The following is a 106,853-nucleotide window of genomic DNA, read 5'->3' as shown; positions in this document are numbered from 1 at the left end:
CGCAGGCTGGAGCCCCAGGCCTTCGTCGAGACCCTGGCGCGGTCGCTGGAGCTGGAGCTGGACATGCGGCTGGAGGCCGCCGCCGCGTCGGAGCTCGCCGACATCATGGCCGACGGGGGGCACATGAAGGCCCCCGCGGTGATCTGGGACGGCGTCGGCAAGCGGGTCCTGACCCTCGAATGGGCCGACGGCATGCCCATGACCGATCCCCTGGCCGACGAGCAGCCGGGTCTCGACAAGAACGCCCTGGCCGACAATGTGGTGCGGGCGTTCCTGACCCAGGCCCTGGACCACGGCGCGTTCCACGCGGACCTGCACGAGGGCAACCTGTTCTGCCGGGCGCCGGCCGAGCTGACGGCCGTCGACTTCGGCATCGTCGGGCGTCTGGGCAAGGGCGAGCGGCGTTACCTCGCCGAGATCCTCTGGGGCTTCCTGACGCGGGACTACGACCGTATCGCCCGGGTGCATTTCGAAGCGGGCTATGTGCCGCCCCACCATTCGGTGGACGCCTTCGCCCAAGCCCTCCGCGCCGTCGGCGAACCCGTGATCGGCAAGCAGGCCAGCCAGGTGTCGATGGGGCGGCTGCTGGGCCAGCTGTTCGAGATCACCGACCTGTTCGACATGCACCTGAGGCCGGAGCTGATCCTGCTGCAGAAGACCATGGTCTCGGTCGAGGGCGTGGCGCGCCGGCTGAACCCGGATCACGATCTGTGGGCCGCCTCCAAGCCGGTGGTGGAGCGCTGGATCCGGCGCGAGCTCGGTCCCCAGGCCCAGGCGCGTGACGCGCTGGAGGAGACGGTCGCGACGCTCAAGGCCCTGTCGCGCCTGATCCAGGACCCGCCGGTCTCCGAGCCGGTGGTGGCCGAGATGCGTTTTCCCCGCTGGTTGCAGGCCTGGATCGCGCTCGTCACCCTGGCCGCCGCCGCCGCCCTTGTTCTGTCGCTTTGGCAGGCGATCCTCTGATCGTAGTCCCGCTGGAGACACTCGTGCGCCTCATCCTTATCGCCTCCGCCGCCACCCTCGCCCTGTCCGGACAGGCGCTCGCCCAGCAGGCGGGCTCCGCGCCCGTGGCGGCGGCGCAGCTGCCCGACGCCTTCTCCGAGGAGACGCCGGCCGCCGTTCTGGAGGCGGAGCGGTCGCGCATCGCGCGCGCCGAAGAGGCGCTGCGCCTGCAGATCGCGGCCCTGCAGGACGGGGCCCCCGCCTATGGCGAGATGACCCAGGGGCTGGCCGACGCCGTCCGCCCTCAGGCCGATCAGGTCACCGGGATCATCGACAGCCTGGGCGAGCTGCAAAGCGTGCAGCACGCGGGCGTCGAGAACGGGGCCGAGCTGTTTCTGGTGGTCTTCGACGCGGCCCCGACCCAGTGGATCATCGGGCTGGACGACGACGGGAAGGTCGGCGCCCTGCTGTTCCGCCCGGCCCCTGCGCCGCCCGCGCAATAGTTTCCGTCGCACGGTTCGATCCGGCGGAGAAATGGTCTAGAGGGCGCGTCGCTTCCTCCCGCACGACCGCAGAGACCGCCCATGCCCGCCGCCCCCGATTTTCCGCCCGCCCCCGACCGGGTGACGCCCCGCCGCGCCCTGATCTCGCTGTCCGACAAGACCGGTCTGGAAGCGACCGCGCGCGCCCTGCACGGGGCAGGCGTCGAGCTGGTCTCGACCGGCGGCACGCGGGCGGCCATCGCCGCGTTCGGCCTTCCGGTGAAGGACGTGGCGGACCTGACCGGCTTCCCGGAGATGATGGACGGCCGGGTCAAGACGCTTCATCCAGTCGTCCACGGCGGCCTCTTGGGCGTACGCGACGCCGCCGAGCACAAGGCGGCCATGGACGCCCACGGGATCGGCCCCATCGATATCGTCTGGATCGACCTCTACCCGTTCGAGAAGACGGTGGAGTCCGGCGGCGGCTTCGAGGCGGCGATCGAGAACATCGACATCGGCGGCCCGGCGATGATCCGCTCGGGCGCGAAGAACCACGGCTATGTCGCCGTGGCGGTCGACGCGGATGCGATCGGACTGGTCCTTGAGGCGCTTCAGGCCGACGGCGCAACCTCGCTGGAGCTCAGGAAGCGGCTCGCGGCGCGCGCCTTCGCCCGCACGGCCGCCTATGACGCCGCGGTGTCCGGCTGGTTCGCGGGACAGGTCGACGACGCCGCGCCGGTTCGCAAGTCCATCGGCGGCACGTTGGCCCAGACGCTGCGCTATGGCGAGAACCCGCACCAGACGGGCGCCTTCTACCGCACCGGAGAGCGGCGTCCGGGCGTCGCCCACGCCGAGCAGGTCCAGGGCAAGGAGCTGGGCTACAACAACATCGCCGACGCGGACGCCGCCTATGAGCTGGTCGCCGAGTTCGAGCGGCCGGCCTGCGTCATCGTCAAGCACGCCAACCCCTGTGGCGTCGCGGTCGGCGGCGACCTGTCCGAGGCCTATGCGCGGGCGCTGGAGTGCGATCCCGTGTCGGCTTTCGGCGGCGTCATCGCGGTCAACCGGCCCCTGGGCGAAGCCGACGCGCGGGCCATCACCGAGATCTTCACCGAGGTGGTCATCGCACCCGGCGCCGACGAGGCCGCGCGCGCCGTGTTCGCGGCCAAGAAGAACCTGCGTCTGCTGATCACCGACGGCCTGCCGGACCCCCATGCGCCCGGAGAGGTGTTCCGCTCAGTGGCGGGCGGTTTCCTGGTGCAGTCGCGCGACGTGGCCCGCATCACGCCCGCCGACCTGAAGATCGTGACCAAGCGCCGGCCGACGCCCGCCGAGATCGAGGACATGCTGTTCGCCTTCACCGTCGCCAAGCACGTGAAGTCCAACGCCATCGTCTACGCCCGGGACGGTCAGACCGCCGGGATCGGCGCGGGCCAGATGAACCGGCGCGACTCCGCCCGCATTGCGGCGATCCGGGCCCGCGAGGCCGGGGAGGCCAAGGGCTTGGGCCGATCGCTCGCCGAAGGCTCGGCCTGCGCCTCCGAAGCCTTCTTCCCCTTCGCCGACGGCCTGCTCGAGGCGGTCGCGGCCGGAGCGACCTCGGTGATCCAGCCCGGCGGCTCCATCCGCGACGAGGAGGTCATCGCCGCCGCCGACGAGAAGGGCGTGGCCATGGCCTTCACGGGTGTCAGGGTGTTCCGTCACTGACGACGGTCCGCCGCGATGAACGCCGCTTCATCGAGGCGCCGGAATAAGGTCAAGGCGTCGCCCGACCCTTGCCGCGGCTCGTGCGTTATGTGCAGTCCGACAAACCCGCGAAGAGGTTCGATGATGAACGCCCCGATGCTCAGCCGCCGCGCCCTCACCCTGTCCGGTCTGGCCATGGCTTTCGCCGGTCCGGCCCTGGCCCAATCCGGGCTGTCCGCCGAGGATCGCGCCGTGCTGGCGCAGGCCCAGGCCTATTTCCAGAACCTCAGCGCCGCCCAGGGCGCGTTCACCGAGACGGGGCCCGGCGGTCAGCGGCGCTCGGGCGAGTTCTACATCCAGCGTCCAGGCCGCATGCGGTTCGAGTACACCAGCCCGGCCGGCCTTCTGGTCGTGTCCGACGGCTACAATGTGAAGCGCTACGACCCGCGCCTTGAGACCTTTCAGCAGGTGCCCCTGGGACAGACGCCGCTGTCGACCTTCCTCGCCCGCAACGTCCGGCTGGATGAGGGCGTGCGCATCGACCGGGTGACCCGCATGCCCTCGGGCGCCTTCGCCATCACGGCGCGCGACGCCCGGCGCCCGAACGAGGGCGCGGTCATCCTCGCCTTCGCCGGTTCGCCCCTGCGCCTGCAGGAATGGACGATCGTCGATGCGCAGGGACAGAGGACCCGGACCCAGCTGACGACGCTTCGCCCCGCGTCAGGGCTCGCGGCCAGCCTGTTTCAGCTTCGCGACCCGACCCGCCGTCCGGGCCGGAACTGATCTGTGACAAGGTTGACACAATCCGTCGGCCTTCCGCTCTTGTTTGACTTTTCAGCTTCGGCGTGACATTCAAGGCACAGGGCGACGGCGGTCGTCCTGCCCCGCATCGGTAATCCCCTCCCGATCGCGGCGTGTGAGAGAGACGGACTGGAAGGCGCCCGGGGCGACCCGGGCGCCTTCTTTTTTGAGTCAAGGACCGCGCCGGGCGGTTCGCCATGCGGGGGCGATGTTTGCTAAGCCCCGGCCATGTTCCGCGTCGTCACCTGGAATATCAACTCCGTCCGCCTGAGGATCGATCAGGTGGCCCGCTTCGTCGCGGAACGACGGCCGGACGTGCTGTGCCTGCAGGAGATCAAATGCCGGGAGGGGGAGTTTCCGGCCGATGCCTTCCGCGAGATGGGCCTGCCCTATTTGCGGGTCGCGGGGCAGAAGGGCTGGCACGGGGTCGCCATCGCCAGCCGCCTGCCGATCCTGGATGCGCCGAAGCTCGACGTCTGCCGGGAGGGTCACGCCCGCTGCGTCTCCGCCGTCGTGTCCGGCGTGGAGATCCAGAACTTCTATGTGCCGGCGGGCGGCGACGTGCCCGATCGCGCGCTCAATCCCAAGTTCGACCACAAGCTGGACTTCTATGAGCGCCTGACGGCCGAGGTGGCGCGGCGGGACCGGTCCGCGCCGCTGCTGATCGCCGGCGACCTGAACATCGCGCCGGGCGAGTTCGACGTCTGGAACCATCGCTACATGTCCAAGGTCGTCAGCCACACCCCCATCGAGGTCGAGACGCTGAACCGGCTGCAGGCCACAGGCGGGTTCGCCGACGTGGTGCGCGACGCCTTTCCCGACCCGCGGAAGCTGGCCAGCTGGTGGAGCTATCGCGCCGCGGACTTCAGGAAGAGCGCGCGGGGCCTGAGGCTGGATCACATCTGGACGTCGCCGGGCCTGACGCCCGCCGTCGCGCCCGGCTCGGCCATGATCCACGAGGACGTGCGGGCCTGGGAGCGCCCCAGCGACCACGCGCCGGTGGCGGTCGATCTGGCTCTCTGAGCCGTTTGGCGCTATCGCGCGCGGCCATGCCGTTCACCGCGACCGTCCTGACCATGTTCCCCGAGGCCTTTCCCGGACCGCTCGGCGTCAGCCTGATCGGCACGGCCTGGCGCGAGCGCGGCCTGTGGTCGCTGGAGACTGTGGACATTCGGGACTTTTCCGACGATAAGCGCGGCTTCCTGGACGACACCCCTGCGGGCGGCGGGCCGGGACAGGTGCTGAAAGCGGACGTGGTGGCCCGGGCTCTGGACAGCCTGACAGGGCCGCGGCGGCCGCTTTTGTACATGAGCGCACGGGGTCGGCCCCTGACCCAGGCGCGAGTCAAGGATTGGGCGAAACAGGACGGCGTCGTCGTCCTGTGCGGTCGGTTCGAGGGGGTGGACCAGCGGGTGCTCGACGCCCGGGGGTTCGAGGAGGTCTCCGTCGGAGACGCGGTTCTCGCCGGGGGCGAGGCGGCGGCGATGGTGGCGATCGAGGCGTGCGTAAGACTGATCCCCGGAGTGCTCGGACAGGCCGAAAGCCTGTCGTCCGAAAGCTTCGAGGACGGGCTTCTGGAGCATCCGCAGTACACGCGACCGCGGACGTTCGAGGGGCTCGACATCCCCGAGGTCCTGCTGTCGGGCGACCACCAGAAGGTCGCCAGGTGGCGTCAGGCGCAACGGGAGGCGACCACGCGGGAGCGGCGTCCGGACCTCTGGGCGACGTATTCCGCCAACTTACAGGCAAAGGGCGGCGAAGCCCGAGGAGAAGACAGATGAATATCGTTCAGCAGCTCGCTGCCGAAGAAAAGGCCCGCGTCCTGGGGGATCGCACGATCCCGGAGTTCCAGCCGGGCGACACGCTCCGCGTCAACGTCAAGATCAAGGAAGGCGAGCGCGAGCGCGTCCAGGCCTTCGAGGGCGTCTGCATCGCCCGTGACGGCGGCGGCGTGAACGAGACCTTCACGGTCCGCAAGATCTCGTTCGGCGAGGGCGTGGAGCGGAAGTTCCCGATCCTGTCGCCGAACATCGAGTCGATCGAGGTGAAGCGCCGCGGCGTCGTTCGTCGCGCCAAGCTGTATTACCTGCGCGATCGTCGCGGGAAGTCGGCCCGCATCGCCGAACGCCAGACCCAGCGCAAGGAAGCCCTGGTCCCGGAAACCGGCGCCGCCGAGACTCCGTCCGCCGAGGACTGAGTCAGGCTGGTCCCGCCCTCGGCAGGGGCGGGACCGCGTCCGTGCCGGCCGCCTTCATGCGATGCTTCAGCGCGCGCATCTCGTCGTGCGTGCGCCGCACGGGCGCATAGTTCCGCTCGATCACCTCGCGCGCGGCGGGCGACAGTCTGGTGTCCGCCAGCGCCCGCTCGAACCGGTCCTTGACCGCGTCCTCAGCCGCCTCGACCTCGTGGACCGTGACGCGGTCCTGCCTCAGCAGGGCGTGGCGCACGTCCATCCAGGCGCGCCGCGCCTTCCCCAGCAGGGATCCGTCCGGCTGGGGGCGGCCGCCCAGGCGACGCACCGCGAGCCGGAGGCCCGCCGCAACCTGGCGTCTTTCGAAGCCGCGCTGTTCGAACAGGCCGCGCAGCTGCGGATTCTCCGTCTCGCGCGCCGCCTCGCCATAGGCGTCGGCGCTGTCCATCGTCGCGGCGATGAGGGCGTTCAACACCTGAAGCTCGTGCGCGTCTCGGTCCAGTCGGGCCATGGGGGCCTCCTCTCGCCTGCACAACGTCGCGGGGGCTCCATGCGCTCCCGCCTCTGGCCAAGCGCGCGAGCGGCTTCTAGACGCAGGCCATGTCCGCCCAGCCCCTCGTCGCCGTGATCGGCGCCGGTCCCGCCGGTCTGATGGCCGCCGAGCGGCTGGCGGGCTCAGGTCTTCGCGTGCGCGTGTTCGAGGCCATGCCCTCGCCGGCGCGCAAGTTCCTGATGGCGGGTCGGGGCGGACTGAACCTGACGCATTCCGAGCCGCTCGAGCGGTTTGGAGGACGCTATGGAGCGGCGCGACCGAGGGTCGAGCGGTGGCTGGCGCGGTTTGGTCCCGGGGACCTGATCGCCTGGGCCCAGGGTCTGGGCCAGCCGACCTTCGTGGGCGCCTCGGGCCGGGTGTTTCCCGAAGCGATGAAGGCCTCGCCCCTCCTGCGCGCCTGGCTGGCGCGCCTCGAATCGATGGGCGTCCGGGTGGAGACGCGGCGTCGCTGGACCGGCTGGAGCGGCGACGCCCTCATGATCGAAGGGCCGGACGGTCCGGAGTCCGTCGCGCCCGACGCCGTCGTGCTGGCGCTGGGCGGCGCCAGCTGGCCCCGTCTCGGTTCGGACGGCGGGTGGGCGCCCGGGCTGACCGCGCGGGGGATCCGGGTCGAACCTTTCGCTCCGTCGAACATGGGCGTGAACATCGACTGGTCCGAGCCGCTGATCGAGCGTTGGGCGGGCGCCCCGCTGAAGAACATTCAACTGTCCGTAAACGGACGAACTGCGCGCGGTGAGGCGGTCGTGACCCGCTACGGCCTCGAAGGCGGCGTGGTCTATGCGCTTTCGACAGAGCTCAGGGGCGCGCGCCGGTTGACCCTGGACCTCAAGCCGGACGTCACCGCCGACCGGCTCGCCGAGAGGCTGGCGAGGACGGCGACGCGCGACAGCCTGTCGAACCGCCTGCGCAAGGCGGCCGGCCTGTCCGGCGCCGCCGTGGCCCTGCTGCGCGAAGCGGGCGCGCCGCCTTCGGAACCTCAATCGCTCAGCCAACGGATTAAATCGCTTGAACTCGTTGTCGCCGGCGTTCAGGGACTGGACCGCGCCATCTCCTCCGCCGGCGGCGTGGCGCTGGACCAGGTCGACGACGGGCTGATGCTCACCCCGCTGCCCGGCGTGTTCGTGGCCGGCGAGATGCTGGACTGGGAGGCGCCGACGGGCGGCTATCTGCTCCAGGCCTGTTTCGCGTCCGGCGTGGTGGCCGCCGACGGCGTCATGGCCTATCTGGCGTCGAGGACCTCCCCGGAATGACCGCATGACCGAGATCCACGGAACCTGTCCCGAGCGGTTCGCCGCGGTGAAGGACGCCTTCGCCGCCAATTTCACCGACGCCCCTGAGGGCCTGAACGAACAGGCCGCGCGCTTCGCCGTCTGTATCGACGGGGAGGTGACGATCGACCTTCGGGGCGGGTTCGCCGACGCGGCGCGGACCGTCGCCTACGGCCCCGACACGCTGACGCCGGTGTTCTCGACCGGAAAGGCGGTGATGGCGCTGCTGGTCGCGCATGCTGTCGAGCGCGGCAAGCTGGCCTATGAGGAGAGGGTCGCCGACCTGTGGCCCGCCTTCGGCCAGGCCGGCAAGGATCGGATCACCGTCGGTCAGCTGCTGTCGCACCAGTCGGGCCTGCCGGGCTTCTCGGAGACGGTCGATCCCTCGATCTGGTTCGATCCGCAGGCCGTTCTGGACCGGCTGGCGGCCCAGGCGCCGATGTGGGAGCCGGGCGCGGGCTCGGGCTATCATCCGATCACGGTCGGGTTCCTGGCCAACGAAGTGTTCCGCCGCGCCGACGGTCGCACAATGGGTCAGGCGCTGCGCCAGGACTTCGCCGAGCCGTTCGGTCTGGACCTTTGGATCGGCCTGCCTGAGAGTGAACACGGCCGGGTGGCGCAGCTGAAGAAGCCCTCCGCGCCGCCCGATCTCGGGGAGATCGACGAGGTCAAGCGCGCCGCCTTTCTGGACAAGGCCTCGGCCCCCGGCGGGCGCGGCTCGGCCGAATGGCGCATGGCGGAAATCCCGTCGGCGAACCTGCACGGCACGGCCCCGGCGCTGGCGCGGATCATGTCTATCCTGGCGACCGGCGGAACGCTTGATGGGCGCGCGATCCTGTCGCCCTCGGTCGTCGCCCAGGCGACCCGGGAGCGGGTGTGGGGCCGCGACAAGGTGCTGCCCTTCGACATCAGCTGGGGCGCGGGGTTCATGCGCAACAAGCGGCTGAACGTGCTGGGGCCGAACCCCGACGCCGTCGGCCACTACGGCTGGGGCGGCTCCTGCGCCTTCGCCGACGCTTCCAGGCGGGTCTCCGCCGCCTATGTGATGACGCGCCAGAGCCCGTATCTGATCGGCGACCCGCGCGCGATGCGGCTGATCGAGGCGCTTTACTCGGCGCTCTGAGGTTTCAGCGCCCACCATCCCGCCGCCCCCGCCAGGGCGGAGGCGGCGGCGCAGACGATCAGGACGGCGCGCACGCCGTCGTGGAAGGCGGCGACCGCGACCGGGTCGGTCACGGCGCCGCTCATGACGTCGGAGACCGGGGCGTAGGATGCGCCCAGCATATAGCCCAGGTTCAATACGCCCCCCAACGACGCGACCGCGACCAGCCCGGCCACTCGCGCCACCGCGTTGTTCACGCCCGAGGCCACCCCCGCCTGACCGTCCGGGGCCGCGCCCATGACCGCGGCGGTCAGGGGCCCGACCACCAGGGTCATGCCGATCGCCAGCACCGTGACCCCCGGCAGCGGCCCCTCGACGAATCCCGCGCCCGGCGACGGCGCGGCGAGGAGCAGCAGCCCGAAGGTCGCCAGGAGCGGGCCCAAGCTCAGCGACAGCCGGGCGCCGAAGCGGTCGGCGATCCGCCCCGCCAGCCCCGAGAACAGCCCCATGATCGCCGCGAAGGGCAACAGCGCCGCCCCCGCCGCAGAGGCGCTGAAGCCATGGCTGCGGATCAGGTCGAAGGGCAGGAAGAACATGACGCCGCCCAGCGCGAAGTAGAGCAGGAAGGTCAGGACGTTCATCCCGCTGAAGACCCTGGAGGCGAACAGGCTCGGCGGGGTCATGGGGTGCGCCGCCCGACGCTCGTGCACGATGAATGCGGCGGCCAGACCGCTCCCGCCGGCCAGCGCGGCCAGCGTCGGCGCCGTCGCGCCCCGCTCGGGCAGCACGGTCAAACCCCAGGTCAACGCCGCGAGCCCCGCGACCGCCAGCGCCGCGCCGACGAGGTCCAGTCCCTTCGCGTCCGGGTCTCGGCTTTCAGGCGTGAAGACGAAGGCCAGGATGAGGGCGGTCGCCGCCAGCGGCAGGTTGATCCAGAAGATCACTCGCCAGCTGGCGAAATCCGCCAAAGCCCCGCCGATCAGCGGCCCCGCCATGCCGGCCAGCGCCCCGAACCCCGCCCACAGGCCGAACGCGCGGCCCCGCTGTTCCTTCGGGAAGTTGGCGCCGATCAGGGCGAGGGACGCGGGGGTCAGCAGCGCCGCGCCCACCCCCTGCACGCCCCGGGCCCAGATCAGCGCGTCGGCGTCGGTCGCCAGCGCACAGGCGACGGAGGCCAGGGCGAACAGCACCACCCCGGTCGCGAACACCCGGCGTCTTCCGAACCGGTCCCCGCCCGCGCCGCCGACCAGGACAAAGGCGCCGAGCGTCAGCAGATAGGCGTTGGCGATCCACTGGGCCTGGGCGGCGTCGGCACCGAGGTCGCCCTGGATGGCCGGAAGCGCGACGCCGAGCGCCGAGCCGTCGATGAAGGCCAGGCTGGAGCCCATGACGGCGGCGGCCAGCACGCCGCCGGGTCGAACCCGTTTCGGCGACCGTTCGGCGGCGATGACGCCGGCTTCGCAGGGCGGCCGCAGGGGTCCGTGCATGCCTCAGCCTTTCAAGAAGGCGACGGCCGGACCCCCTTCGTCGTCGGGGCCGGTCAGCCGCGCGCCAGGTTCCTCAGCACGAACGGCATGACGCCGCCCGCCTTGAAGTACTCCATCTCGGTCTCGGTATCGATGCGGCAGCGGACCGGGAAGCGGGCCATCTTGCCGTCCGCCGGGCGGAACAGCTCGACGAACAACTCCTGGCGGGGCTTCAGCTTGCCGATGTTGGCGTCCGACAGGCCCCGGATGGTGACGATCTCGTCGCCGGTGAGGCCGAGCTTCGTCCAGCCTTCCGCCTTGAACTGGAGCGGCACCACGCCCATCCCGACCAGGTTGGAGCGGTGGATGCGCTCATAGCTCTCGGCGATCACCGCGCGCACGCCGAGCAGGCGCGTGCCCTTGGCCGCCCAGTCGCGCGAGGAGCCGGTGCCGTACTCCTTGCCCGCGAACACGACCAGCGGCCGGCCCTCGGACTGGTAGCGCATGGCCGCGTCGTAGATCGACATGGTCTCGCCGGACGGGAAGTGCTTGGTGACCCCGCCCTCGATCTCGGGCGTGATCTTGTTCCGGATGCGGATGTTGGCGAAGGTGCCGCGCATCATCACTTCGTGGTTCCCGCGACGCGCGCCGTAGGAGTTGAAGTCCAGCGGCTCCACCCCGTGGCCGGTCAGGTACTTGCCAGCCGGCGAGGCGGTCTTGATCGAGCCCGCCGGGCTGATGTGGTCGGTGGTGATGGAGTCGCCGAAGATACCCAGGATGCGGGCCTCGACGATATCGACGATCGGCGCCGGCTCCATCGACATGCCCTCGAAGTAGGGCGGGTTGCGCACATAGGTCGAGGCGTCGTCCCAGCCGTAGGTCTGGCCGCCGGTCACCTCGATCGCCTGCCAGTGCCGATCGCCCTTGAACACGTCGGCGTAGCGCTTGGCGAACATCTTGGGCGTGACGGACTTCTTCTGGATCGCGGCGATCTCGGCCGAGGTCGGCCAGATGTCCTTCAGGAAGACGTCCTTGCCCGTCTTGTCCTGACCGATCGGCTGGGTCGTCAGGTCGATGCGCATCGAGCCGGCCAGGGCGTAGGCCACGACCAGCGGCGGGCTGGCCAGGTAGTTGGCGCGGACGTCGGGGTTCACCCGGCCTTCGAAGTTGCGGTTGCCCGACAGCACGCTGACGGCGACCAGGTCGTTCTCGTTGACCGCCTTGGAGATGTTCTCCGGCAGGGGACCGGAGTTGCCGATGCAGGTGGTGCAGCCGTAGCCGACAAGGTTGAAGCCCAGCGCGTCCAGGTCCGCCTGAAGACCGGCGTCGGTCAGATAGTCGGTGACCACCTGCGAGCCCGGGGCCAGCGAGGTCTTGACCCACGGCTTGACCTTCAGGCCCAGCGCATTGGCCTTCCTGGCCACCAGGCCGGCGGCGATCAGCACCGACGGGTTGGAGGTGTTGGTGCAGCTGGTGATGGCGGCGATCACCACGTCGCCGTCGCCCACGTCGAAGCTTTCGCCCTCGACGGCGGCGCGGGCCGCGTCGGCCGGGCGCTGGAAAGTGTCGGTCAGCGCCGTTTCGAACTCGGCGGCGGCCGAGGTCAGGAGCACTCGGTCCTGCGGACGCTTCGGACCGGCCAGCGACGGCACCACGGTGGAGACGTCCAGTTCCAGCACGTCCGTGAAGATCGGATCCTCGCTGGTCTCGTCGATCCAGAGGCCTTGCGCCTTGGCGTAGGCCTCGACCAGCTGGACGCGGGCCTTCTCCCGGCCGGTGGCGGTCAGGTAGTCGATCGTGGCCTGCGAGACCGGGAAGAAGCCGCAGGTGGCCCCGTACTCCGGGGCCATGTTGGCGATCGTGGCCTGGTCCTCGATGGTCAGGGCCGAGACGCCGGGACCGAAGAACTCCACGAACTTGCCGACCACGCCCTTCTTGCGCAGCATCTGGGTGACGGTCAGAACCAGGTCGGTGGCGGTCGCGCCTTCCGGCAGCTTGCCGGTCAGGCGGAAGCCGATCACCTCGGGGATCAGCATGGGGATCGGCTGGCCCAGCATGGCGGCCTCGGCCTCGATCCCGCCGACGCCCCAGCCCAGCACGGCCAGGCCGTTGATCATGGTGGTGTGGCTGTCGGTGCCGACCACCGTGTCCGGGTAGGCGACGGTCGCCTTGCCTTCGGCGGCGGTCCAGACGGTCTGCGCCAGGTGCTCAAGGTTGACCTGGTGGCAGATGCCGGTGCCCGGCGGCACGACCCGGAAGTTGTTGAAGGCCGAGGAGCCCCAGCGCAGGAAGCGGTAGCGCTCGATGTTGCGCTCGTACTCGCGCTCGACGTTCGCCTCGAAGGCGCCCGGCGTGCCGAAGTGGTCCACCATCACCGAGTGGTCGATGACCAGGTCGACCGGGTTCAGCGGATTGATCTTCGCCGGATCGCCGCCCAGCGCCGTCATGGCGTCGCGCATGGCGGCCAGGTCCACGACCGCCGGCACGCCGGTGAAGTCCTGCATCAGGACGCGGGCGGGGCGGAAGGCGATCTCGTGCTCGACCGCGCCCTTGTTGTCGATCCAGGCCGCGACGGCTTTCAGGTCCGCCTCGGTGACGGACACCCCGTCCTCGTTGCGAAGCAGGTTCTCCAGCAGCACCTTCATCGAGCGCGGCAGGCGGGCGATGCCGGTCAGACCGGCTTCCTCGGCGGCGGGAAGGCTGTAGAAGGCGTACTTCTTGCGCCCGACGGTCAGGTCCCGGCGGGTGGAAAGGCTGTCGACTGACGGCATGGGAGGGTTCCTCTGGTCATCGCCGCCCGACGATTCGGTTGCGCCCCCGCGCGCTCGGCGACGGGGCGCACAGGACCCCGGCGCGCGCGGCGAAGGCCCGCTGCGGCGAAGGGTCTCTTAGTCCCGACGAACGTCGGCGTCCATGCACGCGCGAAGATGAGAAACGCTCGCAGTTTCGGGCGGTTCGCGTGCTGACTTCGCTCTCCATCCGCGACCTGACCGTCTCGCGCGGCGAGCGCCCTCTGTTCGGGGGCCTCGACCTGCGGCTGGGTGCGGGCGAGGCCGTGACGCTGACCGGGGCCAATGGGGCGGGCAAGACCTCGCTGCTGCGCGCCGTGGCGGGATTCCTGAAGCCGGACGACGGCGAGATCGTGTTCGAGGGGCCGGGCGGGCCGGTCGACGCCGAGACGGCGCGCGCTCGGCATGTGCACATGGTCGGCCACCTCGACGGGTTGAAGGGCGGCCGCACCGCGGCCGAGGAGCTGGCGTTCCAAACCCGCTGGCTCGGAGGGGGCGAAGTCGGGCCTGCGGTCGAGTCGCTGGGGCTCAAGCCCCTGATGGATCTGGAGGTGCGGCGGCTGTCGGCGGGGCAGAGGCGGCGGCTGGCGCTCGCCCGCCTGATCGCGGCGCCGCGCCCCCTGTGGCTGCTGGACGAACCGCTGACGCCGCTGGACGCCCGCTGGCGCGAGGCGTTCGGGGCGCGGATGCGCGCGCATCTGGACGGCGGCGGGATGATCCTGGCGGCCGTTCACGATCCGCTGCCGATCGCCGCGCGCGAGGTTCGGGTGGGAGGCGAGGGATGAGAGCGGCGGCGCTCCTCCTCAGGCGCGAGCTGGCGCTGGCCTGGTCGGGCGGCGGCGGGCCGCTCTTGGCGCTGGCGTTCCTGGCGTGTCTGACGACCCTGATACCGCTGGCGGTGGGGTCGGACGCAGGCGTGCTGGCCTGGCTGGCGGGCGGCGTCGCCTGGATCGCCCTGGTGCTGGCCATGCTGCTGTCGCTGGAGCGGCTGTTCGAGCGCGACCTGGAGGACGGGGCGCTGGACCTCCTGACGCTCGGGCCCCTGCCGCTCGAGGCGGTGTTCGCGGTCAAGGCGCTGGCCCAGTGGATCGCGCTCGGCCTACCGCTGGCGGCGGCGGCGCCCGTCGCGGCCCTGGCGCTGGGTCTTGCGCCCTCAGCCCTGCCGGTCGCGGCCCTGGCGGGCGCGATCGCCGGCCTGGGCCTGGCCTTCACCGGGGCGCTGGGGGCGGCGGTGGCGCTCGGCGCCCGTCGGGGCGGGGTGCTGATCGCGGTGGTGGCGCTGCCGCTGTTCATCCCGCCGGTGATCTTCGGCGCGGGCGCGGTGTTGAGGGCGGCGGAAGGCGTCTCGGCGCTGGCCCCGCTCGCCTTCCTGGCCGCCTATTCGCTCTTCGCCACGGCGCTGACGCCCCTGTTCGGCGCCGCCGCCATCCGCAACGCGCAAGGCTGAGAGCGTCCCCAGCCTTAATCCTGCGCCGATCCGTGCTATATGCGCGGTCCTTCCCGCCGCCCTCGAAGGATTGTCCGTGAGCGTCACGCTCGACCTCAGCCGCGCCGCATCCCCGGCCCCGAAGGCGCCCGTGAACCTGACCGGTCTCACGCGCGAGGGCCTGCGCCTGGCGCTGATCGAGGCCGACGTCTGCCCGCCCGAGAAGGCGAAGATGCGCGCGTCGCAGGTCTGGCGCTGGATCCACCACTACGGCGTCACCGACTTCGCGGCCATGAGCGACGTGGCCAAGGACACGCGGGCCAAGCTCGCCGAGGCCTTCACCCTGGACCGGCCGGAGATCGTCGAGCGCCAGGTGTCCAGGGACGGCACGCGCAAATGGCTGATCCGCACCGCCCCGGGCATCGAGATCGAGACGGTCTACATTCCCGACGTCGGTCGCGCGGGCGCCCTGTGCGTGTCGTCGCAGGTCGGCTGCACCCTGAACTGCACCTTCTGCCACACCGGCACCCAGAAGCTGGTGAGGAACCTGACCGCCGCCGAGATCGTGGCCCAGGTCCAGGTGGCGCGCGACGACCTCGGCGAATGGCCTTCGCCGAAGGAGGATCGCCGCCTGTCGAACATCGTGTTCATGGGCATGGGCGAGCCGCTCTACAATCTCGACAACGTCGCCGACGCCGTCGACATCATCGCCGACGGGGAGGGCATCGCCATTTCGCGCCGCCGCATCACGGTGTCGACCTCGGGCGTCGTGCCGATGATCCCGGAGCTCGGGGAGCGCACCGGGACCATGCTGGCGATCAGCCTGCACGCCACCAACGATGCGCTGCGCGACGTGCTGGTGCCGCTGAACAAGAAGTATCCGCTCGATCAGCTGATGGCCGCGATCCGCGCCTATCCGGGGCTGGGCAACGCCAAGCGGGTGACGTTCGAGTACGTGATGCTGAAGGGCGTCAACGACAGCCCGGACGAGGCGCGCGCCCTGGTCAAGCTGATCCAGGGCATCCCCGCCAAGGTGAACCTGATCCCGTTTAACCGCTGGCCGGGCACGGACTATCAGTGCTCGGACTGGAAGACGATCGAGGCCTTCGCCGCGATCCTGAACCGCGCCGGCTACGCCTCGCCCATCCGCACCCCGCGCGGCCGCGACATCCTCGCCGCCTGCGGCCAGCTGAAGAGCGAAAGCGAGAAGGTCCGCGCCAGCGCCCTCAGGAAGGCCGAGCGGGACGCGGCGTAACGTTTCGTCACAGACTGTGGCCGGGCGGCGCTTGCGGATTCGGGCGGGATTGGGGCAAGCGTCGTCGTCCGCCCTTCTGTTCGCCCGGCCCTGATGGATCCCCAGTCGCTGCCCACCCTGTCGTCACCCGAGGTTCAGGCCTTCGCGGCCGGTTTCCCGACCACGATGCTGCACGCCGGCGTGACCGTGGCGCTGCTGTTCGTGGGCGCGATGGTCTATGCGCTGCTGACGCCCTGGAAGGAGATCGAGCTGATCCGCCAGGGGAATTCGGCGGCCGCGGTGGCCTTCGGCGGGGTGCTGATGGGGCTGGCGCTGCCGCTGGCGGTGTCCATGTCGGCTTCCACCTCCCTGACCGAGATCGCGCTCTGGGGACTGGCGGCCCTGGTGATCCAGCTGCTGGCCTTCCGCATCGTCGACGCGATTCTGACGGGCCTGCCGCAGCGCATCCAGGAAGGCGAGGTCTCCGCCGCCGTGCTGCTGGTCGCGGCTAAGCTGTCCAGCGCCGTGATCCTGGCCGCCGCCTTCAGCGGCTGAGGCGGCGATGCGGCTGCCGGACTGGGTCGTCTATGCGCTGGTCGCCCTGGCCCTGCTGATCGGGTCGCTGAACCGCGAGCGTGACGCCGCGCCGCCCGCGCCGCCGCCGCCGGACGAGGTGGAGGGCGCGCTGCTCGGCCCCGTGACGCCCTTCGACCCCACCGTCATCGTCGATGCGCCGAACACCCCGTTCCGGCCCTCGTCGGGCACCGCCTTCTCCATCGCCGCGAACGGCCGGTGGCTGACGGCGCGGCACGTGGTCGAGGGCTGCCGCCAGCCCGCGCTGGTGGTCGGCGGCGGGCGCGCCATCGCGGCGGACGTGCGGCTGGCGCCGCGCGCGGACATCGCGCTCTTGCTGACCCAGGGCGGGCCGCCCGCCCTGCCGGTGGCGGTGGTCGAGCCCCTGAGGGAGGGTCAGCGCGCCTTTCACCCCGGCTTCCCGCAGGGCCGCCCGGGGGAGGTGACGAGCCGGCTTCTGGGGCGGGAGACGCTGAGGGTGCGCGGTCGTGGCGCGCGGGACGAGCCGGTGCTGGCCTGGGCGGAGGTCGGCCGCACCGAGGGCCTGAGGGGCACGCTGGCGGGTCTGTCCGGCGCGCCGGCGCTCGACCGGCAAGGCCGGATGGTCGCTGTCACCATCGCCGAGGCTCCGCGTCGGGGCCGCATCTACACCACCGCGCCGGACACCCTGGGCCCCGCCATCCGGGGCGAGCAGCGGCCGGACGAACCGGTCACCGGTCGGCCGATCACCGTCGACAACTACGGCCTCGTCGCCGACGACCTGCGCCGTGAGCTCAGGGTCGCGCAGGTGGTGTGCCTGTCGGCCTAGGGTTGGGCAGTAGGCAGTGGGCAGTGGGCAGTGGGCAGTGGGACCTGCGGACGACACCACTACTGCCTCCTGCCTACTGCCTACTGCCTAGCCTCGCGTCCCGAACACCTCGACCCCCACCTCGCCGTCGACGCCCAGCCAGGCGCGCTTCATGCCCTGGCTGTTGAAGGGGTCCGCGAGGTTTCCGTCTCGATCCAGCGCGATAAGCCCGCCGTCGCCGCCCATGGCGCCGATGCGGGCGATGACGCCGGCGGCGGCCTCCGCCAGGGCCCGCCCCGCCTCGACCTCGAACCCGACCCGCGCCGCCGCCGCCGTGCGTATGAAATACTCGCCCTGGCCGGTGCAGGAGACCGCGACGCGGCCGTCGGCCCAGGTCCCGGCCGCGATCAGCGGCGTGTCCCCGACCCGGCCCGGCAGCTTGCCGAACACCCCGCCGGTGGAGGTCGCCGCCGCCAGCCGTCCGTCCCGGTCCAGCACGCAGCAGCCGACCGTCCCATGCTGCAAGGCGCCCGCCGTCACGCCCGGCGGATGGTTGTCCTCGCCCTGTCCGGCGCGGGTGAACCAGGCCTCGGGGTCGTCGATGCGCTCCAGCCCCGCCTCCGCGGCGAAGCGCGCCGCGCCGTCCCCCACCAGCAGCACATGCGGGGTGCGGTCCATGACGGCGCGCGCGGCCCGGACCGGGCTCTGGAAGCCGACCAGCGCCGCCACCGCGCCGGCCCTGCCCGAGGCGCCGTCCATCAGGCCGGCGTCCAGTTCATAGACCCCGTCAGTGTTGGGCGAGGCGCCGCGCCCGGCGACATAGAGGCCCGACGCCTCAAGCCGCTCGACCGTCTGGACCGCCACGTCCAGCGCCGGGGCCCCTTGCGCCAGCCGGGGCCGCATGGCCTCGACGACCTCGCGCATGTGAACCACCTCGGCCGAGTAGTCGCGGCTGCGGCGCGCGCCGGCGCCGCCGTGCAGGATGAGGGCGTAGCGGGACATCTTGGCTTCCTTGCGCGTTTCTCGCGGGCCTCTTTTCACGGGCCCTGTCGCTGATTAGCGTCGCGGGCTCACGGGCGCCATCGCCCGCTCCCCGAAACAGCCTTGAAGCGAGGCCTCATGCGCGCCGTCCTGTCCAAAGCCCCCGGCGGTCCCGAGACCCTGGTCGTCGAGGAGGTGTTGGACCCGACGCCCGGCCCCGGCCAGGTGGTGATCGAGGTCAGGGCGGTGGGCATCAACTTCCCCGACACCCTGATCATCGAGGACAAGTACCAGTTCCGGCCCGAACGCCCGTTCTCGCCGGGCGGCGAGGCGGCGGGCGTGATCGAGGCGGTCGGCGAGGGGGTCAAGGGCCTGTTCAAGGGCGATCGCGTCATCGCCGTGCCCGGCTGGGGCGCCCTGGCCGAGCGCATCGCGGTCCCGGCCGCCGGCGTCATGAAGATCCCGGACGGCATGCCGTTCGATCAGGCCGCCGCCTTCGTCATGACCTACGGCACCAGCTACTACGCCCTGAAGCGGCGGGCGCAGCTTCAGGCGGGCGAGCGGTTGCTGGTGCTGGGCGCGGCGGGCGGCGTCGGGGCCGCGGCGGTGGAGCTGGGCAAGGCCATGGGGGCCCATGTGGTCGCCGCCGCCTCGACCAACGAGAAGGTTGAGTTCGCGCTGGAGCTCGGCGCCGACAACGGCCTGATCTATCCGACCGGCGCGATGGACAAGGCGGCGCAGAAGGCCCTGTCCAGCGAGCTGAAGCTGGCCTGCGGCAAGGACGGGGCGGACGTGGTCTATGACGCCGTCGGCGGCGACTACGCCGACCCGGCGCTCCGGGCCATGGACTGGAACGGGCGCTATCTGGTGGTGGGCTTCCCGGCGGGCATTCCGTCGCTGCCGCTGAACCTGACCCTTCTGAAGTCGGTCAGCGTGATCGGCGTCTTCTGGGGCGCCCATGTGATGCGTGATCCGAAGGCGCACGCGGAGGACATGGCCGAGCTGTTCGCCCTCTACGCAGAGGGCAAGATCAAGCCGCGCGTCAGCCGCACCTTTCCGCTGGAGAAGTCGGGCGAGGCGATCGCCGCCCTGTCGGCGCGCGGCGTGATGGGCAAGGTCGTGGTGACGGTGGACTCGTGACCCCGCCTCCGGCCTGCGTCGAACGGCTGGCCCGGACCGGCCGCACCCGGGTGGACGGGCTTCTGCCCGACGATCAGGCGCGGGCGCTGCACGCGCTTCTGGCCGGCGGACCTGTCGACTGGCAGCGGGCGATCGAGACGCCGGGCGACGTCGAGGTGCCGGTCCCGGTCTTCGAAGGCCTGCCCATCGAGGAGCAGGTGCGGATCCTGTCCAAGGTGCACGGGGAGGCCCGCGACGGTTTCCAGTTCATCTTCGACCGCTGGCGCGTGGACGTCGGCGGCGTGCCCAGCCCGCTCGCGCCGGAGCCTCTGGCCGAGCTGCATCGGCGGTTCAACAGCGATGCCTTCCTGGCCTACGCCCGCGCCCTGACCGGCGACGACCGCATCGCCTATGTCGACGCCCAGGCGACGCGCTACCTGCCGGGCCATTTCCTGAACCGCCATACGGATCAGCTGGATCGCGCCGGTCGGCTCTACGCCTATGTGCTGAACCTGTGTCCGACCTGGCGCATCGAGTGGGGCGGGCTGCTGCAGTTCCTGGACGACGCCGGCGACGTGACAGAGACCCTGACGCCGGGGTTCAACACGCTGAACCTGTTCAAGGTGCCCCAGGGCCACGCGGTCAGCATGGTGGCGCCCTTCGCCGGGGCCCCGCGCTTGTCGATCACCGGCTGGTGGCGCGCCTTTCCGCCGGAGCCCTTGGGCTAGGCTTGCGAAGCCGCGCCCGGAGGCGCATCTGCGGCCCATGTTCATCCAGACCGAACCCACGCCCAATCCGAACGTGCTGAAGTTCCTGCCCGGCCGCGCCGTGGCGACGGAAGGGGCGCTGGAATACCGCGACGTCGACGCCGCGACCGCCTCGCCGCTGGCCGAGGCGCTGTTCCAGGTCGATGGGGTGGAGGCGGTGTTCTTCGGCGCGGACTACGTGGCCGTGACCCGGGCGAGCCACGGCCCGGACTGGAGCGAGATCAAGGCTCCGCTGCTCGCCGCGATCATGGATCATTTCGTCTCGGGCCAGCCGCTGACGCGCGGCGGTGAGGCGGACGGCCACGCCGAGGACGACAGCGAGATCGTCGCCGAGATCAAGGCGCTGCTGGACAGCCGCATACGTCCGGCGGTGGCCCAAGACGGCGGCGACATCCTGTTCGACCGCTTCGACGAGGCGGACGGCACGCTCTATCTGCGCATGCGCGGGGCCTGCGCCGGCTGCCCCTCGTCGTCCGCGACGCTGAAGGCCGGGGTCGAGCAGATGATGCGCCACTACGTTCCCGAGGTGGTGCGGGTGGAGCAGACGCTCTAGTTTCACTGAAACGATTTCGCTGGCCGCGTCGGCCGGCTTGATCCACCCTGATCCCGATGGCGCGGTTCGATCCCAAGGCGGCGGAGGAGCTGGCGCGGCTGGCCGCCGCGCTCGCCGACCTGCGTCGTCGCCAAGGGCTCAGCCAGGCCGAGGCCGGCGCGGCGGTCGGCATGACCAGCCAGGCCTGGGGGCTGTACGAGGCGGGGCGCCGACCCGGGCTGTTCCGGCCGGACGTCCAGGCGCGGCTGACCGGCGCGCTGGATCTGACGCCCGAGGATCTGCGGCTCGCGCTCGCGCGCGTCGGCGGCGAGCCTGACCGGGCCCCGGCGACGGGGGGCGTGGAGGCCCAGGGACGAACCTTCACGGCGGCGGCTCCGCCGACCCTGCGACGGCTTCAGCTGGACGACGACCGTCTCGCGCCCTGGGCCGTCTCCGGCGTGGTCATCGAGTACGCGCCGGGGCGCTGGCCGCGGCGGGATCAGGGCTGCGTGGTGGAGACCGCGGACGGCCGCCTGATGGTGCGTCTGTACGACGGCGCGGACGCGGACGTGGTGCGGCTGCGGGGCGGGGCGGGGCTGACGGAGGTGGAGACGCTGCGTCGCGCGGATTTGCGGGGCGTGCACGCCGTCGTGGCTCGGATCGACCCCTGATGAAACAATATAGTTGTATAATGAAATCATCCGGCCTAGGGTGCGCTCCGATTTCGGAGGCGAGGCCCGGTGAGCGCAGACGTACGACGCAGTCCCCGCCGGCCCGATCCGGCGATCGACGCCCTGGTCGGCCTCAGGATCGCCGCGCGCCGACAGGCGCTGGGCTGGTCGCAAGCGGTCCTGGCCGAGCGCCTGGGCATCAGCTTCCAGCAGGTGCAGAAGTACGAGACGGGCGTGAACCGGGTGTCGGCGTCTCGGCTGCATCAGATCGCCCTGGTGCTCGGCGCCTCGGTGGGCGACTTCTTTCCCGACGGGGCCGAGCCCTCCCCGCCGCTTCAACCTCGCCTGATGGAGACGCCCGAGGGTCGACGCCTCGCGGCGGTCTTCCCGAGCATCCCCTCCGTCGCCGTTCGCCGGGCGCTGGCGCAGATCGCGGAGGCGCTGGTCCCGCACTGATCCCTGGGCGAGGCCGTCGCTGATGCGCGGCCTTGTCATCGACACCGCGCTGGGGGCCCTCAGCGTGGCCGCCTTCGAGGGGCGGGCGATCCTCGCCGGCCGTCGCGAGCTGATGTCGAAGGGGCATCAGGAGCGGCTCGGCGGCCTCGTTCGCGACGTCGTCGCCGAGGCCGGGGGCTTCGACGACCTGGATCGGATCGCCGTGACGGTCGGACCGGGATCGTTCACCGGCCTACGGGTCGGGCTGGCGTTCGCCCTGGGGCTGGGCGCGGCCCTGGGGCGGCCGGTGGTCGGGGTCACGACCCTGGAGGCGCTCGCGGCTTCGGCGGCGGACGAGGGGCTGACCCTCGCGGCCATCGACGCGCGCCGGGGGGAGGTCTACGCCCAGTCGTTTCAGGACGGCCGCGCCGTCGCCGATCCCGCCGCCCATCGCCTGGACGCCCTGCCGCCGGAACTCTCGGACCCGCCGCCCCGCCGGATCGTGGGCTCCGGCGCGTCGCTGCTGGCGTCCGTCCTGCCGGCGGCGGAGCCCTTCGACCTCCCCGCGCCCAGCCTGGAGGGGCTCGTCGCCGCAGCGCTCCGGAGCGAGCGTCCGGCCCGACCGCTCTATCTGCGCGCGCCGGATGCGGCGACGCCCACCCGACGTCCGGGCCAGACGCGTCCGGGGCGCGAACCGAAGTCATGACGGAGCTCGCCGTCGCCCTGGCCCGCCTGCACGCCCGCGCCTTCGCCGATCCCTGGCCGGAGGACGCCTTCGCCCAGCTGCTGGCTCAGCCGACCACGCGTGTCCACGCCGCGCCGCACGGGTTCATCCTGACGCGGTTGACCGTCGACGAGGCCGAGATCCTGACCCTGGCGGTCGATCCGGAACGCCGCCGCGCCGGCATCGGCCGGGGCCTCATCGACGAAGCCGCCGCGGCCCTGGCCGCCGAGGGGGCGACCCGCCTGTTCCTGGAGGTGGCCGTCGACAACGTCGCGGCGCGCGCGCTCTACGCCGCGACCGGCTTCGCCGAGGCGGGCGTGCGGCGCGGCTACTACGCCCGTCCGGGCGGGGCGATCGACGCCCTGGTCCTGTCGCGCGAACTGAAGCTTCCCTGACAGGCGAACAGCGCCTATTTTCCGCGCCATGGATCGGATCGAGAAACTCTGCGTCGAGCGCGGCATGCGCATGACCGAACAGCGGCGCGTCATCGCCCGCGTGCTGTCCCAGGCCGAGGATCACCCGGACGTGGAGGAGCTGTACCGACGCGCCTCGGCCATCGACCCGCACATCTCGATCGCCACCGTCTATCGCACCGTGCGCCTGTTCGAAGAGGCGGGCGTGGTCGAGAAGCACGACTTCGGCGATGGCCGCAGCCGCTACGAAGAGGCCGGCGACGACCACCACGATCACCTGATCGACACCCGCACCGGGGACGTCATCGAATTCTTCGACGCCGAGATCGAGCGGCTGAAGAGCGAGATCGCCCAGCGGTTGGGGTTCGAGCTCGTGGGCCACAAGCTGGAGCTCTACGGCAAGCCGATCCCCGGCGCCTCGCCCGAGGATCGCGAGGGCCTGGTGTTCAAGCGGCATCGCCCCGGCGCCCAGGCCGCGTCCTGACGCCTCCCCGCCGCCGAAATCTTCGGCTAACGGGCGCATGTGATGGCGCGCGCGCGCCCGAGCGCCTAAGAGACCCCGCATGACCGACACCGCCCCGGCGGCCCGGGCGAACGGCGCGCCCAAGCGCCTGTTCATCAAGACCTACGGCTGCCAGATGAACGTCTACGACTCCGAGCGCATGGCCGACGTCCTGCGCCCGCTCGGCTATGCGCCGACGGATCAGGTCGAGGCGGCCGACTTCGTCATCCTGAACACCTGCCACATCCGCGAGAAGGCGGCGGAGAAGGTCTATTCCGAGCTCGGCAAGCTCAGGATGCTGAAGGAGGAGAAGGCGGGGGCCCTGACCATCGCCGTGGCCGGCTGCGTCGCCCAGGCGGAGGGCGAGGAGATCATGCGCCGCCAGCCGGCGGTCGATCTGGTGGTCGGCCCGCAGGCCTATCATCAGCTGCCGGAGCTTCTGACCCGCACCGCCCGGGCGCGGGGCGAGCGGATCGGCGCCGACTTCGCGCCGGATGAGAAGTTCGACGCCCTGCCCGTGGCGCGCGGGGTCGACGGCGTCACCGCCTTCCTCACCGTGCAGGAGGGCTGCGACAAGTTCTGCACCTTCTGCGTGGTGCCCTACACGCGCGGCGCGGAGTGGTCGCGACCGGTGGCGGCGGTGCTCGCCGAGGCGCGCGATCTGGCGGCGCGCGGCGTGCGTGAGGTCACGCTGCTGGGTCAGAACGTCAACGCCTATGACGGCGAGGGTCAGGACGGATCGCCGTCCTCGCTGGCGCGGCTGGCGCACGCCCTTGCGGAGATCCCGGGGCTGGAGCGCATCCGCTACACCACCAGCCACCCGAACGACTTCACCGACGACCTGATCGCCGCGCACCGCGACCTGCCGCAGCTGATGCCCTATCTGCACCTGCCGGTTCAGTCGGGCTCGGACCGCATCCTGCGGCTGATGAACAGGAAGCACGGGCGCCAGAAGTACTTCGACCTGATCGACCGTATCCGCGAGGCGCGGCCGGACATGGCGCTGTCGGGGGACTTCATCGTCGGCTTCCCCGGCGAGACGGATCGCGATTTCGAGGATACGCTCGATCTGGTGCGGCGGGTGAACTACGCCTCCGCCTTCTCCTTCATGTATTCGCCGCGCCCGGGCACGCCCGCCGCGAGCATGGCCGCGCCCGTGCCCGACGAGGTCTCCCGCGGCCGGCTGCATGCGCTCCAGGCGCTGTTGGTCCAGCAGCAGGTCGGCTTCAATGCGTCGCTCGCCGGGCGCGTCCTGCCCGTGCTGTTCGAGAAGAAGGGCCGCCACGGCCGCCAGGCCATCGGCCGCTCGCCCTATCTCCAGTCCGTGCACGTCGAGGCGGCGGATCATCTGATCGGTCGCATCGTCGAGGTCGAGATCGTCTCCGGCCAGCAGAACAGCCTGACGGGACGTCTGATCCAGACGCCGGCCGCGGATGAGGTTTCGCCCTTCCAGCGGCGAGCGGCAGGGGCGCTCTAGGGGAATGGCCCGCAGCTCCGAGTTCCTGTCCCTGGACGACGCCGCGCTTCGGGCCGTGATCGGACCGAACAGCCGGCACGTCGCCCTCATCGAGGACGCCTTCAAGGTGCTGATCGAGGCGCCGGGCGGGGGCGTGTCGATCAACGGGTCCGCCAAGGACCGGGCCCAGGCCAGGCGGGTGGTCGAGGACCTCGCCGAGCGCGCTGACGGGGGCGTCGAGATCACCGAGGCCGATGTCCGCGCCGCCCTGGCCGCATCGATGGACGGGGACAAGGGGCCCAAGGCCGGGGTGGCCCTGCCGGTCGGTCGGCGCGGCCCGATCGCGCCGAAGACGGCCGCCCAGGCGCGTTATCTCGAGACCCTGGCGAACTGCGAGTTGAGCTTCGGCGTCGGCCCGGCGGGGACGGGCAAGACCTTTCTGGCGGCCGCGTACGGCGCCTCCCTGCTGCGGCGCGGCCAGGTGGACCGCCTGGTCATCACCCGCCCGGCGGTGGAGGCCGGCGAGAAGCTGGGTTTCCTGCCCGGCGACCTGAACGAGAAGGTCGATCCCTACCTCGCGCCGATCTGGGAGGCGCTGAACGACATCCTGGGCCCGGACGACGTGCGGCGTCGGCGCGACAAGGGGGAGATCGAGGCCGCGCCGATCGCCTTCATGCGCGGCCGGACCCTGAGCCACGCCTTCATCATCGCCGACGAGGCGCAGAACCTGACCCGGCTGCAGATGAAGATGGTCCTGACCCGGCTGGGCGAGGGCGCGCGCATGGTCGTGACCGGCGATCCCAGCCAGGTCGATCTGGTCAACACCCGCGATTCCGGCCTGGCCCACGCCCTGTCGCTGCTGAGGGACGTCAAGGGCGTCGGGGTCATGACCTTCGAGGCGAGGGACGTGGTGCGCCACGCGATGGTGGAGCGGATCGTGCGCGCCTACGACGCCGACGCGGCGCGTCAGCGGGGCGAGGTGACGCCGTGATCTCCATCGAGGTCGAGGAAGCCGCCTGGACCGACGCCTTGCCGGACGTCGAGGTTCGTGCGGAAGCCGCCGCCCGCGCCGCCGTCGTCGCCGCCCGGGTCGAGGGCGAGCTCACGATCCTGCTGACCGACGACGCGACCCAGGCCGAGCTGAACCAGCGGTTTCGCGCCAAGTCCGGCTCCACCAACGTGCTGTCCTTTCCCGCCGCGCCGCAGCCGGGCGCGAAGGTGCTCGGCGACCTGTCGCTGGCCTATGGGGTCTGCGCGGCTGAAGCCGAGGCGCAGGGCAAGAGCCTGGGCGATCACCTGTCGCATCTGGTGGTCCACGGCGTGCTGCACCTCGCCGGTCGCGACCATATGAGCGAGGCCGAGGCCGAGGCGATGGAGGCGGAGGAGCGGACGATTCTCCAGGCGCTCGGCGTCGCCGACCCCTATGTGGCGGAGCGGGCGGCGTGAGGGTCAGGCTGAACCTCCAGGCGCTCGCCCGCGTCGCGGCGGCGCTGGGCTGCGGCGCGCTCGCGGCGCTCGCCCATCCGCCCTTCGGCCTGTTGCCGGGGCTGCTCGGCTACCCGGCTCTCATGCTGCTGGCGGACCGGTCCAGCGGCGTGAAGGGCGCCGCCTGGATGGGCTGGCTGGCGGGCTTCGCCTATTTCCTGATCAGCACCTGGTGGGTGGCCGAGGCCTTCCTGGTCAATCCCGCCCAGGCCTGGATGGCGCCCTTCGCCGTGGCGCTGCTGCCCGCCGGGGTCGGGCTGTTCTGGGCCGGGGCGCTGGCGCTCCATCGCCGCATCTCGCCGCCGGGGCTGACGCGGATCCTGACCTTCTCGGCGATCTTCGTCGTCTTCGAGTGGCTGCGCGGCCATGTGCTGACAGGCTTTCCCTGGAACCCGCTGGGGGCGACCTGGGGCGCCGGCTCGCCGATGTCCCAGGCGGCTTCGGTCGTCGGCGTGTACGGCCTGTCCCTGATCACGCTGGTCGGCGTGTCGGCGCTGCCGGCGCCGGTGCTCGCGGGCACGCGCAAGGCGCGGGCCGGGGCGCTGCTGGCGGGCGTGGCTCTCATCGCCGGGGTCTGGCTCGCGGGGGCCTGGCGCCTGTCGAGCGCCCAGCTCCAGCCGACCGACACCCTGCTGCGCATCGTCCAGGCCGATGTGAGGCAGGAGACCAAATGGAGCCCCGAGGCCTACGAGGGCATCGTCCGGCGCTACATCAACCTGACCGCGCGGCCGGGGGCGGCGACGCCGGACATCGTGATCTGGCCCGAAGGCGCGCTGCCGGCGCTGGCCAACGACGTGTTCGCGCCGGGCGCGCCGGAAGCCCAGGCGATGGCGCGCGCGCTCCTTCCGGGGCAGACCCTGCTGGTCGGACTGGGACGGGCCGAGGCCGGCGAGGACGGCGTGGTGCGCTATCATAACGCCCTGTTCGCCCTGCATGACGAGGGCGCGGACGGCCTCAGGATCGCGGCGGTCTACGACAAGCACCGTCTGGTGCCTTTCGGCGAGTACCTGCCGCTCGGCGAGCTGATGAGCGGCATCGGCCTGCGCAGCCTGGTGCACGTGCCGGCGGACTTCACCCCGGGCCCGCGGCCCGCGCCCATCGCCCTGCCCGGGGCGCCGAACGTTCAGCCGCTGATCTGCTACGAGAGCCTGTACCCCGGCTTCACGCCGGGAGGCGCCGACCGCCCGGCCTGGATCGTCAATGTGTCGAACGACGCCTGGTTCGGCGCGTCGTCGGGCCCGTTGCAGCACCTGAACCTGGCGAGTTTCCGGGCCATCGAGACCGGCCTGCCGATCGTGCGCTCGACCCCGACCGGAGTGTCCGCCGTCATCGACCCGTGGGGCCGGGTGGTCGAGGGCGAGCGGCTGGACTCCGGCGAGAGCGGCGTGATCGACGCCCGGCTGCCGGCGCCGACCCGGGCCACGCTCTACGGGCGCTTCGGCGATCTGATCCTGCTGGCCCTGCTCCTCGCCCTGCTCAGTCCCGCCGCCGCGGACGTGCTCCGTCGTCGGAGGAAGCGGCCCCTCGAGTCTGCATCGCCCGCCGTCTCGCCATGAGCGGGAATTCACGTGACTTCAGGGGTCGCGACGGGCATTCACATACACTTCGAGAACGGACGTAACGCGAGATGGCGAGAAGCGGAGAGGACGGCCCCCACCCCGTCGACCGGCATGTGGGGCGGCGTGTGGCAGAACGGAGGATCGCGCTCGGCTACAACCAGTCCGACCTCGGCCGCGCCCTGGGCGTGACCTTCCAGCAGGTGCAGAAATACGAGAAGGGCTCCAACCGCATCTCGGCGTCGAAGCTCTGGCAGGTGGCCCAGTTCTTCAAGGTCGATCCCGCCTACTTCTTCGAGGGCCTTTACGCCCAGCCCGGCATGGCCGAGGGCGAGGGTCAGGCGTTCGAGCACGACTTCCCGTCGACCCGGCACACGATCGAGATCGCGCGCCTGGCGCCGCGCCTGACGCCGGACCGGCAACGGCTCGTGGCCGATCTGGTGCGGCAGTTGGCGGGCGAGTCGGACGCCGAACGCTGATCCGGCGTCCGGTCGCGATCAGTTCGAGGCGCGTCGCTGCCCGAAGGTCGGCGCCCGCGCCTTCTGCTCCTCCCAGTAGGCCGCCCCCTCGTCCGGCTTGAACATGGTGCGCGCCACGCCGTCGGCGTCCACGACGGCGAAGGTGTTGGTCGAGGCCTGGTATAGTAGGACGTCCCCGTTCGGCCGCGTCGCGCGTTCCACGTCGGACGGCGTGCGCTTGGTGAAAGCCTCGACCTGCGCCAGATAGGCCTCTGGCGTACGCGCCCCGAAATCCGCTCCGTTGCGTTCGAACAGACGACGGACCTTCTCGTCGACGCTCTCGCTCCGGTTGGCCGTCAGGGCCGCCGGGGCGATTTCCGCCGGCGCGGCCGCGGCCGCGGCCGTCGCCGAGGCGAACTGCGCGGCGGTCTCGACACCCGCCTGAGCCGCGCGATCGCGCGTCGCGACCGCCGACGTCGGGCTGTCGCAACCCGCCAGCAGCAGGGCGGCCGCCGCGCCGCCCAGGATGAGTCTGTTCATGTCACGGCCCTCCACAAGCTCCCGCCACCGAACCTAATCACAGCCTGAGTGTTCGTGCAATGTTCCATATCGCCGTTCGTTGTCCTCGGCTCGACGTGGTGAGCCGACGCGGCTAAGGCTGCGGCCATGGACCTGGCCGGCAAGCGCATCCTGCTCGTCGTGGGCGGCGGCATCGCCGCCTACAAGGCGCTGGAGCTGATCCGCCTGCTCGCCAAGGCGGGCGCCGAGACGCGCGTGATCCTCACGGAGGCCGGGGCCAGGTTCGTGACGCACCTGTCGCTGGCGGCCCTGACCGGTCACCCGGCCCGCATGGCGCTGTTCGAGCCCGACGAGGAGACGGCGATGGGCCATATCGAGCTGTCGCGCTGGGCCGATCTGGTGGTCGTGGCGCCCGCGACGGCGGGGCTGATCGCCAAGGCGGCGAACGGTCTGGCCGACGACCTCGCCTCCACCACCCTGATCGCCACCGACAAGCGGGTGCTGATGGCTCCGGCGATGAACGTGCGCATGTGGCAGCATCCGGCGGTTCAGGCGAATACGGCTCGTCTCAAGGGCTTCGCGGACCCCGGCGTCGCCTTCGTCGGCCCGGACGACGGCGAGATGGCGTGCGGCGAGTTCGGGCCCGGGCGCATGGCCGAGCCGGCGGAGATCCTCGAGGCGATCCGCGCCGAGCTGTCCGGCCCGGCGGCGCGCCCGCTGGTCGGCCTGAGGGCGCTGGTCACCGCCGGGCCGACGTTCGAGCCCATAGATCCCGTGCGGGGCCTGACCAACCGGTCGTCGGGCAAGCAGGGCTACGCCATCGCCGCCGCCCTGGCCCGGCGCGGGGCCGAGGTGACGCTGGTGTCGGGACCGGTCGCGCTGGACGCCCCGCCGGGCGTGCGCCGCGTCTTCGTCGAGACCGCGCTTCAGATGAAGACGGCCAGCGACGCCGCCCTGCCCGTGGATGTCGCGGTCATGACCGCCGCCGTCGCCGACTGGCGCCCGGACCAGGTCGCCACCGGCAAGATCAAGAAGGCGCCGGGCGGTCCGCCGTCGCTGGCCCTGACCGAAAACCCGGACATTCTCGCGGGCCTGGCCGCCACGGGGCCGAGGCGGCCGCGTCTGGTCGTCGGCTTCGCCGCCGAGACCGAGAACCTGATCGCCAACGCCCGGGCCAAGCTGAGTCGCAAGGGCTGCGACTGGATCGTCGCCAACGACGTCAGCGCCGACGTTTTCGGAGCCGACGGCAACGCCGCGACCCTGATCACCGCCGAGGGCGAGGAGAGCTGGCCGCGTCGGTCCAAGGCCGAGCTGGCCGAGGCCCTGGCCGACCGCATCGCCGCCCATCTTACGACACCGGGAGCCCCATGACGCGCGTCCTGTTCCACCGCCTGCCGCACGCCGAGGGTCTTTCCCTGCCCGCCTACGAGACCGCCGGGTCCGCCGGCATGGACCTTCGGGCGGCTGTGCCGGAGGATCAGCCGGTGACGCTGCCCCCCGGCGCGCGGGCCCTGGTGCCCACCGGACTTAAGATGGCGCTCGAGCCCGGCTTCGAGGCCCAGGTGCGGCCACGCTCGGGCCTGGCGTTGAAACACGGGATCACCTGCCTGAACAGTCCGGGCACCATCGACGCCGACTATCGCGGCGAGGTGGGGGTGATCCTGGCCAACCTGGGCCAGGAGCCCTTCGTCATCCGTCGCGGGGAGCGCATCGCACAGATGGTGATCGCGGCCTGCGTGCAGGCGGCCGTCAGCGAGGTCGAGAGCCTGGACCAGACCGCGCGCGGCGAGGGCGGTTTCGGCTCCACCGGCCGCTGACGGAGCTTAAGGCGCAGCTTCGCGTTAACCCTCCCGGCCGCCGTGGCCGCAGACGAGGGAGACGAGACCGTGGAGCAGCTGTTCGACTCGATCGCCGCCTTTCTGGGCGGCCTGTTCGCCCTGGCCCAGGGGGGCTTCGACGGGGTCAATCAGGTGATGGGGCTGATCATCGCCCTGATCGCCGCGATCCTGATGCCGGCCTGGCGCTCGCTGTGGGGCACGGCGCTCGGCGCCGCCCTGGTGCATGTGATCGTTCAGACGATCCGTCCCGCGCTCGACGGCGGCGCGATCAGCTTGCCGCCGCTCATGACGGTCGCCTTCTGGATGACTATGCTCGCCCTGTTCCTGGGCTACGCCATCGTCATCGCGGTGTTCTTCTTCCTGAAGACCCTGGTGAGCGGAGGCGCGCGCCGAACCGCCCGGGCGCACTAACCCATCAGTCGCCCAGCGTCTCCACGGTGAGGTTGCCGTTGGTGTAGACGCAGATGTCGGCGGCGATCGCCATGGCCTTACGGGCGATCGCCTCGGCGTCCAGGTCCGTGTGGTCGATCAGCGCCCTCGCGGCGGACAGGGCGTAGTTGCCGCCGGAGCCCACCGCCGCGACCCCGTGCTCGGGCTCCAGCACGTCGCCGACCCCGGTGACGGTGAAGATGCTCGACGCGTCCGCCACCAGCAGCATCGCCTCCAGTCGCCGCAGATAGCGATCCGTGCGCCAGTCCTTGGCCAGGTCCACGCAGGCGCGCGCCAGCTGGTCCGGATACTGCTCCAGCTTGGTCTCCAGCCGCTCGATCAGGGTGAAGGCGTCGGCCGTGGCGCCCGCGAACCCGGCGATGACCTTGCCGCCCGCCAGCCGGCGCACCTTGCGGGCGGCGCCCTTCACCACGGTCTGCCCCATGGAGACCTGGCCGTCGCCGGCGATCACGGTGCGACCGTCCTTTCGCACCGCCAGGATCGTGGTGCCGTGCCAGTCGGGAAAGTTGCTCGCGCTCATGGCTGACAGATGGCGCGACGCGACTCTGGCCGCAAGTGAATGAGAATCTATCTCGCATATCGGCGGAATCCCGCCCAATTCTTGCCACTGGAAACGGTTACGTTTGCAAAATAGGTCGTCATAACCCAGTCCGGGCGGCCATTCGACCTCGCAAGGAATTCCGCCCGTGTTGATGCGCGCCCTCTATGTCAGCGCCGCCGTCGGCGACGCCGGCCGATCGCTGGCGACGCTCGCCGAAATCCTCGGCCAGTCCGATCGCAACAACCGGCGCGACCACGTGTCGGGCGTGCTGGCGCGGCACGAGGGCCTGTTCCTCCAGGCGATCGAGGGTGCGCGGATCGATCTCGACCGACTGCTCGAGCGGCTGCGTCGCGATCCCCGGCACGACGATGTGCGCCTGCTGGCTTACGGGCCGGCGAGCGAGCGCGCCTTCGCGGCCTGGGGCTTGGCCCTGGCGGACGTCTCCAGCGATCCCGGCCTGGCGAAGGGCCGGCGGCTCGACGAGCTGACGCCTGACGACGCGCTCGCCATCCTGAAGCGCGCCGCGACCCGCATTCCCGTCGCCGCGTGACGCGCCGGACGCAGCGCGCCTGACGAAGCGCGCCTGACGAAGCGTGCCTGACGCTGTAGACCGCCGTCATGAGCTTCTCCGACGACGAGGTCGAACGCTACGCCCGCCACCTGGTGCTGGCCGAGATCGGCGGCCCCGGGCAGCAGGCGCTGCGGCGCTCGACGGTGGCCGTGGTCGGCCTGGGCGGCGTCGGCGGGCCGGCGGCGCAGTATCTGGCTGCGGCCGGGGTCGGGACGTTGCGCCTGATCGACCCGGACAGGGTCGGCCTGTCGAATCTTCAGCGCCAGGTTCTGTTCGCGACGGACGACATCGACCGCGCCAAGGTCGAGGTCGGCCGGGACCGGCTGCGCGACCTCAATCCGCACGCCCGGATCCAGGCGGTCGGCGAGGCCCTGGAAACCTCGAACGCCGCCGCCCTGCTGTCGGGCGCCGACGTCGTGATCGACGGCACGGACGACTTCGCCACGCGGTTCGCGGTCAATGCGGCCTGTCTGAAGCTGGGCGTCCCGCTGGTCTCCGGCGCGCTGGGCCGCTGGAGCGGACAGGTGGGGGTCTTCACCGGCCGTCCCTGCTATCGCTGCCTGACGCTGGAGGCCCCGCCGGACGCGGAGACCTGCGCCCGCGTCGGCGTGGTGGGCGCGCTGGCGGGCGTCGTCGGCGCCATGACCGCGCTGGAGGCGATCAAGCTGATCGCCGGGGCGGGCGCGCCGCTGACGGGGCGTCTGCTGGTCTACGACGGCCTGAACGGGACCAGCCGGGTGGCGAGCATCGCCGCCGACCCGGCCTGCCCCGACTGCGGGCTCAGCGCATCGTCGGAATGACGAACGAGCTGTCGGCGTGCTCCAGCGCGCTGTCGGGCCAGCGGGCGGTGACGGTCTTGGTCTTGGTCCAGAAGCGGACGCCCTCCATGCCGTGCTGGTTGATGTCGCCGAACGCCGAGCGCTTCCAGCCGCCGAAGGTGTGATAGGCGACCGGCACCGGGATCGGCACATTGATGCCGACCATGCCGACGTTGACCCGGGCGGCGAAGTCGCGCGCCGCCCGGCCGTTCTGGGTGAAGATGGCGACGCCGTTGCCGTACTGGTGCCGCGACGGCAGGCTGAGCGCCTCCTCGAAGCTGTCGGCGCGGACGATCTGCAGCACCGGGCCGAAGATCTCCTCGCGATAGCTCTCCATCGTCGGCTTGACGTGGTCGAACAGGGACGGGCCGACGAAGTAGCCGTTCTCATGGCCTTGCAGGGAGAAGCCGCGCCCGTCGACGACCAGTTCGGCGCCTTCCTCGACCCCCTTGGCGATCCAGCCCTCCACGCGGGCCTTGTGCTGGGCGGTGACGACGGGGCCGTAGTGGGCGCCGGCATCGGTCGAGACCCCGACCCGCAGCGCAGCGATCTCGGCCACCATGCGCTCGCGCAGCTCATCGGCCGTCTTCTTGCCGACGGGAACGACGACCGGCAGGGCCATGCAGCGTTCGCCCGCCGAGCCGAAGGCGGCGCCGGACAGATCCTTGATCACCTGGTCCATGTCGGCGTCGGGCAGGACGACGCCGTGGTTCTTGGCCCCGCCCATCGCCTGGACGCGCTTTCCGTGCTCGGCGCCCATCCGATAGACGTAGTGGGCGATGTCGGACGAGCCGACGAAGCTGACCGCATGGATCAGCGGGTGGGTCAGGATGGCGTCGACCGCCGCCTTGTCGCCATGGACGACGTTCAGCACGCCCTCAGGCGCACCCGCCTCCATCATCAGCTCGGCCAGACGCACCGGCACGGACGGATCGCGCTCCGACGGCTTCAGCACGAAGGTGTTGCCGACCGCGATGGCGACCCCGAACATCCACATCGGGATCATGGCGGGGAAGTTGAACGGGGTGATGCCCGCCACGACGCCCAGCGGCTGGCGCATGGAATAGACGTCGATGCCGGGCCCGGCGCCCTGGGTGTATTCGCCCTTGAGCGCGTGGGGGATGCCGCAGGCGAACTCTATGACCTCCAGGCCCCGCTGGATGTCGCCCTTGGCGTCGGCGATGACCTTGCCGTGCTCCGACGAGAGCAGGTGGGCCAGCTCGTCCATATTGGCCTCGACCAGGCGCTTGAACTCGAACATCACCCGCGCGCGGCGCTGGGGGTTGGTCGAGGACCAGGCCTCGAACGCGTTTTGCGCCGCCTGGACGGCGCGATCGACCTCACCCTCGGTGGCCAGCTGGACCCGGGCCTGAACCTGGCCGGTGTTGGGGTCCATCACGTCGCCGAAACGGCCGGAGCCGCCGACGAAGGCCTTTCCGGAGATGAAGTGGGCGATCTCGCGCATGGTCCTGAGGTTCCCGTGTTCTGGTTGTTGGCGGGCGGTTTAGCGGGGGGCCGCGATCAACGCCAGCGGAGCGGCGCCCACACGATGCCTTTACGGGTTTTCATGCAGGGTGCGGCTTCCTCTCCGTGGAGCCCCCCTTGAGCCTGCTCGCCCCGACACAGGAAGCCGAAAGGCCGATCACCGTCCTTGTGGTGGACGACTCCGCCGTCGTGCGCGGCCTGATCATCGCCGAGCTGGAGAAGGGCGGCGACATTCGCGTCGTCGGCCGCGCCTCCAACGGTCAGATCGCCATCGCCGAGGCGGAGCGCCTCAAGCCCGACGTGGTTGTCCTGGACCTCGAGATGCCGGTGATGGACGGGATGACGGCCCTGCCCGGTCTGATCAAGGCGCATCCGGACGTGCGCATCGTGGTCGCCTCGACCCTCAGCCAGCGCAACGCTCGGATCAGCCTGGAGGCGCTTCAGGCCGGCGCCCACGACTATGTGCCCAAGCCGGGCGCCGGGTCGCTGGTGGCGGCCGAGGCCTTCCATGCGGAACTGGGCTTGAAGGTCCGGGCTCTGGGGCGCGCGCGCAGACCCTCGACGCCGCGCCCCGTGGGCCTGCCCCCGCGCACGCCTCCGGCCGGTCGGGCGCGTCCTGCGGCGGCAGACCGAGACGGCGACGCATGTCGATGGCGGTGACGATCCGCCCGCGAAGGTTCAGGACGCCCGCGACCTCGCACGGCGCCAGCGGGACGTGGTTCAGGGGCGCCTCGGCGACCACGTCCTGCAATGCTGCGGTCGAAGCCCTACGGACTAGTTCTGTCGGACTGGAACACGCAGCCCATGACTGGACTGGAGCTGCTCAAGGAGGTGCGCGCCGACAAGCGCACCAGAGCAACCCCGTTCGTCATGGTCACCGCCGAGGCCAAGGCCAAGGCCGAGAACGTGGTGGCCGCGCGCCAGGCCGGGGCCAACAACTACGTCATCAAGCCGTTCACGCTCGCGGTGCTCAAACAAAAGCTGACCTCCGTGCTCGGGGAGATCTGACCGTGCCGATCGCCGCCGCCCTGGAGGAGATCGCCGGGATCCGGGATGAGCTCGACCGCGCCGCCGACCGGTTGCTGGGCCTCGCCGAGCGCGGGCTTCTGGAGGCGGGACCCGCGGCCGCGCCGATCCTCACCGAGATCCTCGAGGCCTGCGCCTTCGGCGACCTCATAGGGCAGCGGCTGACGCGTCTGGCGAATACGATGTCCGGGGCGCCCGACGGCCGCTCGGACGCGCATCTGCTGAGCGGCCCTTCGTCCAGCGGGCTGGACCAGTCGGCGGCCGAAGCCGCGTTCTCGGAGGGCGCCTCCAGGTCATGAGCCTGCCCTCGACCCGACTGGGACTGAGGTCGGTCGCCGCGCTTGTGGTCGACGACAATCCCCAGGCGCTCGACGTCCTGTCGGCGATTCTCATGGGCTTCGGCGTGAACAAGATCACGCGCTGCCAGAGCGCCGCCGAGGCCAAGACCGCGCTCGCCCGGCAGGTGTTCGATCTCATCATCGTCGATTGGGAGATGCCCGAGCAGGTGGCACACCGAAGCGCTTCAGGTGCACGTGGCGGCGCTGAAGGTTCTGGCCTCGCGCCGGGACGTGCCCGAGGCCGAGCTGTCGGCCATGCGCGAGCACCTGGCGGAGATGCGGGCCAGGATCCTCGAAGCGCCCCGCTGAGCCTCAGTCGATCCAGTCGCGCTTGAGGGTCCGCGAGGCGCCGATCAGCAGCAGGGCCGCCAACAGGTAGAAACCCATGCCGGTGTAGATGGCCCAGCGCAGGCTCTCCTCGCCGAAACGGGGCGCCAGCAGATCGCTCATCCAGCCGAAGTAGTAGAAGCCGACGGCGATCCCCAAGAGGTTGTTGATCAACAGGAACAGCGCGGAGGCCGTCGAGCGCATGGGCGCGGGCACGAGGTGCTGGATGGAGGCGGTGATCGGCCCCAGCCAGGCCAGGTTCAGACCGGTGGGGATCAGGAAGATCAGGAAGGCCAGCACCAGCTGCTGGGTCTGGCTGCCGCCGCCCGGCAGCACCAGCCCGATCAGGGTCGGGGCGTTCATCGCCGCGATGAACAGGGGCGCCGAAATCAGGAAGGCGACGGCCGGCACCAGGGGATAGGCCCCCTTGCCGCGCCTGGCGGTCTTGTCGGCGATCATGCCGCCCAGCCAGATGCCTAGCATGCCGCCGATCAGGGCGATGCCGGCGTAGTACCAGCTGACCTGGGTCAGGGTCAGATCGAAACTGCGCATGAAGAAGAGCGGCAGCCAGCCGGCCACGCCGTAGCCGCACACGGACGAGGAGGCGGCGCCGAGCGCCAGCAGCCAGAAGCTGCGTTTCCTCGCCACGACCGAGGCGGCCGCCTTGGCGATGCGAACCGAGACGCCGATGACCAGGGCCAGAAGGCCGGCGAAGGCGAGAACGAGCGGTTGGCCGACGGCCACGCCCGCGACCTGGCCGAGCGCCGCCAGGGCGAACAGCCCGAGCGACAGGCCGATCAGGCCGAGCGCGATCTTGCGGCCCAGGCCGTCGTCGGCCGTCGTCGGCTCCGCCCCCGCCCCGGCCGGCTTCACGACGTCGGTCCCCCCGCGCTGGGGGTCGCGCACCGTGAGGCGCAGAAGCGGCGCGACGAGCAGTCCGATCAGGCCGACCACGATGAAGGCCGTTCTCCAGCCGTAGCTGGCCGCCAGAAGCCCGCCCACCAGCGTCCCCGCGGCGGTGCCGAGCGGGATGCCGAAGGCGAAGGCCGCGAGCGCGCGCGCCCGCTGGCTCGGCGGGAAGTAGTCCGCGATCAGCGAATAGGCCGGGGCCACGCCGCCCGCCTCGCCGATCCCGACGCCCATGCGGAAGAGAAACAGCTGGGTGAACGATCCCGCGACGCCGCACAGGGCGGTGAAGCCCGACCAGACCGCGAGCGCGCCGGTCATGATCCACACCCGGCTCATCCTGTCCGCGAGCCACGCCAGGGGAATGGCCAGGGTCGAATAGACGGAGGCGAAGGCGATGCCCCCCAGAAGCCCGAACTGGCTGTCCGACATGCCGAACTCGGCCTTCAGCGGCGCCGCCAGGATGCCGATGATCTGTCGGTCCAGGAAGTTCAGCATGTAGACGAGGATCAGGACCGCCAGCACGTAGTAGCGGTATCCGGGGCGCTCGATGCGGGCGGCCTCGCCTTGGCTCATGGCGTTTCCTCGTCTTTATGGTTGGCGTGACCGTAGCCGCGCCGGGCGCGGTCGCAAAGAGAAAGGGCGGCGACCGTCGAGCCGCCGCCCTCCATCAGGCCTGGTCCCGCGATCAGTAGCGGGCGGTGAACTTGACCATCCAGGTGCGCGGCGCGCCGTAGTAGGCCGTGCGGATGCCGCCGACCGAGGAGAATTCCTGGGCGTCGGTGCGGTAGACCTCGTCGGTCAGGTTCTGGCCGTACAGACCAACCGTGTAGCGATCCGTCGGGTCGTCCCAGACGACCCGGGCGTCATAGAGGTAGTAGTCGTCCTGGAACATGCCGGGCAGCTGCACCGTGCTGTTCACCGCCGTGTTGTCCACCGCCAGCGCCATGCGCGAGCGGAAGCGCATCGAACCGCCGAAGGTCAGGTCCGAACCGTTCGCCAGCTCGACCACGTACTGGGCGCCGTAGCGGGCGGTCCAGCTCGGCGAGAAGGCCGGCTCCTGGAAGGCGCGGCTGCCGCCCGTGGCGGTGAAACGGGCGTCGTTGAACTCGCCGTACTCCGCGTCCAGGTGGCCGAGCTGAAGGTCGAAGGTGAAGGAGTCCGTCACCGCCCAGACGGCGTCGAACTCAGCCCCCCAGATCTCGAGCTCGCCGGCGTTGATGACCGACAGCACCGCGACCGGCAGGTTGGTGACGGGGTCGTTCTCGACGCCCGACACCCGCGCCTGGAAATCCTGGTAGTCGGTCGTGAACAAGGCGAGGTTGAAGCGCAGGCGACGGTCCTGGGTCGAGCCCTTGAGGCCGAACTCCCAGCTGTCGGCCGTCTCCGGCTCATAGGCCGTGGCCTCCGACGCGCTGTTGGCGCGACCGTTGAAACCGCCCGATTTGAAGCCCTGGGCGTAGCGCGCGTAGACCATCAGGTCGGGCGTCAGCTGATAGTCCGCCGAGGCCATGATCGAGGTGTCGTCATACTCGCCCGTCGGCGGCGCGAAGGGGAAGGTCGCGTTGAAGGCGGGCAGGGCGCTGAAGAAGGTCGAGGTGGTGCGGACGTAATCCTTCTCCTCCTCGGTGTAGCGCACGCCGGCCGAGAGCCGCAGGGCCTCGGTCGCCTGGAAGGTGACGTTGCCGTAGGCGGCGCGCGACGTCGTCTCGAGCGCGTCGTCGATGGTGCGCAGGAAGCCGGAGTTCAGGAACAGCGGCCCCAGCAGGTCGTCCGCATAGGCCTCCTGGTGCGAACTCACGTCTTCCTTGAGATAGTAGAGGCCGCCGACCGCCGTGATCGGCCCGGAGACGTAGGTCGCCTGCAGCTCCTGGCTGAACTGCTCCTGGTCCACCGCCACCAGCGCCGAGGTCACCTCGCTGGGCGTGGCGTCGAAGTCGATGTAGTCGTCGGTGTTCAGCTTGCGGAAGGCGGTGATGGAGCGGAGCGTCAGGCTGTCGCTCACGTCCCAGGCCGCGTTCAGCGCCAGGCCCCGGGATTCCAGCCGGGTTTCGTTCGGCAGGTCCGGGTCCACCGAGGTCTCGAAGTTGTACTCCGGCAAGGGGGACGGAATGGCGACGATCACCTGCCCGCTGGAGCCCACCAGGCTGTTCGTCGCCTGACCGACCACGAGGCCGGCGTCGTCGCGGGAATAGTCCGCCGTCAGGTCGATCCGCAGGTTCGTCGCCGGATCCCAGGCCAGGGCGGCGCGCACCGCGACGGTGTCCTTGTCGTTGTACTCCCGGCCGGTGATCGGGTCGGTGACGTAGCCGTCGCGGGTCGAACGCAGCGCCGAAAGGCCGAAGGCGAGCCCGTCGGTGATCGGGCCGGAGACCGCGCCCTGGACGTCGATCAGATTGTAGTCGCCATAGGCGATGGAGCCGCGCGCTCGGAACTCGTCGCCGGGCCGCCGCGACACGAGCTTGAGCGCGCCGCCGATGGTGTTCTTGCCGTAGAGCGTGCCCTGCGGCCCGCGCAGCACCTCGACGCGCTCGAGGTCCAGGAGGTCGAACTGAGTGCCCCGGATGCGGCTGTAGTAGACGTCGTCGACATAGACGCCGACGGCCGGGTCGAAGGTCTGCAGCGCGTCCGGCTGGCCGACGCCGCGGATGTAGATGTTGGTGGCGTTCGAGGAGCCGCGGCCCTGGACGATGTTCAGGTTCGGCACCTGGCCCTGCAGGTCGGTGACCTGTTGCGTCCCCGCGCGCTCCAGCGTCTCGCCCCGGAAGGCGCTGATGGACAGCGGCGTGCGCTGCAGCGACTCCTCGGTCCGGCGGGCGGTGACCACGATCTCCTCGACGGTGGTCGCCTGATCCTGCGGAACGGCCTGAGCCAGGGCGGGCGCGCCGAGCACGCCCCATGCGGCGCCGGCGAGCAGCGCGGATTTCACGGCGATCTTGAGCATCTGTTGCCCCTTCCTGAAGACGTTTACCCCGATGGACGCGAATTTATTCAGCGTTCAATGATTTTGCGCGGAAGCTACGCGCTTTCTCTGGTCTGTCAAATGAAGGACGCGTCACGGTCGCATCCGCGGCGCGGCTGTGGCGCCTTTGCAAAGGCGTCGATCCGGGGCTTAGCTGTCGGGAATGAGTGAAGCCGCGCCGAAGACCGTCCGCAGGGGACGCCCGCCCAAGGTTCGCGACGGCGCCGGTCCGGCCCCCGTCGAGACCCGCGAAAGCATCCTGGACGCCGCGGAGGACCTGTTCTCCAAGCACGGCTTCTATGGCGTGACCATCCGCGAGGTGGCGCGCGAGGCGGGCGTCGATACGGCGCTGGTGCACTACTATTTCGGCGCCAAGCGCGGCCTGTTCGACGCCGTCTTCCTCCGGCGGGCCGAAATCTGGAACAACGAGCGGGTGGCGGCCATCGATCGCTATGCGCGCGAGGCCGGGACGGCGATGACGGTGGAGGGACTGCTCGAAGCCTTTCTGCGCCCGCCGTTCGAATGGTCGCTGAAGGGCGGCCCGGGATGGAAGCACTACGCCGCCCTGGTCGCCCAGACCAACGCCCAGCCGGTCTTCGGCGGCGAGATCATGGCCCGCTACTTCGACCCCGCCATCCGGCGGCTGATCGAGCTTCTCAGGCGCGTCCTGCCGGAGGCGCGCGACGAGGACCTTTACTGGGCCTGGCACAATCTGTCCGGCGCGCTGACCCTGACGCTCGGCGAGACGGGACGCCTGGACCGGCTGTCCGGCGGCCTTTGCCGGTCGGGCGACCTGGACACGGCCGGAGATTACATGGTGCGGTTCGCCGCCGCCGGTTTCCGCGCGGTCTGCGGCGGACGCGGGGCGGCCTAGTGCAGGCGGATCGCCTGTCGCGCGCCGTCGGCGCCCAGGGTGAAGGCGGCCTGTTCGAAGCGCGGCGGTCCGAAGCGTCCCCGCGCGTTGTTCGAGAAACCGTACGCCTCACGCGGCAATCCGACGGGCCAGAGGGTCAGTCGCCCGTTCTCGTCCGCGTCGTGAAACACCGCCACCGAGTACCGGCCGGGCGGCAGATCGCTGAAGACGACGCGGGTCACCGGGCCGGCCGGCCGCACGCGTCGCGTGGCCTTGGCCTCTTCGGCGTCGGGAAAGCCGGCGCCCTCCTCGAACACGGCGACCGCGATGCGGCCCTCGGCGCCCTCGGCGCAGGCGATCTCGAGCGTCAGCGGACCGGCGGTCCTGGGCTCGGTCGTGAAGCCGGCGCACAGGGCGGCGCTCGCCGCGACAAGGCAGGCCGCGAAGCGACGCGAAACCGTCATGGGTTCCCCCGAACCTGTAAGCTGCACATCGTTTCAGGAGTGACACATTGACGCGCCCCGGTCCAGCCGCGCCGAGCCGTTCCCGGTCCCGCTTCCTGTCAGAGGACATGCGGGGCGTGCTGGTCTCCGGGATCGCCGGTCTGTTCCTGGCCTACACCGGCGCGTTCGGGACGATCGAGGCGCCCCTGGGGCTGCGGCTGGTCTACTGGGTCGCGGTGCTGGTGGGGGGCGCGGTCTGGGCCACCGCCTGCACGCGGGTGACGGAGCGGTTCGTCGACCTGGACGACCGGCCGTGGCTCGAGATCGCGGTCCTGACCGCCGTCATTTCGGGGCCCTTGACGGTGGCGGTCTGGTTCGTCACCGGCCTGGCGTTCACGGGCCGCGTCTATGACCTGGCGGTCCTGCCCTACATGCTTGGGCCGGTGGCGGCGGTGACGGTGGTGGTGACCGCCGTCAACGTCTTCCTGTCGCGGGTGGTCCAGACCCACGCCACGCCCGGGATCGCCGCGCCGGCGGCCTTTCTCGATCGCCTGCCGCCGAAGCTGCGTGGAGCCCGGCTTCTGGCCGTGCAGTCGGAGGACCACTACCTGCGGCTTCACACCGACCGGGGTTCGGACCTGATCCTGATGCGGCTCTCCGACGCCCTGAAGGAGCTGGAGGGCCTGGAGGGCGCGCAGACCCATCGCAGCTGGTGGGTGGCGCGGGACGCCGTGCGGGATGTGGCGCGGGGCGACGGTCGCGCCACCCTGACGCTGGACGGCGGCGTGCGCGCCCCGGTCAGCCGACGGCACGGCCGCGCCCTGCGCGCCGCCGGCTGGTACTGAGGCGTCAGGCCGTCCAGGCCCCATGAAATCCGGCCGGCACGGCGACGTCCGCCCGCCAGGTGGCGACAGGTCCGTCGGCGACGCGCGCGGCGTCAAACACGTGCAGCTCGGTGACGCCATCCTTCAGATTGATCGACGGTCCGATCAGCCAGGCGTCCCGCTCGCCGCCGCCGGGCTTGGGCGCGAACACCATCTCCTCGACCAGATGGTCGTCGCCGAAGTCGAAGGCGTCGGAAAGGCCGGTCGACCAGTCGCGCACCGCCAGGCCCGACGGCAGGGGCCGCCCGCCGTCCTCGCCCGCGACGTGAGCCGTCAGGTCGCGGCGCAAACCGGAGCGCCGCGGATCGGCCTTCGGAAACTCCGCGGCCAGGCCGGTGTCGAAAAGCTCGCCGCGTCCGTCCGGCCGCAGCGTGACCAGCGCCAGTCGCGCCGGCGCGATGTCGGGCCGGGCGACGCCGCGCAGCAGGTCGGCGGCGCCCTCGACGCCGAAGCGGGGATCGTCCGAGGCGGCGGTGTCGAATCGGATCGTCCCGTCCGCGTCCTCCCAGGCGTCGCCCAGGTGGAAGTGCGAGAACGCCGGCAGCTCGAAGGTACGGCGACGGCCGAGGTCGTCCTTGTCCACGACCAGGATCGCGGTCCCCATCTCCGGCAGCCACTCCAGACCGGCGGCGTAGGGGATGCGCTGCGAGGTGAAGACCCACGGCTGGAGCACGAAGATCAGGTGGCGGGTCGTGGCGGTGAAGTCGTGCAGATAGCTGGCGCGCGGCAGGCGGATGACCTCCGCGGACTTCAAGGCGCCGTCGACGCCGAGCCGCCAGACGATCGCGCGGTCGCCCGCCAGTCCGATGTTCCAGACGTCTCCGTTCGGATCGGTCCGGGGGTGGGCCTGGAAGGGCATGCCTTTCAGATCAGGGCGCAGGGTGACGAAGTCGCGCGTGGCCAGCGTCTCGGCGTCCATAGCCAGGGGGGAGCCGGCCTCCCACAGGGCCCAGACCGCGTCCCCGACGCGCATCACCGCCGTATTGGCCGCATTCGCGTCGTCGGGCGAACCGAGCCGGGCGCGCGGGTCCGGGGGCGTGGCGAAGCCGGGGGTGACGACGGCGTCCAGCTCTGTCTCGTGACGGCGCTTCGGCGTGTCGGCGAAGCGAGCGGCCAGGGTGGCGTGGCCGTCCTCGATGCGAAACCGCCGCATCAGCCCGTCGCCGTCGAACCAATGGCCGCTGGAGCCGCCCGGACGGTGGAACTTGGCCGGACCGTTGCGATACAGGCTCCCGGCCAGACCTCGCGGCGCTCGGCCGTGGACCAGCCGCATCGCCTGCTCCGGCACGTCGCCTTCGAGATCGGCGACCGCCAGGGTCCAGTCGTGGGCGCGGGCTCCGGCCACGGTCTGGGCGATAGCGGCGCGGGCGACCTCGGGCGTGACGACCGAGGCCGACAGGGCGGCGCAGCCGGTCAGGAAGGCGCGACGGGAGGCGTTCATGGCGAAGATCCTCAGCGCAGACGGATGGTCTGTTCGACGGCGCCGTTCACCTCCACGCCGGCGCGGTCCCAGCCGGCCGGCCCCATGTTGCCGACGGCGTTGTTGGTGAAGGCGTAGGGCTCCACCGGCTGGCCGAACGGATTCATGTTCATCTGGCCGTCGCCGTTGACGTCGTGGAACATCTTGGCGGCGTAGCGCCCGGCCGGCAGGCCCTCGAACACCGCGACCGGATCGCCGGAGGCGTCCACCATGACCTGGCGGACGGGCGCGCCCTGGCCGTTGTAGGCGGCCGGGGAGTCGAACAGGGCGATCATCACTTGGCCGCTACGGGCGCCGAGATCGAGGTTCAGGCGCAGGCTGCCGTCGGACGGCTCGGCGATCACGGGCGCGGCGGCTGCCGCCGCCGCGATCATCAGGGGCAGGAGAATTGAGCGACGCATGGTTCAGGCTCCGTGGAGAGAAGCCCGACCGCCGGGCTCCGATGACCGGACCCTGAAGGCGTCCTCCCCGGCTCGCCAGCGCCTCTTCGCGAGCCGCCGCTCCGGTTTCGCCGACGACCGGTCGCGACCGTTGGCGATGCGCGAACGAACGCCCTCTCGCGCCGGCGACCGTCAGTCCGCGGCGTCCTCGATCCGGTCGATGTCGTCGTCGGACAGGCCCAGATGGTGGCCGATCTCGTGGATGAGGACATGGGCGATCAGGTCCGACAGTCCGACATCGCCGCGCTCGGCCCATTCGTCGAGGATCGGACGCCGGTAGAGGAACACCCGCGACGGCTCCGGCGCCGACCCAAGACCTTCGCGCCGGGCCAGGTCGACTCCGCTGTAGAGCCCCGTCAGCTCGAACGGATCCTCCATGCCGAACTCCGCCAGGGTCTGTTCGTCGGGGAAGTCGTCGACGCGGATCACCACCTCCCCGGCCGCCGCCCGGAACGGCGCCGGCAGGGCGTCGAACGCGGCGCGCGCGAGGCGGGCGAAGTCGTCGAGGGAGGGGGCCGGGGCGTGGTCGAAAGGCTGTTCGGACATGGCCTCGATATCGCGTGCGGCGGGTCTGGCCGCAATCGGCCGCGCATGGGTTATGGTGAACGCGCGCGATTCGGCGGAACGGCGGATGATGGCGGAAGCGGAGCTGGCCTATGTGGCGGCGGCGGGGGCGAGCGGCCTGGCCGTGGCCGTGGCCGCCTGGGCTTGGCGGCTGAGCCGGCGCGCGGCGGCGGTGGAGGCCGAGCTGGCCCGCCGCACCCTGTCGCAGGACACGCGACTCGCCGAGGCGGAAGCCGCGCTCGTCGCCTTTCCCGACCTCCGGCTGCGGCTGGATGCGCTCGATCGCGACGAGACCGGCCAGGTCCCGCCGGCGGCGCTGGCGGAGATCGGCCGGCGCATGGGGGTCGCGCCTGGGGCCGGCGTCGGCGAGGTCCTGGCGCGACTGGGCGCCGTGCGGCCCCGTCTCGAACGGCTGGCGGCGGAGGGCGAGCCCTTCGAGGCGCGGCTGACAGGGCCCGGCGGCGCGGTGGCGTTGGAGGGTCGCGTCGAGGGCGGCGTCGCCTGGCTTCGTCTCGCGCCGGCGGGCCCGCCGTCGACCGCGAACGGCGCCGAGGGCGAGGCCGAGTCCAGCCTCGCCGGGCGGGCGGCGGTCCTGGCCCCGGCCCCGACCTGGACCGTGGATCCCGGCGGCCTTCTGACCTGGGCGAACGACGCCTGGCTGGAGGAGACCCGGCTGACCCTGGCGGAGGCGAGGGGGCGGCCCGGCGGCTTCGACCGGGGCGTCGACGCCATGGTCGCCGAGGCGGCGCGCAGCGGGGTGCGTCAGGAGGGCTTTCGCTGGACCGCCGGCGGCGGGCGCCGGCGGGCCTGGCGCATCGTCGCCGAGCCCCTGCCGCTAGAGGCGGGCGGCGGCGCCCTCGCCTGGGCGCTGGACGCCACCGAGGCGGAGGAGACGCGCGACACCCTGCGCCGCCACGTCGAGGCGCACGACGAGACCCTGAACCACCTGGGCGACGCGGTCGCCATCTTCGGCCCGTCCAAGCGGCTGGCCTTTCACAACACGGCCTTCCAGCAGGTGTTCGGCCTGGACCCGGCCTGGCTGGACGAGCGGCCCACCCACGCCGAGCTGCTGGATCGGCTGCGCCAGCGCCGTCAGCTGCCCGAGACCTCGGACTACGCCGCCTTCAAGGCCAAGGAGCTCGACTTCTACGGCGCGGCCGAGGCGTCGCCGGACGACAGCTGGTCCCTGCCCGACGGCCGCACCCTCCGCATCGTGCGCCAACCGCACCCGTTGGGCGGCCTGCTGGTGATCTTCAGCGACATGACCGACGAACTGAAGCTCAAGAGCCGCTACAACGCCCAGATCCAGGTCCAGCGCGCCACGCTCGACAAGCTGAACGACGCCGTGGCGGTGTTCGGCTCGGACGGGCGGCTTCGTCTGCACAACGAGGCGTTCGAGCGATTCTGGGGCGTGAGCGGCGACGCCCTGGCCGACGCCGGAGACTTCGACGCGGTGGCCGCGCTCTGCGTCGACGTCCTGCCCGATCCGACCCTGTGGCTGGGGCTGAAGGCGCGGGTCGCCGATCCCGATCCGGAGAGCCGCGTGCCCATCGCCGGCGAGAACCGCACCGCCGACGGCCGGCTGGCGGCCTGGCTGACGCGTCCCCTGCCCGACGGCGCCACGCTGGTCGCCTTCTCGGACGTCACCGCGCGCCACGAGCTGGAGCGCGCCCTGATGCAGCGCGAGGCGGCGCTGGCCGAAAGCCAGGCGCTGAAGCGCGAGTTCGTCGGCAGCGTCTCCTATGAGCTGCGCACGCCGCTCACCACCATCGTCGGCTATTCCGAGCTTCTGGAGCACACTCCCGATCTGCCCGAGCGCAGCCGCCAGCACGCGGGGGCGATCCGGGTGGCGGCGGCCCAGCTGGCCCGCTCGATCGACGACGTGCTGGACATGGCCCAGATCGACGCCGGGGAGATGGAGCTGGCCCGCGCCCCCGCTTCCCTCGCCGGTCTGATCGCCGCCGCCGCCGACAAGGCCCGGCCGAGGATCGAGGGGCGCGGCGCGACCTTGAAGGTTCAGGCCGACCGGGGGCTCGGCGACCTCGACATCGACGGACGCCGCATCGGCCAGGCGCTGGACCACCTGCTCGACAACGCCGCCTCGGCGGTGTCGGAGGGCGGCGAGGTGAGCCTGTCCGCGCGACGCGACGCGACGGGCGTCGCCATCACGGTCGAGGATACGGGGCGCGGCATCCCGTATCACCTGCAGCCCAACGTCTTCGATCGTTTCGTGCGGCGCGAGCGCGGCGGTCCCGGTGTCGGCCTGGCGTTGGTCAAGGCCATCGCCGAGCTGCACGGCGGTCGCGCCGAGGTGCGCTCGGAGCCCGGTCGCGGCGCCGCCTTCACCCTTCATCTGCCGGCGCGGGCGGCGGTCGAGGACGCGGCATGAAGGGTTAGGGCGTAGGTCTGGCGGAGGAACCGCGCTATGGCCTTCCCCGACGCCCCCAGCTCCGCGCCCCAAGCCAATGCTCAAGACCGCCCTGATCTACGACTTCGACGGCACCCTCGCCCGCGGCAACATGCAGGAGGTGACCTTCATCCCCTCGGTTGGGATGGGCGTCGGCGACTTCTGGGCCGAGGCGGACCGGCTGACCCGCGACGCCGACGGCGACAACATCCTGATGTACATGCAGCTGATGCTGCAAAGGGCGCGCGAGAACGGCGAGCCCGTCACGAAGAAGGCGCTGCGCGAGCACGGCGAGGACGTGAAGCTGTTCGACGGACTCAAGTCGGACCTGACCGGCCCGGGCTGGTTCGAGCGGATCGACGCCTTCGGCGCCCGCTACGGGTTGGAGATCGAGCACTACATCATCTCCGCCGGGCTGGAGGAGATGATCGACGGCTGCCCGATCCGGCCGGCGTTCCGGCACGTCTTCGCCAGCCACTACGCCTACGACCGCGACGGGGTGGCGGTATGGCCCGCGGTGGGGGTCAACTACACCACCAAGACCCAGTATCTGTTCCGCATCAACAAGGGCGTGCTGAACCACTGGGAGCATGACAAGATCAACCGCTTCATCCCCGACGACGTGCGGCCGGTGCCGTTCGAGCGGATGATCTTCCTGGGCGACGGCGACACCGACGTGCCGACCATGAAGATGATGCACACCAAGGGCGGCTTCTCGATCGCGGTCTACGACCCCAGGAACTCCGCCCGCGACCAGGCGAAGCTCTATTCGCTGATCTCGGAGGACCGGGTGAACTTCGTGGCCGCCGCCGACTACCGTGAGGGGTCGCCGCTGGACCTGATCGTCAAGGGGCTGATCGGCCGGATCGCGGTCAACGCCGGGCTGATGCCGGCCGGGGACTGACGCCTCAGATCGCGTTCAGCGGGGTCTTCAGGAAACGCTTGCCGCTCGCTTCGGGCTCCGGCAGGGCGCCCGCCCGGATGTTCACCTGCAGCGACGGCAGGATCAGCTGCGGCATGCCCAGGCTGGCGTCGCGCGCCTGGCGCATGGCCACGAAGTCGTCCTCGCCCCGTCCGCCGCCCACATGGATGTTTCCAGCCTTCTGGGCCGCCACCGTCGTCTCCCACCGGTAATCCGTCCGTCCAGCCGGCAGATAGTCGTGACCGACGAAGACGCGGGTCTCGTCCGGCAAGGCCAGGATGCGCTGGATCGAACGATAGAGCGTGCGCGCGTCCCCGCCGGGGAAGTCGCAGCGCGCGGTGCCGTAGTCCGGCATGAACAGGGTGTCGCCCACGAAGACCGCATCTCCGATCCGATAGCTGACGCACGCGGGGGTGTGGCCGGGCGTGTGCATCACCTCGACCTCCAGCTGGCCCAGGGGAAAGCGGTCTCCGTCGGCGTAGAGGCTGTCGAACACCGCCCCGCCCGGATCCGCGACGTCGAACAGTTGGGCGAAGGTGGTCTGCACGCGGTCGATGCGCGCGCCGATGCCGATCTGGACGCCCCGCGTCCGGCGGATCTCGTCGGCCGCGGTGAGGTGGTCGGCGTGGGCGTGGGTCTCGAGCACGCGCTCGAGCCTGAGACCCTTCCGGTCGATCAGCTCGAGGATCCGGTCCATGGACCGTGACGATGTCCGGCCGCTGGCGGGATCGAAGTCCAGCACGGGATCGATGATCAGGGCGGCGCCGGACTCCGCGTCGGCGACGACGTAGGTGACGGTGTGGGTCGCGGGGTCGAAGAGGCCCTCGACGGAGGGTGAGCGGGTCATGGAAGGCTCCTTTCCCCGCCGATTTAATTAGTAGTTGCTAATTTAGCAAGAGCGAATATATTCGGCTCATGATCGACCTCGCCGTCATGCCGCTAGAGCGTTTTCAGGCCAGCGCCGCCGAGGCCGCGCGCCTGCTCAAGGCGCTGTCCAACGACAAGCGGCTGATGATCCTGTGCCAGCTCGGCGGCGGCGAACGCGCCGTCGGCGAGCTGATCCCGCTCGTCGGCCTGTCCCAGTCGGCCCTGTCGCAGCACCTCGCGGTGCTGCGCGAGGAGGGGCTGGTGGCGACCCGCCGCGAGGGGGTGTCGATCCGCTACCGCATCGCCGATCCGGCCGTGGTGAAGATCATCGCCGCCCTCGCCGAGATTTACTGCCCGCCCGAAGCCTGAGGTTCCCCAATGACCACCCTCGCCCCCCTGCCGCCCGCCGCCGCCCTCGACCTCGTCCGTGAGGGCCGCGCGGTGATCGTCGATGTGCGCGAACCCGACGAGATCGCGCGCGAGGCCATTCCAGGCGCCCTCGCCGCGCCCCTGTCCGCGCTGGAGACCGCCGACCTCGCCGCCACAGCGGGCCGCACGGTGATCTTCACCTGCCGCTCCGGCGCCCGGACGCAGGCCCATTGCGCGCGGCTGGCGGCGCGGGTCTCCGGGCCGGCCCATGTGCTCGAGGGCGGCCTCATGGCCTGGAAGGCGGCGGGCCTGCCGACCCGCGTGAACGCCAAGGCCCCGATCGAGCTGATGCGCCAGGTTCAGATCGCGGCGGGCGGGCTGGTCCTGATCGGGGCTGCGCTCGGACTTCTGGTTCACCCGGCCGGCTGGGCCCTGTCGGTTTTCGTTGGCGCCGGACTGCTGACAGCGGGCATCACCGGGTTCTGCGGCATGGCCCGGTTGCTCGCGGTCATGCCCTGGAACCGCCAGGCGGCCTGAGGATGTCCCTGACGCTGCTCCAGCTCGCCCTCGCCGCTCTCAGCGGCGCAGCCGTGGCGCTTCTGCTCAGCGTCTTCGGCGGCGGGGGATCCGTGCTCGCCGTGCCGCTGCTGCTCTATGTGGTGGGGGTCCGGGATCCGCACGCGGCGGTCGGGGCCTCCGCCGCCGGCGTCGCGCTGAACGCGCTGACGGCGCTGGCCGGGCACGCCAGGGCGGGGCGGGTCCGGTGGGGCCCCGCCACCGCCTTCGCGCTGTTCGGCGTGGTGGGAGCCTGGGGCGGCGCGACCCTCGCCCAGCGGATCGACGGTCGATCCTTGCTCCTGGCCTTCGCGGCGGCGATGGCGGCGGTGGGGCTGGCGATGCTGAGACCGCAGACGGCGGCGGACGCGGGCGACATCCGGTTGAACCGTCGCTCGGCGCCTCGTCTCGTCGCGGCGGGCCTCGGCGTAGGCGCCGCGTCGGGCTTCTTCGGCATCGGCGGCGGCTTTCTGATCGTGCCCGGCCTGATGACGGCGACCGGCATGGGGCTGGCCCTGGCGCAGGCGTCGTCGTTGGTCAGCGTCTTCGCCTTCGGGACGACCACCGCCGTGACCTACGCCGCCTCCGGCTGGCTGCAGCCGGACCTGATCCTGGCCATGGCGGCGGGCGGGGTCGTCGGCGCGGCGGCGGGCCTGCCGCTGGCCGCGCGGTTGGGCCGCAACGCGACGCTCGGCCGGCGGCTGTTCGCCGGTCTGATCGTGCTGACGGCGATCTATGTCGCGTTACGGGCGCTCGCCGGCGGCTGATCAGCGCCCGCCGGCGCGCAGCCAGGCCTCGCGCGCGAGGGTCAGCCGGGCCGGCGTCAGGCCCCTGAGCGACGCCTTGGAGATGATGGTGAACCCCGCCTCCATGCCCTCGCGCCAGCGCACCTGGACATCATAGACGGCGGCCTCGACGACATCGACGACCATGGCCCGCTCCGGCGGGGCCGCCGCCCGGTCCAGCCGCACCCTAAGGCCCTTGTCCGACAGGTCGGTGATGACGCAGGCGACCTCATAGCCCGGCGCGCTGACCACGCCCCTGAGATTCACCGGCCGCCGCGGCTCGCCGCGACGGTCGTCGGTCCGTTTGAAGATCATGAGGACGTCGCTTCGACCATGGGGCCGGGAGCCTTACCCGTCCGCCGGGCGGTCGTCCACGCCGCGGCCGGTCGTGCGGGAGCCGCCTCGGCCGCGGCGCGAAAGGGCGCCGGACGCGACCCGACCTCCGAGACGAGCCGCGGCCTCAGGACAGGATCACGATCAGCGCGATCACCGGCGTGCCGACGATCAGTCCGACCGAGACCCCGATCCAGAACCGGTCGGGCTCCTTCGAGAACGTCATGGCGCAGACCCCTATGGTTTCGTCCGGAATCCTAGCGCCAGGCTCGGACGAAAAGAAGGGCGGGCCCGTCGCCGGACCCGCCCTCCGCGTTCAGTCTAAGCGGAGCGTCGGACTTAGAAGTCCATGTCGCCGCTGGATCGGCTTCGTGCCGATCCAGCCACGTCATGATGATGGGCGCTTATGGACTTCTTCTTAGAAGTCCATGTCGCCGCTGGATCGGCTTCGTGCCGATCCAGCCACGTCATGATGATGGGCGCTTATGGACTTCTGCTTAGAAGTCCATGTCGCCCATGCCGCCCATGCCCGGGCCGCCGGCCGGAGCGGCCGAGGGCTTCTTCGGGGCGTCGGCGACGGCGGCTTCCGTGGTGATCAGGATGCCGGCCACGGAGGCCGCGTCCTGCAGGGCGGTGCGCACGACCTTGGCCGGGTCGATGACGCCCATCTTCACCAGGTCGCCATACTCTTCCGTCTGGGCGTTGAAGCCGAAGTTGGCGTCGGCGTTCTCAAGCACCTTGCTCACGACGATCGAGCCCTCGACCCCGGCGTTCTCCGAGATCTGACGGATCGGCGCCTGCAGGGCGCGGCGGATGATGGCGATGCCGGCGTTCTGGTCGGCGTTGACGCCGGTCAGGCCGTCCAGCGCCTTCGACGCCTTCAGCAGCGCGATGCCGCCGCCCGGGACGATGCCTTCCTCGACCGCCGCACGGGTGGCGTTGAGGGCGTCGTCGACGCGGTCCTTCTTCTCCTTGACCTCGACCTCGGTCGAGCCGCCGACGCGGATCACCGCGACGCCGCCGGCCAGCTTGGCCAGACGCTCCTGCAGCTTCTCCTTGTCGTAGTCCGAGGTGGTGTCCTCGATCTGCTTCTTGATCTGCGAGATGCGGCCCTCGATGGCCTCCTTCTCACCGACGCCGTCCACGATGGTGGTGTCGTCCTTGGTGATGGTGACCTTCTTGGCCCGGCCCAGCATGTCGAGGGTGACGTTCTCGAGCTTGATGCCCAGGTCTTCGGAGATGACCTGGCCGCCGGTCAGGACGGCGATGTCCTCCAGCATGGCCTTGCGGCGGTCGCCGAAGCCCGGCGCCTTGACCGCCGCGACGCGCAGGCCGCCGCGCAGCTTGTTGACCACGAGGGTGGCCAGGGCCTCGCCCTCGATGTCCTCGGCGATGATCAGCAGCGGACGACCCGACTGCACCACCGCTTCCAGGATCGGCAGCATGGTCTGCAGCGACGACAGCTTCTTCTCGTGCAGCAGGATCAGCGGCTCGTCGAGCTCGGCCTGCATCTTGTCGGCGTTGGTGATGAAGTAGGGCGACAGGTAGCCGCGGTCGAACTGCATGCCTTCGACGACGTCCAGCTCGGTCTCGGCGGTCTTGGCCTCCTCGACGGTGATGACGCCCTCGTTGCCGACCTTCTCCATGGCCTTGGCGATCATCTCGCCGACCTCGGTGTCGCCGTTGGCCGAGATGGTGCCGACCTGGGCGATCTCGGAGTTGGCCGAGACCTTCTTGGAGTTGGCCTTGATCTCCTCGATGACCACGGTCACGGCCTTGTCGACGCCGCGCTTCAGGTCCATCGGGTTCATGCCGGCGGCCACGGCCTTCAGGCCTTCCTGGACGATCGACTGCGCCAGGACGGTGGCGGTGGTGGTGCCGTCGCCGGCCTTGTCATTGGTCTTGGACGCCACCTCGCGGATCATCTGGGCGCCCATGTTCTCGAAGGCGTCCTCCAGTTCGATCTCCTTGGCGACCGAGACGCCGTCCTTGGTCGACCGCGGGGCGCCGAAGGACTTCTGGATGACGACGTTGCGGCCCTTGGGGCCCAGGGTGACCTTCACCGCGTTGGCGAGGACGTTGACGCCGCGCAGCATCTTGTCGCGCGCGTCGGTGTTGAAGTTGACGACTTTAGCGGCCATCGGGCTGCTCCTTTGAATGAGTGCTATTGAAGAGTGAGCGAGGAGTGAGCAACGAGTGAGCAGGAAGTGAGCAATAGAAGCTCACTGGCACTGTTCACTTTTCACCAAGCCTCAGCTCAGGACGCCCAGGACGTCCGATTCCTTCATGATGATCAGGTCTTCACCGTCGATCTTGACCTCGGTGCCCGACCACTTGCCGAACAGGATGCGGTCGCCGGCCTTCAGCTCCAGCGGATTGACCTTGCCGGAGTCGTCACGCGCGCCGGGGCCGACGGAGACGACTTCGCCTTCCTGCGGCTTCTCCTTGGCGGTGTCGGGGATGATGATCCCGCCCTTGGTCTTGGATTCCTCTTCCACGCGCTTCACCAGCACGCGGTCTCCGAGAGGACGAAACGCCATCTGTGGTTCTCCCATTGGGGTCAGTCATTGAGGCCCTCCCGAGCAGGCTTAGCAGCCGCCCCCCGAGAGTGCTAACGGCGGGCAGATAGGGGCCTGTCCACGGGCCGTCAAGCGCCGCTGCGCCACGAAGATGAACCCGAGATGAACCGCCGCCGCCGGCCGTGTTCAGGACGCGGTCGCTACACTGCGGGAAAGACTTGAGAGGAGACCGCCATGACGAAGACGAACCTGCCGACCCGGCTGGCGCTCGCCGGCGTCGCCGCCGTCGCGATGTTCGCCGCCACGCCTGCGGCGGCCCAGTACTACGACCGTTATGATCGTTACGACCGCCATGATCGCGATGACGACGACGGCGAGGATGTGCTCGTGGGCGCCGCCGTGGGCGCGCTCGCGGGCGCCATCATCGGTCAGGGCGACGGCCGCTACGTCGCCGGCGGCGCCCTGGCCGGCGCGGCCATCGGCGCCGCGTCGAACGACGACGACCGCCGCTACCACAGCCGCTACGGCTACAGCTACGGCTACGACAACTATCGCCGGGGCGACTGCGGCTACTGGCGCGACGGCCGCTGCTGGCGCAACCAGGGCCATTGGGAGCGTGAGCACGGCATTAACAGCCGCGACGGCTACGACCGGTGGGAGCGCCGCCAGTACCGTCGCAGCGACCGCTGGGAGCGCCGCGACTACCGCCACGATCGCCGCTGGTGACACCCCGACATTCCTCCCCCACACGCTCCGCTATGGGGGAGGAATGTCGATCTAGTTCTGGATCAACCGGATCAGGCTGCCGTCGAGGTCGACCATGTAGCCGATGCGAAGGCCGGAGGGCTCGACCTTCGGCGGGTGCAGGCGCGGCCAGCCCTGGGTCGTTTCGGGAAGCCCGGCGGCGCGACAGGCTGCGTACAGCGTCTCCAGATCGTCGACCCTGAGGCAGCAGGAGAAGCTGCTCTGCGCCGGGTCGAGGTCCGGGTAGGGGAAGAACTCCAGCTTGAGGCCGCCGCGCTCCAGGATCATCCAGCCCGGGCCGCGATAGGTCGGCTCGAAGCCGATGGCGCCGTAGAAGCGCGCCGTCGCGTCCGGATCGCGCATCGGCAGGTTCGGCGTGGCGTGGTCGGCCATGGCGGGTCCCCTACAGCAGCCGGGTCAGCAGGTCGGCGGTGGACGGATCGAGGGCGTCCGACGGGGCGCCCGACGCCACGTCCTTCAGGATCGCCTTGGCCAGCACCTTGCCCAGCTCCACGCCCCACTGGTCGAAGCTGTTGATGTCCCAGATCACGCCCTCGACGAAGGTCTTGTGCTCATAGAGCGCGATCAGGGCGCCCAGCGCCTCCGGCGTCACCGCCTCCATCAGGATCGTGGTCGAGGGCCGGTCGCCGGGGAAGGTCTTGTGCGGCGCCAGCCGGTCGGCCTCCGCCTCCGTGGCGCCGGAGGCGATCAGTTCGGCGCGGGCGTCGGCCTGGCTCTTTCCGATCATCAGGGCCTGCGCTTGAGCCAGCGCATTGGCCCACAGCGGCGCCTCGGACCCATGCTCATGGCTACGCCGCGCCACCACGAACTCGGCGGGAACCACCATCGGGCCCTGGTGGATTTGCTGGAAGAAGGCGTGCTGGCCGTTGGTGCCGGGCTCGCCGAACACCACCGGACAGGTCTGGCGCGTCACGACGTCGCCGTCGCGGGTCACGCGCTTGCCGTTCGACTCCATCTCCAGCTGCTGCAGGAACGACGGCAGGCGGCGCAGCCCGTGGGCGTAGGGGGCGACCGTGCGCGCGGGGCGGCCCAGCGCGTCGACGTTGACGATCTGGGCCAACGCCATCAGCACCGGCGCGTTGGCCTGAAGGGGCGCCTCGACGAAGTGCCGGTCCATGGCCTCGGCGCCCTTCAGGAAGCGGTCGAACACCTCCGGCCCCAGGCCGATGACGCAGCTGAGCGACACCGCCGACCACAGCGAATAGCGCCCGCCGACCCAGTCCCGGAAGGCGAAGGTGCGCCCGCAGCCGAAAGCTTGCGCCCGCTCCGGCGCCGCCGTGACGCCGATGAAGTGCTTGTCGCGTCCGGCCTCGGGCAGGGCCGCCGCCAACCAGGCCTTGGCGATCTCGGCGTTGGCCAGGGTCTCCTGGGTGGTGAAGGTCTTGGACACGACGATCACCAGCGTCGTCTCGGGATCCAGCCCCGTCAGGGCCTCGGCCATCTCCCGCGGGTCGATGTTGGCGACGAAGCGGACGTCGATGGCCGGCTCCAGCGGCCGCAGCGCGTCCCACACCAGCCGAGGTCCCAGGTCCGACCCGCCGATGCCGACGTGGACCACGGCCGTGAACGCCTTGCCCGTGGCGCCGGTCTCGGCTCCGGAACGCACCGCCTCGGCATAGGCGGCCATGTCGGCGCGGGTCGCCTCGACCTCGGCCGACACCGGCTCTCCCAGCGCCCGGAAGTCCGCACCGGTCGAAGCCCGCAGCGCCGGATGCAGCACCGCCCGGCCTTCGGTCAGGTTCACCGCCTCCCCGCTGAACAGGCGTGCGCGGGCGCCCTCCACGTCCATGACGCCCGCCAGGTCGAAGGCGGTCTCCAGCGTGGCGCGGTCCCAGCTCTGCTTGGACAGGTCCAGATGCAGGCCGGCGGCCTCGAGAGTCAGGCGGGACAGGCGGTCGGGCTCCGCCTCGAACAGGCGGGCGATGGGGGTCTGGACCGCGCGCGCGGCCGCTTCGGTCAGCCGGGTCCAGGCGGCGTCGGCGTCGGATCGCATCGAAGGCTCCGGGCGAAAGGGTCAACGGCTCGTTTACGGGCTGGGCGTAAGCCGGTTCAACGGCGATTCGTCACCCTCGCCATCAAACATGGAGTCCGCCATGTCCTGCGGCGCCGTTCTCGCCCTCGCGCTCCTGACCTCCGACCCCGCCGTGGCCGCCTCGCTGGGAGTCGTCCCCGCCGCGCCGGACGCGCCGGTCGCGGTGGCCGAAGAGCCGCTGTTCCGCGACATCGTCGCGCGGGCCGGCGGGCTGAAGGCCCGGGTTGAGGCCTGGGCCGCCGACGGCGCGGCGCTGGCGGCCGACTTCCCGGCCGGTTCCGAGTTCCAGGCCTTCAAGGCCGATACCGCCGAGCTGGCCCGGCTCGACATGCAGGCGCATCTGGTTCTCGCCGAGCGGGACGTGGACGGCGACCTGAAGTGCATCCTGCGCGGCATCTCCGAGGACCTGCCGGTGCGGATCGCCGCGGTGGAGGCCTCGCAGGGACCGGAGCGGGCGGTCGCCCTTTCCGAGCTGGTCCACCTGCTGGACGACAACGTGGCCGTCATCACCGCCCCGCCCCCACCGGCGGCCTGACGCCGGAAAAAAGGGCCTCCCGCGAACGGAAGGCCCTGACATCGTCAAACGTGCGCGCGCCTTACATCGGCCGACGCGGCACCCGACCCGACAGGTTCTGGATCACCTCGCGCGCGTCGAAGGCGTTGGGGTCGCCCGCCGGCTTCGGGCCGCGCCCCATGATGATCTCGGCCGACGCCTCGTAGCGATCGATCTGGCGGTAGTCGATGTCCGGGCCCCAGGGATCGAACGGGCGCCAGTAGCCGCGATGGTAGTAGCGCCAGAAGGGCGACCAGTAGGGGCTGTAGCGGTCATAGGCGAACGGGTCGGGCCGGCCGACCAGACGGGTGTCGCGGTCGGTGGCGCGGTTCACGGTGGCGAACCAGTCGTAGCCGTCGCCGACGGTCAGCTCTGCGGCGCGAAGCAACAGCCCCATCTCCACCTGCTCGCGCGAGGTGACGGAGTTGCCGGCGAAGGTGACGCGATAGCGGTCGCTCTCCAGCCGGGTCTCGGAATAGCCGCCGACGCCGCGGCCTTGGGCCGGACCGTAGGCGGTGGGGGTGGCGCAGGCGCCGACGGCCAGAGCGGCGGCGGCGACGGCGGCCAGGGCGGTGGCACGCATGCGGAAGACTCCTCGAAAGACCCCTGTCGTCATGAGCTTAACATGGGCAACGCCGGCTCGTCGCGCATCGTTCCTCGACGTGGCGCCGGGTCACAGCCGCGTGAGGATCAGGAGCGAGGCCAGCAGCAGCAAGGCGCCCGTGACGACGTCGAACCCGCGCTGAAAGCCCGGCCGGCTCATCCACACGGCCAGCGCCGCGCCGCCCAGCCCGTAGGCGCTCATGCTCATGAGGTCCATGCCGATGGTCCCGGCGGCGAACAGTCCCAGCTGCGGCGCCGCCGCGCGCTCGAGGTCCAGGAACGGCGGCAGCACGGCGGTGAAGAAAAGCACCGCCTTCGGGTTCAGGATCTGCACCATGAACCCGTCCAGCAGCGCGCCGCGGTTCCGGCGCGGCGTCTCGGCGGCGATCTCGGCGCGCACGTCCCGGCCGGCCGGGCGCCTCGCCCGCCAGATCGCGCCGAGACCCAACCAGGCCACATAGGCCGCTCCCAGGACCGAGATGATCCGGAAGGCCGCCGGAAAGGCCGCGATCAGGGCCCCGAGCCCGAGGGCGGCGGCGGCGAACCAGACCAGGGTCGCCGCGTTCATCCCGACCACGGCGGCCAGCGCGGCGCGCGGTCCGCGCGACATGCCGGTGGCGACGGCGAAGATGTTGGCGGGGCCCGGCGTGATCGCCAGCACCGCCATGACGCCCAGAAACGTCAGATAGAGGCCGGGATCGACGGGCAGGGCGGACATGGCCGCGCTGTGGCGCTCGGCCGTCGCTCCGTCAAGCGAGGCGACCTATTCGGCGGCGCGCGCCTCCGCCCCGGCGGCGGCGAGCTCGGCCTGCATCTCGGGCTGAGCGACTTGCGTCTCGGCCTGAGCGGTCGCGATCTCGGCGGCGGCGGCCTGGAGCTCGGCTCGCATCTCGGCCATCGCGGCCTCCACCTCGGCGGCGATCTCCGGGTTGTCGAAGGCGACGCCCGCGAGCGCGTTCTCGACCATCGCCTCGATGTTCATGGTGGCCAGCATGTTCGCGGCGACGTTCACGCCCAACTCGCCGGCCCCGGCCGCATAGGCCTGGAGCTGGGGCTGGAACTCGGCCCAGGCCGCCTGCCAGCGCGCCTGGCGCTCCGCCTGCGGCAGGGAGTCGTCGACCAGGGACTGGGCCGCCTCGGCGAACGCCTCCGCCCGGCGCTCGAACGCCCCGTCCTCGGCGCTGTCGATGGCGCGCTCCATCGCGCTGGGCTGATAGCCCGGCAGGGTGTGGCGGGTCTCCACCGGCGCCTCCTGCGCCAGAACGGGCGTGGCGGCGAGGGCGGCGGCGATCAGGGCGGCGAGGGTGCGGCGCATGTCGGGGTCTCCGAGGGGGCCGGTCAGGAGGCCGGGGCGGCGGGGGCGTCGGGCGCGTCGGCGGCCTGTTCGACCTGGGCGCGCACCAGGGCGGGCACGCCCTGGATCTGGGTGACGGCGGCGCCGATGCCGGCCATGACCGCGTCCCGCTGCTCGGCGGGGATGGCGGCCGCCTGGCGGTCGACGAAGGCGCGCAGATCGGCGGCGAAGGCGTCGGCCTCGGGCTGGTAGCGGGCGACGATGGCGTCCAGTTCGGTGGCGCGGCGCGCGCGGTCTGGCCCGGCGGCCTCGACGGCGGCGTTCATCTCCTCGACCATCCGCTCGATCTGGCCCTCGAACGCTTCGGCCCGCGCCTCGAAGGCGGCCTCGGCGGCGGAGTCCGGCGCGGTGGGGGCGGCGGCTTCGGGAGCGGGCTGCGCGGCGGGCTCCTGGGCCAGCACGGGCGAGGCGGTCAGGGCCGCGGCGGCGGCGATCAGGATCAGGCGCATGGTCGAACTCCGTTCGTTGTCGAAGGCCAACCTGCGCCCGACGCCCCGCCAGGCCAAGTGAATACGCGGTAAGGTCAGCCGCGCCGGTCGCGGCGCGCCAACACCCGCAGACGCAGCGCGTTCAGCTTGATGAAGCCCTCGGCGTCGCGGTGGTCATAGGCCACGGCGCCTTCCTCGAAGGTCACCAGCTCCTGGTCGTACAGGCTCTGGGGGCTCTCGCGGCCGATCACGGCGACGTTGCCCTTGTAGAGCTTGACCCGGACCACGCCCTCGACCCGCTCCTGGCTCTTGTCGATGGCCGCCTGCAGCATCTCCCGCTCCGGCGCGAACCAGAAGCCGTTGTAGATCAGCTGGGCGTACTTGACCGCCAGCTCGTCCTTCAGGTGCATCGCCCCGCGATCCAGCGTGATCGACTCGATCCCCCGATGCGCGGCGAGCAGGATGGCGCCGCCCGGGGTCTCGTAGACGCCGCGCGACTTCATGCCGACGAAGCGGTTCTCGACCAGGTCCAGACGGCCGACGCCGTTGTCGTGGCCCAGCTGGTTGAGCCTGGTCAGCAGCGCCGCCGGCGACAGGCGCTCGCCGTCGATGGACACCGCGTCGCCCCGCTCGAAGCCGATCTCGATGACCGTCGCGGCGTCGGGCGCGTCCTCAGGGCTGATGGTGCGCTGGTGCACGAACTCCGGCGCCTCGACCGCCGGATCCTCCAGCACCTTACCCTCTGACGACGAGTGCAGAAGGTTGGCGTCCACGCTGAACGGGGCGTCGCCGCGCTTGTCCTTGGCGATCGGGATCTGGTGCTTCTCGGCGAAGTCGAGCAGGGCCTCGCGGCTCTTGAAATCCCACTCGCGCCACGGGGCGATCACCCGGATGTCGGGCTCCAGCGCATAGTAGCCGAGCTCGAAGCGGACCTGGTCGTTGCCCTTGCCGGTCGCGCCGTGACAGACGGCGTCGGCGCCGACCTGACGGGCGATCTCGATCTGGCGCTTGGCGATCAGCGGCCGGGCGATCGAGGTGCCGAGCAGGTACTGGCCCTCATAGACGGTGTTGGCCCGGAACATCGGGAAGACGAAGTCCCGCACGAACTCCTCGCGCAGGTCGTCGATGAAGATGTTCTCGGGCCTGATGCCCAGCTTCAGCGCCTTCTCGCGCGCCGGCCCCAGCTCCTCGCCCTGGCCCAGGTCGGCGGTGAAGGTCACGACCTCCGCGCCGTACTCGGTCTGCAGCCACTTCAGGATGATCGAGGTGTCCAGGCCGCCGGAATAGGCGAGCACGACTTTCTTGGGCGGCGACGGGGTCACGGGCGGTATCCTTCAGAGAACGCGGGCCATCGGGAGGGGCGGCGTCGCGCGCGCTTAAAGGACCAACGCCCGCCCGATGCAAGGGCGGGATTGGGGCGGGTCAGTCCTCGTCCGCGGGCTCGTCCGGGATTTCAGGCAGTTCGACGACCGGGGCGGTGATCCGCACCTCGCCGATCTGGGCGCCGGGGAAGGTCTGCAGGACCGCCTGGACGAACGGGTCGGCCTCGATCGCGGCGCGCTCGGCGGCCTTGGCCTTCTTCTCCTGCTCGATCAGGGTCTCGCCGCCGCCCGAGCCGTTGGCGGCGATCAGCCAGGTGCGGCCGGTCCACTCCTTCAGCCGCGACGACAGCCGCCGGGCCAGGTCCGCCGGGGCGCCGGGGGCGGGTTCGAACACGATCGCGCCGGGCTTGAACGACACCGGACGCACGAAGCGCTGCACGTCCAGCTGCAGCGAGATGTCCCGCCGCTCGCCGATCAGGGCGACCACGGCCTCGAAGCTCTGGGGGTCGGGCTGGGCCGGAGCGGCCGCGGGCCGGGGCTGAACGGCCTGGGCGGTCGCGCCGCCGCCGGAAGCGCTGGATCCGCCGCCGCCGCCGCGCGCGGGGCCGGAGCCGGAACCGCCCGGCAGGGGGCGGCCGTCCCTCAGCGCCTTCAGCGCCTCCTCCGGGCCGGGCAGGTCGGCGGCGTAGGCGAGCCGGATCAGCAGCATCTCCACCGCATCCGCCGGGTTGGGCGCGCGGCGCGTCTCGTCCAGCCCCTTCAGCAGCATCTGCCAGGCGCGCGACAGGGTGGCGGCCGACAGCGACGCGCCCAGCGCCGCCAGCGTCCGGGCCTGGTCGTTCGGCAGCCGGGTCGCCTGGGGCCCCAGCATCTTGGCGACCGAGGCGGCGTGGCAGTGCTCCAGCAGGTCGCCCACAACCTGAACCGGGTCGGCGCCGAAGCCGTACAGCTGGCGGAACCCGTCCAGCGCCTCGTTGGTGCGGCCGGCCATGACCGCCTCGAACAGGGCGATGGTCTGGGCCCGGTCGGCGAGGCCCAGCATGTCGCGCACGACGTCGGCCTTGACCGTCTCGCCGCGCTCGGCCTGGACCAGAGCCTGATCGAGCAGGGAAAGGCCGTCCCGCACCGATCCCTCGGCGGCGCGGGCGATCAGGGCCAGGGCCTCGGCCTCGATCCGCATGCCTTCCTTCTCGGCCACCCGGTTCAGGTGCTCGCTCAGCACCTCCGGCTCGACCCGACGCAGGTCAAAGCGCTGGCAGCGGCTGAGGATCGTCACCGGGACCTTGCGGATCTCGGTGGTGGCGAAGATGAACTTGGCGTGGGGCGGCGGCTCCTCCAGCGTCTTCAGCAGGGCGTTGAACGCCTGCGTCGACAGCATGTGGACCTCGTCCAGCACATAGACCTTGTAGCGGGCCTCGACCGGCGCGTAGCGCACGCTGTCCAGGATTTCGCGGATGTCGTTGACGCCGGTGTGGCTGGCGGCGTCCATCTCCATGACGTCCATGTGCTGGCCCGCCATGATGGCCGCGTCGTGCCGCCCGTCGGGCGTCAGGGCCAGGGACGGCCGGTCGATCACGTCCGTCTCGTTGTTCAGGGCGCGGGCCAGGAGCCGCGCCGTGGTCGTCTTGCCGACCCCCCGCACGCCCGTGAGCATGAAGGCGTGGGCGATGCGGCCGGTGGCGAAGGCGTTGGTCAGGGTGCGCACCATCGCCTCCTGCCCGATCAGGTCCTCGAAGGTGCGCGGCCGGTACTTGCGGGCCAGGACCTGATAGGCCGCGCCGTCGTCGGCGGGCGAGGCCGTGCTGGGGGCGCTCACGGGAAGGGGCGCTTCGGCGGTCGCCGCTTCGACCAAAGGGGGCGCCCCGAACATGTCGTCGGTGTTGGGATCGCGCTCCGCCTCGGACGACGCATCGTCCTCCGCCCAGGGCGGATCGCCGGAATCAAGATCGACGTGGCTCATGGGCGGACGTTAGCGCGGAGGGGGGCGCACGCGCGACTCCAAACAGGGCGGTCCGTCTCCTCCCCCGCACTGCGGGGGAGGGGGACCCTGCGCAGCAGGGTGGAGGGGGCGAGTTCAAGCGCCGGCGCTCGCGGTCGCCCCCTCCACCGCTTCGCGGTCCCCCCCCCCATACGCTGCGCTATGGGGGAGGAAACACGCCCTCAAGCAGCGAGGCGCCGCGCGCCGAGCGATAGGGCAAGCAAAATGTCAGGAAGGTGGAGACCGCGACCCGAAGGGGAATTCGTTGTGGCTGCTGCCTTCCGGCCCTGACCAGGTTGGCGAAGCCTTCGCCCGCGATCTCCGCTCGGGGATATGCGCCGCCGGCCCGGTGAAATCAAGCCGCTCCCCCTCGGCCCGCGGGCGCGGTATCAGGCGGCATGCTCGGCCAGGCCCACACCTTCTTTTCCGGCAACCCGCTCGATCGGGCGGGGGATCGCAGGAACGACCCGGAGTGGCTGGCGACGCAGGAAGACAACGCCGAGGCCCTGTCGCTGGTCCTGTGGCAGGGTCGGCCGCTGGTGGAGGCGACGGCGGACGGGCCCCGGCTGGCGTGGCTGGCCTATCCCCACGCGCGCGACGTGGCGCCCGATCGCCGGGCGTTCCTGGGCCTGTGGAAGGAGGCGCCGGTCTTCGCCGTCGAGGTGGAGGGGGCGGACGATCCGGCGTTCGGTCCGCTGGAGGGGCTGGGCGAGTTTCACGAGTTGCGCGCGGCGGCCTCGGTCCTGCCGGAGCGGGACCTGGCCATGGCGGGGATGGCCAGGAGCCTGTTCGACTGGCGTCGCCGACACGGCTTCTGCGCCAACTGCGGGGCGGCGACGGCCGACGCCTCGGGGGGCTGGAAACGGATCTGCCCCATCTGCGCCACGGAGCATTTCCCGCGCGTCGATCCGGTGACCATCATGCTGCCGGTGTTCTCGGGCGGACCGGAGCCGCTGTGTCTGCTCGGGCGGCAGGCCGCCTGGCCGCCCGGCCGGATGTCGGCCCTGGCGGGCTTTCTGGAGCCCGGCGAGTCCGTCGAGGAGGGCTGCGCCCGCGAGATCGCCGAGGAGGCCGGCCTGGCCGTCACCCGCGTGCGCTATCACTCCAGCCAGCCCTGGCCGTTCCCGTCCCAGCTGATGATCGGCCTGATCGCGGAGGTGTCGGACGATCAGGCCCGACCTGATCAGACCGAGCTGGAGGCGGTCGCCTGGTTGACGAGGGCCGAGGCGCGCGCGGCGCTGGAGGGGGCTCATCCGACGATCCTGGCGCCGCCGCCGTTCGCGATCGCGCATACCCTGCTAAGCGCCTGGGTCGAGGGTTTCGACATCTGAGCTTGCGCAGGCGCGCGTTCCGTTTATGTTCTGACGCAAGGGAAGGGAGCCCCGCATGTCCGACGAGATGGTCTTCTACACCCACCCGTGGTCGCGCGGCCGGATCGCGCGCTGGATGCTGGAGGAGGTCGGGGCCGACTATCGCGTCGAGACGCTGGAGTACGGCGGCTCCATGAAGGCGCCTGACTATCTGGCGATCAATCCGATGGGAAAGGTGCCGGCCATTGTCCATCGCGGCGTCGTCGTCACCGAGTGCGCCGCGATCTGCGCCTATCTCGCCGACGCCTTCCCGTCCGCCGGGCTGGCGCCGGCGGTGGGCGATCCAGCGCGTGGGACGTATCTGCGCTGGATGTTCTTCGCCGCCGGCCCCCTGGAGGCGGCGGTGACGGCCAAGAGCCTGGGCCTGCTCGCGCCGCCGGAGAAGGCTGGGCAGGCGGGCTACGGCAGCTATGAGGACACGGTGGCGGCGCTGGAGCAGGCGGTGTCCGGCGACGGCTTCATCTGCGGCGAACGGTTCACGGCGGCCGACGTCTATGTCGGCAGCCAGATCGGCTGGGGCCTGCAGTTCGGCACCGTGCCGGATCGGCCCGCGTTCGCCGCCTACTTCGACCGCATAAAGGACCGCCCGGCGCGGGTGAGGGCGGGGGAGCTGGACGACGCCCTGGCGGCGGCGCTGAAGGGGTGATTTCCCGCGCCCTCACGAGGGGGAGGACATCAACGCCTCAGATCCCGGCGTACCATTGATAGCCGCGGTCGGGCCAGTAGCCCCCGTTGCCGCCCTCGATATGGTCGAAGCTCTCCACCGCCTCGATGCGGCGGATGTATTTGGCGTGCTTGTAGCCGATCTGGCGCTCCACCCTGAGCCTGAGCGGCGCGCCGTGGGGCACGGGCAGGACCTGGTCGTTCATGTCGTAGGCCAGGATGGTCTGGGGATGGAAGGCGTCCACGAGGTCGATGCTCTCGTAGTAGCGCGGCCCGTCCTCCTGCTGGTTCAGGGCGTCGTAGCAGTAGAAGACGATGTACTTCGCCTCGGGCCTCAGGCCCGCCTCCTCGAGGATCGCCGACAGCTTGGCGCCCGTCCATTTGCCGATCGAGGTCCAGCCCTCGACGCAGTCGTGCTTGGTGATCTGGGTGCGGCTGGGGCGCGCCCGCAGCTCGGCGAGCGACAGGCTCAGGGGCCGCTCGACAAGCCCTCCGACCTCCAGCCGATAGTCCGCGAAGCCGCCGTCGCGCAGGGCGACGTAATCAGAGGCCATCGGGTTGGTGGAGCCGTTCGGCTTGAAGTCCGGCGAGATCTCATGCTCGGCGTATTCGGGCGCCAGGGCCTCGCGCGGCAGGATCAGCCGCTGAGCGCGATAGGTCAGGCCGTGCGCCATCCGCAGCGCCTGCTGGACGACCGGATTGTGGGTGACGCTGTCACAGGCGGCGACGAACGCCGACCCGGCCACCGCGAAGGCCCCGCTCAGCCACCGACGCCGGTTCAGCCCGGACTTCTCCACCACGTCTCTCATCGGTGATCCTTCGGTTCCGACGGCTCGATCACGAACCAGCCGGTGATCATCGCCCGCATGTTGTTGACGAAGCCGGTCCAGACCACGAGGCCGACGTGCACCACGATGAAGCCGACGATGAGCGCGCCGGCGATGAAGTGCAGGGTCCGCGCCGACTGCCGCCCGCCCATGAGGTCGAGCAGGACGCCGCCGATCGCGTTGAACCCCGGCGACATCGACAGGCCGGTGATCAGCATCATCGGCAGGACGACCACGATCATGAAGGCGTAGGTCATCTTCTGAAGCACGTTGTAGGTCCGCGCCTCGTCGTCCTTGGGGAAGTGGAAACGGGCGTGCTCCTTCACCGAGGGCCAGAAGTTCCCGAGGTCCTCGCGGGTCGGCCAGATGCGGGTCTGGAAGCGGCGCTTGGCCAGCGTCCAGATCAGATAGACCAGGCCGTTGATGACGAAGACCCAGGCGAAGAAGAAATGCCAGTCGCGGGCGCGGGCGAGGTCGCGTCCCTGGGGGATCATGGTCCAGGCGGGAATGGTTTCGAAGCTCACCCACGGATCGGCGAAGGTGGAGCGCAGGCCCCAGTACAGATGCGGATGGGCGGCCAGGATGTTCAGTCCGCTCATGATCAGGATCACGACGGCCGCGACGTTGATCCAGTGGGTGACCCGAACCAGCGGCGGGTGACGGTAGGTGTCGGTGCGGCCGCCCTCGAGCGGACGGTCGGCGTGGCGATCAGCCTCGCGCGGGGCTGCCGCGAGGTCATCGTCGGGAACGGGGGCTGCGGTCATCAGGCGTCTCCGGCCGGGGTCGCTACGCCACTTGCGCGAAGCGTCTCACGGTCCAGCTCGCCGATCAATCCAGGTGCGGCTCGAAGGCGATCTCGCCCCGGCCGAACCGCGCCGCCGCCGCCGCCTCCAGGCCGGTCCTGACCAGAAGGACGAGCCGCACGGGCTCCGGGACGTCGTCGATCAGGGCCGCGAACCCTTCGCCGCGCATCTCCAGCGGCCCGACCTCGTCGATCACCACGGCCTCCGCCCCGCTCGCCACGGCCTGGCGGACGCGCGCCTCGGCCCAGTCGAAGGCGGCCTTGCGGAAGCGGAAGCGACCGATCTCGACGGCGGGCTCGCCGTCGGCCACCGGCTCCTTGGGCGTCTCGTCGCCGGTCCACAGGTCGTGGAAGCGCCGCCCCTGCCGCGACTTCAGCGCCAGCACGCCGCCGACGCGGCGTCCCGCCTCGGCCTGGACGCGCGCCCATTCCCCGGCGAGGCGCGTCTTGCCGCCGCCGATCTCGCCGTGAAGGATCAGCGTGCCCCCCGCCACGCGGATCAGCCGCCGTTCTCAAGCGCCAGCCGGCCGACGCGGCACCGCTCCGTGTCGCCGCGACGACAGGCCTCCGAGACCTCGCGCCAGAGCGCCATCCGCCGCTGATGCTCAGCCTCGTGCCGCGCCAGCTCCGCCTCATAGGCCTGGCGGTCGGCCTCGGCCTTGGCTTCGGTCTCGGCGACGCTGCGCTGATAGGCCTCCAGTTCGGCCTCATAGGATTGCCGCTGATCGGTGGCGGCGGCCTTCTCGGCCTGGGCGGCCAGATCGTTCTGGGCGACGATCTCGGCGTTCAGGGCCGCCGTGGTGCGGAGCTCGGCCGGATCCTGCTCGGCATCGGCGGCGGGTGCGTCGGGCTCGCCGCGCAGAAGGTCGGCGACCGGGTCCTGGGCCGCGACCGGCGCGGCGATCAGGAGGGAAAGGGCGATCAGGCTGACGGTCTTCATCGTCGATCTCCTTGGTGGGCCATGCCGACCGAACGCGCGGACCGGCGTCGCGGCTGCTCAGTCCAGCTTGCGCGCCTCGTCGACCAGCATGATCGGGACGCCGTCGCGGATCGGATAGGCCAGCCGGGCCCCCTTCGACACCAGCTCCTGGCGCTGACGGTCGTAGGTCAGCGGGCCGCGCGACACCGGGCAGACCAGCACCTCGAGCAGGCGCGGATCGACGGCGGCGGGGGTCTGGAAGGTGTCGGACACGGCGGCTCTCCGAAGGCGTCTCGGAGACTTAGCAAATCCCGGCCGGTCCGCCACCGGCGTCCTTCGACGAATCTACATCTGGTTTCTGTGGACAGCCCAGGCGCCACATGTTGCGCCAATTTACGCCTGGTTTACGATTAGTTGTGGCTGGCGCGGCAGAGATCATCCGCCAGACGCAATATCTTGAATCCCTGTGGCGGAGGGCGGCATGTCTCTAGGTTGGACCGAGGAACGGGTCGGGGCGCTGAAGAAGCTCTGGCTCGAAGGGCAGTCGGCGAGCCAGATCGCCAAGGCGCTAGGCGGGGGCGTCACCCGCAACGCCGTGATCGGCAAGGTGCACCGCCTCGGCCTGTCCGGGCGCGCCGCGCCGTCGCAGCCCGTCCGGGCGACCTTCCGCACCCCGCGTCCCCGCCCGCAGCCGAGCGCCCAGCCGAGCGCGCCCCGCCGCATCGAGGCCGCGCAGCCGCGCCCGGCCGCGCCGGTGCAGCCGAGCCCCGTTCCGATGCCGGACCTGCCCGGCACCGCGACGGTGCTGACGCTGGGGGCCCATATGTGCAAGTGGCCGATCGGCGATCCCAGCTCGGACGGCTTCAGCTTCTGCGGCCGCCGCGCGGCCGAGGGCGTCTACTGCGTCGAGCACGCCCGCGTGGCCTACCAGCCCCAGGCCAAGAAGGGGAAGGACGGCGCCTCTGAGCTGGCCCGCTCGCTGCGCCGCTACATCTGAGCGTCGCGATCCCGTCATGAACGCCCTCTAGAGGGCTGCGCGCCACGCCGCCGCCTGTTCGCGGGCGGCGGCCTCCGGGCGGGGCTGCGGTTCTCCGGGTTGACGCAGCCCCTGCCTCGTTCCGCCGTCAGAAGGTCTTGCGGACACGCACCTGCAGGAAGGTGCGCGGGTCGATCTGGCGATCCTCGGTGAAGGCGATCGCCCGCACGGTCCGGTCGGCGTAGACGTCGCGGAAGGTGTCGAAGTCGTCCCAGATGTTCAGCTGCGCCCGGATCGCCCAGCTGGCGGTCGGCTTGTACTCCGCCCACAGCTCGAAATAGTCCCGCCCTCGGAAGCCCGAGGTCTGGTCCGGGTCGTATGTCGTCTCGCCCAGCTTGGGAATCCACGCCCCGCCCCACTGCAGCCGCCAGCTCTCGATGTCCTGCTGGACCGAGATCACGGCCTGGCTGCGGCGCAGGCCGGAGATGGGACGCGACTCGCCGGTCGTGGGGTCGGTCACCTCCGAGTGGTTCCAGGTGTTGCGGAAGCCGAACTGTCCGCCGGTGAAGCCGGCCCAGTCCATCGGCAGGATCACGTTCACCGCCAGCTGGTCCAGCGTGCCGTCGCCGATGTTGCCGACCGCCGACAGGCCGTTGGGCAGGGGGATGCGGTCGATGACGTCGCTGATCTCGTCGTGGCGATAGGTCAGGGAGACGATGCCGTCGTCCAGGAAGCGGCGCTCGAAGGCGACTTCGCTGATCCAGCGCTGGTCGGGCTCCAGATCGACGTTGCCGCCGAACACGTTCTCGTCCTCCAGTTCGGCCGAGGCGGCGAAGTCGCCGAAGTCCAGCTGGCCCACGTCGCGTTCGAAGCGCAGGCGGAACTGGGTGCGGTCCATCGGCGTCCAGGTCGCCACGATCCGCGGCTTGGCGTAGTAGAAGGTCTCCTCGGTGTCGGCGTCGCCCGACTGGCTGATGGTGGAGGCCTCCAGCCTCAGCCCGCCTTCCAGAGTCAGATTGGAGCGGGGACGCCAGGTCGTCTTGCCGAAGGCCTCGCCCCGCGTCTCCTCCACCTTGATCTGGTCCGACGGCAGCGGGATCGGCGTTCCGCCAACGGAGAAGGCCTGATCGACCTCCAGCATGTTGTAGGCCACTTCGCCGCCGAGCTCGAAGCTGAGGGTGGAGCTGCGCTCGTACTGCACGAGGGAGCGCAGGATCGTCTCGCTGAACTCGCCCTGCGACGCGAAGCGCTGCTCCGGCGACTGCACGCCGCCTTCGAGGTTGTTGTTCGTGGACTCGTTCTCGAAGTCGCCGAACTCGTGGATGAAGCGGGTCTCGCTGCTCAGGCCCTGACGCAGGTCGCGGGTGTAGACCGCGCCGAACTCGCCGGACGATCCGTCCTCGCCGTATTCGCTTTCGCGCAGGACCCCGTTGGAGCTGAGGCGGGTGTAGGAGTTCCAGTCGTTGACGCCGTAGCGCGCGGTCAGGTCGATCTTGCCGCCGAACAGCGGCCCGGCGTAGTTGCCGCGCACGCCCGAGCTGCCGCCGTAGTTCTGGTTGGTGAAGTCCTCCACCCGGGTGATCGCGCCGGTCCCGTCCCGCCGGATCGAGATCCCCGGCCCGTTGGCGTCGCTGATGCCCACGCCGTCCGACAGGGTCACGCCCCAGCTGCGGTCGCCCGAGCGCGCGGTGAACCGGTAGCTGCCGGCCGCCAGGTCCTGACCGTCGCCCTCGAACTGGAAGGTGGTGTACTCCAGCACCTGCTCGCGGCTGGCCTCGGTCTTGAGGATGACGTTCACCACGACGGCGTAGCCCTGCATGTCGATGCCGGGGGCGCCGCCGCGGATCAGCTCGATCCGCTCCACCTGGCGCGCCAAGGTGCGGCTGAGCACCGACGATCCGCTGTCGTTCTTGGAGGCCGGCCGGGCCCCGTTCACCAGCACGTTGCCGACCGCGCCCTCGAAGCCTCGGCTGCCGTCGCCGTCCTGGACCGAGAATCCGGGGATGCGCTGGACCATGTCCAGGGCGGTGTTCGGTCGCTGCGCCGCGAAGAAGTCGGGCGTGAAGGTCAGCACGCCCTGGCCGCCGTCGGCAGCCGCCGGGGCCGGCGCGGCGGCCTGGGCCAGCGCCTGGGGCGCGGCGAGCATCAGGGCGGCGGCGGCCGCGGTGGTGATCAGCGACGTCTTCGTCACGACGGGAACTCCCTCTCCTCTTGTGGAGGCAGAGGTGCCCGCCGCCGCTTGCCGGAACCAGTTACAAGCCGGACAGGTGGATTAAACTTCCGACAGCATTACAAGGCGGTAAGCCCGATCAGACCGCTGTCCCGCCGACCGTCAGCCCTCGGATCTTCAGGCTGGGCTGGCCGATGCCGACGGGCACGCCCTGGCCGGCCTTGCCGCAGACGCCGATCCCGGGGTCGAAGGCGAAGTCGTCGCCGATCATCTCCACGCCCTGAAGCGCGGTGGCGCCGTCGCCGATCAGGGTCGCCCCCTTGACCGGCGCGGTGATGCGCCCGTCCTCGATGAGGTAAGCCTCGGTGCATTGGAAGACGAACTTGCCCGACACGATGTCGACCTGGCCGCCGCCGAAGTTGACCGCGTAGAGCCCGCGCCTGGTGGAGGCGATCATGTCGGCCAGGCTGGCGTCGCCGCCCTCCATGAAGGTGTTGGTCATGCGCGGCATCGGCAGGTGGGCGTAGGACTGGCGCCGCCCGTTGCCGGTGGCGCGCTGGTCCAGCTGCCGCGCGCTCAGCCGGTCGTGCATCAGTCCGACCATGATCCCGTCCTCGATCAGCACGGTGCGCGAGGTGGGCGTGCCCTCGTCGTCGACGTTCAGCGAGCCGCGCCGACCGGCGATGGAGCCGTCATCGACGACCGTGACGCCGGGGGCGGCCACCCGCTTGCCCATCATGCCGGTGAAGGCCGAGGACCCCTTGCGGTGGAAGTCGCCCTCGAAGCCGTGGCCGATCGCCTCGTGAAGGAGCACGCCGGGCCAGCCCGGTCCCAGCACCACGTCCATCTCGCCGGCCGGGCAGTCGACGGCGTCCAGATTGGTGGTCGCCTGGCGCAGCGCCTCGTCCACCTGCGCGCGCCAGCGGTCCGGGGCGATCCAGGTCTCGAAGCCGGCGCGACCGCCGGCCCCGGCGCCCGCGCTCTCGCGGCGGCCGTCGCGCTCGACGGTGACGGAGACGTTCAGGCGCACCAGCGGGCGGGCGTCTCGCACATGGCGGCCGTCGGCCCGCAGGATCTCCACCTGGCGCCGCTCGCCGGCGATGGCGGCTGAGACCTGCACCACGCGCGGGTCTTTGCCCCGGGCGTAGGCGTCGATCTCCTGCAGCAGGGCGATCTTGTCCGAGAAGCTCGGCGCGGCGAGGGGATCGACCTCGTCATACAGTTTCTGATTGGTGGCGCGGGGCGCCTCAGCCTGGACGCCGGAGCGGCCCTGTTTGGCCAGGCCGGCGCCGTCGGCGGCGCGGCGGAGCGCCTGAAGGCTGATCTCGTTGGCGTGGGCGTAGCCGGCGGTCTCGCCCGACACGACCCGGAGGCCGAAGCCCTCGCCGGAATCATAGGCCGCCGACTTCAGCCGGCCGTCGTCGAAGAGGAGGGACTCGCTCTCGGTCCGCTCCAGGAACAGTTCGCCGTCGTCGGCGCCGTGCAGCGCGGTCCGGATGACGTCCAGGGCCTCGTCCCGGGAGACGTCGGCGGCGGCGAGGAGGTCGGGCGGGGCGGCGTGAAGGGTCATGAGCCTCATTTAGGCGCCCCGCCCGCGTTCGTCATCCGTCGATCCAGATGTCGCCCGAGCCGGAGACGCTGGAGTTCAGGCTCGCCGGCTGGCGGCGCAGGCGGATGTCGCCCGAGCCCGAGACGGCGGCGGCGACCTGGCCGGTGGGGGCCGCGTCGATGTCGCCGGAGCCGGAGATGCTGAGGTCGGCGTCGCGCGCCTCCAGACCCTCCAGTTCGGCCTCGCCGGAGCCGGCGATGTCGACCTCCAGCCGCTCGGTCCGACCCGTGGCGCGGACCTCGCCGGAGCCGGCGATGCGGAGGTCGAGCGAGGGCTGATCATAACCCTGGATGTCCAGGTCGGCTGAGCCGTTGATCTCCACGTCGCGGACCGCCGGCGCGGTGACGGTCACCTTGACCCCGTCCAGCGAGCTCCAGCCGGTGATGCCGTTCGGCCCCCAGCGCAGGGTGACGCTCTCGGGCGCGTCGTCGTCGAAGGAGATGCGGGCCCCGTCGATGCGGATTCGATCGACGACCGCCTGCGGACCCTCGATCCGGACCGTGGCCGCATCGCCCTGGACGTAGGTCACGTCGAAGGGAGCGTCGAGGATCAGGCGCTCGCCGCCGGTGAAGGCCTCGGTGCGGGTCACGGCCGGCCCGCGATCGACGGCCTCGCCCCGGCGGATGCGGACGCCGTCGTCCGAGGCGGTTTCGGTGAAGGTCCAGGTTCCGCCGTTGCGGGCCAGGTCGGAGCCCCCGAGGGCGGCGGCCCCCGCCAGGCTGCCGACGGCCAGGACGGTCGCGCCGCCGGCGATGATGAACAGGGTGCGGATCATGGATCAGGCCCTCCCTTGGGCTTGCGGCTCGATGGCCGGCTTCAAGAGGCGATAGTGGAGGCGGGCGAACCAGACGATGCCGTTCACCAGCCAGATGGTCACGATGGTCAGGAGCGCGCCCACGGCGGTCGCGCCGGCCATCAGGCCCAGGCCCGCGAGCAGGGCCGCGAAGGGACCGCCCGGCGGGGCGACGAAGGGACCGACCGCGAAGACGAAGCCGCCGGCGACGAAGGTGGCGATCACCGCGACCAGAACCCCGAACAGGGCCCCCAGCACGCCCATCAGGATGGGCAGCAGGATCAGGATGTCGATCGCGCCGAGCCCCAGCACCGCGAAGACGGCGGCGGCGGCGGCCGACGGATTCTTCTCGGTCTCCCACCGGCGCATGCCCGCCTCGGCGCGCAGTTCGCGGGCCAGCCGGTCGGGATCGCCCAGGGCGGCGGAGACCTCGGCCTCGCTGCGGCCCGCGGCCAGACCGTCCTCGAAGTGCGCCTCATAGTCGGCGGCGAGGTCGTTGATGGTGGCGGCGGGCAGGCCCGACAGGCCCGCGCGCAGCCGGTTCATGAAGTCGGATCGGGTCATTGGGCGTCTCCTGCGGGCACGGGGTCTTCGGACGTCGCGACGGGGGCTCCGCGGCCGGCCAGGATGTCCTCCACGGCGCGAGCGAAGCGGGTCCATTCGCGGGACTGGGCCTCGAGGCTGTCGCGGCCGGCGGCGGTCAGCCGATAGTATTTGCGCGAGGGCCCAGAGGGCGATTCGACCAGATAGGTCTCGACCAGGCCGTCGGCCTGCAGCCGCCGCATCAGCGGGTAGATGGTGCCCTCGCCCATGTCGATGTCGTGGGCGAGGCGGCTGGCGATCTCGTAGGCGTAGCTGTCGCCCCTGGCCAGGAAGGCCAGAACGCACAGGTTCAGCACGCCCTTCTTCAGTTGGATTTCAATGGTGTCAGGCACGGGGCCCTCCTTTCGGATGGCCATCGTCTACCGCAAGGTATCTTGCGTCACAAGGTATCTGGCGAAGCATGAAAGAGATTTAATGAAGCCGCACCGACATGCTGCGTCGCGGTGCGGCATCCCGCGACGCCGCCATCGCTTGGCAAGCGCAAGGCAAGCCGATATGGACCCGCCGAGCGTGGGGTCTTTCGCCCCGCCAGGCGTAGGTCGCGGCCCCCGCAGGGCGAAGCCGCAGAATGGAATGAGGACTTCGATGGGCATGGGCATGCGAGCGAAGGCGATGTTCGCCTCGGCCGCACTGGCGATCGGTTCGGCCTTCGCCGCCGCGCCGGCTTGGGCGCAGGACCTGGCCGGGCAGCCGACTCCGGGCGGGATCGGCCTGCAGTCCAGCTTCTCGCCGCTGAAGCACGACGCGACCTGGTTCCACAATGTCATCCTGATGCCGATCATCACGGTGATCTGCCTCCTGGTGCTCGGCCTGCTGATCTGGGTGGTGGTCCGCTACAACAAGCGCGCCAATCCGACGCCCGCCCGCTGGAGCCACAACACGGCCATCGAGATCGTCTGGACGGTCGTGCCGGTGCTGGTGCTGGTGTTCATCTCCCTGTTCTCGTTCCGGCTGCTGTTCGCCTACGACGACATGCCGGAGCCGGACCTGACCGTTAAGGCCGTCGGCAACCAGTGGAACTGGGGCTACGAGTATCCCGACCAGGGCATCAGCGAATACATCTCCAACATGCTGCCGGAAGACGAGGCGCGGGCGCGCAACGTTCCGTACCGCCTCGCCGCGGACGAGGCGATGGTCGTGCCGGTCGGCCAGACCGTGCGGGTGCTGGTGACGGCGTCCGACGTGATCCACTCGTTCGCCCTGCCGGCGTTCGGCCTGAAGACCGACGCCATCCCCGGCCGCATCAACGAGACCTGGTTCCGCGCCGAACGCGTCGGCACCTATTACGGTCAGTGCTCGGAGCTGTGCGGCGTCGACCACGCCTTCATGCCGATCGAGATCCGCGTGGTGACCCAGGCCGAGTTCGACGCCTGGGTGCTGTCGAAGGGCGGCTCCCTGACCCCGGCCTCCGCCGAGGCGGCCCCCGGCGGCACCGCGGCCCAGGTCGCGGCGGGCACGACCGGGGCGCCCACCGCCGCTGAAGCCGGCGCGCCGGCCGCCGCGACGGTCAGCCCGACCGAGGGCGCGACCCAGCCGCCCGCCGCCACCGCTCCCGCCGCGCCGGCGCCCGCCGCCGCGGCCGCCCAATAACGTTCGCCCAGTAACTTCCGCGAAGAGCCGAAAGACGACCATGGCCACCGCATCCGCGACCGCTGATCACGCCCACGCCGATCACGACCACAAGCCGGGCTTCTTCACCCGCTGGTTCCTGTCCACGAACCACAAGGACATCGGCACGCTCTATCTGATCTTCGCCATCATGGCCGGGATCGTGGGCGGCGCCCTGTCCGGCCTGATCCGCTGGGAGCTGGCCGAGCCGGGCATCCAGATCTTCCGCGAAGGCTCGATCATCCAGCAGCTGGGCATCGTCGAGGCGTCCAAGCACGGCTACAACGTCACCGTCACCGCCCACGCCCTGATCATGATCTTCTTCATGGTCATGCCGGCGATGATCGGCGGCTTCGGCAACTGGTTCGTGCCGATCATGATCGGGGCGCCGGACATGGCCTTCCCGCGCATGAACAACATCTCGTTCTGGCTCTTGGTGTCGGCCTGGGTGCTGCTGGTTCTGTCGATGTTCGTGGACGGCGGACCGGGCCAGGGCTTCGGCGGCGGCTGGACCATCTATCCGCCGCTCTCAACCAACGGACACACCGGGCCGGCGATGGACCTGGCGATCTTCTCGCTGCACGTGGCGGGCGCCTCGTCGATCCTGGGCGCCATCAACTTCATCACCACCATCTTCAACATGCGCGCGCCGGGCATGACGCTGCACCGCATGCCGCTTTTCGCCTGGTCGGTGCTGGTCACCGCCTTCCTGCTGCTGCTGTCGCTGCCGGTCCTGGCGGGCGCCATCACCATGCTGCTGACCGACCGCAACTTCGGCACCAGCTTCTTCGACCCCGCCGGCGGCGGCGACCCGGTGATGTTCCAGCACCTGTTCTGGTTCTTCGGCCACCCCGAGGTGTACATCCTGATCCTGCCGGGCTTCGGCATCATCAGCCACATCGTCTCGACCTTCTCCAAGAAGCCGGTGTTCGGCTACCTGGCGATGGCCTACGCCATGGTCGCGATCGGCTTCATCGGCTTCATCGTGTGGGCCCACCACATGTACACGGTCGGCATGCCCATCAATCTGCGCGCCTATTTCGTGGCCGCGACGATGATCATCGCCGTGCCGACGGGCGTGAAGATCTTCAGCTGGATCGCCACCATGTGGGGCGGCTCCATCGACTTCAAGACGCCCATGCTTTGGGCGATCGGCTTCATCTTCCTGTTCACCGTCGGCGGCGTGACCGGCGTGGTGCTGTCCAACGCGGGCATCGACTACAGCCTGCACGACACCTACTACGTGGTGGCGCACTTCCACTATGTGCTGTCGCTGGGCGCGGTGTTCGCCATCTTCGCGGGCTTCTACTACTGGTTCGAGAAGATGTTCGGCGTGAAGTACAACGAGTTTCTCGGCGCCGCCCACTTCTGGATCATGTTCATCGGCGTGAACGTGATCTTCTTCCCGCAGCACTTCCTGGGTCTGCAGGGGATGCCGCGCCGCTACATCGACTATCCGGAGGCCTACACCCTCTGGAACCAGGTCTCCTCGTGGGGCTACGCCATCACCATCGTGGGCGTGGTCGTCTTCCTGGTGGTGCTGATCGAGGCCGCGATCCGTCGTCGCGCCGGGGTGGCCAACCCCTGGGGCGAGGGCGCCACGACGCTGGAGTGGACGCTCAGCTCGCCGCCGCCGCACCACCAGTTCAACGAACTGCCCGTGGTGAAGGCCGACCGCCACTGACGGCCGGGCCCGCGACGCCGGGCCGCGATCGCCGGGGCCGCTCTTCGATGCGAAGGGCGGCCCCTTTTCCTTTCAGCCGTGGTATTGGCGCTCGCCCATGACCCCAGCCGACACCCCCGCCCTGTCGACGGCCCAGCCGGAAGACTTCTTCCAGCTGCTGAAGCCGCGCGTCATGTCGCTGGTGGTGTTCACGGCCGCGACTGGGCTGATCGCGGCGGGCGGCGATATTCACCCCGTCAACGCGGCGCTGGCGGTGCTGTGCATCGCGGTCGGCGCCGGCGCCGCCGGGGCGCTGAACATGGCCCTTGAGGGGTCGACCGACGCCCTGATGCGGCGCACGCGCGGGCGGCCGGTGGCGGCGGGCCGGGTTCGGTCGGGCGACGCCCTGGCGTTCGGGGTCGTGCTGTCGGTGTTCTCGATCATGCTTCTGGGCATGGCGACCAACTGGCTGGCGGGGGGGCTGCTCGGCCTGACCATCGTCTACTACGCCGGCCTCTACACCCTGATCCTGAAACGCCGTACGCCCCAGAACATCGTCATCGGCGGCGCGGCCGGGGCCTTTCCGCCGGTGATCGGCTGGGCCGCCGCGACTGGCGAGGCCCCGTGGCAGGCGTGGCTGCTGTTCCTGATCATCTTCCTCTGGACGCCGCCGCACAGCTGGGCGCTGGCGCTCTATTCGGCCGGCGACTATGCGCGGGCGGGCATCCCCATGATGCCGGTGGCGCGAGGCGCGGCCCACACCCGCCTTCTCGTGTGGATCTACAGCCTGGTCTTCGTTCCGGTCGCGGTCCTGCCGGGCGTCGTCGGGCCGGGGGGACTGGCCTATCTGATCGTCTCCGCCATCGGCGGCGCGGCCTTCCTCGCGCTGGCCTTCAGGCTGTGGCGTTCGCGCGCGGGCGATCAGCCGGACAAGGCCGAGGCGGTGGGGCGCGAGGCCGCATTGTATGACGTGCGCAAAGAGGCGAAACCGGCCCGTGACCTGTTCGCCTATTCGATCCTTTACCTGATGGTCCTGTTCGCGGTCCTTCTGATCGAATCCCTGCCCGCTTCTCCGATCGTGTGCCCCACATGCGCCTGACCCCCGACCAACTCGCCGCCCGCAAGCGCCGCAACCTGGCCATCGCGCTGGGGCTCGTGGCCTTCATGGTGCTGGTGTTCCTGACCACCGTCCTGCGCCTGCAGGCGAACGTCGCGGGCTGAGGGCCATGGCGAACAAGAATCTCATCGCCCTGATCTGCGCCGGGGTGGTCATGCTGATGACGGGCGCCGCCTTCGCCGCCGTGCCGCTCTATCAGCTGTTCTGTCAGGTCACCGGCTTCGACGGGACCACCATGCGCGCGGACAGGCCGTCGGACGTGGTGCTGGAGGACACGGTGCTGGTCCGGTTCGACACCAATGTGCGCGGCGGCCTGCCGATGGCGTTCCGCGCCGAGCAGACGACCCAGAGAGTGCGCATCGGCGAGACCGGCCTGGCCTATTTCGACGTCACCAACACGTCGGACCAGCCGATCGGGGCCACGGCCGCCTACAACGTCGTGCCCGAGAAGGCCGGGCCCTATTTCCAGAAGCTGCAGTGCTTCTGCTTCGAGGGCCAGGTGATCCAGCCCGGCGAAACGAAGCAGTTCCCGGTCCAGTACTTCGTGGCGCCCGAGCTGGCGACGGATCGAGAGGGGCGCGGCGTCAAGGAAATCACCCTCAGCTACACCTTCTATCCGACCCAGGACTTCGACGCCGCGACGGCGGGCGCCTGAGCCTCGTCCTGACCACTGGCGCGGCCGCAACGGCGGCGCTATAGCCTGCCCGACCACGCTTGTTCGACCTCGAGAGACGCTCCCGATGGCCCACGCCGCTCCGCACCACGACTACCACCTGGTCGATCCGTCGCCCTGGCCGCTGGTCGCCTCGATCGCGACGACGGTGATGATGATCGGCGCGGTGGTGTGGATGAAGGGGCTGTTCGGCCTGTCCGGTCCGGGCGTCTTCGCCGCCGGCTTCGCGGGCGTGCTCTATTCGATGTTCGGCTGGTGGGCCGACGTCATCAAGGAAAGCCGCAAGGGCGACCACACGCCGGTCGTGTCCATCGGCCTGCGCTACGGGATGGTGCTGTTCATCGCCTCGGAGGTGATGTTCTTCGCGGCATTCTTCTGGATGTTCTTCGAGATGTCCCTCTTCAACGAGGTGCGCACCCTGACGCCGGAGATCGGCAACTGGGCCGACACGGCCACGGCCTGGTCCAGCTGGCCGCCCCAAGGGGTGGAGACGCTGGACGCCTGGTCGCTGCCGCTTCTGAACACCTTCATCCTGCTGCTGTCCGGCACCACGGTGACCTGGGCCCACCACGCGCTCCAGGTCGGCGACCGCAAGGGCGCGCGCCTCGGGCTGATCCTCACGGTGGCGCTGGGCGCGCTGTTCACGGCGGTGCAAGCCTATGAATATTATCACATTATCCACGAAAACCTGTTCTTCAACGAAGAGGCGCTGAACTCGGGGCTGTACGGCTCGGTGTTCTTCATGGCGACCGGCTTCCACGGGTTCCACGTGCTGATCGGCACCCTCTTCCTGACGGTCTGCCTGTTCCGCCTGCTGGCGGGCCAGTTCACGCCCGAGAAGCACTTCGGCTTCGAGGCGGCGGCCTGGTACTGGCACTTCGTGGACGTGGTCTGGCTGTTCCTGTTCGCCTTCGTCTACGTCATCTTCGGCTGAGGCGGGGCGGCCCGGTGCGCCGCTTCCCGTGGGTCCTCACGGTCCTGACCGTCGCGGCGCTGGCGCTGCTGATCGCGCTGGGGACGTGGCAGGTGCGCCGCCTGGCCTGGAAGGAAGGGCTGATCGCGGCCGCGGACGCGGCCGCCGCGGCTCCCCCGGCCCCGCTCGCCGAGGTGCTCGCCGGGCCGGCGCCCGAGTTCCGACGCGTCGTCGCCGACTGTCCCGGACTGGCCTCGGCCCCCTATGTCGAACTTCAGTCCATCGATGAAGGCCGCGCCGGATCGCGGCTCGTCTCGCTCTGCGTGTTCGATCCCTCCCGACCGCCGATCCTCGTCGACCGGGGCTTCGTCGCGGACACGGTCTCGGCTCGCCCCCCGGTCGGGCGGGCCGAGGCGCCGACCCGGATCGAAGGCGTGCTCCGCGAGCCCGGGGGCCCGAGCCCCCTGACCCCGGGGCCCGCCGACGGACGCTTCTTCGCCCGGGACGCTGAGGCCATGGCCGAGGCGCTGGGGCGCGACGGTCCCGTCCAGCCCCTGACCCTGTTCGCCACCGTCTCGAGCAACCCGGACTGGGCGGCGCTGGAGCCCTCGGCCCCGCCGGCCGCCTTCTCGAACAATCACCTGGGCTATGCGATGACCTGGTTCGGACTGGCGATCGTGCTTCTGGGTTTCTACATCGCTCTGCTTCGACGCCGCCTGAAAGGCTGACCCTGACCGCCCCCATCCACACCCTGTCCAACGGCCTGCGGGTCGTGGCCGATCCGCTCCCGGGCGTGCGCACCTTCGCCCTGACCCTCGCCGTCGAGGGCGGCGCCCGGTTCGAGGACGAACGCCGCTCGGGCTGGTCGCACTTCCTCGAGCATCTGGTGTTCAAGGGCGCCGGCGACATGAGCGCCCGCGACATCGTCGAGCGGATCGAGGGCGAGGGCGGCACGATCAACGCCGCCACCGGCTATGAGCGCACCAGCTTCGAGGTTCGTGCGCTCGCCCACTCGCTGCCGCTCGCGGTGCGGGTGGTGGCCGAACTCGTCCGCCGCCCGACCCTGGACGAGGCGGAGATCGTCCGGGAGAAGGACGTCGTGGCCCAGGAGATCGCCGAGGCGTTCGACACGCCCGACGACCACGTCTTTGAAATGGCCCAGGCGCGCGCCTTCGAGGGCCAGGCGCTGGGGCGACCGATCCTCGGCTCGGTCGACAGCCTTCAGCCGATCGATCGCGCCGCGCTGGCGGCCTGGGCGGGGCGTCTGTACTCGCCCGACCGGATGGTGCTGGCGGCGTCCGGCGCGGTGGACCCCGATCAGCTCGTCGCCCTGGCCGAGGCGGCGTTCGGGGACGCGGTCAGCCAACCGACCGTGCGACCGGAACCGGCCCGCTTCCAGGGCGGCGCGGCGACCCTGTCGCGACGGATCGAGCAGGCCAACCTGGTGTTCCAGCTGCCCGCCGCCGACGCCCACGACCCGATCCTGCCGGCCCAGCGCCTGTTCGTGGAGATCCTGGGCGGCGGCATGGCCTCGCGCCTGTTCCAGAGCGCGCGTGAGGCGCGCGGCCTGGCCTACGCCATCGACGCCTACGGCGAGACCTATGAGGACGCCGGCGTGCTCGGCGTGTTCGCCGGGGCCTCGGCCGACCGCGCGGCCGAGCTGGCGGAGCTGACCGCCGCCGAGATCGTCGGCCTGGCCGAGCGGGGACCGACGGACGCCGAGCTGGCGCGCGCCAAGGCGGTGCTGTCGGCCGGGCTGTTCATGTCGGACGAGAGCCTGGCCGCCCGCGCCGGCCGGCTGGCGGTCCAGACCCTGATCTACGGCGCGCCCGTGGCCACGGAGACCACGGACGCGCGGCTGCGGGCCCCAGGCGCCTCCGAGGTGGCGGAGGCCGGTCGCCGGATGTTGTCGGCGGGCCGGGCGGCGGCTGCCGTGCTGGGGCCCCGCGCCGCCGGGCCCGCCGCGCGCGCCTTCGAGCGGGCCCTGTTCGCGGCCGCCTGAGACCGATAGGGTCACGCCATGGCCCTTCTGGACTGGATGCAGGAGCCCGCAGGTCCCGTGGTCCGCGCGGAGCGGATCACCCTGCGCCCGCCGCGCCTGTCCGATCACGCGGCGTGGGCTGAGCTGAGGGCGGAGTCACGCGACTATTTGCAGCCGTGGGAGCCCACCTGGCCGGCCGACGACCTGAGCCGCGCCGCCTTCCGCCGTCGGCTGGGCGTCTACGTCCGCGAGATGGAGCTGCAGAACGCCTTTCCCTTCTTCGTCTTCCCCACGGAGCCGGACGGCCGCGAGGGGCCGCTGGCGGGGGCGATCACCCTGTCCAACATCCGGCGCGGCGTCGCGGAGACCGGCCAGCTGGGCTACTGGATCGGCGAGCGCTTCGCCGGCCGGGGACTGGCGACGGCGGCGGTGCGGGCGATCGCGGGCTTCGCCTTCGGCCAGCTGAAGCTCCACCGGCTCGAGGCGGCCTGCGTGCCGGAGAACGACCGGTCGCGCCGGGTGCTGGAGAAGGCGGGCTTCACCCACGAGGGCCGGGCCCGCGCTTATCTCAAAATTAACGGCGGATGGGCAGATCATCTGCTGTTCGGCCTCGTCGAGGACGAATACGCAGCGGGCGGCCGACGTCCGTCCGGGGAAGGCGCGTAGTTCCAGTGACGGCAAGGTCCAGACCCCAGGCTTGGGACGCGGCGAGCGCCATCGAGGCCCTGGCCGCCGCCGACACCGCGCTGTGGGTCTGGGATCCCGCCGCGGACTCCCTGAGGTTCAACGGCGCCACCCGGCCGCTGGGGCTCAGCCCCCTGGCGCCCGAATGCTCCGCCGCCGCCTTCATCGCCGTGACCCTGCCCCAGGACCGATCCCTGGCGGAAACCCTGCTGAAGCCCCAGCCCGAGGGGACGCCGGTGTCCTGCCGCATCCGCATGCGCGGGGCGGAGGCCGGCGTGTGGCGCGGCGTCTGGCTGGAGGACGGGCTGCGCGCCGCCGGGGTGGTGGCGCTGGAGGCCGGCTTCGTCACCGCGGACCGAGATTCCTTGACCGGACTGTTCGATCGCCGCAGCTTCCTGACCAAGGTCGGCGAGGCCATGATCGAGGCGGGCGAGTACGACCTGGTCGTCGCCGACCTGGACCGCATGCGGCGTCTGAACGAGGCGCTGGGCCACGCCCGCGCCGACCTGGTGCTGTCGGCGCTGGGGTCGCGGCTGTCGGCCGCCTTCTCGAACCGCGCCATTCCCGCCCGCGTGGGCGAGGACGAGTTCGCGGTGCTGGTGCCGAACGGCGGCGTTTCGGCCACCCACCGCCTGAGGGAGGCGCTGGAGCAGCCCCTCTCCATCGCCGGCTTCGACATCTATCCGACCGTCTCCATCGGCGCGGTGCGCGCCGACGGCGGTCCGGACGCCGCGGACCCGTCGGAATTGCTGCGCCGCGCGGAACTGGCGGTCGAGCAGGCCAAGCGCGCCGGGCGCGGCGGGGCGGCGGCCTACGGCCGGGCGCTGGAGACCGACAGCCTGTCGCGGCTGGCGATGGAATCGGACCTGCGCAACGCCTTCGTGCGCGGCGAGATCGAGCCCTATTTCCAGCCGATCGTGAACCTGCACACGGGGGCGGTCGCGGGCTTCGAGGCCCTGGCCCGTTGGCGTCACCCGCGCCGAGGGCTGGTGCCCCCGGACGAGTTCCTGTCGCTGACGGCCGAGATGGGCCTGATGAACGACCTGGGGCTGCACATGATGCGGCGCTCGGCCAAGCAGCTGGCCGAATGGCTGGCGCGCCATCCGTCGGCCGGCCGCCTGTTCTGCAGCGTCAACCTGTCGGTCGGCGAGATCGAACGGGACCATCTGGTCGAGGACGTCGCCCGCATCATCACCGAGTCGAGGCTGCCGCGTGGCGCCCTGAAGCTGGAGGTGACCGAGGGCGACATCATGCGTGACACCACCCTGGCCGCCGACGTGCTCGGCCGGCTGAAGGAGGTGGGGGCGTCCCTGGCGCTCGACGACTTCGGCACCGGCTTCTCGTCCCTGTCCTACCTGGCGCGCCTGCCGTTCGACACCCTGAAGATCGACCGCTACTTCGTGCTGACGATGGACAAGGACGAGGGCTCCGAGAAGATCGTCAAGTCGGTGGTCAACCTGGGTCGCGACCTCTCGCTGGAGGTGGTCGCCGAAGGGGTCGAGAACGCCGACCTCGCCAAGCGCCTGCTTCAGGCCAGCTGCCATTACGGCCAGGGATTCGGCTATGCGCCCGCCCTGCCGGCGCAGGAGGCCGAGGTCTATCTGAACGAGTCGCTGGCCGACGGGGCCGCGCCGATCAAGGCGCGCTCGGCCTAGAGCTTCAAGCGCGTCCGGCGTCGCTGGACAGCCAGGCGGCGTCGACCCCGATCCGGGCCAGGGCGCGGGACCATTTGGTGTCGTGGTCCTCGTCGAAGATCAGGTCGAGGTCGGCGTCGGCGGTCAGCCAGACGTTCTCGGCCAGCTCCTCCTCGATCTGGCCGTCGCCCCAGCCCGCGTAGCCGAGCAGCAGCACCGCCCGGCGCGGCCGCTTCAGCGGATCGGTCATCGCGGCCAGGGCCTCGCGCGTCGCGGTGACCGCCAGGCCCTCGCCGAACGGGACCGAGGCGTCCTCGGCCATCCAGTCGTCGGTGTGCAGCACGAAGCCGCGCTCGCGCTCGACCGGCCCGCCCACCAGCACGTGCCGGTTCGCCGCACCGCCGCCGTCGGCGACGTCGAGCTTCTTCAGAACCTGGGCCAGATCGACCCCCGGGGCCGGGCGGTCGATCCGCAGACCCATGCCGTGGTCGGGGCCGTGCGCGCAGATCAGGATGACCGCGTGCTCGAAACGGGGGTCGCCGATCCCGGGCATGGCGACCAGCAGTCGACCGGCGAGGGAGGTGAACGTGCGATCGGACGGCTCGCTCATGCGCGGATGATCGGGATTGCCGCGGCGAAGCGCAAGCGCGACTTGGCCACATCGCGGGAAAAGCCTATCTGCGCTGCGAACCGGACCCGGCCGAACGGGTTCAGCAGATACCCCAGACGGAGCTCCCATGACCCTGAAGATCGGCGATCGCCTGCCCTCGGCCGTGTTCACCACCCCCACCGGGGACGGCCCCAAGCCCGTCAGCGTGGACGACGTCTTCAAGGGCAGGACGGTGGCCCTGTTCGCGGTGCCGGGCGCCTTCACCCCGACCTGCTCGGCGCGCCACCTGCCGGGGTTCAAGGAGCACGCCGCCGAACTGAAGTCGAAGGGCGTCGACGCCATCGCCTGCGTCTCGGTCAACGACGCCTTCGTCATGGGCGCCTGGGCCAAGGACCAGGGCGTGTCGAACGACGAGGTCATCATGCTGGCCGACGGCAACGGCGACTTCACCAGGAAGCTCGGCCTGTCGATGGACGCCTCGGGCTTCGGCATGGGCGAGCGCTCGCAGCGCTACTCGGCCCTGGTTCGCGACGGCGTGATCGAACAGCTGAACGTCGAGCAGGGCGGGGAGTTCAAGGTCTCGTCGGCCGAGCACCTTCTGACCCAGCTTTAACTCCGGCGCCGGGCGCGGAGCGCTCGCGGCCTGAACGCGAAGGGGGGTCGAAGCGGATGACCGACGTCTTCACCCCCGAAGAGCGCAGCGCCGTCATGCGGCGCGTACGCGGCCGCGACACCGGGCCCGAGCTGGCCGTGCGGCGCGCGCTGCGCCGGCTCGGGGTCGGTTATCGGCTGGGCGGCCGGGGCCTTCCGGGCCGGCCCGACGTGGTCATGCCGGGGCGCCGGCTGGCGATCTTCGTGCACGGCTGTTTCTGGCACGGGCACGACTGCCGGCGCGGCGCGCGGGCGCCCAAGGCCAACGCCGTCTACTGGGCCGCGAAGATCGCGCGCAACCGCGCCCGGGACGAGGCGGCCCTGGGCGCGCTCACGGCGCTGGGCTGGCGCGCCGAGGTGATCTGGGAGTGCGAGGTGAAGACGGACCTTCAGGCCCGGCTGGAGCGGCTTCTCAAAGCCTAGGCGGCGGCGCTCTCGGCGGACGCGGCGTCCTCGGCCTCCGTCAGCACGTGCTGCAGCGCCCCGAGCAGGGCCGGCGGCGTCAGGGGCTTGGAGACGAAGTAGTTCATCCCCGCCTTCATGCACGCCTCGATGTCTTCGGGGGCGGTGTCGGCGGTGACGGCGATGACCGGGGTGGCGCGGTTCAGCCCGTCCGAGGCGCGCAGGCGCCGGGTCGTCTCGCGCCCGTCGAGCTCGGGCATGCGGACGTCCATGAAGATGACGTCGAATCCCTGGCGCGCACAGGCGTCGAGCGCGGCCATGCCGTCGGCCGCCATCTCGATCTCGCAGTCGATCGCGCCGAGGATCAGCTGCACGGCGCGGCGGTTGATGTCGTGGTCGTCGACCACCAGGACCTTGAGCGGCGGCGGTTCGTCACCGGCGGGCGCGGCCTCGACGGCGTCCGCCGTCGCCTCGGGGCCGGACGCCTCTTCGGCGGGTGCGGACGTGGGGGCTTCGACGGGCGCCTGAGCGGGCGCGGGCGGCGATCCGGCGAGCGCGCGGGTGATCAGGCCCTGGCCGTTGTCGTCGGGACGGACGATCTCGACGGGCCGGCTCTCGGCGGGCTCGAGCCTCAGGGCCAGCGCGAAGGCGGCGCCCTCGCCCTTGGCGCTGCGCACCGTCAGGCGTCCGCCCATGAGTTCGACGAGGTCGCGGCTGATCGCCAGCCCCAGGCCCGTACCGCCGTGCCGGGCCGACACGCCGTCCTCGGTCTGGTCGAAGGGTTCGAACAGGCGCGCCAGCTGGGCGCCGTCCATGCCTGGGCCGGTGTCGGCGACCTCGATCACGATCGCATGGCCGCGCGGCTCCTCGGCCCAGCTGCGGATGCGCAGAGTGATGGACCCCTCGTCGGTGAACTTCACGGCGTTGGAGATCAGGTTGTTCAGGACCTGGCGCAGGCGGGTCTCGTCGCCGCGCACCCAGGCGGGCGCCTCGGCGGCGCCTTCGACGCGCAGCTTCAGCCCTTTCGCCGCCGCCGCCCGCTGCCAGAGCCGCAACGTCTTGGCCAGGCAGCTGCGCAGGTTGAAGTCGACCTCCGAGATGGTCATGCGGCCGGCGTCCAGCTTGGCGTGATCCAGCAGGTCGTCGAGCAGCGACTTCATCATCAGGCCGGCCTGGCCGATGAGGGCCGCGTTCGAACGCGATGAGGCGCTCTGGGCCTCGCGCTCCAGCTCCATGGCGCCGGTCAGGATGGCCGAGAGCGGGGTGCGCAGGTCGTGACCGACGGCGGCGAGGAAGGCGCCGCGGGCGTCCATCGCGCGCTCGGCCTCCTTGCGGCGGGCCTCGGCCTCCAGCCTCGCCGAGGCCTCGGCCTGGCTGGCGCGGTTCATGCGCGCCCAGGTGTTGAGGCAGTAGGCGGCGTAGATCATCAGGGCGATCGTCGTCGCCATGACGAACGTGCCGTCGGATCCCCACGCCGTCATCATCACGGGGATCGCCGCCATGTAGGCCATCTGCGGCGTCAGGGCGGCGGCGAGGATCAGCGGCGAGCGCGGTGAGGTGACGATGGCATAGACCGCGCCGGAGCACACGATGACGGCGGCGCAGATGCCGCCCATGGGCCCCCCGTACAGCCAAAGGGGAATGGACAGGCTGCTGAACGAGGCCGCGTTGAGCGCGACCGCCAGGGTCCCGAACGCCAGTCGCCAGCGGGGAAGACTGTTGCGGCCCTTGTCGGCCACCGGCCAGAAGGCCGTGAGCTCGAGCACCTGGACCAGCAGGTAGGCGGCGGCCCAGGCGAGGGTGAAGGTCCACCCCAGCACGGGCGAGAAGATCAGGGCGCAGGCGCAGCCCATGCCGACGCGTTGCAGCAGGGCCCGGCGGCGCTCGCGCACCGCGCCGACCCAGGGCTGTTCGGTCTGCAGATAGCTGGCGGCCATGCGCGGCGGGGTCTCCCACGGCCTGTCGTGCGACGCCGACGCAGACCTTGCGGACAGCCTAGCGGCGAGGCTCCTAACGTCCGGTCAACGCGACCGGATGGCCGCGCCGACGTCGTGCAGACCCGCCCGGTCGAGCGCCGCCAGCAGCTGGCGCTTGAGGCGCGCCACCAGTCCGGGTCCTTCGTAGACCAGCGCCGAATAGACCTGCACCGCCGACGCCCCCGCCCTCAGCCGCTCCAGCACGTCGTCCCCGGTCTCGACGCCCCCGGCCGAGATCAGCGTCAACCGTCCGGCCGAGGCCCGGGCGGCGATCCGCAGGGCGTCCACGGCCCTGGACCGGAGCGGCCGGCCGGACAGTCCGCCCGCCTCCCCGGCGTGGGGCGATCTCAGACTTTCGGGACGGTCGAGCGTGGTGTTCGACACGATCAGGCCGTCGAGACGATGGCGGACCCCCGCCTCCACGATCTGGGCGATCTCGTCCGGCGACAGGTCCGGGGCGATCTTCAGGAAAACGGGGGCCGGATCCGCGCCGCGCGCCGCCGCGACGCGGCCCAGCAGGTCGTCCAGAGCGGCCTCGCCCTGCAACGCGCGCAGACCGGGCGTATTGGGGGAGGAGACGTTGACGGTGAAGTAGTCGGCCAGGCCCCGGAGCCGGGCAAGCCCGGTCACATAGTCCGCCGCGCGGTCCTCGGACTCCTTGTTGGCCCCGAGGTTGGCGCCGACCACGAGCCCCCCCGGCCGACGCGACAGGTTGGCGGCGAACGCCTCCAGGCCGAGGTTGTTGAAGCCCATCCGGTTGATCACCGCCCGGTCCTCGCTCAGCCGGAAGAGGCGCGGCCTGGGGTTGCCGGGCTGGGGTCGCGGCGTGACGGAGCCGCACTCGACGAAGCCGAAACCGAGGCGCGCCAGGCCCTTCAGCGCCGCCGCGTTCTTGTCGAGCCCGGCGGCCAGTCCGATCGGGTTGGGCAGGGCCAGCCCCGCGACCGTGGTCGCCAGCCGGGGATCGTCGGGGGGCGAGGGCAGGGTCAGCCCCGCCTTCAGAGCCGCCAGGGCCAGATCGTGCGCGGTCTCGGCGTCCAGGCCCCGAAGCGCCGCGGTGGCGAGGTCCTCGAGCCTCACGCGACGGCCTCGCCGAGCGTCACGGCGCCGTCGGCGGCCACCGACAGGCCGCGATGGCCGACGACGGCCTTAAGCGTCAGCGGCGCGTACAGGTGCGGGAACAGCTCGCCGCCGCGCGAAGGCTCCCAGCGCAGCCCCTCGGCCCGGTCCAGCTCGACCTCGACCAGCACCAGGTCGTCCCGGCCGGCGTAATGGCGCCGCGCGGTCTCCGCCAGCTGCGCCTCGGTCGACAGGTGGATGTAGCCGTCGGCGAGGTCCACGGCCGATCCGGCGAAGGATCCCGTCGCGCGCCAGGCGGACCAGTCCCGGACGTCGAGAATCTTGAAGGCCGTGCGGCTCACCCCTCGGCCCCGCCCCCGAAGGCCTTGGGGGTGAAGAAACCATCGTAGGTCGCGCGGCCGGCCGCGTCCATCTGGAACACCGCCGCGGCGCCGGTCGGGAAGCCGCCTTCCAGCCGCTCGAGGATGGCGGGCGAGGCGGCGCTCTCGACCAGCAGGTCGCCCGCCAGCAGCTGGACCCCCGGGTTGTGGGCCAGCACCAGAAGCACGCCGGCGCTCTCCTCCAGCTCCTCGACGAAGGCGCGGATCGTCTCCGGCTCGGCGTTGTAGAGACGGGCCTCGATCCTGAGGTCGACGTCGCCGAACGCCTCGGCCATCTCGTCCCAGGTTTCGCGGGTCCGGGTGGAGGACGAGACCAGCACCACGTCGGGGCGAAGCCCGCGCTGGGCCAGTTCGCGCGCCATCAGCCGCGCATCGGCGCGCCCGCGGTCGGTCAGCGGCCGGTCGCGGTCCTGACCGGACTCGGCCTGTCGCTCGGCCTTGGCGTGCCGCATGAGGATGAGCTGGCGCATGGCTGGCCCTTTACGGCGCTTCGGGGCCCGCGTCCAAGGCCCGATGCTGTCGCGCCGCGGGCTGGGGGGCCAGCACGCCCGGGGTGCGGACCGTCTCCGCCGCGCCGCCGGGACGGACGCGGGCGTAGGCCTGTCGCGTCGCCTCCAGCAGGATCACGCCGGCCGCGCCGGGGATGACCCGTCGGCCGACCTGTTCGAAACCTTCGGCCCAGCCGAGCAGCGGCCGCCAGGGCGGCACATAGAGGGTCTGGGACCAGGCCGTGGGCTCGAGCCCGGCCTGGCGCACCAGGCGCTCGAGCTGGCGTCGCGTGAAGGGCCGCCCATGCCCGAACGGCGTCGACTCGACCCGCGACCAGAGCCCCCCGCGCGCCGCCGCCGCGACGATCAGCCGCCCGGCCGGCGCCAGGGTCCGGACCGCCTCGAGCAGCAGGCCGTCCGGGTCGCTCGCCTCCTCCAGCGCGTGCACGATCAGGATGCGGTCAAAGGCCCCGGCGGCGAAGGGCAGGCGGGTCTCGTCGACCAGCGCCGCGCGGTTGCGCTGCACGCCGGGCCAGGTCTCCACCCCCTGGCGGCCGGGCATGGCGGCGACCTGGCGGCGGGCCCCCACGAACAGGTCGAGCCAGGGCGTGGCGTAGCCCAGCCCCAGCACGTCGCAGCCGTTCGCCTCGCCCCAGGCGTCCTCCAGCCGCCGCGCCAGCAGACGCCGCACCAGCGCCCCGGTCGGCTCGCCGTAGAAGTCGCGAAGGTCTTCGACGCTGCGTCGCATGGCGCCAGCATAGGCCATTCACGCCCCGGCCGGTATGCTGCGTCCATGACCCTCGAGATCCGCCAGTTCCCCTGCCTGTCCGACAACTACGGCTTCCTGATCCGGGATGCGGAGACGGGCCTCGTCGCGGCGATCGACACGCCCGACGCCGACCGCATCTCGCTGGAGATTCAGGCGGCGGACTGGGACCGGCTGGACCTGATCCTGAACACCCACTGGCACCCGGACCACACCGGCGGCAACGCGGCGCTGAAGGCGCGCTGGGGCTGCGAGATCGTGGGCCCGGAGGAGGTCCGGAAGGCCGCGCCGCTGGACCGGGCGATCGGCGAGGGCGACCACGTCGATCTGGGCCGCACCCGTTTCGAGGTGATGGCGCTGCCGGGCCATACGCTCGGCCATATCGCCTATCTGGATCGCGCGGGCCTGAACCTGTTCAGCGGCGACGTGCTGTTCGCCCTGGGCTGCGGCCGCCTGTTCGAGGGCACGCCGGAGCAGATGTGGGAGAGCCTGTCGCGGCTGATCGACCTGCCGAACGAGACGATCGTGCACTGTGCGCACGAATACACGGAGTCGAACGCGCGCTTCGCCCTGACGCTGGACGATCGGCCCGAGATGAAGACGCATGCGGAGGCGATCTTCGCGGCCCGCGCCCGGGGCGAGCCGACCGTGCCCACGACGCTGGGCGTCGAGCGGCGGTTCAATCCGTTCCTGACGGCGGGGAACGCGGCGACCTTCGCCGAGAGACGCGCGGCGAAGGACTCCTTCTAGATCGTCAGGCGGCGGCGACGGCCCGCACGATCCGCGCCGAGGACGGGCGGCCCACCGGACCCCGCGCGGGCTGGATGACGATGCGCAGGGTCTGGCCCTGCATGCTGACGTCGGCGCGATCACCGATCAGGATCAGGATGCGGCGGATGCGCGAAGCGCGGCCCCTCAGGTTCTCGGCGCGGGCGACGCGGGCGATCGCCTCGACCGCCACCGCGGCGGTCTCGGCCACCTGGGCCTCGGAGCCCGGCACCACGTCGGGCGCGTCGATCACCACGGTGCGTCCCAGGGCGCGGCCGGCCAGGCCGCTCTGACGGATCAGGGCCCGGGCGAGATCCACCGGACTGATCGGCGTCGGCCGCAGCGGTTCGGCCGACCCGGCGGGCGAGACCGGCGTGCCCTGGGGCTGGCGGGTCGTGTAGAGGGTCATCCCCCCGTCAGGGGTGATGCGGAGCACCTCGTCGCCCGCGTCGGTGCGATAGATCACGTCGCCGCGCGGAGCGGGCGAGGGCTGGAGCGCCCAGGTCTCGGCGGAGTTGTCGAAGCGCAGCAGCGGCCGCGACCCCGCCGTCCGGTCCAGCACGAAGCCGACGCCCTGTTCCGACACATAGCGCCCGGTGGGCGGCAGGTTGCGGCCGAACACCCGGTCCCGCAGGGACTGCCGGTCCTGAAGGTTCGCCCCGGCTTGGGCCTCGGCGTGGGAGGCCGTCAGGATCGCGCCGACGACGAGCACGCACGCCAGGCCGTTCAGGCCCGGAGACGTCACCGTCCGGCTCAGCGCGTCGACTCCCATGCCCGCTGCAATGCTCTGGACGCGCGGCGGATTTTTGGCAGAGCGGCCTAGCCGACCAGATACTGACCGCCGTTCAGTGAAAGCGTGCAGCCTGTGACATATCCGGCACGGTCGCCCGCCAGCCAGGACACCATGTCGGCGATCTCCTCGCCCTTGCCGAGGCGGCCGACCGGCACCTGGGCGATGATGCCCTCCAGCACCTTGGGATCCATGGCGCCCACCATCTCGGTGTCGATATAGCCCGGGGCGATGCAGTTCACCGTGATGCCCTTCCTCGCGTTCTCCAGCGCCAGCGCCTTGGTGAAGCCGATCATCCCGGCCTTGGCCGCGGAATAGTTGGTCTGGCCCACCTGGCCCTTCTGGCCGTTGATCGAGGAGATGTTGATGATCCGTCCCCAGCCGCGGTCGCGCATGCCGACGATCACCTGCCGGGTCATGTTGAAGACCGAGTCCATGTTCACCCGGATCACGTCGGACCACTGGTCGTGGGTCATCTTGTGGAAGAAGCCGTCGCGGGTGATGCCGGCGTTGTTGACCAGCACGTCGACGGGGCCGAGCTGGGCCTCCACCTCCTGAACGGCGCGGGCGCAGTCGTCGAAGTTGCCGACGTTGCCCTTCACCACCATGACGCCGAGCTCCCTGGCCGTGGCCTCGGCCGCCTCGGTGTTGCCGGAATAGCCCGCCGCGACGCGGAAGCCGTCCTCGTGCAGGCGTTGCGCGATCGCCTTGCCGATGCCGCGCGTGCCGCCCGTCACCAGAGCCACCTTGGCCATGTCCGTCTCCGTCCCTGTTCGGCCCCGACTGGCGCGGGGTTCGCCGATGACGTTAGCCGTCCTCGCGCCGAAGGAGAACCCGGCTTCAGCCGCCCCAGGCGCGGAAATGCTTCGACAGCTTCAGGCCCTGGCGCTGATAGTGGCTGCCGCCCTCGCCGTAGAGCCGGTCCGGCCGTTCGGTCAGGGGCTCGTAGACCAGGCGGGCCACCGTCTGGCCGTGCTCCAGCAGGAAGGGCGTGTCATGGGTGCGAACCTCCAGCACCCCGCGCGAGCCCGCGCCGTGCGCCTCGTCCACGCCGAAGCCGGGATCGAAGAAGCCGGCGTAGTGCACCCGGAACTCGCCCACGGAGGGGTCGATCGGCGTCATCTCGGCGGCCTGATCGACGGGGATCTCCACCGCCTCGCGCGAGGCCAGGATGTAGAACTCGCCGGGGTCCAGCAGCAGCTCGCCGCGCGGGGCGTACAGCGGCTCCCAGAACAGGCGCGGGTCGTGGCCGTCGATGTGGTCCATGTCGACGACGCCCGCGTGGCGCCGGCCCCGGAAGCCGACGACGGCGCCCTCGCCGCCGTCCAGATCGACGCCGACGCTGCGGGTCTCCAGCTTCGGCGGCTCGCCGGTCTTGAGACGCAGCTGGTTCAGCCGGGTGCCCGGCCGCACCAGGATGGAGAAGGTCTGGGGCGCCACCTCGAGATAGAGCGGCCCCTCATAGCCCTCGGCCACGTCGTCGAAGCCCGCGCCGGCGTCGGTGAGCAGGCGCACGAAGACGTCGACCCGACCGGTCGAGCTCTTGGGATTGGCGCGGGCGTTCAGGCCCCTGGGCAGCCTCAGCCGCTCCTGCAGCCGCACGATGTAGACGCAGCCCTTCTCCAGCACCGCGCCGCCCGTGAGGTCGAGCTTGTGCATCACCACGTCGGCGATGCGGGTCTCGACGCGGCGGTCGCCCGGCAGGAAGGAGGCGCGCACCCGCCAGGCCTCGTCGGACAGCCGGAGATCCAGGCTGGCGGGCTGGACCTGGTCGGCGTCGAAGGGGCTTTCGCTCTGGATCGCGCCCTGGTCGAGAAGCGCCTGGATCGCCTGGCGGGGCAGGATGCCGGGGAAGGAGGTCATGAGGTCCGATCGAAGCGGAATGCGGCTGTCCCGCTTGCCACGGCGCGGGGCGATCCGTCAAAGCGGAGGCAGGAGCCCGCCATGCACCGAGACCCCCCCTATGTCGCCGAGACCCACGGCATCGTCGTGCGCGTGCGGCCCAGCTATCTGGCCGGCCAGTCCGATCCCGAGGCCGGACGCTGGGTCTGGGCCTATCAGGTGGAGATCGAGAGCCGCCGGCCTGACGTCGTCCAGCTGATGGCGCGGCGCTGGACCATCACCGACGCGCTCGGCCGGGTTCAGGAGGTGCGCGGGCCCGGCGTGGTGGGCGAGCAGCCGGTGCTGGGCCCGGGCGACCGGCACGCCTACGCCTCGGGCTGCCCGTTGGGCACGTCCTCGGGGATGATGTCGGGCGCCTACTATTTCGCCGACGGGGCGGGCCGGACCTTCGAGGTCGAGATCCCCGCCTTCAGCCTGGACACGCCCCAGGCGCGGGCCCGGCCGAACTGATCGCGGCCAAGAAAGGAAAGGGCGGCGCTTCCTTTCGGAAACGCCGCCCCCGGGTCGTGGCGTCTTCGGTCAGTGAACCCCGGCCATGCCCTTCTTCAGGATGGGCGAGATCAGCAGCAGCAGGGCCCCGACGGCCACGCCCGTCAGGCCGATGGTGCCGAACACCGAGCCGTAGGTGTCCAGCGCCAGCTGCGGATTGGTCACGACCCCGGCCACCGTGTCGGTCGCCGTGGCCTTGGCGATCAGACCGGCGACGATGTGGGCCACCGAGCTGGACAGGAACCAGACGCCCATCATCAGCCCGACGACGCGCTCGACCGACAGCTTGGTGATCATCGACAGCCCCACCGGCGACAGGCAGAGCTCGCCGATGGTGTGGAAGAAGTAGGTCAGGAAGAGGAACAGCAGCGGCACCCTGAAGTCGGTGTTCGCCGCATTGTCGGTGGCCCAGGTAAGTACCAGGAAGCCCAGGCCGACGAACACCAGGCCGAAGGAGAACTTGACCGGGGTGGAAGGCTCCATGTTGCGCTTCGCAAGCCAGACCCACAGAGCGGCGAAGATCGGGCCGAAGACGACGATGATCGCCGGGTTGAACAGCTGAGTCTGAGCCGCGTTGAACCACGAAGGCATGGCCGTGGACTGGTCCGCGAAGAGGCTGAGCGAGGAGCCCGCCTGCTCGAACAGCGCCCAGAACAGCACGGAGAAGAAGATCAGCACCTCGGCGACCAGCATACGGCTGCGCTCGGCCCCCTTCAGACGGAACAGGGTGTAACCGACCACGGCCACGAAGGTGGCCAGCGCCACCGGGATGAGGATCGCCTCGACGAGCGCGTGGCGCTGCATCAGCAGCCAGGTCGGGAACACCGCGACCAGGCCGGCGATCCAGAAGAAGGGCACCAGCGGAACACCCAGCAGCCTGCGCCCCTCGATCGGCCGGGCCGGTTCGCCCCGGCCCTCGAGCCAGCTCTGGCCCAGGATGAAGGTCAGCAGGCCGAAGGCCATGCCGATGCCGGCTAGGCCGAAGCCGTAGGCCCAGCCGTATTCGATACCGAGCCAAGCGCAGAGCGAGGTGGCGAGCACCGCGCCGAGGTTGATGCCGACGTAGAAGATGGTGAACCCGCCGTCGCGGCGCGGATCGTTCTTCTCATAAAGCGCCCCCACCACGGTGGAGATGTTCGCCTTCAGGAAGCCGACGCCGACGATGATCAGCGAGAGCGCCAGGAACAGGATCGGCTCGCCGCCCTCGTCGCGATCGACCCGCGTCGTGTAGCCGTCCGGCGCGATCTGGGCCGGGAAGCCCGCCGCCGCCGCCGCCTGGGCGCCCGAGCCCGCCGGCTGGCCCTCCACGTCAACGACGTTCACGCCTTCGGGGCGGATCGAGATTGGGACGCGGGTTTCGCCGTTGACCGCATAAATCTGGCGATCCGTGTCGCGGCCCTCGACCTGCAGCGCGTACTCTGTTCCGCCGACGGTCAGGTACTCGCGCCCGCCGGAGCCTTCGAAAGCCATTGTGAAGTGGCCCGCCACCAGGAGTACGGCCCCGATGATGACGGCGCGGCGCGAACCGAGATACTTGTCGGCGATCAATCCGCCGATGACGGGCATGAGATAAACCAGCGCGGCGTAGGCGGCGTAGATGCCCTGGGCCTCCGCCGGTCCGAACAGGAAGTGCTGCGTCAGATAGAAGATCAGCAGCGCCCGCATGCCGTAGTAGGAGAATCTCTCCCACATTTCGGTCAGGAACAGGATCACCAGGCCCCGGGGATGCCCCAGGAACTGCTTGCGGGGCGCGGCCCCTGCGTCGCTCGTGCTCAACGCGTCACTCCCTAACGGTGTCTCAGCGCCCACCCGTCGCTGCCGGCGCTATCGAGCATGACAGAACGATAACCACAAGGGCGCAGGATCGTCGCTCGGTTCACGCCCGCTCCACGCACAGCGCCACCCCCATGCCGCCGCCGATGCACAGGGTCGCCAGGCCCTTGCGCCCGCCGTTCCTCTTCAGCTCGTGCAGCAGAGTGGTCAGGATCCGCGCGCCCGAGGCCCCGATGGGGTGGCCGATGGCGATGGCTCCGCCGTTGACGTTGACCTTGTCCGGGTCGAGGCCCAGCTCCTTGACCACGCACAGGGCCTGGGCGGCGAAGGCCTCGTTGGACTCCACGAGGTCCAGATCCCCGACCGACCATCCGGCCTTCTTCAGCGCCTTCTGGGACGCCGGAATCGGACCCGTGCCCATGACGGCGGGATCGACGCCCGCGGTGGCCCAGGACGCGATGCGGGCGAGCGGCTCCAGCCTGCGCCGCGCGGCCTCCTCGGCGGTCATCAGCACCAGGGCGGCGGCGCCGTCGTTCAGGCCGGACGCGTTCGCGGCCGTCACCGTCCCGTCCTTGATGAAGGCGGGGCGCAGCTTCTCCATGGCCTCGAGCGTCGCGCCGTGGCGGATGTACTCGTCCTTGTCGACGACCACGTCGCCCTTCTTCGACGCGATCACGACCGGCACGATCTCCGCGTCGAAGCGACCGGACTTCTGGGCGGCCTCGGCGCGGTTCTGGCTGGTGACGGCGAAACGGTCCTGCGCGGCCCGGTCGATGCTCCACCTCGCGGCGATGTTCTCGGCCGTCTGGCCCATGTGGTAGCCGTTGAAGGCGTCCCACAGGCCGTCCTTGATCATGGTGTCCACCAGTTCGATCGCGCCCATCTTCTGGCCGTTGCGCAACGTCTGGGCGTGGGGCGCCTGGCTCATGCTCTCCTGGCCCCCGGCGACGACGATGGCCGCGTCGCCCAGCGCCACCTGCTGATAGCCCAGCGCCACCGCGCGCAGGCCCGAGCCGCAGATCTGGTTCAGGCTCCAGGCCGGGGTCTCCTTCGGCACGCCCGCGCCCATCGAGGCCTGGCGCGCCGGGCCCTGGCCGGCGGCGGCCTGGAGCACCTGGCCCAGGATCACCTCGTCCACCTCCTCCGGCGCGACGCCCGACCGCTCGAGCGCCGCCTTGATGGCGATCTCCCCCAGCTGGGCCCCGGACAGCGGCGACAGGGCGCCCATGAACGAGCCGACCGGCGTGCGCGCGGCCGAGACGATGACGACGTCGGGATGGGCCATGGGATCGCTCCTCGGGAATGACTGTTGCCCTTTAGCCGCATCCGGGCGGCTTCGTCACGGGCGAGGCGAAGATTCAGCCGATGGTCATCTGGTCGCGCCAAACTGGCGGGAACGAACACTCAGGTCCGCCTATTTGAAGGGCCATGCGGATGATGGTGAGGAAGTTTTTCGAGCGTATCTGGACGCCGGACGAGCTCGACATGATCGAGCACTACCGCAACCGGGCCGAATGGACCGCGGACCTCTGGGTCCACGTCGTCGGCCTGGCGATCGCGGGGGTCGGCGGGATCGTGCTGGCGGCGCTGGCGGCGATCTACGGCGGCGTCGGCATGGTGCTGGCCACCGCCATCTATGCGCTCTGTCTGGTCGCGATGCTGACGGCCTCGACCATCTACAACCTCACCCACCCCTGCGCGGTCCGTCCTGTCCTGAGGCGGCTGGACGAGGCGGCGATCTTCCTGATGATCGCCGGCAGCTACACGCCCTTCACGACCCAGCGCTTCGAGGGCGGCTGGTCGGCGGGCTTCACCCTGCTGGTCTGGCTGATGGCGGCGGCGGGGGTGATCGCCAAGCTGACGGCGCCCCGGCTCAACGACCGGTTCTGGAGCGCGATCTACGTCCTGTTCGGCTGGGTCGCGGTGCTGGCGCTGAAGCCGATGCTCGACACGGTCCACCCCATCGCGCTGGGCCTGCTGGTCGCGGGCGGGCTGATCTACACCGCGGGCGTGTTCGTCTTCATCTCCGAGAAGGCGCCGTTCCGGCGGGCGATCTGGCACGGCTTCGTGGTGGCCGGCGCCTCGACCCACTGGGCCGCGGTGCTGGTCGGGGTGGTGCTGGCGCCCGGTCTCAGCGCCTAGATTCGTGACGGACTGGTGAAAGTCGCTGCGGTGCGGGATAAGGGCTCCGAACGCCAACTCATCGCGAGACCCGCACGTGGCTGACAGCTCCTCCGACGACGCCCGCCCCAAGGGCGCGGACTCGGTCATCATCAAGAAGTACGCCAACCGCCGCCTCTACAACACCGCGACTTCGGCCTACGTCACCCTGGACGATCTGGCGCGGATGGTGCGCGACGGGGTCGACTTCCAGGTCTTCGACGCCAAGACCAACGAGGAGCTGACCCGCCAGGTCCTGACCCAGATCATCTTCGAGGAGGAGACGCGCGGGCAGGCGCTGTTGCCGGTGCAGTTCCTGCGCCAGCTGATCGGCTTCTACGGCGGCCAGATGCAGGGCGTGCTGCCCAGCTATCTGGAAATGTCGCTGGACGCCTTCGCCCGACAGCAGGAACAGTTCCAGAGCCAGATGACCCGGGCCCTGGCGGCGGCGCCGGGCGGGGCGATGCTGGAGGAGGCGGCCAAGCGCAACGCCGCCATGTTCCAGGAGGCGATGCGGATGTTCTCCCCCTTCGCCTACGGCAAGGCGGCGGAGTCGAAGCCGACGGAGGCGGCCGCGGCGGGCGGCGGCGACCAGACGCTGGCGGAGATGCGCCGCCAGATGGACGAGATGCGCGCCCAGCTGGACAAGCTCAGCCAGGACAAGGCCCGGTGACGAAGCCCGTTCCGCCGGTCGGGCCGGTGGAAGGACGCGGCGAGGATCGCCGCGAGGCCGAGCGTCGCGCGCGAGACCGGCGCGCGGAGCGGCGGGCGCTGGTTCCCGCCGCGCCGGCCGAACAGACGGGCTTCGCGCCCGAGCCTCCGCCGCCGGCCGCCACGGCGAAGGCGGGCCCGTCGGCCGGGGAGGCGGCGCTGGCGGCGCAGCTGATGGGGCAGACCGGCGCGCGCAAGGGCCTGAAGGGCGGACCGCCGGTTCTGGACGCGGCGCGGGCGACCTATCTCGGCGCCCAGTACGCCGGGCCGGGCGACCGTCGGCCCAAGGCCGGGTCGAGGGGCAAGACCGAGATCTAGACGGCCCTTTGTGGCGCGATCCTTGCAGGGACGCGCGGGCAACGCCCGGAGCCGTCCATGTCGTCCATCCTCAGCTTCGCCGCCCGCGCCTTCGACGTGACGGTCGTGGCGCTTATCTTCACCCTGTTCGCCTGAGGGTCTGAGCCGGCGTCAGTGTGCGCCGGGCGTCAGGTCGAGGTCGCGCCGCGCGGCGATGATGGTGACGATGAACCCGGCCAGCACGTCCAGCAGCACCATGGTGGTGATCAGGAAGAAGGTCGAGGTCGCGAACCCGCGCAGCAGCAGGAACTCCACCAGCACGACCACGAACAGGATCATCGACAGGGCGTGATTGACGATCGCCACCTTCTGGCTGGACGTCGATTTCAAGAGCTCGAAGAACAGGCAGATCAGGCCGATGAACAGGATCAGGTCGCCTGATCCGACGTCCCAGGCCGCGCCCGAGGCCATCGGGATGGAGAACATCGGCTCCCGCAGGATGGCGTCGGCGCCCGCCGCGCCGGAGCCGCCCCCCAGGCTGAACAGCACCACGACATTGTAGAGCGCCACCGGAATCAGCAGCAGCGGTATGGCGATCAGCATCGGGCTCTCCTCGGCGAGCGGCTCAGCTTGTTAACGATGCATAACGCGGATCGATCCGGGCCGCCATCGCGTGTTGACCAGAGCCTGATCGCCTCAAGCGTGAATCAGGCTCTCACTTGAAACTGGATCGAAATGTGAGCCCAGTCGGACGTGCGTCCAACTGAACCGATTTCGGTCTAGAGCTCGCTGACCGCGCCCGGTCGCCGCGCCCGGGTCTTCAGCCACATCACGCCCAGCAGATCCGACACCGAGGCCTTCAGTCGGCTCCAGTTGGTGTACTTCGACCGGCCGACGCCGCGCGGCCGGTGGCCGACGTCCAGATAGCGGTTCTCGAACCCCTCTCGGATCATCAGGGCCGGCAGGTAGCGGTGCATGTGATCGAAGTAGGGCAGGCGAAGATAGGCCTCGCGGCGGAAGGCCTTGAGCCCGCAGCCGGTGTCGTCGGCGTCGTCGTTCAGCAGCCGCTTCCGGATGCGGTTGGCCCAGCGCGAGGCCCAGCGCTTGGCCTCGGAGTCCTGGCGCTTGGCCCGACGGCCGCCGACCAGGGCCACCGCGGGCGGCAGGGATTGCAGCAGGTCGATCAGGGCGGGACCGTCGCCCGGCGGATTCTGCCCGTCGCCGTCGAGCGTCAGGATGATCTCGCCCCGGGCCGCCAGCACGCCGGTGCGCACCGCCCGGCTCTGGCCGGCGTTCGAGGCGTGCGACAGGACCCGCAGCTGGGGCAGCCCGGCCTTCGCCGCCAGCAGCTCGGCGCGCGTGCCGTCGCGGCTGGCGTCATCGACGAAGATCATCTCGAACGCCCGGCCCTTCAGCGCCTCCGCGATCTCGCGCGCCAGGGCGGCCGCGGCGCCTTCCTCGTCATGGACCGGCACGACGACCGAGATTTGCGGCGTGGCTTTGCTCATCCGCGCCCCATAGCCGCTTTCGACGCGCTGCGGGAGACGCATGACGGGCGCGAACGACGCGTGATAGGAAGGTCGGATGATCCGACCGGATTTCGACCGCCTGATCGCCGACTGGCGCGGCCCCGTGCTCGCGGCGCTGGTGGCGCTCCTCGCCGCCCTGCCCAGCCTGATGCTCCTGCCCCCGCTGGACCGGGACGAGAGCCGCTACGCCCAGGCGACGGCCCAGATGCTGGAGACCGGCGATCTGGTCGACATCCGTTTCCAGGACGAACCCCGCTACAAGAAGCCGGTGGGCATCCACTGGCTGCAGACGGCCTCGGTCGCCCTGGTGTCGGAGGTCGAGGCGCGGGACATCCGGCCCTATCGCATCCCGTCGGTGCTGGGGGCGATGATGGCGGCGGCCGCCTGCGCCTGGGCCGGCGCGGCCCTGTTCGGTCAGAGGGCGGGGTTCCTGGCCGGCGCCATGCTGGGGGCGACCTTCCTGCTCTCGACCGAGGCCGGGATCGCCAAGACCGACGCCATGCTGGCGGGGTCGACGACGCTCGCCATGGCCGCGCTCGCCCGGCTGTATCTCGCGGCGCGCGAGGGGCGGGCCCCGGTCCGGCTGCACAAGTTCCTGTTCTGGTTCGGGCTGGGCCTGTCGATCCTGATCAAGGGGCCGATCGGGCCGATGGTCGTCGCCTCCGCCCTGGTCATGCTGACGGTCTGGGACCGCAACGCCCGCTGGCTGACGCGGCTGGGGTGGGGCTGGGGCCTGCCGCTCCTGGCCCTGATGGTCGGGCCCTGGGCCATCGCCATCACCATCGCCAGCGACGGCGCCTTCTGGCGCGAGGCCGTGGGCGGCGATCTGGGCCAGAAGGTGGTGGGGGCCGACGAGAGCCACGGCGGCTTCCCCGGCTACTACCTGCTGCTGGCTCCGGTGCTGCTGTTCCCGGCGACGCTCTTGCTCCCGGCGGCACTGTCGACCGGCTGGAGCCGGCGGGTCGAGCCCGGCGTGCGCTTCGCCCTGTGCTGGCTGATCCCGACCTGGATCATCTTCGAGCTGACGCCGACCAAGCTGCCCCACTACACCCTGCCGACCTTCGGGGCCCTGGCCTGGCTGATGGCGGCCGCCATGACCCGGCCGATCGGCACGCTGTCGCGCCGTCTGGGCGCGGGGCTGATGCTGTTCGCCGCGGTGATCATCTCGGCGGTGGCGGTCTACGGGCTCACCGAGTTCGGCACCTCCACGGCCCAGACCTGGGCGACGATGACCATCGCCTTCAGCCTGATGGCGGCGGCGATCGGCGGGTTCCTGCTGCTGAACCGGGCCTCGACCACGGCGGTTCTCATCGCGCTCGGTTTCGGCGTCCTGGCGCACGCCGGCCTCGCCGGAGAGATTCGCCAGCTGCGCCCCCTGTCGATCTCGCCGCGCCTGGACGCGGCGCTCATGGACGCCGGCCTGCACCCCCGCCAGGGCCGCGTCGGCGCGCCGGTGGCGATCACCACCTTCCACGAGCCCAGCTTCGTCTTCCTGGCCGGCACGACGACTGAGCTGACCGACGCCGAGGGCGCGGCCCGCGCGCTGGTCGCCGGACGCCCCGCGATCGTCGAGGCCGGAGACGCCGACGCCTTCGCCGCGGCCCTGGCCGAGCTGGGCGCCGCCCCGCCCCGCCCCGTGGCCGAGGTGGCGGGCCACAACTACTCCAAGGGCGATGATCTGGTGCTGACGGTCTATGCCCCGGCGGAGGCGCCGGCCCGATGAGCCGCTTCATCGAGATCGTCGAGGTCGGCCCGCGCGACGGACTCCAGAACGAGGCGACGGTGCTGGACCCGGAGGCGCGCGCGACCTTCGTGCGCCGGCTGGAGGCGGCGGGCGCCCGGCGCATCGAGGCGGTCAGCTTCGTGCATCCCCGTCTGGTGCCGCAGATGGCGGGCGCCGAGGACGTCATGGCCCTGCTGCCGCCCGCGCCGGGGCGCCGCCGCATCGGCCTGGTGCTGAACGCCAAGGGCTATGAGCGGGCCGTCGCGACCGGGGTCGAGGAGGTCAACCTCTCCATCGCCGCCACGGACGGCTTCGGCCTGAAGAACCAGGGCATGGACCGCGCCCAGCAGGCGGCGATGGTCGAGGAGATCCTGTCGCGGCGACACAACGCCGGGCCCGCGGAGGCGGCGCCGTCGCTGTCGGTCACCCTGTCGTGCTGCTGGGGCTGCCCCTTCGACGGCGAGGTCGCGCCGGAACAGGTCGCCGAGATCGTCGGACGACTGGGCGAGGCGGGGGTGGATGAGATCGGGCTGGCCGACACCATCGGCGCGGGCGACCCCTGGGCGGTGACGAGGGTGGTGGAGGCCGCGCGCGCCGCCGCCCCGACCGCGCGTCTGCGGCTGCATTTTCACGACACCCGCAACACGGGGCTGGCCAACGCCTATGCGGGGGTGGAGGCGGGCGTCGAGGTGCTGGACGCCTCGGTCGGAGGGATCGGCGGCTGCCCCTTCGCGCCGGGGGCCACGGGCAATGTGGCGACCGAGGACCTGGTGCACATGCTGCACCGGGCGGGCTTCGAGACCGGCTACGACCTCGAAGCCCTGCTGGAGACCGGCCGCTGGATCGGCCAGAAGCTGGGCAAGCCGGTCCCGTCGGCGCTCAGCCGCGCGGGACCGTTCCGGCCCTGAGATTATTCGGCGGCGGGGCGCAGCGCCTCTACGTTGACCGCCGCGTCGGCGATCTTGGTCAGGTCCTCGTCGGTCTTGGATTCCTGCTGCAGGGTCTCGTCGAGCAGGCGGACCGCCTCGTCCATGCCCAGCACCTGGGCCCAGCGCTTCAGGGTGCCGTAGCGGGTGATCTCATAGTGCTCCACGGCCTGCGCGGCGGCGAGCAGGCCGGCGTCCAGGGCGATGTTGTCCTTGTACTCGTCCATGATCTCCTCGCCCTCGGCCAGGATGCCCTCGATGGCGTCGCAGGTCTTGCCGCGCGCGGGCTTGCCGATCAGCTCGAACACCTGCTGCAGGCGCTCGATCTGGCCCTCGGTCTCGTCCTTGTGCTTCTCGAACGCGGCCTTCAGCTCCGGCGACTGGGCCGCGCGCTGCATCTTCGGAAGGGATTTCAGGATCTTGCGCTCGGCGTAATAGATGTCCTTGAGCGTGTCGTGGAACAGGGTCTCAAGCGTCTTCTCGGCCATGGGGAGGCTCCTCGCTGGGTTGGAGCCCCTACAACCGCGCCCGTCGCCGCCGGTTCCCGCCGGCGAAGCCTGGAAGATCAACGTGTTATGGCGACGCTTGGCGGTTTCAGGCGGCGGCGGCGAGGTCGGTGGTCGTCGCCGCGAGGATTTCCAGCGAGCGCACCCGTGCGGCGTGATCCCAGATCTGGCTGGTGATCATCAGCTCGTCGGCGCCGGTCCGCTCGACGAAGGCCTGGACCTGATCGCGCACGGTCGCGGGGCCGCCGACGGCGGAACACGACAGCGCCTGGTCGATCATCGCCCTCGCGGCGGGATCGAGCCGCTCGGCATAGCCCTCGACCGGCGACGGCAGCTTGCCGGGCCGACCGGTCCTAAGGTTCACGAACGCCTGCTGGATCGAGGTGAACAGGAGCCGCGCCTCTTCGTCCGTCTCGGCGGCGAAGACGTTGAAGCCCAGCATGACATAGGGCCGATCGAGCCGCGCCGAGGGCCGGAAGGTCTCACGATAGATCCGGATCGCCGCTGTCATCTCCGTCGGCGCGAAATGGCTGGCGAAGGCGAAAGCCAGGCCGAGATGCGCCGCCAGCTGGGCGCCGAAGGTCGACGATCCCAGGATCCAGATCGGCACGTCCTGCCCCTCGCCCGGATTGGCGCGCAGCCGCTGGCCCTCCTCGGCCGGGGCGAACCAGTGCATCAGCTCGACCACATCCTGGGGGAAGCTGTCGGCGTCGCCGGCGAGGTTCCGCCTCAGCGCCCGCGCGGTCGCCATGTCCGACCCCGGCGCCCGGCCCAGCCCCAGGTCGATCCGCCCGGGATGCAGCGCCGCCAGCGTGCCGAACTGCTCGGCGATCACCAGGGGCGCATGGTTGGGCAGCATGATCCCGCCGGCCCCGACCCGGATCGTCTTCGTCGCCGCCGCCACGGCCCCGATCACGACCGACGTCGCCGCCGAGGCGATGCCCGGCATGTTGTGATGCTCCGCCAGCCAGTAGCGCCGATAGCCCAGACGCTCGGCGTGGCGGGCCAGGTCGAGGGTGTTGGCCAGCGCCCGGGAAACATCGGAGCCTTCCGGCACTGGGGCGAGGTCGAGGATGGAGAGGGCGGTCATGGAGTGGATATGGGAGGGGGCGGTGGGGGATTTAAGGAGCGGTTCGGCTTCCTAGATGACTCGGAAATGACTCGGTTCCGGCGTAATGCCACGTTGCCCACTACGCCGGTGCCGCCTAGAAAGTCTGGCGCTTAGGGGGCGGTAAAGGATCGGGAGCGCAAGGCATTAACTGTGAGTGGGCCGGCAAATCGATCTGAGGTGCATGTCAAAGCGGCGGTCATTGATCGTTTGCTGACAGGCGCACTGGTCGACGACGACGCTGTCCTTATCTCGGAAATGACGGTCGCAAACTGGACTAGGCGTGCCGATGTCGTGTTGGCGAACGGCAAGCTTTGGGCGTTTGAAATCAAGTCAGATGCCGACAGCCTGGCGCGTCTACCGGGCCAGATTGCCACCTTCTGCACATACTTCGAGAAGTTCACGGTCGTGGCGGCCGAACGATTTGAGGCCGCGATCCTCGCTATGGTCCCCGAAGGCGTGGGCGTGTGGATCGTAGATGCAGAGGGTGCGGTCAAACAGAAGGTTGCCCCTCGGCAGTCTCAACTCTCCAAGGCCGCCTACATTTCGCTCATGACCGCCGCCGAATTGCGGCGGCTACTCACAGCAAATGGGTTCCGGCTCGCTAAGGAAGCGCACCGAGCGGACTTGGAGCGAACGGCCGCTGAACTTCCAACTTCGGATCTGGCCAGCGCCGCTCGGGATGCCGTGAAACGACGTCATCGCTTGCGCCACCAGGACTTTATCGGTCAGCGGGGGCGCGTCGGCACACTGGCTGCCATGTCAGCGCTGCGCCGACCTCAGCAAAGCCGAGTGCTGTCGATGATTGAGTCCACGCCGCCGCCGACATTGAGCGACGTGAGCATTCCAGATGGCCATCCATTGCTCTTGCAGGCACCCGGCGGGCCTGTGCTGAAGCGTAAAGTCGGCTAGAGATCCCCTTCCCAGTCGTCTTCCATGCCGTCTGCCGCCCCAAGCGCGGCTTGCCGTTCAATATGCATATTCACGCGGGCAGCAATCCAGTTGCCTGGCGAACCGAAGCCGCCTTGAACCGCGCCAGACTGTGCTGTGCGGCGGATGATATCTGCACCCCAAGCGACATCTGCAAATGCAGGGTCCCAATCCGGTGAGTCCACCACCCGGCGAGCGCATTCGACGTATCCGCCAGCATCGTCCCGTCTGCGCTCATAGAGCCACGCATAGTCGAGGCAGTAGTCAACGCGAGGGACCCATCGGCTCATGGTCGGCTCAAAAGGCTCAGGGTAGATCGAGGCATGATCGCCATAGATCGCCACCTCGTCCCCGCCGATCTGCGCGTGTAGCTCGCGTTCCAAGATAGGGAGAGAGCCGCGTTGGTCTCCATACACTGAGATTACGCGCGGATAGCTGGAACTAATCACGGCTACTCGTGCCGCAGGGTCGGTGGACCTTAGAGCAGATATCACGCGTCGTGCCTCGGTCTCTTTCGGCTCGACTGCACCCCTCACGTAGCCGAGATCAAGTACAATCAGGACGCTGTTCACATCGTTCACAGCAGAAAGGGCAGCCTGTAAGGAGGGTAGGTCTTGAGCAGCCCGTCGCGTGCGGATGACGACAGCACCGAAGCGTTCCTCAATCATGAGAACCTGTCGGATGAATGGACGCTCAGTCGCTCCTTCCCGCAAAAGCGCGACCGGCGTGATACCCTCTTGGGTCTCAGCGAGCTGACGCCAAGCTTCGTAGTTGTTCGACGGATCGCAGAGCTCGTTCCATTGTCTGCACGCTTGGCCCGCGAAAGTGTTCAGATCGAGAAAACACGGCCCCACCTTCTCGCTGACTGTCTCCAGCACGCGTCGCGCATCATCGACACGCCCGAGCTTTCCGAGAGATACGATCGGATGCAGCACCTCTTTTGTTGGTTGTCGTAGTTCGCTGTATCCGCGCAACTCCGCCTGTCGGGAACGGATCGCGGGAAGATACCGGATGGCTTCGAGAAGCTCGGGGCCTTGCAGGTTCATTTCTGGATATCCGGTTCGGGGTCTTGAGCCGCCTGAGGTGGGGCTGGGGCGCGCCGCGGGGGCGGATTTGGAGCATCCGGGACCATGCGCAGCGCGGTCAGGCTAGCCTCCGAAACATTTTCGGAATAAGTAGATATGGGCTTGACGGGGATTCGCTGTTAGGCGAAGGTCTCTTCATTGGAGAGACCGATGAATCTGCTC

At 70.7% G+C, this 106,853-nt stretch carries 119 protein-coding genes, 1 other RNA gene and 1 pseudogene (1 of these 121 running past the window's edge); 68 read left to right on the top strand and 53 right to left on the bottom strand.

Annotated elements, in window-relative coordinates; genetic code table 11:
• From ubiB to rplS, 7 genes are all read left to right on the top strand, one after another.
• A protein-coding gene (gene ubiB, locus ACFFGE_RS09350) for a 2-polyprenylphenol 6-hydroxylase (RefSeq protein ID WP_376836157.1) crosses the window boundary here: on the top strand, positions 1-963 show its 3' portion. The gene continues 501 nt to the left of window position 1, outside the view; 963 of the gene's 1,464 nt are visible here — the last part of the coding sequence; its start codon lies off the left edge, out of view; its stop codon occupies positions 961-963.
• A gap of 23 nt (positions 964-986) precedes the next feature.
• Positions 987-1,445: a hypothetical protein gene (locus ACFFGE_RS09345; RefSeq protein ID WP_376836071.1), complete on the top strand. Its 459-nt coding sequence runs from the start codon at positions 987-989 to the stop codon at positions 1,443-1,445.
• An 81-nt stretch (positions 1,446-1,526) separates the two neighbouring features.
• A complete protein-coding gene (purH, locus tag ACFFGE_RS09340; RefSeq protein ID WP_376836070.1) occupies positions 1,527-3,131 on the top strand; it encodes a bifunctional phosphoribosylaminoimidazolecarboxamide formyltransferase/IMP cyclohydrolase in 1,605 nt (534 codons plus the stop codon).
• A gap of 120 nt (positions 3,132-3,251) precedes the next feature.
• Positions 3,252-3,893, top strand: a complete 642-nt coding sequence (locus tag ACFFGE_RS09335) for a LolA family protein (RefSeq protein ID WP_376836069.1) — start codon at positions 3,252-3,254, stop codon at positions 3,891-3,893.
• Between the two features lie 246 nt (positions 3,894-4,139).
• Positions 4,140-4,934 (top strand): exodeoxyribonuclease III, encoded by a 795-nt coding sequence (locus tag ACFFGE_RS09330; RefSeq protein ID WP_376836068.1) that lies wholly within the window; start codon positions 4,140-4,142, stop codon positions 4,932-4,934.
• A gap of 26 nt (positions 4,935-4,960) precedes the next feature.
• Positions 4,961-5,692 carry a tRNA (guanosine(37)-N1)-methyltransferase TrmD gene (gene trmD, locus ACFFGE_RS09325; RefSeq protein ID WP_376836067.1) on the top strand — a complete coding sequence of 244 codons (732 nt, stop codon included), beginning with the start codon at positions 4,961-4,963 and terminating at the stop codon, positions 5,690-5,692.
• The gene (gene rplS / locus ACFFGE_RS09320; protein ID WP_376836066.1) at positions 5,689-6,108 is read left to right on the top strand and encodes a 50S ribosomal protein L19; all 420 of its coding nucleotides are present in this window, start codon (positions 5,689-5,691) and stop codon (positions 6,106-6,108) included. The genes trmD and rplS overlap by 4 nt, the downstream gene beginning before the upstream one ends.
• A 1-nt stretch (position 6,109) precedes the next feature.
• Here rplS and ACFFGE_RS09315 read toward each other — a convergent pair whose 3' ends face one another.
• Positions 6,110-6,613: a PA2169 family four-helix-bundle protein gene (locus tag ACFFGE_RS09315; RefSeq protein WP_376836064.1), complete on the bottom strand. Its 504-nt coding sequence runs from the start codon at positions 6,611-6,613 to the stop codon at positions 6,110-6,112.
• A gap of 89 nt (positions 6,614-6,702) precedes the next feature.
• Here ACFFGE_RS09315 and ACFFGE_RS09310 point away from each other — a divergent pair, with 89 nt between their 5' ends.
• Both ACFFGE_RS09310 and ACFFGE_RS09305 read left to right on the top strand, forming a co-directional pair.
• Positions 6,703-7,905, top strand: a complete 1,203-nt coding sequence (locus tag ACFFGE_RS09310; RefSeq protein WP_376836063.1) for a BaiN/RdsA family NAD(P)/FAD-dependent oxidoreductase — start codon at positions 6,703-6,705, stop codon at positions 7,903-7,905.
• A 4-nt stretch (positions 7,906-7,909) separates the two neighbouring features.
• Positions 7,910-9,046 carry a serine hydrolase domain-containing protein gene (locus tag ACFFGE_RS09305; protein ID WP_376836061.1) on the top strand — a complete coding sequence of 379 codons (1,137 nt, stop codon included), beginning with the start codon at positions 7,910-7,912 and terminating at the stop codon, positions 9,044-9,046.
• Here ACFFGE_RS09305 and ACFFGE_RS09300 read toward each other — a convergent pair.
• Positions 9,031-10,512: an MFS transporter gene (locus ACFFGE_RS09300; RefSeq protein WP_376836060.1), complete on the bottom strand. Its 1,482-nt coding sequence runs from the start codon at positions 10,510-10,512 to the stop codon at positions 9,031-9,033. The two genes, ACFFGE_RS09305 and ACFFGE_RS09300, sit on opposite strands and share 16 nt — an antisense overlap.
• Positions 10,513-10,565: 53 nt before the next feature.
• Positions 10,566-13,262: an aconitate hydratase AcnA gene (gene acnA, locus ACFFGE_RS09295; RefSeq protein WP_376836059.1), complete on the bottom strand. Its 2,697-nt coding sequence runs from the start codon at positions 13,260-13,262 to the stop codon at positions 10,566-10,568.
• Positions 13,263-13,450: 188 nt separating this feature from the next.
• On the opposite strand from acnA, the gene ccmA reads away from it, so the two are divergent.
• The 5 genes from ccmA (at position 13,451) to ACFFGE_RS09270 (ending at position 17,321) form a co-directional block, all read left to right on the top strand.
• On the top strand, positions 13,451-14,065 hold the full coding sequence (gene ccmA, locus ACFFGE_RS09290) for a heme ABC exporter ATP-binding protein CcmA (protein ID WP_376836058.1): 615 nt from the start codon (positions 13,451-13,453) through the stop codon (positions 14,063-14,065).
• Entirely contained in the window at positions 14,062-14,727 is a 666-nt protein-coding gene (ccmB, locus tag ACFFGE_RS09285) for a heme exporter protein CcmB (protein ID WP_376836057.1), read from the top strand. The genes ccmA and ccmB overlap by 4 nt, the downstream gene beginning before the upstream one ends.
• Positions 14,728-14,803: 76 nt before the next feature.
• Entirely contained in the window at positions 14,804-15,961 is a 1,158-nt protein-coding gene (gene rlmN / locus ACFFGE_RS09280; RefSeq protein ID WP_376836056.1) for a dual-specificity RNA methyltransferase RlmN, read from the top strand.
• A 93-nt stretch (positions 15,962-16,054) separates the two neighbouring features.
• Positions 16,055-16,495 carry a DUF350 domain-containing protein gene (locus ACFFGE_RS09275; protein ID WP_376836055.1) on the top strand — a complete coding sequence of 147 codons (441 nt, stop codon included), beginning with the start codon at positions 16,055-16,057 and terminating at the stop codon, positions 16,493-16,495.
• 7 nt (positions 16,496-16,502) lie between these two features.
• Positions 16,503-17,321: a S1 family peptidase gene (locus ACFFGE_RS09270; RefSeq protein WP_376836054.1), complete on the top strand. Its 819-nt coding sequence runs from the start codon at positions 16,503-16,505 to the stop codon at positions 17,319-17,321.
• Between the two features lie 87 nt (positions 17,322-17,408).
• Here ACFFGE_RS09270 and ACFFGE_RS09265 read toward each other — a convergent pair whose 3' ends face one another.
• Positions 17,409-18,302: an isoaspartyl peptidase/L-asparaginase family protein gene (locus ACFFGE_RS09265; RefSeq protein WP_376836053.1), complete on the bottom strand. Its 894-nt coding sequence runs from the start codon at positions 18,300-18,302 to the stop codon at positions 17,409-17,411.
• 117 nt (positions 18,303-18,419) lie between these two features.
• Here ACFFGE_RS09265 and ACFFGE_RS09260 point away from each other — a divergent pair, with 117 nt between their 5' ends.
• From ACFFGE_RS09260 to ACFFGE_RS09200, 13 genes are all read left to right on the top strand, one after another.
• Entirely contained in the window at positions 18,420-19,421 is a 1,002-nt protein-coding gene (locus ACFFGE_RS09260) for an NADPH:quinone oxidoreductase family protein (RefSeq protein WP_376836052.1), read from the top strand.
• Positions 19,418-20,128 (top strand): 2OG-Fe(II) oxygenase, encoded by a 711-nt coding sequence (locus ACFFGE_RS09255; protein ID WP_376836050.1) that lies wholly within the window; start codon positions 19,418-19,420, stop codon positions 20,126-20,128. Before ACFFGE_RS09260 ends, ACFFGE_RS09255 begins: the two co-directional genes overlap by 4 nt.
• A 37-nt stretch (positions 20,129-20,165) precedes the next feature.
• Positions 20,166-20,720 (top strand): NifU family protein, encoded by a 555-nt coding sequence (locus tag ACFFGE_RS09250; RefSeq protein WP_376836048.1) that lies wholly within the window; start codon positions 20,166-20,168, stop codon positions 20,718-20,720.
• A 56-nt stretch (positions 20,721-20,776) separates the two neighbouring features.
• Entirely contained in the window at positions 20,777-21,370 is a 594-nt protein-coding gene (locus ACFFGE_RS09245; protein WP_376836047.1) for a helix-turn-helix domain-containing protein, read from the top strand.
• A 69-nt stretch (positions 21,371-21,439) separates the two neighbouring features.
• Positions 21,440-21,826 (top strand): helix-turn-helix domain-containing protein, encoded by a 387-nt coding sequence (locus tag ACFFGE_RS09240; protein ID WP_376836045.1) that lies wholly within the window; start codon positions 21,440-21,442, stop codon positions 21,824-21,826.
• A 22-nt stretch (positions 21,827-21,848) separates the two neighbouring features.
• On the top strand, positions 21,849-22,511 hold the full coding sequence (gene tsaB / locus ACFFGE_RS09235; protein WP_376836044.1) for a tRNA (adenosine(37)-N6)-threonylcarbamoyltransferase complex dimerization subunit type 1 TsaB: 663 nt from the start codon (positions 21,849-21,851) through the stop codon (positions 22,509-22,511).
• The gene (rimI, locus tag ACFFGE_RS09230; protein ID WP_376836043.1) at positions 22,508-22,924 is read left to right on the top strand and encodes a ribosomal protein S18-alanine N-acetyltransferase; all 417 of its coding nucleotides are present in this window, start codon (positions 22,508-22,510) and stop codon (positions 22,922-22,924) included. The genes tsaB and rimI overlap by 4 nt, the downstream gene beginning before the upstream one ends.
• A 28-nt stretch (positions 22,925-22,952) precedes the next feature.
• Entirely contained in the window at positions 22,953-23,426 is a 474-nt protein-coding gene (locus ACFFGE_RS09225; RefSeq protein ID WP_376836042.1) for a Fur family transcriptional regulator, read from the top strand.
• A gap of 79 nt (positions 23,427-23,505) precedes the next feature.
• Positions 23,506-24,921, top strand: a complete 1,416-nt coding sequence (gene miaB / locus ACFFGE_RS09220) for a tRNA (N6-isopentenyl adenosine(37)-C2)-methylthiotransferase MiaB (RefSeq protein WP_376836040.1) — start codon at positions 23,506-23,508, stop codon at positions 24,919-24,921.
• A gap of 4 nt (positions 24,922-24,925) precedes the next feature.
• On the top strand, positions 24,926-25,891 hold the full coding sequence (locus tag ACFFGE_RS09215; RefSeq protein ID WP_376836039.1) for a PhoH family protein: 966 nt from the start codon (positions 24,926-24,928) through the stop codon (positions 25,889-25,891).
• The gene (ybeY, locus tag ACFFGE_RS09210; protein WP_376836038.1) at positions 25,888-26,346 is read left to right on the top strand and encodes an rRNA maturation RNase YbeY; all 459 of its coding nucleotides are present in this window, start codon (positions 25,888-25,890) and stop codon (positions 26,344-26,346) included. Before ACFFGE_RS09215 ends, ybeY begins: the two co-directional genes overlap by 4 nt.
• Entirely contained in the window at positions 26,343-27,941 is a 1,599-nt protein-coding gene (gene lnt, locus ACFFGE_RS09205) for an apolipoprotein N-acyltransferase (protein WP_376836037.1), read from the top strand. Before ybeY ends, lnt begins: the two co-directional genes overlap by 4 nt.
• A gap of 71 nt (positions 27,942-28,012) precedes the next feature.
• A complete protein-coding gene (locus ACFFGE_RS09200; protein ID WP_376836036.1) occupies positions 28,013-28,420 on the top strand; it encodes a helix-turn-helix domain-containing protein in 408 nt (135 codons plus the stop codon).
• An 18-nt stretch (positions 28,421-28,438) separates the two neighbouring features.
• On the opposite strand, the gene ACFFGE_RS09195 is transcribed toward ACFFGE_RS09200, so the two are convergent.
• Complete coding sequence (locus ACFFGE_RS09195) at positions 28,439-28,939, bottom strand: S-type pyocin family protein (protein WP_376836035.1); 501 nt, start codon at positions 28,937-28,939, stop codon at positions 28,439-28,441.
• 126 nt (positions 28,940-29,065) lie between these two features.
• On the opposite strand from ACFFGE_RS09195, the gene coaBC reads away from it, so the two are divergent.
• From coaBC to ACFFGE_RS09180, 3 genes are read left to right on the top strand one after another with little or no spacing between them, the layout of a single operon-like run.
• Positions 29,066-30,289 (top strand): bifunctional phosphopantothenoylcysteine decarboxylase/phosphopantothenate--cysteine ligase CoaBC, encoded by a 1,224-nt coding sequence (gene coaBC, locus ACFFGE_RS09190; protein ID WP_376836034.1) that lies wholly within the window; start codon positions 29,066-29,068, stop codon positions 30,287-30,289.
• Positions 30,286-30,735 (top strand): dUTP diphosphatase, encoded by a 450-nt coding sequence (gene dut, locus ACFFGE_RS09185; RefSeq protein WP_376836033.1) that lies wholly within the window; start codon positions 30,286-30,288, stop codon positions 30,733-30,735. Before coaBC ends, dut begins: the two co-directional genes overlap by 4 nt.
• Positions 30,736-30,777: 42 nt before the next feature.
• Positions 30,778-31,167 carry a hypothetical protein gene (locus ACFFGE_RS09180; protein WP_376836031.1) on the top strand — a complete coding sequence of 130 codons (390 nt, stop codon included), beginning with the start codon at positions 30,778-30,780 and terminating at the stop codon, positions 31,165-31,167.
• A 4-nt stretch (positions 31,168-31,171) separates the two neighbouring features.
• Here ACFFGE_RS09180 and hslV read toward each other — a convergent pair whose 3' ends face one another.
• Positions 31,172-31,726 carry an ATP-dependent protease subunit HslV gene (gene hslV, locus ACFFGE_RS09175; RefSeq protein ID WP_376836030.1) on the bottom strand — a complete coding sequence of 185 codons (555 nt, stop codon included), beginning with the start codon at positions 31,724-31,726 and terminating at the stop codon, positions 31,172-31,174.
• 172 nt (positions 31,727-31,898) lie between these two features.
• On the opposite strand from hslV, the gene ACFFGE_RS09170 reads away from it, so the two are divergent.
• A complete protein-coding gene (locus tag ACFFGE_RS09170) occupies positions 31,899-32,297 on the top strand; it encodes a BLUF domain-containing protein (RefSeq protein WP_376836156.1) in 399 nt (132 codons plus the stop codon).
• A gap of 68 nt (positions 32,298-32,365) precedes the next feature.
• Entirely contained in the window at positions 32,366-33,118 is a 753-nt protein-coding gene (locus ACFFGE_RS09165) for a HesA/MoeB/ThiF family protein (RefSeq protein ID WP_376836028.1), read from the top strand.
• On the opposite strand, the gene ACFFGE_RS09160 is transcribed toward ACFFGE_RS09165, so the two are convergent.
• Entirely contained in the window at positions 33,099-34,601 is a 1,503-nt protein-coding gene (locus tag ACFFGE_RS09160) for a CoA-acylating methylmalonate-semialdehyde dehydrogenase (protein WP_376836027.1), read from the bottom strand. The two genes, ACFFGE_RS09165 and ACFFGE_RS09160, sit on opposite strands and share 20 nt — an antisense overlap.
• Positions 34,602-34,738: 137 nt before the next feature.
• On the opposite strand from ACFFGE_RS09160, the gene ACFFGE_RS09155 reads away from it, so the two are divergent.
• Positions 34,739-35,281 carry a response regulator gene (locus tag ACFFGE_RS09155; protein ID WP_376836026.1) on the top strand — a complete coding sequence of 181 codons (543 nt, stop codon included), beginning with the start codon at positions 34,739-34,741 and terminating at the stop codon, positions 35,279-35,281.
• A gap of 4 nt (positions 35,282-35,285) precedes the next feature.
• Here the strand turns inward: ACFFGE_RS09155 and ACFFGE_RS09150 are convergent.
• Positions 35,286-35,363, bottom strand: a pseudogene (locus tag ACFFGE_RS09150) (chemotaxis protein CheW); the annotation flags it as partial.
• Between the two features lie 8 nt (positions 35,364-35,371).
• Between ACFFGE_RS09150 and ACFFGE_RS09145 the strand changes: the two are divergent.
• From ACFFGE_RS09145 to ACFFGE_RS09135, 3 genes are read left to right on the top strand one after another with little or no spacing between them, the layout of a single operon-like run.
• Entirely contained in the window at positions 35,372-35,629 is a 258-nt protein-coding gene (locus tag ACFFGE_RS09145) for a response regulator (RefSeq protein WP_376836025.1), read from the top strand.
• A 2-nt stretch (positions 35,630-35,631) separates the two neighbouring features.
• The gene (locus ACFFGE_RS09140) at positions 35,632-35,946 is read left to right on the top strand and encodes a hypothetical protein (RefSeq protein WP_376836024.1); all 315 of its coding nucleotides are present in this window, start codon (positions 35,632-35,634) and stop codon (positions 35,944-35,946) included.
• Positions 35,943-36,320, top strand: coding sequence for a response regulator (locus ACFFGE_RS09135; RefSeq protein ID WP_376836023.1), 378 nt, complete (start codon positions 35,943-35,945; stop codon positions 36,318-36,320). Before ACFFGE_RS09140 ends, ACFFGE_RS09135 begins: the two co-directional genes overlap by 4 nt.
• Here ACFFGE_RS09135 and ACFFGE_RS09130 read toward each other — a convergent pair.
• Both ACFFGE_RS09130 and ACFFGE_RS09125 read right to left on the bottom strand, forming a co-directional pair.
• Entirely contained in the window at positions 36,298-37,794 is a 1,497-nt protein-coding gene (locus ACFFGE_RS09130; protein ID WP_376836022.1) for a spinster family MFS transporter, read from the bottom strand. The two genes, ACFFGE_RS09135 and ACFFGE_RS09130, sit on opposite strands and share 23 nt — an antisense overlap.
• Positions 37,795-37,906: 112 nt before the next feature.
• Positions 37,907-40,162, bottom strand: coding sequence for a TonB-dependent receptor (locus ACFFGE_RS09125; RefSeq protein ID WP_376836021.1), 2,256 nt, complete (start codon positions 40,160-40,162; stop codon positions 37,907-37,909).
• Between the two features lie 181 nt (positions 40,163-40,343).
• Between ACFFGE_RS09125 and ACFFGE_RS09120 the strand changes: the two genes are divergently transcribed.
• Positions 40,344-41,054 carry a TetR/AcrR family transcriptional regulator gene (locus ACFFGE_RS09120; RefSeq protein ID WP_376836020.1) on the top strand — a complete coding sequence of 237 codons (711 nt, stop codon included), beginning with the start codon at positions 40,344-40,346 and terminating at the stop codon, positions 41,052-41,054.
• On the opposite strand, the gene ACFFGE_RS09115 is transcribed toward ACFFGE_RS09120, so the two are convergent.
• Complete coding sequence (locus tag ACFFGE_RS09115; RefSeq protein ID WP_376836019.1) at positions 41,051-41,497, bottom strand: DUF2141 domain-containing protein; 447 nt, start codon at positions 41,495-41,497, stop codon at positions 41,051-41,053. The genes ACFFGE_RS09120 and ACFFGE_RS09115 overlap by 4 nt on opposite strands.
• Positions 41,498-41,604: 107 nt before the next feature.
• On the opposite strand from ACFFGE_RS09115, the gene ACFFGE_RS09110 reads away from it, so the two are divergent.
• The gene (locus ACFFGE_RS09110; RefSeq protein WP_376836018.1) at positions 41,605-42,321 is read left to right on the top strand and encodes a LytTR family DNA-binding domain-containing protein; all 717 of its coding nucleotides are present in this window, start codon (positions 41,605-41,607) and stop codon (positions 42,319-42,321) included.
• A gap of 4 nt (positions 42,322-42,325) precedes the next feature.
• Here ACFFGE_RS09110 and ACFFGE_RS09105 read toward each other — a convergent pair whose 3' ends face one another.
• From ACFFGE_RS09105 to ACFFGE_RS09095, 3 genes are all read right to left on the bottom strand, one after another.
• On the bottom strand, positions 42,326-43,801 hold the full coding sequence (locus ACFFGE_RS09105) for a carotenoid oxygenase family protein (RefSeq protein WP_376836017.1): 1,476 nt from the start codon (positions 43,799-43,801) through the stop codon (positions 42,326-42,328).
• Positions 43,802-43,812: 11 nt separating this feature from the next.
• The gene (locus tag ACFFGE_RS09100) at positions 43,813-44,241 is read right to left on the bottom strand and encodes a DUF2141 domain-containing protein (RefSeq protein ID WP_376836016.1); all 429 of its coding nucleotides are present in this window, start codon (positions 44,239-44,241) and stop codon (positions 43,813-43,815) included.
• 171 nt (positions 44,242-44,412) lie between these two features.
• Positions 44,413-44,826 (bottom strand): metallopeptidase family protein, encoded by a 414-nt coding sequence (locus ACFFGE_RS09095; RefSeq protein WP_376836014.1) that lies wholly within the window; start codon positions 44,824-44,826, stop codon positions 44,413-44,415.
• Between the two features lie 85 nt (positions 44,827-44,911).
• Here ACFFGE_RS09095 and ACFFGE_RS09090 point away from each other — a divergent pair, with 85 nt between their 5' ends.
• Together ACFFGE_RS09090 and ACFFGE_RS09085 are read left to right on the top strand one after the other, a co-directional pair.
• Positions 44,912-47,233, top strand: a complete 2,322-nt coding sequence (locus tag ACFFGE_RS09090) for a sensor histidine kinase (protein WP_376836013.1) — start codon at positions 44,912-44,914, stop codon at positions 47,231-47,233.
• 76 nt (positions 47,234-47,309) lie between these two features.
• Entirely contained in the window at positions 47,310-48,155 is an 846-nt protein-coding gene (locus tag ACFFGE_RS09085) for an HAD family hydrolase (protein WP_376836011.1), read from the top strand.
• Between the two features lie 4 nt (positions 48,156-48,159).
• Here ACFFGE_RS09085 and ACFFGE_RS09080 read toward each other — a convergent pair whose 3' ends face one another.
• Positions 48,160-49,020, bottom strand: a complete 861-nt coding sequence (locus ACFFGE_RS09080; protein WP_376836010.1) for an MBL fold metallo-hydrolase — start codon at positions 49,018-49,020, stop codon at positions 48,160-48,162.
• A gap of 68 nt (positions 49,021-49,088) precedes the next feature.
• On the opposite strand from ACFFGE_RS09080, the gene ACFFGE_RS09075 reads away from it, so the two are divergent.
• From ACFFGE_RS09075 to ACFFGE_RS09065, 3 genes are read left to right on the top strand one after another with little or no spacing between them, the layout of a single operon-like run.
• Entirely contained in the window at positions 49,089-49,409 is a 321-nt protein-coding gene (locus ACFFGE_RS09075; protein ID WP_376836009.1) for an ArsR/SmtB family transcription factor, read from the top strand.
• A gap of 9 nt (positions 49,410-49,418) precedes the next feature.
• Entirely contained in the window at positions 49,419-49,946 is a 528-nt protein-coding gene (locus tag ACFFGE_RS09070) for a rhodanese family protein (RefSeq protein ID WP_376836007.1), read from the top strand.
• A 2-nt stretch (positions 49,947-49,948) separates the two neighbouring features.
• On the top strand, positions 49,949-50,731 hold the full coding sequence (locus ACFFGE_RS09065) for a sulfite exporter TauE/SafE family protein (RefSeq protein WP_376836006.1): 783 nt from the start codon (positions 49,949-49,951) through the stop codon (positions 50,729-50,731).
• Here ACFFGE_RS09065 and ACFFGE_RS09060 read toward each other — a convergent pair whose 3' ends face one another.
• From ACFFGE_RS09060 to groES, 3 genes are all read right to left on the bottom strand, one after another.
• Positions 50,732-51,064 (bottom strand): PilZ domain-containing protein, encoded by a 333-nt coding sequence (locus ACFFGE_RS09060; protein WP_376836005.1) that lies wholly within the window; start codon positions 51,062-51,064, stop codon positions 50,732-50,734.
• 515 nt (positions 51,065-51,579) lie between these two features.
• Positions 51,580-53,223 carry a chaperonin GroEL gene (groL, locus tag ACFFGE_RS09055; protein ID WP_376836003.1) on the bottom strand — a complete coding sequence of 548 codons (1,644 nt, stop codon included), beginning with the start codon at positions 53,221-53,223 and terminating at the stop codon, positions 51,580-51,582.
• Between the two features lie 111 nt (positions 53,224-53,334).
• Positions 53,335-53,622 (bottom strand): co-chaperone GroES, encoded by a 288-nt coding sequence (groES, locus tag ACFFGE_RS09050; protein WP_376836002.1) that lies wholly within the window; start codon positions 53,620-53,622, stop codon positions 53,335-53,337.
• Between the two features lie 213 nt (positions 53,623-53,835).
• On the opposite strand from groES, the gene ACFFGE_RS09045 reads away from it, so the two are divergent.
• Entirely contained in the window at positions 53,836-54,327 is a 492-nt protein-coding gene (locus ACFFGE_RS09045) for a hypothetical protein (RefSeq protein WP_376836001.1), read from the top strand.
• Positions 54,328-54,378: 51 nt separating this feature from the next.
• Here the strand turns inward: ACFFGE_RS09045 and ACFFGE_RS09040 are convergent, their stop codons facing one another.
• Together ACFFGE_RS09040 and pgi are read right to left on the bottom strand one after the other, a co-directional pair.
• On the bottom strand, positions 54,379-54,738 hold the full coding sequence (locus tag ACFFGE_RS09040) for a bleomycin resistance protein (RefSeq protein ID WP_376836000.1): 360 nt from the start codon (positions 54,736-54,738) through the stop codon (positions 54,379-54,381).
• Between the two features lie 10 nt (positions 54,739-54,748).
• Positions 54,749-56,359 (bottom strand): glucose-6-phosphate isomerase, encoded by a 1,611-nt coding sequence (gene pgi / locus ACFFGE_RS09035; protein WP_376835999.1) that lies wholly within the window; start codon positions 56,357-56,359, stop codon positions 54,749-54,751.
• 100 nt (positions 56,360-56,459) lie between these two features.
• Between pgi and ACFFGE_RS09030 the strand changes: the two genes are divergently transcribed.
• Positions 56,460-56,933 (top strand): hypothetical protein, encoded by a 474-nt coding sequence (locus tag ACFFGE_RS09030; RefSeq protein ID WP_376835997.1) that lies wholly within the window; start codon positions 56,460-56,462, stop codon positions 56,931-56,933.
• Between the two features lie 61 nt (positions 56,934-56,994).
• On the opposite strand, the gene ACFFGE_RS09025 is transcribed toward ACFFGE_RS09030, so the two are convergent.
• From ACFFGE_RS09025 to ffs, 7 genes are all read right to left on the bottom strand, one after another.
• A complete protein-coding gene (locus ACFFGE_RS09025; RefSeq protein WP_376835996.1) occupies positions 56,995-57,534 on the bottom strand; it encodes a CC0125/CC1285 family lipoprotein in 540 nt (179 codons plus the stop codon).
• A 90-nt stretch (positions 57,535-57,624) separates the two neighbouring features.
• Positions 57,625-58,272, bottom strand: a complete 648-nt coding sequence (locus tag ACFFGE_RS09020) for a LysE family translocator (protein WP_376835995.1) — start codon at positions 58,270-58,272, stop codon at positions 57,625-57,627.
• A 45-nt stretch (positions 58,273-58,317) separates the two neighbouring features.
• Positions 58,318-58,869: a hypothetical protein gene (locus ACFFGE_RS09015; RefSeq protein WP_376835993.1), complete on the bottom strand. Its 552-nt coding sequence runs from the start codon at positions 58,867-58,869 to the stop codon at positions 58,318-58,320.
• Positions 58,870-58,892: 23 nt separating this feature from the next.
• On the bottom strand, positions 58,893-59,357 hold the full coding sequence (locus tag ACFFGE_RS09010) for a translation initiation factor IF-2 (protein ID WP_376835991.1): 465 nt from the start codon (positions 59,355-59,357) through the stop codon (positions 58,893-58,895).
• A gap of 74 nt (positions 59,358-59,431) precedes the next feature.
• The gene (locus ACFFGE_RS09005) at positions 59,432-60,658 is read right to left on the bottom strand and encodes an argininosuccinate synthase (RefSeq protein ID WP_376835990.1); all 1,227 of its coding nucleotides are present in this window, start codon (positions 60,656-60,658) and stop codon (positions 59,432-59,434) included.
• A gap of 100 nt (positions 60,659-60,758) precedes the next feature.
• Positions 60,759-62,618, bottom strand: a complete 1,860-nt coding sequence (locus ACFFGE_RS09000) for a DNA polymerase III subunit gamma/tau (protein ID WP_376835989.1) — start codon at positions 62,616-62,618, stop codon at positions 60,759-60,761.
• Positions 62,619-62,868: 250 nt separating this feature from the next.
• Positions 62,869-62,962, bottom strand: an RNA gene (ffs, locus tag ACFFGE_RS08995) — signal recognition particle sRNA small type.
• Between the two features lie 72 nt (positions 62,963-63,034).
• On the opposite strand from ffs, the gene nudC reads away from it, so the two are divergent.
• Together nudC and ACFFGE_RS08985 are read left to right on the top strand one after the other, a co-directional pair.
• Complete coding sequence (nudC, locus tag ACFFGE_RS08990) at positions 63,035-63,967, top strand: NAD(+) diphosphatase (RefSeq protein ID WP_376835988.1); 933 nt, start codon at positions 63,035-63,037, stop codon at positions 63,965-63,967.
• 55 nt (positions 63,968-64,022) lie between these two features.
• Positions 64,023-64,652 (top strand): glutathione S-transferase family protein, encoded by a 630-nt coding sequence (locus ACFFGE_RS08985; RefSeq protein ID WP_376835986.1) that lies wholly within the window; start codon positions 64,023-64,025, stop codon positions 64,650-64,652.
• 37 nt (positions 64,653-64,689) lie between these two features.
• On the opposite strand, the gene ACFFGE_RS08980 is transcribed toward ACFFGE_RS08985, so the two are convergent.
• The 5 genes from ACFFGE_RS08980 to ACFFGE_RS08960 all read right to left on the bottom strand — a co-directional run bounded on the left by ACFFGE_RS08980 (position 64,690) and on the right by ACFFGE_RS08960 (position 67,490).
• Positions 64,690-65,478 (bottom strand): molybdopterin-dependent oxidoreductase, encoded by a 789-nt coding sequence (locus ACFFGE_RS08980; RefSeq protein WP_376835985.1) that lies wholly within the window; start codon positions 65,476-65,478, stop codon positions 64,690-64,692.
• Entirely contained in the window at positions 65,475-66,260 is a 786-nt protein-coding gene (locus ACFFGE_RS08975; protein WP_376835984.1) for a cytochrome b/b6 domain-containing protein, read from the bottom strand. Before ACFFGE_RS08975 ends, ACFFGE_RS08980 begins: the two co-directional genes overlap by 4 nt.
• A 64-nt stretch (positions 66,261-66,324) precedes the next feature.
• The gene (locus tag ACFFGE_RS08970; protein ID WP_376835983.1) at positions 66,325-66,792 is read right to left on the bottom strand and encodes a nucleoside-triphosphatase; all 468 of its coding nucleotides are present in this window, start codon (positions 66,790-66,792) and stop codon (positions 66,325-66,327) included.
• 5 nt (positions 66,793-66,797) lie between these two features.
• Complete coding sequence (locus tag ACFFGE_RS08965) at positions 66,798-67,238, bottom strand: cell wall hydrolase (RefSeq protein WP_376835982.1); 441 nt, start codon at positions 67,236-67,238, stop codon at positions 66,798-66,800.
• 57 nt (positions 67,239-67,295) lie between these two features.
• On the bottom strand, positions 67,296-67,490 hold the full coding sequence (locus ACFFGE_RS08960) for a Trm112 family protein (RefSeq protein WP_376835981.1): 195 nt from the start codon (positions 67,488-67,490) through the stop codon (positions 67,296-67,298).
• Positions 67,491-67,698: 208 nt separating this feature from the next.
• Here ACFFGE_RS08960 and gcrA point away from each other — a divergent pair, with 208 nt between their 5' ends.
• Complete coding sequence (gene gcrA, locus ACFFGE_RS08955) at positions 67,699-68,214, top strand: cell cycle sigma 70 cofactor GcrA (protein WP_376835980.1); 516 nt, start codon at positions 67,699-67,701, stop codon at positions 68,212-68,214.
• Between the two features lie 127 nt (positions 68,215-68,341).
• Here the strand turns inward: gcrA and ACFFGE_RS08950 are convergent, their stop codons facing one another.
• The 5 genes from ACFFGE_RS08950 to ACFFGE_RS08930 form a co-directional block, all read right to left on the bottom strand.
• Positions 68,342-70,384: a TonB-dependent receptor plug domain-containing protein gene (locus tag ACFFGE_RS08950; RefSeq protein WP_376835979.1), complete on the bottom strand. Its 2,043-nt coding sequence runs from the start codon at positions 70,382-70,384 to the stop codon at positions 68,342-68,344.
• Positions 70,385-70,502: 118 nt separating this feature from the next.
• Positions 70,503-71,933, bottom strand: a complete 1,431-nt coding sequence (gene tldD / locus ACFFGE_RS08945) for a metalloprotease TldD (RefSeq protein WP_376835978.1) — start codon at positions 71,931-71,933, stop codon at positions 70,503-70,505.
• A gap of 31 nt (positions 71,934-71,964) precedes the next feature.
• Positions 71,965-72,747 (bottom strand): GIN domain-containing protein, encoded by a 783-nt coding sequence (locus ACFFGE_RS08940; RefSeq protein ID WP_376835977.1) that lies wholly within the window; start codon positions 72,745-72,747, stop codon positions 71,965-71,967.
• A 3-nt stretch (positions 72,748-72,750) separates the two neighbouring features.
• Entirely contained in the window at positions 72,751-73,329 is a 579-nt protein-coding gene (locus tag ACFFGE_RS08935; RefSeq protein WP_376835976.1) for a DUF1700 domain-containing protein, read from the bottom strand.
• Positions 73,326-73,700 (bottom strand): PadR family transcriptional regulator, encoded by a 375-nt coding sequence (locus ACFFGE_RS08930; RefSeq protein WP_376835974.1) that lies wholly within the window; start codon positions 73,698-73,700, stop codon positions 73,326-73,328. Before ACFFGE_RS08930 ends, ACFFGE_RS08935 begins: the two co-directional genes overlap by 4 nt.
• A gap of 241 nt (positions 73,701-73,941) precedes the next feature.
• Between ACFFGE_RS08930 and coxB the strand changes: the two genes are divergently transcribed.
• The 10 genes from coxB to ACFFGE_RS08880 all read left to right on the top strand — a co-directional run bounded on the left by coxB (position 73,942) and on the right by ACFFGE_RS08880 (position 83,662).
• Positions 73,942-74,958, top strand: a complete 1,017-nt coding sequence (coxB, locus tag ACFFGE_RS08925; protein ID WP_376835972.1) for a cytochrome c oxidase subunit II — start codon at positions 73,942-73,944, stop codon at positions 74,956-74,958.
• A gap of 40 nt (positions 74,959-74,998) precedes the next feature.
• Positions 74,999-76,660 (top strand): cytochrome c oxidase subunit I, encoded by a 1,662-nt coding sequence (ctaD, locus tag ACFFGE_RS08920; RefSeq protein WP_376835971.1) that lies wholly within the window; start codon positions 74,999-75,001, stop codon positions 76,658-76,660.
• 97 nt (positions 76,661-76,757) lie between these two features.
• Entirely contained in the window at positions 76,758-77,738 is a 981-nt protein-coding gene (locus tag ACFFGE_RS08915) for a heme o synthase (protein WP_376835970.1), read from the top strand.
• The gene (locus tag ACFFGE_RS08910; protein WP_376835969.1) at positions 77,729-77,860 is read left to right on the top strand and encodes a cytochrome c oxidase system small membrane protein; all 132 of its coding nucleotides are present in this window, start codon (positions 77,729-77,731) and stop codon (positions 77,858-77,860) included. The genes ACFFGE_RS08915 and ACFFGE_RS08910 overlap by 10 nt, the downstream gene beginning before the upstream one ends.
• A gap of 5 nt (positions 77,861-77,865) precedes the next feature.
• Positions 77,866-78,411 carry a cytochrome c oxidase assembly protein gene (locus tag ACFFGE_RS08905; RefSeq protein ID WP_376835967.1) on the top strand — a complete coding sequence of 182 codons (546 nt, stop codon included), beginning with the start codon at positions 77,866-77,868 and terminating at the stop codon, positions 78,409-78,411.
• An 85-nt stretch (positions 78,412-78,496) separates the two neighbouring features.
• Positions 78,497-79,363: a cytochrome c oxidase subunit 3 gene (locus ACFFGE_RS08900; protein ID WP_376835965.1), complete on the top strand. Its 867-nt coding sequence runs from the start codon at positions 78,497-78,499 to the stop codon at positions 79,361-79,363.
• 14 nt (positions 79,364-79,377) lie between these two features.
• A complete protein-coding gene (locus tag ACFFGE_RS08895; RefSeq protein ID WP_376835964.1) occupies positions 79,378-80,070 on the top strand; it encodes an SURF1 family protein in 693 nt (230 codons plus the stop codon).
• 2 nt (positions 80,071-80,072) lie between these two features.
• Positions 80,073-81,344: a M16 family metallopeptidase gene (locus ACFFGE_RS08890; RefSeq protein WP_376836155.1), complete on the top strand. Its 1,272-nt coding sequence runs from the start codon at positions 80,073-80,075 to the stop codon at positions 81,342-81,344.
• Between the two features lie 18 nt (positions 81,345-81,362).
• The gene (locus tag ACFFGE_RS08885; protein ID WP_376835962.1) at positions 81,363-81,989 is read left to right on the top strand and encodes a GNAT family N-acetyltransferase; all 627 of its coding nucleotides are present in this window, start codon (positions 81,363-81,365) and stop codon (positions 81,987-81,989) included.
• A 5-nt stretch (positions 81,990-81,994) separates the two neighbouring features.
• Positions 81,995-83,662: a putative bifunctional diguanylate cyclase/phosphodiesterase gene (locus tag ACFFGE_RS08880; protein ID WP_376835961.1), complete on the top strand. Its 1,668-nt coding sequence runs from the start codon at positions 81,995-81,997 to the stop codon at positions 83,660-83,662.
• 4 nt (positions 83,663-83,666) lie between these two features.
• On the opposite strand, the gene ACFFGE_RS08875 is transcribed toward ACFFGE_RS08880, so the two are convergent.
• The gene (locus ACFFGE_RS08875; RefSeq protein ID WP_376835960.1) at positions 83,667-84,251 is read right to left on the bottom strand and encodes a YqgE/AlgH family protein; all 585 of its coding nucleotides are present in this window, start codon (positions 84,249-84,251) and stop codon (positions 83,667-83,669) included.
• Between the two features lie 127 nt (positions 84,252-84,378).
• On the opposite strand from ACFFGE_RS08875, the gene ACFFGE_RS08870 reads away from it, so the two are divergent.
• Positions 84,379-84,864 carry a peroxiredoxin gene (locus ACFFGE_RS08870; protein WP_376835959.1) on the top strand — a complete coding sequence of 162 codons (486 nt, stop codon included), beginning with the start codon at positions 84,379-84,381 and terminating at the stop codon, positions 84,862-84,864.
• 56 nt (positions 84,865-84,920) lie between these two features.
• Positions 84,921-85,325 (top strand): very short patch repair endonuclease, encoded by a 405-nt coding sequence (locus ACFFGE_RS08865; protein ID WP_376835958.1) that lies wholly within the window; start codon positions 84,921-84,923, stop codon positions 85,323-85,325.
• On the opposite strand, the gene ACFFGE_RS08860 is transcribed toward ACFFGE_RS08865, so the two are convergent.
• From ACFFGE_RS08860 to ACFFGE_RS08840, 5 genes are all read right to left on the bottom strand, one after another.
• Positions 85,322-87,241 (bottom strand): ATP-binding protein, encoded by a 1,920-nt coding sequence (locus tag ACFFGE_RS08860; RefSeq protein WP_376835957.1) that lies wholly within the window; start codon positions 87,239-87,241, stop codon positions 85,322-85,324. The two genes, ACFFGE_RS08865 and ACFFGE_RS08860, sit on opposite strands and share 4 nt — an antisense overlap.
• Positions 87,242-87,325: 84 nt before the next feature.
• A complete protein-coding gene (locus ACFFGE_RS08855; protein WP_376835955.1) occupies positions 87,326-88,360 on the bottom strand; it encodes a quinone-dependent dihydroorotate dehydrogenase in 1,035 nt (344 codons plus the stop codon).
• Entirely contained in the window at positions 88,357-88,701 is a 345-nt protein-coding gene (locus tag ACFFGE_RS08850) for a DUF952 domain-containing protein (protein WP_376835954.1), read from the bottom strand. Before ACFFGE_RS08850 ends, ACFFGE_RS08855 begins: the two co-directional genes overlap by 4 nt.
• On the bottom strand, positions 88,698-89,210 hold the full coding sequence (locus ACFFGE_RS08845) for a SixA phosphatase family protein (RefSeq protein ID WP_376835953.1): 513 nt from the start codon (positions 89,208-89,210) through the stop codon (positions 88,698-88,700). The genes ACFFGE_RS08850 and ACFFGE_RS08845 overlap by 4 nt, the downstream gene beginning before the upstream one ends.
• Positions 89,211-89,220: 10 nt before the next feature.
• Positions 89,221-89,976 carry a class I SAM-dependent methyltransferase gene (locus ACFFGE_RS08840; RefSeq protein WP_376835952.1) on the bottom strand — a complete coding sequence of 252 codons (756 nt, stop codon included), beginning with the start codon at positions 89,974-89,976 and terminating at the stop codon, positions 89,221-89,223.
• A 45-nt stretch (positions 89,977-90,021) separates the two neighbouring features.
• Between ACFFGE_RS08840 and gloB the strand changes: the two genes are divergently transcribed.
• Positions 90,022-90,744 carry a hydroxyacylglutathione hydrolase gene (gene gloB, locus ACFFGE_RS08835; protein WP_376835951.1) on the top strand — a complete coding sequence of 241 codons (723 nt, stop codon included), beginning with the start codon at positions 90,022-90,024 and terminating at the stop codon, positions 90,742-90,744.
• Between the two features lie 4 nt (positions 90,745-90,748).
• Here gloB and ACFFGE_RS08830 read toward each other — a convergent pair whose 3' ends face one another.
• From ACFFGE_RS08830 to ACFFGE_RS08820, 3 genes are all read right to left on the bottom strand, one after another.
• Positions 90,749-91,534 carry a DUF4908 domain-containing protein gene (locus ACFFGE_RS08830; protein ID WP_376835950.1) on the bottom strand — a complete coding sequence of 262 codons (786 nt, stop codon included), beginning with the start codon at positions 91,532-91,534 and terminating at the stop codon, positions 90,749-90,751.
• Between the two features lie 47 nt (positions 91,535-91,581).
• Complete coding sequence (locus ACFFGE_RS08825) at positions 91,582-92,307, bottom strand: beta-ketoacyl-ACP reductase (protein ID WP_376835948.1); 726 nt, start codon at positions 92,305-92,307, stop codon at positions 91,582-91,584.
• An 85-nt stretch (positions 92,308-92,392) separates the two neighbouring features.
• The gene (locus tag ACFFGE_RS08820) at positions 92,393-93,415 is read right to left on the bottom strand and encodes a 2'-deoxycytidine 5'-triphosphate deaminase (protein WP_376835947.1); all 1,023 of its coding nucleotides are present in this window, start codon (positions 93,413-93,415) and stop codon (positions 92,393-92,395) included.
• A gap of 81 nt (positions 93,416-93,496) precedes the next feature.
• Here ACFFGE_RS08820 and apaG point away from each other — a divergent pair, with 81 nt between their 5' ends.
• Positions 93,497-93,904, top strand: coding sequence for a Co2+/Mg2+ efflux facilitator ApaG/CorD (gene apaG / locus ACFFGE_RS08815; RefSeq protein WP_376835946.1), 408 nt, complete (start codon positions 93,497-93,499; stop codon positions 93,902-93,904).
• Positions 93,905-93,973: 69 nt separating this feature from the next.
• Here the strand turns inward: apaG and ACFFGE_RS08810 are convergent, their stop codons facing one another.
• Both ACFFGE_RS08810 and ACFFGE_RS08805 read right to left on the bottom strand, forming a co-directional pair.
• Positions 93,974-95,719, bottom strand: a complete 1,746-nt coding sequence (locus ACFFGE_RS08810) for a peptide MFS transporter (protein ID WP_376835945.1) — start codon at positions 95,717-95,719, stop codon at positions 93,974-93,976.
• Positions 95,720-95,819: 100 nt separating this feature from the next.
• Positions 95,820-97,001 (bottom strand): acetyl-CoA C-acetyltransferase, encoded by a 1,182-nt coding sequence (locus tag ACFFGE_RS08805; protein ID WP_376835944.1) that lies wholly within the window; start codon positions 96,999-97,001, stop codon positions 95,820-95,822.
• 143 nt (positions 97,002-97,144) lie between these two features.
• Here ACFFGE_RS08805 and trhA point away from each other — a divergent pair, with 143 nt between their 5' ends.
• From trhA to ACFFGE_RS08790, 3 genes are all read left to right on the top strand, one after another.
• The gene (gene trhA / locus ACFFGE_RS08800; protein ID WP_446680618.1) at positions 97,145-97,858 is read left to right on the top strand and encodes a PAQR family membrane homeostasis protein TrhA; all 714 of its coding nucleotides are present in this window, start codon (positions 97,145-97,147) and stop codon (positions 97,856-97,858) included.
• 76 nt (positions 97,859-97,934) lie between these two features.
• Positions 97,935-98,549, top strand: coding sequence for a polyhydroxyalkanoate synthesis repressor PhaR (phaR, locus tag ACFFGE_RS08795; RefSeq protein WP_376835943.1), 615 nt, complete (start codon positions 97,935-97,937; stop codon positions 98,547-98,549).
• Complete coding sequence (locus ACFFGE_RS08790) at positions 98,546-98,905, top strand: hypothetical protein (protein WP_376835942.1); 360 nt, start codon at positions 98,546-98,548, stop codon at positions 98,903-98,905. The genes phaR and ACFFGE_RS08790 overlap by 4 nt, the downstream gene beginning before the upstream one ends.
• Before the next feature lie 150 nt (positions 98,906-99,055).
• On the opposite strand, the gene ACFFGE_RS08785 is transcribed toward ACFFGE_RS08790, so the two are convergent.
• Positions 99,056-99,487 (bottom strand): hypothetical protein, encoded by a 432-nt coding sequence (locus ACFFGE_RS08785; RefSeq protein ID WP_376835941.1) that lies wholly within the window; start codon positions 99,485-99,487, stop codon positions 99,056-99,058.
• Between the two features lie 176 nt (positions 99,488-99,663).
• The gene (locus tag ACFFGE_RS08780) at positions 99,664-100,392 is read right to left on the bottom strand and encodes a glycosyltransferase family 2 protein (protein ID WP_376835940.1); all 729 of its coding nucleotides are present in this window, start codon (positions 100,390-100,392) and stop codon (positions 99,664-99,666) included.
• A 76-nt stretch (positions 100,393-100,468) separates the two neighbouring features.
• Between ACFFGE_RS08780 and ACFFGE_RS08775 the strand changes: the two genes are divergently transcribed.
• Both ACFFGE_RS08775 and ACFFGE_RS08770 read left to right on the top strand, forming a co-directional pair.
• A complete protein-coding gene (locus ACFFGE_RS08775) occupies positions 100,469-102,136 on the top strand; it encodes an ArnT family glycosyltransferase (RefSeq protein WP_376835939.1) in 1,668 nt (555 codons plus the stop codon).
• Entirely contained in the window at positions 102,133-103,044 is a 912-nt protein-coding gene (locus ACFFGE_RS08770) for a hydroxymethylglutaryl-CoA lyase (protein WP_376835938.1), read from the top strand. Before ACFFGE_RS08775 ends, ACFFGE_RS08770 begins: the two co-directional genes overlap by 4 nt.
• 2 nt (positions 103,045-103,046) lie before the next feature.
• On the opposite strand, the gene ACFFGE_RS08765 is transcribed toward ACFFGE_RS08770, so the two are convergent.
• Positions 103,047-103,550, bottom strand: a complete 504-nt coding sequence (locus ACFFGE_RS08765) for a YciE/YciF ferroxidase family protein (protein ID WP_376835937.1) — start codon at positions 103,548-103,550, stop codon at positions 103,047-103,049.
• Positions 103,551-103,656: 106 nt separating this feature from the next.
• Positions 103,657-104,658 (bottom strand): LLM class flavin-dependent oxidoreductase, encoded by a 1,002-nt coding sequence (locus ACFFGE_RS08760; RefSeq protein WP_376835936.1) that lies wholly within the window; start codon positions 104,656-104,658, stop codon positions 103,657-103,659.
• A gap of 198 nt (positions 104,659-104,856) precedes the next feature.
• Here ACFFGE_RS08760 and ACFFGE_RS08755 point away from each other — a divergent pair, with 198 nt between their 5' ends.
• Positions 104,857-105,588: a sce7726 family protein gene (locus ACFFGE_RS08755; protein WP_376835935.1), complete on the top strand. Its 732-nt coding sequence runs from the start codon at positions 104,857-104,859 to the stop codon at positions 105,586-105,588.
• Here the strand turns inward: ACFFGE_RS08755 and ACFFGE_RS08750 are convergent.
• Entirely contained in the window at positions 105,585-106,652 is a 1,068-nt protein-coding gene (locus ACFFGE_RS08750; protein WP_376835934.1) for a beta family protein, read from the bottom strand. The genes ACFFGE_RS08755 and ACFFGE_RS08750 overlap by 4 nt on opposite strands.
• Between the last annotated feature and the right edge of the window lie 201 nt (positions 106,653-106,853).

It is taken from the genome of Brevundimonas balnearis (assembly GCF_042434805.1).
Classification (GTDB): Bacteria; Pseudomonadota; Alphaproteobacteria; order Caulobacterales; family Caulobacteraceae; genus Brevundimonas; species Brevundimonas balnearis.
The sequence above is the reverse complement of the archived record's forward strand: the minus strand, read 5'-3'. Positions and strand labels throughout refer to the sequence as shown.

Coding starts and splice junctions, on each gene's coding strand:
- purH (WP_376836070.1), top strand. CDS start 1,527: ATGCCCGCCGCCCCCGATTTTCCGCCCGCCCCCGACCGGGTGACGCCC.
- ACFFGE_RS09335 (WP_376836069.1), top strand. CDS start 3,252: ATGATGAACGCCCCGATGCTCAGCCGCCGCGCCCTCACCCTGTCCGGT.
- ACFFGE_RS09330 (WP_376836068.1), top strand. CDS start 4,140: ATGTTCCGCGTCGTCACCTGGAATATCAACTCCGTCCGCCTGAGGATC.
- trmD (WP_376836067.1), top strand. CDS start 4,961: ATGCCGTTCACCGCGACCGTCCTGACCATGTTCCCCGAGGCCTTTCCC.
- rplS (WP_376836066.1), top strand. CDS start 5,689: ATGAATATCGTTCAGCAGCTCGCTGCCGAAGAAAAGGCCCGCGTCCTG.
- ACFFGE_RS09315 (WP_376836064.1), bottom strand. CDS start 6,613: ATGGCCCGACTGGACCGAGACGCGCACGAGCTTCAGGTGTTGAACGCC.
- ACFFGE_RS09310 (WP_376836063.1), top strand. CDS start 6,703: ATGTCCGCCCAGCCCCTCGTCGCCGTGATCGGCGCCGGTCCCGCCGGT.
- ACFFGE_RS09305 (WP_376836061.1), top strand. CDS start 7,910: ATGACCGAGATCCACGGAACCTGTCCCGAGCGGTTCGCCGCGGTGAAG.
- ACFFGE_RS09300 (WP_376836060.1), bottom strand. CDS start 10,512: ATGCACGGACCCCTGCGGCCGCCCTGCGAAGCCGGCGTCATCGCCGCC.
- acnA (WP_376836059.1), bottom strand. CDS start 13,262: ATGCCGTCAGTCGACAGCCTTTCCACCCGCCGGGACCTGACCGTCGGG.
- ccmB (WP_376836057.1), top strand. CDS start 14,062: ATGAGAGCGGCGGCGCTCCTCCTCAGGCGCGAGCTGGCGCTGGCCTGG.
- ACFFGE_RS09275 (WP_376836055.1), top strand. CDS start 16,055: ATGGATCCCCAGTCGCTGCCCACCCTGTCGTCACCCGAGGTTCAGGCC.
- ACFFGE_RS09270 (WP_376836054.1), top strand. CDS start 16,503: ATGCGGCTGCCGGACTGGGTCGTCTATGCGCTGGTCGCCCTGGCCCTG.
- ACFFGE_RS09265 (WP_376836053.1), bottom strand. CDS start 18,302: ATGTCCCGCTACGCCCTCATCCTGCACGGCGGCGCCGGCGCGCGCCGC.
- ACFFGE_RS09260 (WP_376836052.1), top strand. CDS start 18,420: ATGCGCGCCGTCCTGTCCAAAGCCCCCGGCGGTCCCGAGACCCTGGTC.
- ACFFGE_RS09250 (WP_376836048.1), top strand. CDS start 20,166: ATGTTCATCCAGACCGAACCCACGCCCAATCCGAACGTGCTGAAGTTC.
- ACFFGE_RS09245 (WP_376836047.1), top strand. CDS start 20,777: ATGGCGCGGTTCGATCCCAAGGCGGCGGAGGAGCTGGCGCGGCTGGCC.
- tsaB (WP_376836044.1), top strand. CDS start 21,849: ATGCGCGGCCTTGTCATCGACACCGCGCTGGGGGCCCTCAGCGTGGCC.
- rimI (WP_376836043.1), top strand. CDS start 22,508: ATGACGGAGCTCGCCGTCGCCCTGGCCCGCCTGCACGCCCGCGCCTTC.
- ACFFGE_RS09225 (WP_376836042.1), top strand. CDS start 22,953: ATGGATCGGATCGAGAAACTCTGCGTCGAGCGCGGCATGCGCATGACC.
- miaB (WP_376836040.1), top strand. CDS start 23,506: ATGACCGACACCGCCCCGGCGGCCCGGGCGAACGGCGCGCCCAAGCGC.
- ACFFGE_RS09215 (WP_376836039.1), top strand. CDS start 24,926: ATGGCCCGCAGCTCCGAGTTCCTGTCCCTGGACGACGCCGCGCTTCGG.
- ACFFGE_RS09200 (WP_376836036.1), top strand. CDS start 28,013: ATGGCGAGAAGCGGAGAGGACGGCCCCCACCCCGTCGACCGGCATGTG.
- ACFFGE_RS09195 (WP_376836035.1), bottom strand. CDS start 28,939: ATGAACAGACTCATCCTGGGCGGCGCGGCGGCCGCCCTGCTGCTGGCG.
- coaBC (WP_376836034.1), top strand. CDS start 29,066: ATGGACCTGGCCGGCAAGCGCATCCTGCTCGTCGTGGGCGGCGGCATC.
- dut (WP_376836033.1), top strand. CDS start 30,286: ATGACGCGCGTCCTGTTCCACCGCCTGCCGCACGCCGAGGGTCTTTCC.
- hslV (WP_376836030.1), bottom strand. CDS start 31,726: ATGAGCGCGAGCAACTTTCCCGACTGGCACGGCACCACGATCCTGGCG.
- ACFFGE_RS09170 (WP_376836156.1), top strand. CDS start 31,899: ATGCGCGCCCTCTATGTCAGCGCCGCCGTCGGCGACGCCGGCCGATCG.
- ACFFGE_RS09165 (WP_376836028.1), top strand. CDS start 32,366: ATGAGCTTCTCCGACGACGAGGTCGAACGCTACGCCCGCCACCTGGTG.
- ACFFGE_RS09160 (WP_376836027.1), bottom strand. CDS start 34,601: ATGCGCGAGATCGCCCACTTCATCTCCGGAAAGGCCTTCGTCGGCGGC.
- ACFFGE_RS09145 (WP_376836025.1), top strand. CDS start 35,372: ATGCTGCGGTCGAAGCCCTACGGACTAGTTCTGTCGGACTGGAACACG.
- ACFFGE_RS09135 (WP_376836023.1), top strand. CDS start 35,943: ATGAGCCTGCCCTCGACCCGACTGGGACTGAGGTCGGTCGCCGCGCTT.
- ACFFGE_RS09130 (WP_376836022.1), bottom strand. CDS start 37,794: ATGAGCCAAGGCGAGGCCGCCCGCATCGAGCGCCCCGGATACCGCTAC.
- ACFFGE_RS09125 (WP_376836021.1), bottom strand. CDS start 40,162: ATGCTCAAGATCGCCGTGAAATCCGCGCTGCTCGCCGGCGCCGCATGG.
- ACFFGE_RS09120 (WP_376836020.1), top strand. CDS start 40,344: ATGAGTGAAGCCGCGCCGAAGACCGTCCGCAGGGGACGCCCGCCCAAG.
- ACFFGE_RS09115 (WP_376836019.1), bottom strand. CDS start 41,497: ATGACGGTTTCGCGTCGCTTCGCGGCCTGCCTTGTCGCGGCGAGCGCC.
- ACFFGE_RS09110 (WP_376836018.1), top strand. CDS start 41,605: ATGCGGGGCGTGCTGGTCTCCGGGATCGCCGGTCTGTTCCTGGCCTAC.
- ACFFGE_RS09105 (WP_376836017.1), bottom strand. CDS start 43,801: ATGAACGCCTCCCGTCGCGCCTTCCTGACCGGCTGCGCCGCCCTGTCG.
- ACFFGE_RS09100 (WP_376836016.1), bottom strand. CDS start 44,241: ATGCGTCGCTCAATTCTCCTGCCCCTGATGATCGCGGCGGCGGCAGCC.
- ACFFGE_RS09095 (WP_376836014.1), bottom strand. CDS start 44,826: ATGTCCGAACAGCCTTTCGACCACGCCCCGGCCCCCTCCCTCGACGAC.
- ACFFGE_RS09090 (WP_376836013.1), top strand. CDS start 44,912: ATGATGGCGGAAGCGGAGCTGGCCTATGTGGCGGCGGCGGGGGCGAGC.
- ACFFGE_RS09085 (WP_376836011.1), top strand. CDS start 47,310: ATGCTCAAGACCGCCCTGATCTACGACTTCGACGGCACCCTCGCCCGC.
- ACFFGE_RS09080 (WP_376836010.1), bottom strand. CDS start 49,020: ATGACCCGCTCACCCTCCGTCGAGGGCCTCTTCGACCCCGCGACCCAC.
- ACFFGE_RS09075 (WP_376836009.1), top strand. CDS start 49,089: ATGATCGACCTCGCCGTCATGCCGCTAGAGCGTTTTCAGGCCAGCGCC.
- ACFFGE_RS09070 (WP_376836007.1), top strand. CDS start 49,419: ATGACCACCCTCGCCCCCCTGCCGCCCGCCGCCGCCCTCGACCTCGTC.
- ACFFGE_RS09065 (WP_376836006.1), top strand. CDS start 49,949: ATGTCCCTGACGCTGCTCCAGCTCGCCCTCGCCGCTCTCAGCGGCGCA.
- ACFFGE_RS09060 (WP_376836005.1), bottom strand. CDS start 51,064: ATGATCTTCAAACGGACCGACGACCGTCGCGGCGAGCCGCGGCGGCCG.
- groL (WP_376836003.1), bottom strand. CDS start 53,223: ATGGCCGCTAAAGTCGTCAACTTCAACACCGACGCGCGCGACAAGATG.
- groES (WP_376836002.1), bottom strand. CDS start 53,622: ATGGCGTTTCGTCCTCTCGGAGACCGCGTGCTGGTGAAGCGCGTGGAA.
- ACFFGE_RS09045 (WP_376836001.1), top strand. CDS start 53,836: ATGACGAAGACGAACCTGCCGACCCGGCTGGCGCTCGCCGGCGTCGCC.
- ACFFGE_RS09040 (WP_376836000.1), bottom strand. CDS start 54,738: ATGGCCGACCACGCCACGCCGAACCTGCCGATGCGCGATCCGGACGCG.
- pgi (WP_376835999.1), bottom strand. CDS start 56,359: ATGCGATCCGACGCCGACGCCGCCTGGACCCGGCTGACCGAAGCGGCC.
- ACFFGE_RS09030 (WP_376835997.1), top strand. CDS start 56,460: ATGTCCTGCGGCGCCGTTCTCGCCCTCGCGCTCCTGACCTCCGACCCC.
- ACFFGE_RS09025 (WP_376835996.1), bottom strand. CDS start 57,534: ATGCGTGCCACCGCCCTGGCCGCCGTCGCCGCCGCCGCTCTGGCCGTC.
- ACFFGE_RS09020 (WP_376835995.1), bottom strand. CDS start 58,272: ATGTCCGCCCTGCCCGTCGATCCCGGCCTCTATCTGACGTTTCTGGGC.
- ACFFGE_RS09015 (WP_376835993.1), bottom strand. CDS start 58,869: ATGCGCCGCACCCTCGCCGCCCTGATCGCCGCCGCCCTCGCCGCCACG.
- ACFFGE_RS09010 (WP_376835991.1), bottom strand. CDS start 59,357: ATGCGCCTGATCCTGATCGCCGCCGCCGCGGCCCTGACCGCCTCGCCC.
- ACFFGE_RS09000 (WP_376835989.1), bottom strand. CDS start 62,618: ATGAGCCACGTCGATCTTGATTCCGGCGATCCGCCCTGGGCGGAGGAC.
- nudC (WP_376835988.1), top strand. CDS start 63,035: ATGCTCGGCCAGGCCCACACCTTCTTTTCCGGCAACCCGCTCGATCGG.
- ACFFGE_RS08985 (WP_376835986.1), top strand. CDS start 64,023: ATGTCCGACGAGATGGTCTTCTACACCCACCCGTGGTCGCGCGGCCGG.
- ACFFGE_RS08980 (WP_376835985.1), bottom strand. CDS start 65,478: ATGAGAGACGTGGTGGAGAAGTCCGGGCTGAACCGGCGTCGGTGGCTG.
- ACFFGE_RS08975 (WP_376835984.1), bottom strand. CDS start 66,260: ATGACCGCAGCCCCCGTTCCCGACGATGACCTCGCGGCAGCCCCGCGC.
- ACFFGE_RS08965 (WP_376835982.1), bottom strand. CDS start 67,238: ATGAAGACCGTCAGCCTGATCGCCCTTTCCCTCCTGATCGCCGCGCCG.
- gcrA (WP_376835980.1), top strand. CDS start 67,699: ATGTCTCTAGGTTGGACCGAGGAACGGGTCGGGGCGCTGAAGAAGCTC.
- tldD (WP_376835978.1), bottom strand. CDS start 71,933: ATGACCCTTCACGCCGCCCCGCCCGACCTCCTCGCCGCCGCCGACGTC.
- ACFFGE_RS08940 (WP_376835977.1), bottom strand. CDS start 72,747: ATGATCCGCACCCTGTTCATCATCGCCGGCGGCGCGACCGTCCTGGCC.
- ACFFGE_RS08935 (WP_376835976.1), bottom strand. CDS start 73,329: ATGACCCGATCCGACTTCATGAACCGGCTGCGCGCGGGCCTGTCGGGC.
- coxB (WP_376835972.1), top strand. CDS start 73,942: ATGAGGACTTCGATGGGCATGGGCATGCGAGCGAAGGCGATGTTCGCC.
- ctaD (WP_376835971.1), top strand. CDS start 74,999: ATGGCCACCGCATCCGCGACCGCTGATCACGCCCACGCCGATCACGAC.
- ACFFGE_RS08915 (WP_376835970.1), top strand. CDS start 76,758: ATGACCCCAGCCGACACCCCCGCCCTGTCGACGGCCCAGCCGGAAGAC.
- ACFFGE_RS08910 (WP_376835969.1), top strand. CDS start 77,729: ATGCGCCTGACCCCCGACCAACTCGCCGCCCGCAAGCGCCGCAACCTG.
- ACFFGE_RS08905 (WP_376835967.1), top strand. CDS start 77,866: ATGGCGAACAAGAATCTCATCGCCCTGATCTGCGCCGGGGTGGTCATG.
- ACFFGE_RS08900 (WP_376835965.1), top strand. CDS start 78,497: ATGGCCCACGCCGCTCCGCACCACGACTACCACCTGGTCGATCCGTCG.
- ACFFGE_RS08885 (WP_376835962.1), top strand. CDS start 81,363: ATGGCCCTTCTGGACTGGATGCAGGAGCCCGCAGGTCCCGTGGTCCGC.
- ACFFGE_RS08875 (WP_376835960.1), bottom strand. CDS start 84,251: ATGAGCGAGCCGTCCGATCGCACGTTCACCTCCCTCGCCGGTCGACTG.
- ACFFGE_RS08870 (WP_376835959.1), top strand. CDS start 84,379: ATGACCCTGAAGATCGGCGATCGCCTGCCCTCGGCCGTGTTCACCACC.
- ACFFGE_RS08865 (WP_376835958.1), top strand. CDS start 84,921: ATGACCGACGTCTTCACCCCCGAAGAGCGCAGCGCCGTCATGCGGCGC.
- ACFFGE_RS08860 (WP_376835957.1), bottom strand. CDS start 87,241: ATGGCCGCCAGCTATCTGCAGACCGAACAGCCCTGGGTCGGCGCGGTG.
- ACFFGE_RS08845 (WP_376835953.1), bottom strand. CDS start 89,210: ATGCGCCAGCTCATCCTCATGCGGCACGCCAAGGCCGAGCGACAGGCC.
- ACFFGE_RS08840 (WP_376835952.1), bottom strand. CDS start 89,976: ATGCGACGCAGCGTCGAAGACCTTCGCGACTTCTACGGCGAGCCGACC.
- gloB (WP_376835951.1), top strand. CDS start 90,022: ATGACCCTCGAGATCCGCCAGTTCCCCTGCCTGTCCGACAACTACGGC.
- ACFFGE_RS08830 (WP_376835950.1), bottom strand. CDS start 91,534: ATGGGAGTCGACGCGCTGAGCCGGACGGTGACGTCTCCGGGCCTGAAC.
- ACFFGE_RS08825 (WP_376835948.1), bottom strand. CDS start 92,307: ATGGCCAAGGTGGCTCTGGTGACGGGCGGCACGCGCGGCATCGGCAAG.
- ACFFGE_RS08820 (WP_376835947.1), bottom strand. CDS start 93,415: ATGACCTCCTTCCCCGGCATCCTGCCCCGCCAGGCGATCCAGGCGCTT.
- apaG (WP_376835946.1), top strand. CDS start 93,497: ATGCACCGAGACCCCCCCTATGTCGCCGAGACCCACGGCATCGTCGTG.
- ACFFGE_RS08805 (WP_376835944.1), bottom strand. CDS start 97,001: ATGGCCCATCCCGACGTCGTCATCGTCTCGGCCGCGCGCACGCCGGTC.
- trhA (WP_446680618.1), top strand. CDS start 97,145: ATGCGGATGATGGTGAGGAAGTTTTTCGAGCGTATCTGGACGCCGGAC.
- ACFFGE_RS08785 (WP_376835941.1), bottom strand. CDS start 99,487: ATGCTGATCGCCATACCGCTGCTGCTGATTCCGGTGGCGCTCTACAAT.
- ACFFGE_RS08780 (WP_376835940.1), bottom strand. CDS start 100,392: ATGAGCAAAGCCACGCCGCAAATCTCGGTCGTCGTGCCGGTCCATGAC.
- ACFFGE_RS08775 (WP_376835939.1), top strand. CDS start 100,469: ATGATCCGACCGGATTTCGACCGCCTGATCGCCGACTGGCGCGGCCCC.
- ACFFGE_RS08770 (WP_376835938.1), top strand. CDS start 102,133: ATGAGCCGCTTCATCGAGATCGTCGAGGTCGGCCCGCGCGACGGACTC.
- ACFFGE_RS08765 (WP_376835937.1), bottom strand. CDS start 103,550: ATGGCCGAGAAGACGCTTGAGACCCTGTTCCACGACACGCTCAAGGAC.
- ACFFGE_RS08760 (WP_376835936.1), bottom strand. CDS start 104,658: ATGACCGCCCTCTCCATCCTCGACCTCGCCCCAGTGCCGGAAGGCTCC.
- ACFFGE_RS08750 (WP_376835934.1), bottom strand. CDS start 106,652: ATGAACCTGCAAGGCCCCGAGCTTCTCGAAGCCATCCGGTATCTTCCC.